A 113,156-nucleotide genomic window follows, 5' to 3' on the forward strand; every position below is an offset into this window, starting at 1 on the left:
GGCAATCGCCACCGGCACCGGGATGACCGGCCACACCGCTCCCGCGCTGATCACGATGCCCAGCGACATGAAGCACGCACCGGTCGTGAGCAGGCGTGGGCGCGACCAGCCGGCGCGGCTATGGCCCTGGTACCAGGAGCCACTGAACCAGCCCAGCGCGCCGACGCTCAGCGCCACGCCGGCCAGCAGCGGCGACAGGCCGCGCTCGCGCGACAGCAGCAACGGCAGGAACGCCTCGAAGCCGAAGAAGGCCGCCGCCGCGATCCCGCGCAGCGCGATCACGCTGGGCAGCCCGCGCGCAAGCCGCAGCGTGCCGGCCGGCAACAGCTGCCAGGCGCAGCACACGGTGAGCGCCAGTGCCGGCAGCATCGCCAGCAACGCGCTCGTGCCGTGCAGCTGCCCGCCCAGATACACGCCCAATACGCCCAAGGCCGCACCCACCGCCCAGCGCAACGCGGAACGCGACGCGCCGGCTGTGTCGCTGGACCAGGTGCGCCCGCGGATCGCCGGCCACAGCATCAGCCCGGCCGGTATCGCCAGCAGCGGCACCGACAGGAACACCCAGCGCCAGCCGACGTGCTGCACGATCAATCCGCTGATGCCTGGCCCGATCAACGAAGGCACCACCCAGCCGGCCGAGAACGCGGCAAACACGCGGGGCCGCAAGGCTTCCGGATACAGGCGCCCGACGATCACATACAGCGCCACCGAATACGCGCCGGCCCCCAGGCCTTGCAGCAGGCGGCCGGCAATCAGCACCGGCATGCTCGGCGCCAGCCCTGCCACCAGCAGGCCGATCACGAAGCACAGCAGGCCGTAGGCCAGCGCGCCGCCCGGGCCATGCCGGTCGCTCCAGCGCCCGGCGGCGGTCATGCCGACCACGCTGGTCGCCAGGGTGCCGCCGAACGCCAGCGCATACAGCGGCAAGCCATTCAATTCGCGCGCGACGGTCGGCATGGCGGCGGCCACCGCCAGCGATTCGAAGGCATTGAGCGATACCAGTGCCACCATGCCCAGCGTTGCGGCGCGATACGGCGCGGCCAGGATGGAAGTGGGTTGGGCCTCATTGAGTGGCGTGGCGGGCAGGGCGGTATCGGCGGGCATCGAGCATCCAGAAACTGAAGTGTGTAGAGCCATGACCACGGGGCTTGCACCGGTCATGGCCGCGCAGCATCCTGCCTCAACCAAGGTTGAGGTCAAGGCAATGCAGCGTGAGTTGTCCGTGGGCGAGGTGGCCAAGCGCAGTGGCGTGGCGGTGTCGGCTTTGCATTTCTACGAGCGCAAGGGCCTGATCCGCAGCCTGCGCACTGCCGGAAATCAACGCCGCTATGCGCGCGACGTGCTGCGGCGCATCGCCGTGATTCGCGTGGCGCAACGGCTCGGCGTGCCGTTGCGGGAGGTGCTGGATGCGTTCTCGGTGCTGCCGGACCAGCGCACGCCCACGCGTGCGGAATGGGCACGCATGTCGGCACGTTGGCGCGGGCAACTGGATGCGCGCATCGCCGAGCTGCAGGCCCTGCGCGACCAGCTCACCGACTGCATCGGTTGCGGCTGTCTGTCGCTGCGCCGCTGCCGGTTGAGCAACCCGGGCGATGCGCTGGCCGAGGGTGGGGATGGCGCGTTGCGCTTGTCGCGGCTTGCTGCCGATTGAGGTGGCAAGCGCGGGCTAGCCGCCGCCAGGGCAGGGCTGGTGCGATCGGCATCTGCAGATCGCGCGCGGGCCGCGGCTGCTGCGCCCCGGGCAGCCTGTCACCGCCGAGAGAAGTTCGATGCCGCAACCGGGACCAATGGCAGTGCCGTGCCTGGCGAAGGCGACCGTAGGATGGGGATCCCCTCCGCCGCAGGACTTCACGCATGTTCCCCACCTTGCGCCGTTCGCTCGCCGTTGCGCTGTCGCTGGCATGCATCACCTCGTCCGCGCACGCCGCGCCCGCCACCAGCGCCGCCGCGCCGGCAAGCGTCTTCGATCCGCTGGCCTTGTTCGCACCGCTGCAACTGCCCGATGCACCCAACGCCTACCGCAGCGGCAGCGGCGTCCCCGGCCCGCTGTTCTGGCAGAACCGTGCCGACTACAGCCTCAACGCCAGCATCGACCCGGCGACCCACACGCTCACCGGCGAGGCGGCGATCCACTACACCAACCGCAGCCCGGACACGCTGGACGTGCTGTGGCTGCAGCTGGACCAGAACATCTACCGCGCCGATGCGCGCGCTGCCGCCAGCCGGCCGTCGCGCCGCACCCAGTTCACCGACGGCATGCAGATCGCCAGTGTCGAGATCGACGATGGAGGGCGTCGCCAGCCTGCGCATTTCGTCGTCGACGACACCCGCATGCGGGTGGACCTGCCGCAGCCGTTGGCCGGGCAGGGCAAGGCGCTGACCGTGCATGTCCGCTACCGCTACACGATTCCGGGCACCTGGGGCGGGCGCACTGCGGTCAGTGCCAGCAAGCAGGGCGAGATCTACGAGATTGCACAGTGGTATCCGCGCATGGCCGTCTACGACGATCTGCGCGGCTGGGACACGCAGCCGTATCTGGGCTCGGAGTTCTATCTGGAGTACGGCGACTTCGACTACGCGGTGACCGTGCCGGAGGGCTTCCTGGTCGCCGGTTCCGGCGCGCTGACCAATCCGGCCGAGGTGCTCAGCCGCAGCGAGCAGCAACGCCTGCAGCAGGCACGCAGCAGCGATCGTACGGTGCTGATCCGCACGCCCGAGGAAGTAAGCGCGCGCGCTGCCAAACCTGCGGGAAACGCCACGCGCACCTGGCGCTTCCATATGGACAACACCCGCGATGTCGCGTTTGCCGCCTCGCCTGCGTTCGTGTGGGATGCCGCGCGCATCAAGCTGCCGGGCGGCAAGCAGTCGCTGGCGATGTCGGTGTATCCGCTGGAGGGCGTGGGCGCGGACAAGTGGAACCGCTCCACCGAATACGTCAAGGGCGCGATCGAACATTTCTCGCAGTGGTACCCGTATCCATGGCCGGCCGCGATCAACCTGGGCGGGTACGGTGCGGGCATGGAGTATCCGGGCATCGTCTTCGACGGTTTCGAAGACAGCGGCAAGGAGTTGTTCTGGATCACCGCGCACGAGATCGGACACACCTGGTTCCCGATGATCGTCGGCTCCAACGAGCGCCGCCACGCGTTCATGGACGAAGGCTTCAACACCTTCATCGACGTCTATGCATCCGATGCCTTCAACAAGGGCGAGTACGCGCCCAAGCGCGATTCGGAATATGCGCCCAAGGGCGGCAACCCGGTCGACGAAATCCTGCCGCTGCTGGCCGATGCCGGTGCGCCGACATTGATGGACAACGCCGATTCCACCAGCGAGACCTACCGGCATTCGCTGACCTATTTCAAGGGCGCGTTGGGGTTGGTGCTGTTACGCGAGCAGATCCTGGGGCCGGAGCGTTTCGATCCGGCCTTTCGCAAATACATCGCGACCTGGGCCTACAAGCACCCGACGCCGTCGGATTTCTTCCGGCTGATGGAAAGCGAGAGTGGCGAGAATCTGGCCTGGTGGTGGCGCGGCTGGTATCTCAACAACTGGCAGCTGGACATGGGGATCAGCGAGGCCCATTACGTCGATCACGATCCTGCCAAGGGCCTGCAACTCACGCTGCGCAGCCGCCAGAAACTGGTGATGCCGGTCACCGTGCGGGTGGACCTGGCCGACGGCAGCCATCTGGACCGCCGCGTGCCGGTGGAAACCTGGCTGCAGAACACCGCGCCCAAGCTGACGCTGCCGACCACGCAGAAAGTGCTGCATGTGACGCTGGATCCGGACCATGTGTTGCCCGATGCCCAGCGTGGCGACAACCAGGTCGATACGATCGGCTAGCGGCTGCCGATCGCTGGCGTCTGCGCTGCAATGGCGCAGATGCTGCGGGCGTTCCGCCCATGCGGTTCACCGTCACCAGCGGCGCAATCGATTGCAGCGATTGCGCCGTTTTTTCGTTGCGCCCTGCAGTCCGATGTCGCGCGCAAGCGCGCAATGACGTGCCCGCATCGGCGTCCACTGCCACGCGTGTGCGCCTCAGCACATCGCCGTTGAAGGCGGCCGCGCTGCGATTCTCGCGCTGCTTTGCGCAACTGCTTCGTATGGTGTTGCTGCGGCCAGGCGACGACATGCAACTGCGCCGTTGCGGCGTAGTTATCGCCATCACTGGCTGGTAACGCTTACAGCCACGCTGCGCCTGCTTTCGCGCTGCGGACTCAAGCGCACGCGGTGTTTTGTGTCTGCATGTGGCTTGGTGTGTTTGCTGCAACGCACGGTGACAAGCCCCGCCACGCGTGACTAGGCTGCGGCCCGTGTTAGCGCTATCAGTCCTGCATTGCCCGCTGGTACGCGGTTGCATGCAGAGGCGCAGGGCGAGACACGTGGTGCAGGGCGTACTGGTTGGGAAGGCAGTCGCAGGTGCGGTACAGCGCCAGGTGCACGGCGCGTCCGTGAGGACGTGGCACGCACATGGCTTGCATCAGGGGGGATGCGCCGGCAGTCGAGGCGGCGGATCAGAGCAAGTGCTGTGCAGGGATGTATGTCGCGTGCCGTCCAGGCGCGTGGCCAGGCAAGCGCCGCGTCGCATTCCGCGACCACGGCCGTGGGTGTTGGACTCCAGACCCGAGGATAGATCGATGCGTCGTACGTTGAGCAAGTTCAAGTCGAAGGCCATGTTTACCTTCGTCGGTGGCATCCTGGTGATCAACCCCGCCTTTGCGCAGGACGTTACCGCGCAGCAGGTGCCGCCACCGCAGTCCGGCGCACAAACCGCCACCACCCTGGATGCGGTCAATGTCACCGGCATCCGCAGCAGCCTGGATCAGTCGATGGGCATCAAGCGCGATGCTGCCGGCGTGGTGGATGCGATCAGCGCCGAAGACATCGGCAAATTTCCCGATACCAATCTGGCCGAGTCGCTGCAACGCATCACCGGTATCTCGATCGAGCGCCGCGATGGCGAAGGCGCGCAGGTCACCGCGCGCGGCTTCGGCCCGCAGTTCAACACCGTCACCCTCAACGGCCGCCTGATTCCCGGTGCCGATGCGTTCGGCGCGCCGGGCCAGACCCCGATCGGTGGTGTGGATGTGGGCACGCGCGCGTTCAACTTCGCCCAGCTCGCCTCCGAAGCCATCACCGGCATCGAGGTGTTCAAGACCAGCCGTGCCACCGCGCCCAGCGGCGGCATCGGCGCCACCATCAACATCCAGACCGACAAGCCGTTCAATCACGAAGGCGTGGTGGCCAATGCCGGCGCCAAGATGGTGTCGGATCGTTCGCAGCCGTTCGGCGATTCGCTCACTCCTGAAGTCTCCGGCATCTTCAGCTATACCAATCCCGACAAGACCTTCGGCATCGGCCTGAGCGGCAGTTACCAGAAGCGCCATGGCGGCTCGGTGCAGGCCACCGAAAACACCTGGAACATCCAGCGCTGGACCGGTACCGACCCGGCCCTGCGCCCGGATGCGGTGGTGACCAACGCGCCGGCGATCGGCCAGCTGTACGGCATGCCCAACGATCTGCGCTATGCCTTTGCCGACTTCCAGCGCGAGCGCACCAATGGCCAGGCGGTGATGCAGTTCGCGCCCAGCGACAGCCTGACCCTGACCCTGGACTACACCTATTCGTCCAACGAAATCCGCGAAGAGCGCGGCGAGCAGGGCATCTGGCTGCAGCGCGCCAACAGCTTCACCGATCTGACCTTCGACACCGGCCAGGCGGTGGCCACCCCGGTGTACCTGCGCGACGTGCCCAACGGCGCCAAGGACTTCGGCATGGAGCAGCAGCGCAACGAGCAGAAGTACACGCTCGGCTCGCTCGGCTTCAATGCCGACTGGCAGGTGAGCGACCGCTTCCAGCTGTCCTTCGATGCGCACAACTCCAAGACCAAGAGCCTGCCCAACGACCCGGTCACCGGCGGCAGCGCCACGTACTTCAGCTTCGCCGGCACCAACAACTGCAGCAACGGCCCGTCCTGCGGCGGTCAATGGGGGCAGGAGCTGCGCTTCAACAATGGCCTGCCGATTGGCGCACGCACCTGGTATCCCACCGCGGCCGATTCCCTGGCCGGCACCAACGGCGTGCTCAACCCGGACTTCACCCCCGCCGAGCTTGGCTCGCAGGTCCTGCGCATCTTCTATCAATCGCAGGTCACCGAGATCAAGGAAGGCCGCATGGACGGCACCTTCGATTTCGAGGACGGGCGCTTCCAGTTCGGCGTGAGTACCGCCAATACCACCATGAACCGGCTCACCAGCGACACCAATTCCACGCTGGGTGACTGGGGCGTGGCCAACGCCGGCAACGAGCCCGGCATGCAGGCGCTGCTGCGGCCGGTGAGCATCACCGGCATGTTCAAGGACTTCAACGCCAATGGCGCCGCGCCCAATGCATGGCGCGGCGATGCCGATCAGCTGGCGCTGTGGGGTGGCAGCCAGTACGGCGCCACCACCCGCTACAACCCGCAATACAGCGCCGACAACCAGGTGGAAGAGAAGACCCGCGCTGCCTACGTGCAGCTGGAACTGAAGGGTGACATCTCCGGCATGACCACCAATACGCGGCTGGGCTTGCGCTACGAGCGCACCGATGTGGAATCCACCTCGCAGGTGGCCACGCCCACGGCGTTGTTGTGGCAAGCCAACAACGACTTCCAGCTGTTGCGCTCCACCGAGCAGCAGCCCTTCAGCGAGAAGACCAGCTACAACTACATCCTGCCCAATCTGGACTTCAGCATCGACATCTCCGATCAGCTGAAGGGGCGCGCCTCGTTCGGCCAGACCATCGCACGCGCGCCCTACAACAACCTGATCGCCGGCCCGACGCCGAATACGCCCAATGGCTCGATCCTGATCAATCCGTCCAACCGTGCCGGCGGCAGCTCGCAGAACCCGCAACTGGACCCGCTGGAATCGGACAACCTCGATCTGGCGCTGGAGTGGTACTTCGCCGATGCCAGCTACGTGTCGGCCACGTTCTGGAACAAGCGCGTCAGCAACTTCATCGGCAACACGGTCTCGCGCGAATCCCTGTACGGGCTGAGCGATCCCACCTCCGGCCCTGACGCCCAGGCCGCGCTGGCGTTCCTGCAGAGCGGCGCCTGTGCGGCGCAGGTGGGCGCCTCCGGCAACGACGTCGCGGCGGCGTGCTCGGCCAACGACACCTCGCTGTTTGCGGCGATGGCGCTGCTGCGCAATGCCGCGGCCACCGGCGGGCTGGCCGCCTACAACGGCAGCTCGGCGCAGAGCCTGGCACTGGAGAATGCCTACGACATCGTCGGCAATGCCTCCGATCCGCTGTATCAGTTCGACGTGTCGCGCCCGGTCAACCAGAACAAGGCCAACATCCACGGCTGGGAACTGGGCGGGCAGTACTTCTTCGACAGCACCGGCTTCGGCATCTACGCCAACTACACCATCGTCGAAGGCGATGTGGGCTTCGACAACACTGTGATCGATCGCGACCAGTTCGCGCTGCTTGGCCTCAGCGACACCGCCAACGTGATGCTGATGTACGAAAAATACGGCTGGAGCGCGCGTCTGGCCTGGAACTGGCGCGACGAGTATCTGATCGCCGCCAACCAGGACAATGCCAACCGCAATCCGTACTACGTCGAGGCGTATCAGCAGTGGGACCTGAGCGTCAGCTACAGCTTCAGCAAGCAACTTTCCGTGGGCTTTGAGGCGATCAACCTCACCGGCGAAGACGTGCGTTGGCATGGGCGCTCGGACAAGCAGATCATCCGCCTGATCGACCAGCAGCCACGCTACACGCTGGGTGTGCGTTACGCGTTCTGACCCACCGGCTGCGCTCACTTCCCTCCCGGTGAGCGCAGCCGGTGCCTGGTGGGGCAGATGCCGACGTGCAGGCTGGTGCGGGCCAGCCGCGCGCTTTTTCGAAGGCGGCCGGCGAGCGTTCGCTGGCTGCGCCACGTGGCCGCATCGAGTCGTCAGCCTGCGCACCGGTCCGGCGGCCGCAACCGCAGGCGCGAGCTGGATGCCGCCGCGCATCCCTTGGTGTCGCCGGCACACGCGGCGCTTGCTTGCACCCACACACGGCCGCCGAGTCACACCGGCGATATAGGTTGCTGCAGGCCTGGCCCCGATGCTGCTGTGCCGCTTGCCGGCCTGCCGCTTTTTGGCAATGCTCGCCACCAGCAAGTGCGGTACCTGGCCGCGCGATCGACGCATTCCACGCAATGCGGTACTCCGTGGCGGAGCACCGTTGGAGTTTCAGATGACGCGATACGCAGTGCTCAATAATGTGGCGCATCACGATCTGCGCGTCGTGCTGCGCTTCGGTGCCGAGTTCGGCGATGCGCTGGGCCTGGTGCCGGCGTTCGTCACCGAATACGCCGAGCTGCAGCGCGAGTACCCGCTGTTCTTTCGCAAGGATCCAGCCACCGGCGGCTACCAGTCGGTGGCGCTGCTGGGCTTTGCACAGGACGAGAATCTGTTCCTGCAGGACGGCCGTTGGACTGCCAGCTATCTGCCCGGCATCGTCGCCAAGGGCCCGTTCCTGATCGGCTTCCAGGAGCAGCGCATCGAGGGCGCCTTGGTGCAGGAGCCGGTGATCCACGTCGATCTGGAGCACCCGCGCATCAGCCGTCACGAAGGCGAGGCGGTCTTTCTGCCGCAGGGCGGCCATAGCCCGTACCTGGAGCACATCATCGGTGTATTGCGCGGCATCCGCGACGGTGTGGATGCCGGCCAGGCGATGGCGGCCGCACTGGATGCGTTGGGGCTGATCCAGCCGGTGCAGCTGGATGTCACGCTGGATGCCACCCACGCCACCAAGCTGGAAGGCCTGTTCGCCATCGACCGCGAGCGGCTTGCCGCACTCGATGCGTCCTCGTTGCAGCAACTGCATCGGGCCGGCTATCTGGAGGCTGCGTTCCTGATGCTGGCCTCGCTGCACAACGTGCGTCGGCTGATGGCCGAGAAGCAGCGCCGCCTGCAGCAGGCGCACACTGCGTCTGCGACTGCTGCGTTCGCCTGAGCGCATGACGACCGGCGCAGCCTTCTCCTCCCTCGCGGCCGTCGCCGAGCGCAGCGATTGCCACCCCGACGCGCTGCCGCTTGCCGCGCTGTGCGATGCCGCCGAGCCGGTGGTGCTGCGTGGCGTCGCACGCGACTGGTCGCTGGTGCAGGCCGGGCGGCGCAGCCCCGAGGAGGCGATGGCGCTGCTGCGCGCGCACGATAGTGGGCGCCCCCTGCAGTATTCCCGCGGCGGCCCGGAGATCGCCGGCCGGCCGTTCTATACCGACGATTGCAGTGCGCTGAATTTCGAGGTGCAGCGCGGCAGCTTGAGCAGCTTGCTAGAGGCGATCGTGACGCATCGCGACGACCCGCAGCCGCCCACGTATTATCTGGCGTCGTTGCCTATTGACGACAATCTCCCGGGCTTGCGCGCAGGCAATGATCTGGATTTCGCCGCCAGCGGCATCGCGGTGCAGCCGAGTATCTGGATCGGCAATCGCGTCATTGCTTCCTGCCACTACGATGCGCCCAACAACCTGGCCTGCTGCACGGTGGGGCAACGTCGCTTCACGCTGTTTCCGCCCGAGCAGGTGGCCAACCTGTATCCCGGCCCGCTGGATCCCACGCCGGGCGGGCAGGTCGTGAGCATGGTGGATATCGCCAATCCGGATCTGCTGCGGTATCCACGCTTCGCCCAGGCGCTGGCGCAGGCGCGCACCGTCGTGCTGGAGCCGGGCGATGCAGTGTTCATTCCCGGCATGTGGTGGCATCACGTGCAATCGCTGCAGCCCTTCAACGTGCTGGTCAACTACTGGTGGAGCAGTGTGCCCGCGCATCTGCCGTCGCCCATGCCCGCGCTGTATCACGCGCTGTGGGCCATCCGCGACCGCCCGGCAGCGGAGAAGGAGGCCTGGCGCGCCCTGTTCGACTACTACGTGTTCGGCCCTGCCGAGCGCGCGGGCGAGCACCTGCCCGAGCAGGCACGGCATGCGCTGGGCCCGATCGACCCCACGCTGGCGCGACAGCTGCGCGCGCTATTGCTCGGCAGGCTCAACCGCTGATGCGCGCGATCGGCTCCAAGGCCACTGGCCGGACAACTGCGCAGCTGCCGGGCGGGCAGGGCCGATGTGCGGCATTGGCAGGTGCCACTCACGCGTTCCGCTCCCTGTGGTCCACCTGCGTTGTCCAGACGATCAATCAAGACCTCACCCCGGATCCATCACCCAGGAGCGCGCAGTGAGCCAGGCCCCGATTCGCAAGGTCGTCATCGCCGGCGGCGGCACCGCCGGCTGGATCGCCGCCTGCGCACTGTCGCATCAATTCCGCGAGCTGCTGGAGATCACGCTGGTCGAGTCCGAGCAGATCGGTACCGTGGGTGTGGGCGAATCCACGGTGCCGCCGATCCGCAGCTTCCATCGCTTCCTGCAGATCGACGAGCAGGAGTTCCTGCGCGCGGTAGCCGGCACCTTCAAGTTGTCGATCTCCTTCGAGCATTGGCGCCACCAGGGCGAGCGCTATATTCATCCGTTCGGCATCACCGGGCAAAGCACGCTGGTGTGCGCCTTCCACCATCTGTGGCTGGAGAGCCAGCGCCGCGGCATGCCAGGCAGCTTTGGCGATTACTGCCTGGAAACCGTGGCTTCGCGCGTCGATCGTTTCGCCTTGCTGCGCGAGCCTGCGGTCAACTATGCCTATCACCTGGATGCCGCACTGTATGCCAGGTTCCTGCGCACGCGCAGCGAAGCCTGTGGCGTCAGGCGTATCGAGGGCAGGATCCAGCAGGTGACCTTGCAGCCAGAGAGTGGCGATGTCGCCAGCCTGCTGCTGGAAGACGGGCAGGTGCTCGAGGGCGACCTGTTCATCGATTGCAGCGGTTTTCGCGGCCTGCTGATCGAGCAGGCGTTGCACACCGGTTACGAAGACTGGAGCCATTGGTTGCCGTGCGATCGCGCCGTTGCGGTGCAGACCGAAGCGCTTGGCCCGCCGGTGCCGTATACCCGCGCCATCGCGCACGAAGCCGGATGGCGCTGGCATATCCCGCTGCAGCACCGGGTCGGAAATGGTCTGGTCTTTTCCAGCAAGCACCTGTCCGACGACGAGGCGCATGCCAAGTTGCTGCGCGATGTGGCCGCGCCTGCGCTGAAAGACCCCTGGCTGGTGCCGTTCCGCACCGGCCGCCGCCTCAAGGCCTGGAACAAGAACGTGGTGTCGCTGGGCCTGGCCAGCGGGTTTATCGAGCCGCTGGAATCCACCAGCATCCATCTCACCATCGCCGCCGTGGTGCGCCTGATCAGCTTGTTCCCGGCCGATGGCATTGCGCCCTCGCAGGTGGAGCTGTTCAACGACATCAGCCGCGCCGAAATGGAACATGTGCGCGACTTCATCATCCTGCATTACCACGCCACCCAGCGCGAGGAACCGCTATGGCGGCAATGCCGCGCGATGGAGTTGCCCGAATCGCTGGCGCTACGCCTGCGCGCCTGGCGCGAACGCGCACATGCCTGGCAAGCGGCCGATGAACTGTTCCGCGTCGACTCCTGGACCCATGTGCTGATGGGGCAGGGCATCGCGCCCGAGCAGCATCATCCGCTGGCGCGCGCACTGTCCGATCGCGACCTGCGTCGCCTGCTGGACGGCATCGCCCAGCCGATCCGGCACGCGGTGGAGCAGATGCCGTCGCAGCAGGCGTTTATCGACGCGTATTGCAAGGCAGGTGCGGGCGTGTGGGGCCTGCGCAGTCCGGTGCTGACGTAGAGCGGCTGGCAACGCTGGGGCGCCGCCGGCAGGCAGGCGCAGCCGCTGCCCACAACCGGCACGGCGCCAGCAGGTCCTGGCCCGGCTCGGCAACGCGTCACGGCACGGGCGGCATGCTCCGCACAGTCGGCAAGGCAGGGCGGTACGGGCCGTCGGCGCGTGCCAGACCAATGTAGGAGCGCGCTTGCGCGCGATTCGATTGAGCGTCACCGGAAACGCTCGTCGCGCCCTTCCACCCCGGTTCCGAGCGCGCCGTCCACGTCCACCTGGCGACTGCTTGCTACGTGTTAGCCGCTCTTGGGCACACGAGACCACAGATCCAGTGTCGCCTGCTGTGCCATGCCCGCTCTGCACGATGTCTGGTGATTGCGTGCCGCTTGATAGCGATTGGCGATATCACCGCCGGATACGGGTCGAATGCGCTGATGACAGTGCGCAGCCGGATCCATCGCTGCAGTGCCCGGCTGCTTCTCTACAAGCGCATCAGATCCTTGCCGACCACAATCGGCCCGGCGTAGTGCTTGCGCGCGCCTTCGCTCCACATCGCATCGGTGATCGTCGGGTCGCCGCCAGGCACAAAGTGATTGAGCACCAACATCCTTGCGTTGGCTGCTGAAGCGATCTTGCCCACTTCTTCGCTGGTGGAATGGCTCTTGAGCAGATGGTCGAGCAAGGTCGGTGCGTTATCGTTGGTCTTGAGCATCTTTTCCAGCGCGGGCAGATACATCACCTCGTGCACCAGGATGTCGGTGTCCCTCGCGAATTCGGCCAGTGCAGGCAGGTAACGCGTATCGCCGGAGAACACCACCGTGCGGTCGCGCGCGGCGAAGCGGTAGGCGAACGCCGGCTTGAGCGTGTAGTGATCCACCAGCGTCGCGGTGACGGTGACCTGGTCGTTCTGCAGCACCGTGCCGGGCTGGTCGAACTCGTGCACATGGATCAGCTGCTTGAACGGCGGGCGGCCTTCTTCGCGGATGCGCGCATCGATGTCGATGGCATTCATCTCGACAAAGGCATCCACCATCCTGGCGATACCGGGCGGGCCGTACAAATGCACCGGCGTCTGCAGTCCGCTGGCCCACGCCAGCCAGACCACGTTGAGCAGGTCGGCGTTGTGGTCGGAGTGGTGATGGGTCAGGAAGATGTCGCGCAGCGCAGGCAGGCGGACGCCGGCCTTGGCCAATTGCTGTGCAACGCCATTGCCGCAGTCGATCAGGTAGGGCTGCCCGTCGATAACCAGCGCATTGGCGGCCGCGGCGCGCAGCGGTGATGGCGTGGGGCCGCCCTTGGTGCCGAGCAGCACCAGCACGCTGCCCTTGGCCGGGAAGGGTGCCGGTGACGCCGGGTCTGACGGCGCAGGGTCTTCCTTCGGTGCGCGCCGCAGTGCGGCACCGAGCTGGCTCGTCACGCTCAGCGTGGCCGCTGCCAGCGCGATGCGCAGCACCTGGCGACGGGAAGGGCGTGGCGAAGCGGCGGACATGACGGCTCCTGTCAAAGCGGGGAAGAGGATGTGCCAGGCGGGGCGTGGAAGTGCCTCAGACTAGCGTGGGGCTGCCGGGTTTGCGAATGGCTCACGCAAACCTCGGCACTGGCATGCCCACGCCCGATGCAGCAGAGCTGCAACTGCGACGCACGCGGTGGGTGTACTGCTCGATCCGATGGCCCGCACCGAATCGGCCACGCCGATCCATCCGTTGCCTTCCAACGGTGGGTTTGCATCGATTGCCTTCAGAGTTCCTGTGCAATGAACGCGTTCAACGCAGGCGAACGATAAAACGCCATGCATTGCGCGAAGATCCTGTTGAACGGACCGCGGCGGGCTTCGTCCTTCATCGGCACTTCGGCGCGATGGAAGTCTGCCGTCTGCTCGGCCACGAAACGGTGCAGGCGGTCGGTGGCACCGGTCTTGGCATTGTCGAGCGCGTAGGTCGTCAGCAGATACGAACGATCGCGCAGCTGGTCGGCGGTGTATTTGCCGCTACGCTCATAGTTGTTGTCCAGGCACAGCTGCAGCGCGTAGGCCTTGACGTCGTCGCGATTGGCGGGTTTGCCGGCTGCATGGGCGGTGACCTGTAGCGACAAGGCCAGGAGTGCAGCTGCGGCGATGACACAAGGAGTGCGTTGAACGGGCATGCCGATCCAGGTGAAGGACGAGCTGCCAAGTCTGCATCATCCGGGCACTGCAGATGAAGTGCATGACGACTGACGCGCGTGACCGATGGGGTCCAAAGGTCAGCGCACAAAACATCAACCCGTACAGATCGATCCACACAGCACATCAAACAATCGACCACACTCTGCACAGGCCAAGCGCAGTCGCACGTGGCAGGCGCTACCCGCCTGCCACGCGCATCACCCGCTTACGGGCCGAAGTAGGTGGAAATGCTGGAATACACGTCCGAGAAGCGCGAGTAGTAATCCGGATCGGTCTGCGCGGTGCAGAACGAGTAGCCGCCATACAGACCGCCGCGCAGCTGATAGGCGCCACCGCTGGCGACGGTGAACAGGCCCGAGCCGGACGAGCCGCCCTCGGTGACGCCATCGTTCCAGACAACACGGTACAGCGGGCTCTTGCCGTCGATGCTGGTGCTCAGCCCGTTGACGGTGCCCAGCGAATACTTCTTGACGTCGCCGGACGGGTGGTGGATGCCGACGATCGAGGTGCCGGTCGCGCCGATCGCCGCGCTGTTCCATGCCGCATAGAATGCGCCGCTTGGCGGTGCGGTCTTCAGCTCCAGCAACGCGGTATCGCGCGTGGTGTTGGCGTGGCGCAGGAATGCACCGCCGGTCAAGGTGGTGGCCTGCGAGCTGGCGGTATTGCCGTTGCAGGTGGCCGCGTCGTAGAACCAGTAGGTCTGCAGTGTGTTGGCGACCGTCTGCGTACTGATGCAATGCGCTGCAGTCCAGAACAGGTTGCGCTTGGGCGAGTTGGTGTTGTTGAGCAGCGTGCCGGTGCACAGGAACGAGCCCTGGCTGGTGGTGAACACCATGCGCGCCACCGCCTTTGCGGCATTGGTGAAGCCGGCGGTGGGATTGGCGCGGCAGACGATATCGTTCTGGCAGGAGTCGCTCTCGCCGATGGCGATGGTCATCATGTCGCGCGCGCTGGCGGTGGGGCTGATGTCCAGGTGCGACAGCTGCGGGATGCTCAAGCTGAAGTTCTCCGGATACTGGCCGGCCGGCAGCGACAGCTCCACCAACAGATTCTCGCCGCTGACGGTCGGCGACCAGCCGATGGCGTCGCCGCTGGCGGAGAAGCTGGCACCGGATTGCTCGAACACCCGGCCATCGTCGCCGGCAAAGCGCAGCGTCACCTTGGACGGATCGCCCGGCGTGGCGCCGGCACCACGCAGGATCAGCGATGCACGCAGCGAGGCCGCCTGCGCGGAGCCGACCTTCAAGGTCGCCACGCGTGAGCCGTCTTTGGCCATCTGCCAATCAAGCGTGGCCAGATTCACCAAAGGCTTGGCAACCGCGCGCGAAAACCCGATCTGCAAGGGCTGCCCATGTTTGACCTGTGCGATGCGACGCTCACGCACGCGACCGATCTCGGTGCTGGTGGGCGCAGTGAGTTGCACCACACGCGTGGGCAGGATGCCGCCACGCAGACTTGCCGACTGCAACGTCGCTGCGCCGAGCTTGGCCGCCTGCGGCGCGGTACTCACCGGTGCCGCATCCATTTCGGTCGGCGGCGTTGCCAGTGCAGCGCCGGAAACGGCGGAAAACAGCGCCAGGTACAAGGCATTCTTGCGATTCATGGGTAGTCCTTCTCGTCAGGGAACGACAGGCTGCGGCGGGGGCCACAGCGAGCGGGCGCCATCGTTGGCGCCGAACGAGACTAGCGAATGTTTAAAGCTGAATATGTGCTGAAAATCTCGTTCAGAGATTGGCGGTCGATAAAAAGATCATCGTGTTTTGCACGCAGCAGTTGACGTGTGCGCGCCTGCCAGTGGCGTTGCGCATGCGCATGGCGCCGCATATCTGCAACACGTACGCCGCTCTACCTGCGGCAACTGCGGTCGCGCAGCGCACCGGCAGCGCCGCCTTGATCAAGCTGTCAGGCGATGCAGGTAGCTACGCTGCATGCGGGATGGCGACTGCGCATAACCTTGGCGGGCTTTAACAAGGCGCGCGCTACGTCCCTGCAAGCAGGCATGTCGACGCACGCCGGCAGCCAGCAGCAAGGCTGCATATCGGCTCGCGACGGATTATTCCAACGCGTCGCTGGCGCGGAAGTCGGTCGAGCGACCGCTGGCTTTCAAAAACCCCAGCACTGCAAGTCCGACCACCATCCAGGCCGTGCCGCCGAGTTGTGCATGCTGGTCGGCATTGATCAGCACATAGGCCAGGATCACGATGCCGATCAACGGCGTGGCGACATGCAACAGCACGCGGCGGCCCTGTCCGCGGAAATGCCACAGCACCGCCACGTGCAACAGGATGAAGGCGGTCAGCGCACCGACATTGCACAACGAGGACAGCAGCGCGATCTGTCCGACGAAGACTTCGCCCAGCACCATGCTCAGGCCTGCCACCAGCAGAATGGCGCGCTGCGGCACGCCGGTGCGTGGATGGATGTAGCGCAGAAAGGCCGGCAGCTGGCGGTCGCGCGCCATGGCGAACAACAGGCGCGAGGTGGCGGCCTGCGCCACCAACGCGTTGGCGATCGCCGCACTGATCGCGACCGTGAGCGCAATGACGATCTGCAACCACGGCCCGGCGATCAGGCGCCCGATCTCGAAGAACGCATCGTTGGAGGCCTGCGCGTCGGGATAGCGTTGCAGGGTGGGCTGCAGCAGCGCGGCCAGCCAGGTCTGCAGCACGAACAAGCCCGCCACCAGCAACAGCGCCAGCAGGGTCGCGCGCCCGACCACGCGATTGCCGCCACGGGCTTCTTCGGACAGCGTGGAGATCGCATCGAAGCCCAGGAACGACACCACCGCCACCGACAAGGCGCTGAAGATCAGCTGCGGCGAAAAGGCCTGCGGGTTGTAGAACGGACGCAGGTTCCAGTGCGCACCATTGACGCCACGCTGGATCGCCAGGCTGGCCAGCACCACGAACACCGCCAGCACCACCAGCTGCGCGTAGAGGAAGAAGCGATTGGCACGCGCGGTGGTTTCAATGCCGCGCAGGTTGACCAGCGTGTTGAGCACCACGAAGAAGGCGATCCACGCCGGTTGCGGCAGTGCCGGCAACACGTTGTGCATGGCGTTGGCGCCGACCACGTAGAGCAGGGTGGGCACCAGCAGATAATCCAGCAGGATCGCCCAGCCGGCCAGAAAGCCCATGCCGCTGCTCAGGCCGCGTCCCACATACGCATACACCGAGCCGGCGACCGGAAACGCCTGCGACATCTGCTGGTAGCTCAAGGCGGTGAACAGCATCGCCACGAAGCCGAGCAGGTAGGTCAGTGGCACCATCCCGGCGCTGATGTCGAACACGCCGCCGAAAATGGAGAACGGCGCGGTCGGCACCATGAATACCAGCCCGTAGATCAGCAGGTCCTTGAGCGTCAGCTGCCGCTTGAGCTCCTGGGTGTAGCCAAAGCGTTCCAGCGCGGCCGCATCGTTGCGGCGGGGGGTGTCGGTCATGCAGGTGTCCGCTGAAAGGGATGCCGGGTCGCGACGCAGGCGCCGTGGGAGCGTCTGCAGGTCGATGCTGCAGTGCAGCCAGCTGACTGGCATTGTGACGATAATGTGGCCGCCAAGCCCATCCATTGGTAAAAATGCTAGGTTTTCCATGCCGGATGTCATCCAGCGGCGTACGTCGACACCGAAGGACCCCACATGTTCGACACTCTGGCCAGCCTGGGCCGCGACCTGCAGGCGCTGCACACGCTCAATGCCTGCCTGGACCGGGTGTTTGCCGACGTCTGCGGGCTGGGCTTCCAGTCCCTGGTCTACGACTACGCGCCGGTCCCGCTGAGTCTGGAAGGGGCATTGATCACCCCGTCGGTGTTCATGCAGCGCAATGCGCCGGGCGACATGCAGCACATCTGGTGCGAGCACGGCTATTACCAGCACGACCCGGTGCAGCAGCGTGCGACGCGCCGCACCACGCCATTTGTGTGGTCCTACCGCAGCGACGGCGAGATGGAGGGCGTAGAATACGTCGGCAGCCAGCATCGGCAGGTCACGCGTTATCTGTGCGATAGCGGTATGGGAACCGGTGTCACCGTGCCCCTGCACCTGCCGGGTGGCGCGTTCGCGACATTCAGCGCTGCGGTCGATGCGGTCGCGGCCGAGGCGCCACGGCTGGCCGAAGCGCAGCTGTCGCCATTCCTGCTGCTGGCGCATACCTTCCAGGCACGCGCGCAGGAACTGCTCGATCCGCAGGAACGCCGCTGCCACCACATCGCGCTGACCCGCCGCGAGCGCGAATGCCTGCAGTATTCGGCAAAAGGGCTGACAGCCAAGAGCATCGCCGCTGCGCTCAACCGTTCCACGGCCACGGTGAACCTGCATCTGAACTCGGCAGCGCGCAAGCTGGGTGCGCGCAATCGCGTCGAGGCCGTCGTGCGCGGCATGCACTATCGATTGCTGGAGCCGTAAGCGCGGCGTGTTCAGCGACTGCGACGGCAAGCCGCGATAGGCGATTTCCCTGTGGTGGAAGTTTGTGATCGGCAGGTGCAATCGCTGCACGGGTTGGTGCCCGTCCTGGCGACCGATGATGCGCCCGGCCGCCCGCGCAGCCGGACCCGAGCTTCGAAAGCGCCACGAACCTGGGAGTTTTGCCAGTTAACGCGCGGCGGTTGCCTCGCTAGGCTCGGCGCTCATTCTTGCCGTTAGCAGGCGCAGGTCATGCAGTCCACCGAGGGTTACGTCGAATTCCGTGGGTACCGGACCTGGTACCGCATCACCGGCGACCTGCGCAGCGACGCCTGCCCGCTGATCGTGCTGCACGGCGGCCCCGGCTGCACCCATGACTATGTGGACAGCTTCAAGGACCTGGCAGCCAATGGCCGCGCGGTGATCCATTACGACCAGCTCGGCAACGGCAAGTCCACCCATCTTCCCGATGCAGACCCCGGTTTCTGGACGGTGGGGCTGTTTCTGGACGAGTTGCAGGCATTGATCATGCAGCTGGGACTGTCGCAATACGCGCTGCTCGGGCAGTCCTGGGGCGGGATGCTGGCGGCCGAGCATGCGGTGCGGCGGCCGGCTGGCTTGCGTGCGCTGGTGATCGCCAACTCCCCGGCATCGATGGGCTTGTGGCGCGCTGCGGCGCTGCGGCTGCGTGCGCGCCTGCCCGAGGACATCCAGGCGGCGCTGGACGCGCACGAAGCGGCCGGCACCCTGGACGACCCGGCCTATCGCGCCGCAAGCCAGGTGTTCTACGCCCAGCACGTCTGCCGCGTGCTGCCGTGGCCTGCCGAAGTGGCGCGCACCTTCGCCGCCATCGATGCCGACCCGACCGTGTATCACGCCATGAACGGCCCGACCGAATTCCACGTGGTCGGCAGCCTGCGCAACTGGAGCATCATCGAGCGCCTGCATCGCATCAACGCGCCCACGCTGGTGCTGTCGGGCAAGTACGATGAGGCCACACCGGAAACGGTGGAGCCGTACGCACGCCTGATTCCGGACGCGCGGTGGCATGTGTTCGCCAATTCCAGCCATATGCCGCATGTGGAAGAACGCCCGGCGTGCATGCGCCTGGTCGGCAACTTCCTCGACGACCAGACGCCGTGGCCCGGCGAGCAGCTGGTGCATGCCTCCCTGCAGGCCAGCCGCGCTGTTTGAGTGGATGGGGTGGGGTGTATGTAAGTGCCGTGAAGCTGAGCGTGCCCGGCTGCGGTGCGCAGCTGCGACGCGTCGCGATTGAGCATGCGCTGCCTTGCTTGCGCATCGTGCGGGCAAGGTTCGAAGAGTGGTCGTGAAGAGCAGTCGTGTTGATACACGCAGCTGTGCCTCAACCGCGTGTCGTTGAGCCGACACATCCAATGCGGATTGCCAGCTATGGTCGCACACCACCTGACGCACACGTGGTCGGACCGAAGCGGCCTGACATCTTTGAGAGGCTGGGCGTAGCGCCAGCGCTCGCGAACCGCCGCGATTGATCCAAAAGCGCAAGCACGCATCGTCTTCTGCAACTCGGCATCAAATGCCGTGTAAACCACACAAACCTCGCAAACCGCATGTGCCTGCGATGGCGCTGCTGCTACGCACCAATGACGCTCACAACACACGTTCGTGTGCAGTGACCACCGCGCAGCATTGCGTGTTGCACTTCGATGCTTAGAAACGCATTTGCCACCAGCAACTGCGGTCGAAAGCGCGCGTGAGCGAACCGGCATCGGCCTGCGTTTGCATGCATGAAAAACACATCTGCATACAGAGCAAAACACCGTGCACGCCACAATGGTGTCCTGTCCCGGGTGTCTCGTGCTGTCTCTTTTGCATGTCCTGCACGGAGAACACCGTGGTGCGTCAAAGTTTCAGTGATGGATAATTGTTTTATGTGTTAAATCGCGCGAAGAATGCGGCCCCCACGCACCGCTTTGCTGTTGTCGTCGCCCCGGCGCAGGCAGCACGCATCGCTTTTCCACACTTTGGGAGAGGCTGCATGATCATCAAGACATTTCAGGGCGCAGTTGCGCTTGCCCTGTCCGCCTGCGCTGCGGGCGCCATCGCCGGCCCGGTCGGGTACGGTGCCGGCACCACCGGCGGCGGCAACAAGACACCGGTCACCGTGACCACCTTCGAGGCGATGCAGGCTGCGATCGACAGTTATTCCGGCAGCGGCGGGTTGGTGCTCAACTACACCGGCAAGTTCGACTTCAGCAGCATCAAGGACGTCTGCGCGCAGTGGAAGTTGCCGGCCAAGACCGTGCAGATCAAGAACAAGAGCAACATCACCATCAAGGGGGCCAACGGCTCGTCGGCCAACTTCGGGCTTTGGGTGGTGGGCAACTCCAGCAACGTCATCATCCAGAACATGACCATCGGCCTGCTGCAGGGCGGTGAAGATGCCGACTCGATCTCGCTGGAAGGCAATTCCAGCGGCTCGCCGTCCAAGATCTGGGTCGACCACAACACCGTGTTCGCCTCCTTGACCAAGTGCTCGGGCGCCGGCGATGCGTCTTTCGATGGCGGCATCGACATGAAGAAGGGCGTCCATCACGTCACCGTGTCCTACAACCACGTCTACAACTACCAGAAGGTCGCGCTCAACGGATACAGCGACAGCGACACCAAGAATTCGGCTGCGCGCACCACCTATCACCACAACCGCTTCGAGAACGTCGAATCGCGCGTGCCGTTGCAACGGCGTGGGCTGAGCCACATCTACAACAACTACTTCAACAACGTCACCACCTCGGGCATCAACGTGCGCATGGGCGGGGTGGCCAAGATCGAGTCCAACTACTTCGAGAACATCAAGAACCCGGTGACCTCGCGCGACAGCAGCGAGATCGGCTACTGGGACCTGATCAACAACTACGTCGGCAGCGGCATCACCTGGGGCACCCCGGATGGCAGCAAGCCGTACGCCAACGCCACCAACTGGATCACCACCAAGGTGTTCCCCGAACCGCTGGGCTACACCTACAGCATCACCCCGGCCGCACAGGTCAAGGCCAAGGTGATCGCCACCGCCGGTGCGGGCACCAACCTGGCCGAGTAAGCGACAACAGGGTGCGGTCACATGGATCCCCGGCCTGGCCGGGGATTCTTGTCTGTGGGGTGCAGCTGGTTCGCGCCTGGCCGGTTCGCGGCAAGGCACGGCGGCCACCGGTGGTTGCACGTGGCAGTGATCCCTGGCGGTGGATGCAGGCAAGCGCCCCCCAAGGTTGATCGACCTCGCTCCGGCGCCGGCGTCAAGAGGCGCGGCAGGCCCCGCGACGCGGTATCGTGTCGCGATCCCATCCATGCAAGCCCGTCCATGCCGCTTCCAACCGATCCCGTTGCTGAGCACGCTCCGTCCGCCGCGCCTACCTTGCGCCACGCGCTGAAACCGCGGCAATTGATGATGATGGGCCTGGGCACGGCGATCGGCGCCGGGCTGTTCCTGGGCTCGGGCGTGGGGATCCACGCGGCGGGGCCGGCAGTGCTGGTGTCGTACCTGATCGCCGGAGCGCTGGTGATCATCGTGATGAACGCGCTGGGCGAAATGGCCGCGTCCAAGCCGGCCAGCGGTGCGTTTTCGGTATACGCAGCCGACGCGATGGGGCCGACCGCCGGTGCGACGGTGGGCTGGTTGTGGTGGCTGCAGATCGTGGTGGTGATCGCCGCCGAAGCGGTCGGCGCGGCGGGCCTGCTCGCCTCGGTATGGCCGGCATTGTCGGTGCCGTTGCTGGCGGTGGTGTTCATGGCCACCTTTACGGCGATCAATCTGCTCGGCGTGCGCAATTTCGGCGAGTTCGAATTCTGGTTCGCCATCCTCAAGGTCGTTGCGATCGTGGTGTTCCTGCTGATCGGTGTGGCCTTGCTGGCAGGCTGGTTGCCCGGCGTGGTGTCGCCGGGGCTGTCCAACTTCACCCAGAACGGCGGATTCGCGCCCAAGGGGCTGGCCGGCATCGGCTCGGCGTTGCTGGTGGTGGTGTTCGCCTTCGGCGGCACGGAAATCGTCGCAGTGGCCGCTGCGGAAACCGCCGACCCGGGCCGCAGCCTGGCACGCACGATTCGCACCGTGGCCTGGCGCATCCTGGTGTTCTACATCGGCTCGATCAGCGTGATCGTGGCGGTGGTGCCGTGGACCAGCGCGGCGCTCAGCTCGCCGTTTGCCGCCGTGCTGGAGGTGGCGCGCATTCCCGGCGCGGCCACCGCCATCACCCTGGTCGCCGTGGTGGCCTTGCTGTCGGCGCTCAATGCCAATCTGTACGGCGCCTCGCGGATGATCTTTTCGCTGGCCCAGCGCGGCGAAGCGCCGCGGCTGCTTGGCAGGACCAGCGGCGAGCAGGTGCCGCTGGTGGCGGTCATCGCCAGCGTGCTGTTCGGATTTGCCGCAGCCGCGCTGGAACTGCTGTACCCCAACAAGGTGTTGCCGATGCTGCTCAACATCGTCGGCGCCACCTGCCTGCTGGTGTGGACGATCTCGCTGCTGTCGCAGCTGATCCTGCGCGCACGCGCCGACCGCGCCGGCATCGCGTTGCCGTTCCGCATGCGGGGTTATCCGTTTCTGACCCTGCTGGCCCTGGCGATCCTGGCGGTGATCTTCGTGCTGCTGGCGTCTTCGGCGGACACCCGCGCGCAGTTCCTGTCGATGGTCGGTCTGACTGTCTTCATCGCCGTGGTCAGCGAAGTGGCGCGACGCGTGCGTGCGCGGACATGAGCGTATAGGTCAACGCGGCTGAGTGCGTGATCGTCCAGCGGCGCAAATGCGGCTGCAATGCGCTGTTGCACACCGTCGAAGCGAGAACACGCAAGCAGTCTTGCGGTTTCCTTCTCCATCAGACAGGCGAGTAGCTGGATCTGCCGATCCAGCTCGGCTACTGTCATCGGGCCGATTCCGTTCGTTGCATCGGTTGGCTGGAAAACATCGGCGCGCCAGCGCGACACGATGAAAATGCATCGCTTCATTCCTTGATTGTTTCAGCAATCATCGCCGGGGTTCGTGCATGCATGCCGTTTCGTCCGAGAATTCTGCTGCCTTGCCTGCCGCCCGCACCCTGGAGGCGGTGCATGCGCTGGCCTATCCGGTCGACACGCATCTGGACTCGCTGTATCTGTCGCGCCTGGGTGGCTTCGATTACTGGAAGGGCGACTGGAAAGCGCAGCGGCGCTCGCTGATCCTCTGGCTGATGTCCAAGACCTCGCCAAGAGGTCGCAACCAACCGCTGATGTACCACGTCAGCGGCCCGGACTTTCTGGCCGGCGGCTACGGCGCTGCCTGCTTCAGCGCCCACGCGTTGTGGGAGAACCTCTTCGGCGCGCCGTTTCTCGACCCCTGGAACAACTGGGTGGAGCATCAGCGCTATGTCGAGGAGATGGTGGCCGCGAGCAAGGGTCGGATGCGGCTGGCACGCAGCGCCGCCGAGCTGCGCGCGGTTCGGGCCGAAGGTCTTTGCTGCGCCATCCTGTCGCTGGAGGGCGCGCATATGCTCGGCCCACGCGGAGTCCGCAGCCAGGCGCTGCGGCTGGAGCGCCTGGACATCGCTGCCAGGGCCGGCGCCGCCTATGTGACGCTCAACCATTTCAGCCATACCGACATCTCCCAGGCCGGCTATGCGCCGCTCAATCCGTGGCGCGGGATCGAAGGGGCGGGGCTGTCGGAATTCGGCCGCAAGGTCGTGGAGCGCTGCATCGATGTCGGACTGCTGGTGGATCTTTCGCATACCTCCAGCCAGGGCGTCCTCGATGCCTGCGCCATTTGCGTCCGTCGCAATGTGCCGGCCTTCGCCTCGCATGCCGCCTCGCGCAGTGTCACCCGTGGCGCCGAAACGCGGCCGTCGCGTCATCTCGACCGCGGGCTCGACGACGCGGCGATCCGCGCCATCGTCCAGACCGGTGGCTGCATCAGCGTCATCCTGGCGCCGTACTTTCTGCAACATGCCTATCTGGCCGACGGCAAGCCGAACATGGATGCCGATCTCGCCTTTGTCGTCGGCTACTACGAAGCCTTCGCCCGACAGATCGCTGCCATGGGGATTGTCGAGGATCCGTGGAAACACCTGAGTTTCGGCAGCGATTTCGATGGCGGCATTTCCAGCCTGCCGACCGGTCTGCGCAGCGGCGCGGATCTGCCCAGGCTCACGCAGGCGATGATGGATGCCGGCTGGCCCACGCAACGCATCGTCGATGTGTACAGCGGCAATTTCCTGCGGGTCTGGGAGCGGGTGCGGCCGTAGCGTTCTCCGGTGCCCTGCGTGCGGATGCGGTGGGGCAGCGCGGTGACCTTCCAGCGCGTGCCGGTGCATCTGCGAGAGCCGGGTGCATCGCGGTGACCGGCCTGTGTGCAACGCGTCTGCGTGCGAGAAATGCGCGCTGCGGTGCACACCGGGTGTAGCATCGCCGAGAGGGCCCACAAGGCTACAACGTCAGGCAGGCGCGGCCGGTACTACGAGTCAGCATGGACCACGCATGCGCTGCGGTTCCGGGCGCGCCGTCCGCACCCAGCTGACGACCACTCGCGGCATGTTGTGGGTCGCTGCTGGCTGCACAAGCGCGGCAATTTGCCGCAGATGCGACGCCGTGTCGCATCGGGAACGAGCACGACCGTCCTTATCATGATCCCGTAGCGCAGAGGTCGCGATCGACCGGCACTGGTTGTTTGGCGACCGACCTGCAACCTGTGCGCTGATGCTGCCCCATCTTTTTCCTGGAGGATTCTCCATGGATGCCTTGCTGTTATCGCGGATCCAGTTCGGATTCGTCATCGCATTCCACGTGCTGTTTCCCGCATTCACCATCGGGCTGTCCAGCCTGCTGGCATTTCTCGAATGGCGCTGGCTGCGCACCCGGCTGCCGGTGTGGCGCGAGCTGTATTTCTTCTGGCAGAAGATCTTCGCGGTGTCGTTCGGCATGGGCGTGGTCAGCGGCATCGTGATGGCCTTCCAGTTCGGGGCCAACTGGCCGGAGCTGAGCCGGATCGCCGGCAGCGTGATCGGCCCGTTGTTGAGCTACGAAGTGCTGACCGCGTTCTTCCTCGAAGCCAGCTTCCTGGGCGTGATGATGTTCGGCTGGGGGCGCATTTCCGAGCGCCTGCATTTCCTGGCGACCTGCATGGTGGCGCTGGGCACGCTGTTTTCCACGTTTTGGATCCTGTCGTCCAATAGCTGGTTGCAGACTCCGGCCGGCTATGAGGTGGTGGACGGCATCGTGCATCCGGTGGCGTGGCTGAAGATCATCTTCAACCCCTCGTTCCCGTATCGGCTTGCGCATATGGCGCTGGGCTCGTTCATCACCACCTGCTTTGTGGTCGGTGCGGTGGGGGCGTGGTATCTGCACCGCGGCGTGCATCGCGAGGCCGGGCTGCGCATGCTCAAGCTGGCGGTGGCCTTCGCGGCGATCACCGTGCCGCTGCAGATCTTCGTCGGCGACATGCATGGCTTGAACACGCTCAAGCACCAGCCGATGAAGATCGCGGCGATGGAAGCGCACTGGCATGACGAGGGCCAGGGCAAGGGGTTTCCGCTGGTGCTGTTCGCGCTGCCCAATGCGCAGGCCGAGCGCAACGATTACGAGGTGGCGATTCCGCGCCTGGGCAGCCTGATCCTGACCCACAGTGCGGAAGGCAGCATTGCGCCGCTGACCTCGGTGCCGGCGGCCGATCGCCCGCCGGTGCTGCCGGTGTTCTTCGCCTTCCGCATCATGGTCGGGCTGGGCTCGTTGATGCTGGTGGTGGCCTGGGTCTCGGCGTTCGCCTGGTGGCGCGGCAAGTTGCTGCAGTGGCGCTGGTTGCTGGCGACCTGGCGCTGGATGTTGCCGAGCGGCTTCATCGCGCTGGTGTCGGGCTGGTTCGTCACCGAGATGGGGCGGCAGCCGTATGTGGTCTATGGCCTGTTGCGTACTGCCGATGCCGTGGGCCCGCAATCGACGCTGATGACCGCAATCTCGCTGGCGGTGTACGTGGTGGGCTATGCGTTCGTGTTCGGCTGGGGCATCTGGTACCTGGTCAAGATCGGCAAGATCGGCCCGACCCCGCATGACGCCCCGCAGCTGGACCACGGCGAACACACCCCGGCACGGCCGCTGTCGGCGGCCGACGAACCGATCGACGGAGCCGCATGATGGACATGAGCAGCGTATTGCCGGTGGCGTGGTTCGCGGTGATCGGCTTCGGGGTGCTGATGTACGTGGTGCTGGACGGCTTCGTGCTCGGCATCGGCATCCTGGCGCCGTTCCGCAAGGACGAAGCGCAGCTGGATCTGATGATGAATACCGCCGCGCCGATCTGGGACGGCAACGAGACCTGGCTGGTGCTGGGCGGGGCAGGGCTGCTGGCGGCGTTTCCCAAGGCGTATGCGGTGATCCTGTCGGCGCTGTATCTGCCGGTGCTGTTGATGGTGATGGCGCTGGTGTTCCGCGGCGTGGCGTTCGAGTTCCGCTTCAAGGCGCATCGCTCGCGGCGGCTGTGGAGCAATGCCTTCGCTGCCGGCTCGATCCTGGCCACGTTTGCGCAGGGCGTGATCCTGGGCGCGCTGGTGCAGGGCCTGCCGATCGAAGACGACCGCTATGTCGGCGGCATCTGGGGTTGGTTCAGTCCGTTCGCGATGCTGACCGGCGCGGCGCTGGTGTTCGGCTACGCGCTGCTCGGCAGCACCTGGCTGATCCTCAAGACCGAAGGTCATGTGCAGCAGCTCGCGCGGCAGTTGAGCCGGCCGCTGACCATCAGCGTGCTGATCTTCATCGGCCTGGTCAGTGCGTGGTTGCCGTCGCTGCAATCGCATGTGATGGACCGCTGGTTCAGCGGTGCGCATTACCTGTGGCTGATGCCGGTGCCGGTGCTGGTCGCCATCGTCGGCTTCGCGCTCTGGCGTTGCACCGAAGCGGGGCGGCCGGATACGCCGCCGTTCCTGCTGGCGATGGGCCTGTTCGTGCTCGGTTTCCTCGGCCTGGTGCTGGGCATGTGGCCGTATCTGGTGCCGCCGGTCTACACCATCTGGCAGGCCGCCGCGCCGCCGTCGTCGCAGCTGTTCGCACTGATCGGTTTGGTGGTGCTGCTGCCGCTGATCCTGGGCTACACGGTGTGGTCGTACCGCGTGTTCCGCGGCAAGATCACCGCCGATACCGGCTATCACCACTGAGCGGGCGCAGACCGTATCGGCGCGGTGCGCCGCCCGCTTAGCGCAGGCGTTGCCTGAACATCCACTCCCACATCGCCGGGTCTGCGTAGGTCGCGTCCCAGGCGTTGTGGTTGCCGTCCGGATATTCGCTGTAGCGCACGTTGGCGCCGATGCCCTTGGCGGCGCGGTACAGCGCACGGTCGTCGTGCGGTGGCACCGAGTCGTCCTTGGCGCCATGGAACATCCAGATCGGCACGTGTTTGAGCTGGGTGACCGCAGCGGTATACGGGTCGGCCTCCTTGGCCACCAGGCTGACGTAGAGCGTGCGACGCTCATCGCGTGGCGCCTTGAGCGCACCGCAGATCGGCACGATCGCGGCAAAGCGCTGCGGTTGCATCAGGCCGATTTCCCAGGCGCCATAGCCGCCCATCGAGATGCCGGTGAGATAGGTGCGCTGCGGATCGGCACCGAATTCGGCGCTGGCCGCATCCAGCGCGGCGATCGCCATGCGTGCATTGATGCCCAGCCACTCCTCGTCGTCGGGCACCTGCGGCAGCACCACCAGCGCCGGGAACTCGGCGGTGTGTTCGCTCAGGTAAGGCCCGACGCCCACTTCGGCCTGATCGCGCCCGTTGTCGCCGCGTTCGCCCGAGCCATGCAGGAACAGCACGATGGGGCGTGGTTGCGGCGCCTTGGAGGTCGGCACGAACACCTGATAGCGGTAGAGCCGTCCTTCCAGCTGCAGCGTGCGGGTGACGAAATGGCCGCGGCGCCCGTCGTGGTGGCGCTCAGCCATGCTGGAACAGCCGGCCAGCAGCAGCGCAAGAATCGCAAGAACAAGACAACGACGGATCACGCACACCCCCAGACCGATGACATGCCCGCAGTATCGCCGCATGCAGCTGTGCTGGCATGTCGCGCTGCGACGATTTCTGTCGAATATTCATCTGATTGTCGCTGCGGTGTGCTCGGTGCAACGTTGATCGTCATGGCCCGACACGGCGACTACGGCAGCAGGATCAGCGTCGCCAGGCCGAGGAAGCTCAGGAACCCCATCACGTCGGTCAGCGTGGTCAGGATCACCCCGCCGGCCAATGCCGGATCGAAGCCCAGGCGTTTCAGCGTCACCGGCACCAGCACCCCGCCGAATGCGGCGGTGAGCATGTTCAAGGTCAGCGCGGTGCCGATCACCAGCGACAGCATCGGCTGCTGGAACCAGGCCAGCACGATCAGGCCCAGGCCCACGCCCAGCACCAGGCCGTTGATCAGCGCGACGGTGAGCTCCTTCTTGAGCAGGGTCATCACGTTGGAAGAGCCGATCTGGCCCAGCGCCAGGCCGCGCACCATCAGGGCCAGCACCTGGGTGCCGGCGTTGCCGCCCATGCCGGCGACGATCGGCATCAACGCCGCCAGCGCCACCAGCTTCTCGATCGTGCCTTCGAAGCGGCTGACCACACTGGATGCAATGAACGCGGTGCACAGGTTGATGCCCAGCCAGATCAGGCGGCGGCGGAAGGCGCGCCGCGCCGGGCTGAACATGTCCTCGTCCTCGTCCAGACCGGCCGCGCTCATGGCCTGGTGTTCGGCCTGTTCGCGGATGATGTCGACCACGTCGTCGATGGTGATGCGGCCGAGCAGGATGTTGTTGTCGTCCACCACCGGCGCGGAGATCCAGTCGTGGTCCGAGAAGCGCCGTGCGACCTCGTCGGAGCCATCGCCGACATCGATCGCCGGTTGTTCGTCGTCGATCAGGCGATTGACCGGCGTGCTGTCCTCATGAGTGACCAGCGCGGCCAGCGACACGCGGCCCAGGTACTGATGGCGCCGGCTCACCACATACAGGTGATCGGTGTGGTCGGGCAGCTCGCCGCGCAGGCGCAGATAGCGCAGCACCACATCGACATTGACGTCGGCGCGCACCGTCACCACGTCCGGATTCATCAGGCGGCCGGCAGTGTCCTCCGGGTACGACAGCACCTGTTCGAGCCGCTCGCGGTTCTCGCGGTCCATCGACTTGAGCACTTCGTCGATGACGGTGTCGGGCAGGTCTTCGACCAGATTGGCCAGATCGTCGATGTCGAGGTCTTCGACCGCGGCGACGATCTCGTCGGTGTCCATGTCGGCCAGCAGGCTTTCGCGTACTTCATCGCCGACATGCAGCAGCACTTCGCCGTCGTCTTCCGGGTCGACCAGCCCCCACACCACTTCGCGCTTGCCGGGCGGCAGCGACTCCAGCAGGTTGCCGATCTCCGCCGGCGCCAGCGTATTGACCAGCCGGCGTACCGGGCCCAGGCGTCCGCTATCGAGCGCATCGGACAGCAGTCGCAGCTGGCGCGCGGTCTTGTCGTGGCGGACGGCTTCGGCCATGCGCGGCTCCCTGGAAGAGTGGACACGTCCCGATGGAAGACGCGCTGCTGAGTCAGCACGGCATTATCGCTTGCGCACGGTGACGAAACATACAGTGCCGCTCGCAACGCGTTAGAACATCGCCTGCGCGATGACGCGATCGCTCAGCGCGCCAGGCCCTGCGCGACGGTAGCCAGCCACTTCTCGATGCCCTTGCGGTCGCGCGCGCGCAGCAGCTTGTCGCCCTGTACGCGCAACTCGCCCAGATGGATGTCGCGCACCGCACGGCGCACTTCCAGCAGCGTGGCCGGATGCAGGCTGAATTCGGTGAGCCCCAGCGCCAGCAACATCGGCACGAAGCGCGGGTCGCCCGCGATCTCGCCGCACACCGCCACCGGCTTGGCGTACGCGCGCCCGGTGGCGATCACCTGCGCGATCAGGCGCAGCACCGCCGGATGCAACGGCGAATACAGCTCGCCCAATGCCTCGTTGTTGCGATCCACCGCGAGCAGGTACTGCACCAGATCGTTGGTACCGATCGACAGGAAATCGATGTCGTCGATAAAGCAGTCCAGCGCCAGGGCCGCAGCCGGCACTTCGATCATCGCGCCCAGCGGAATGTGCTCGGCGATCTCGTGGCCTTGCTCGCGCAATTGCGCGGCCAGCTTCTTGATCTGCCGGCGCAGCAACTGGACCTCCTCGCGGCCGCTGACCATCGGCACCAGGATGCGCACTGGTCCGTAGCCGGAGGCGCGCAGGATCGCGCGCAACTGCGCCTGCGCCACCGCAGGGCGGGCCAGCGACAACCGCACCCCGCGCAAGCCCAGCGCCGGGTTGTCCTCATCGCTCAAGGTCAGGCCGGTGCGGTCGGCCTTGTCCGCGCCCAGATCCAGGGTGCGGATGGTGACCGGTCGCCCGCTCATGCCCAGCACGGTGTCGCGATAGGTGTGGAACTGTTCTTCTTCGTCCGGCAACTCGCTGCGCTGCAGGAACAGGAATTCGGTGCGATACAGGCCAAGGCCGCTGGCGCCGAGCGCGTGCGCCCTGGCCACGTCCTCCAGCGATTCAGCGTTGGCCAGCAGCGTGATATCGACGTTGTCGCGCGTGCGCGTGGGTTTGGAGCGCAGCCGTCCGAGTTCGCGCTGTTCCTTGGCCAGCGCGCGCAGGCGCTCGCGGTAGTCGCGCAGATGCTCGGGCTTGGGATCGACGATCACCTGGCCGGAGCCGGCATCGACGATCAACACGTCGCCATCGTCGATCCGCTGGACCGCATCGCTCACCCCCACCACCAGCGGCAGGTGCAGGCTGCGCGCCAGGATCGCGCTGTGCGACAGCGCGCTGCCGGCGGTGGTGACGATGCCGACCACCCCTTGCGCCTGCAGCTGCGCCAGCTCCGACGGCGCCACGTTGTCGCAGACCAGGATCTCGCCGGCCACGCCCTTGAGGTCGGGCGCGCGCTTGTGCAAGAACGCATGGATGCGGCCGATGACGTGATCCAGGTCGTCCATGCGGCTCTTGAGGTAGGCGTCCTCCATGCCGTCGAACACCGCCGCCAGCCGGTCGCGCTGCACGCGCAAGGCGTAGTCGGCGCTGTAGCGGTGGGTGCGGATCAACTCGTCCAGGCCTTGCAGCAGCTCCGGGTCGTCGAGCAGCAGCGCATGCAGTTCGAGGAACTCGCCGACCTCGCGCGCAAGCGCGCCATGCAGGCGGTCGCGCAGCTGCTGCATCTCGGTGCGTGCCGCCTCGATCGCCACGTGCAGACGCTGCAGCTGGGTTTCCACCTGGCTGGCGGGCACGCGTTGTTCGGCCACTTCCAGCGTGTGGCTCTGGCGCACGCGCGCGCGTCCGAGTGCGTTGCCGCGCGAGGCGGCGTGTCCACGCAAACGCAGGCTCATATGCGGCCCTGGCGCGGACGCGCCCTGTCGGTCAGCCCCGCACCGACGCGGCGCATGCTCAGCTGTCCTCGTCGAAACGACGCTCGAACAGGTCCACCAGTGCCTGCAGCGCTTGCGCTTCGTCCTCGCCATCCAGCCGCACCACCACGCTGGTGCCCTGGCCGGCGGCCAGCAGCATCACGCCCATGATGCTCTTGGCATTCACCTCGCGGCCCTTGGCCGCCAGGGTGGCGTTGCTGCGATAGGACGACAGCGTCTGCACCAGCTTGGCAGTTGCCCGCGCATGCAGTCCGAGTCGGTTGGAAACTATGAGTTCGCGTTCAAGCATCGTCGATGATCGCTCCGTTGCGGGTGCCTGCCGCCGCGGTGGCGGGCAGCTCCTGCAATCCTTGTTCGGGGTAGTTCATCACCCGCAGCAGCATCGGCAGGCTGAGCGCGGACACCCGGCGAACCGGCGTGCCGAGCTTTGCCAACCGGCTGGCGAGATTGCTGGGGCTGGCGCCGTACAGGTCGGTCATGACCAGCACGCCGTCGCCGCTGTCGACCCGTCGCATCGCCGACGAGGCCTGGGGCAACAAGGCGTCCAGGTCTGCATCGAGCGGCACATCGAACGCTTCGGTCTTCAGCGGCAACTGCCGCAACAGCCCCGTCGCCACGTTCAACAACGCCGCGCCGATGCCGGGATGAGTAATGAGGAGAATGCCACAGGCCATGCCGAAACGTTAACAGGTCGGCATGACCGCGCGATAGCGTCTGCCGGCACCGATGTGTTGCGAAATGAATAGCCGTTTAGGACCGCGGCAGCGTGTCGCGTGCAGCGCATGCAGCAAGCGCGCCGCTGCCCGCATGGCAATGATCGCGACGCCCGCAGTCTGCCGATGCGAACCGCATCACAAGCGAACGCTGCAGCGCGCGCTTGCCAGGCAGTCCCCGATCAGAACGCGCAGACGAATGCACCGATCAAAAGTTTTTCCCGCAGACCCAATGCCTGCGCCAGTCCGAACAATCTGCGCCCGCAGCAAAACTAAGGAAGCAGCAGTGACAAAGGCGGCCTGCAGCTCCAAATGAGCCACCAAGATCAAAGCCTCGACAGCAAGCGCGGGGCAGGGACCCGATGCCGAGGCCAACCCGCAAGGCCAAGCTTCAAAGCACAGCTGTCATCGACCGTTCGCACATTCCAAGCCGCATGACACCGCTTTGACGATTCCCCAATCCCGATTCCCCAATCCCAGCCCTTCAATCCTGCTCACGATGAAACGTCGCCACCTCCGGCCAGCCCTGCTCGCGCGCATGCCGCGCCATGCGTTCGGCCAGATACACCGAGCGGTGCTTGCCGCCGGTGCAGCCGAAGGCGATGGTCACGTAGCTGCGGGTGTCGTTGCGCAGCCGTGGCAGCCAGGTATCGAGCAGGTCCACGATCTGCGCGCTGTAGCGCACCACGTCCGGTTCCTTGTCCAGATACTCGCGCACGCCGGCATCGCGGCCGGTCAGCGGGCGCAGTTCCGGGTCCCAGTGCGGATTGGGCAGGACGCGCGCATCGAACACGAAGTCGGCCTCGGCCGGCACGCCGCGTTTGTAGGCGAACGATTCGAACAGCAGCGACAGCCGGTCGCTGCTGCCGAGCGCGAACTCGGTGACCACGCGGCGACGCAGCTGGTGCACATTGAGCGCGCTGGTGTCGATGATGGCATCGGCCTGCGTGCGCAGCGGTTCGGTCAACTGCCGCTCGCGGGTGATCGCTTCCGGCAAGGCCAGGCCGAGATGGCTGAGCGGGTGGCGGCGGCGGGTATCGGCGTAGCGCTTGATCAGCGCCTCGTCGCCGGCCTCGAAAAACAGCAGCCGCGCCTCGATGCCGTATTCCTGCGCGGCCTGGCGCCATTGCGCCAGCTGGGTCAGGTCGCTGCGGCTGCGCACATCGATGCCCACCGCCAGGCGCTGGTCGCCGAGCGGGTTGCCGCGCAGGCGGCTGCGCACGAAATCCGGCAGCAGCTCCACCGGCAGGTTGTCCGAACAGTAGTAGTCCAGATCCTCGAAGGTCTTCAACGCTACCGATTTGCCCGAGCCGGACAGCCCGCTCACGATCATCAACGTGGAGGGCGCAATACTCATGGCGTGCGTCGCTCCAGCAGGTTGCTGTGGCGGGCGATGAACATCGCCGCCGGGTCGATGCCCTTGGTGCGCAGGATATGCAGGCGCGTGGCGGCTTCGGTCAGCACCGCCAGGTTGCGGCCGGGCATCACCGGCAGGGTGATCAGCGGCACGTCCAGATCCAGCACGTGCCGGCTGCCGGAATCGCCGGTCAGGCGTTCATAGCCGGACGGGGTGGGCTCGGTCATCGGGCGGGTCAGGTGCACGATCAGGCGCAGGTACTTGTTCTTCTTCACCGCGGTGTCGCCGAACATGTCGCGCACGTTCAACACGCCCAGGCCGCGCACTTCCAGCAGGTCCTGCAGCAGTTCCGGGCAGGTGCCGTCGAGTACGTCGGGGGCGATCTGGGTGAACTCGGGCGCGTCGTCGGCCACCAGCCGGTGACCGCGGCTGAGTAGTTCCAGCGCCAGCTCGCTCTTGCCCGAACCGGCCTCGCCGGTGATCAGCACGCCGATCGAATAGATCTCCATGAACACGCCATGCAGCGTGACCCGCGGCGCCAGCGTGCGCGCCAGGTGGTAGGAGAGGTGATTGAGCAACTCGTGGCCGCGCTTGGGCGAGATCCACAGCGGCGTGTTGGATTCGTCGGCGGCCGCGCGCAGGTCTTCCGGGCAGGACTGGTTCTTGCTGATCGCCAGCGCCAGCGGCTGCACCTGGATGATCTTCTCGATGGTTTCCCAGCGTTGCCGCGCATCCAGCGAATCCAGCCAGGCCAGCTCTTCGGTGCCCAGGATCTGCACCTTGTTGGGATAGATCACGTTGAGATAGCCGGCCAGCGACGGGCGGCGTGCGTTGTTGCTGCCGGCCTCGATCTCGCGGTGCTCGCCTTTTTGCCCGGCCACCCAGCGCAGCGCCAGCTTGTCGCGTTGCTGGTCGAACAGTTCGCGTGCGGTGATGCTGGTATTCATGCGGCGCTGGCCTGTGCTGGCGGTGCGTCAGTGAGCAGCGCCATCAAGGCGTCGGCATTGGGGGCGGCGCGCAACTGCTGACGGAAGTCCGCATCGGAGAACCGCTCGGCCAGTTCCGACAGCAGCATCAGATGCTGGTGGGTGTAGTGCGCAGGCACCGCCATCGCAAAGATCAGGTCCACCGGCTCGTCGCCGCCGAAGGCCACCGGGGTGTCCAGTCGCAGCAAGGCGCCACGCGGTTCGGTGAGATTGGGGCAGCGCCCGTGCGGGATGGCGATGCCGTGGCCGATGGCGGTACTGCCCAGGGCCTCGCGCTCGCATAGGTTGGCGTAGAGCTCGTCGGCACCGGCCTGGCGGCAGGACAGCAGGTCGGCGGCGGCATGCAGGACGGTGTCGCGATCGGCGGCCGGCGACACCACGGTGCGCACGGCCGCCATCAGATCGGTTAAAGGCATGAGGGCATCAAGCGGGAAGCGTCATGCGGGATTGTCGCGCACCTCGCGTGCATGGTGGTTACATTTCTTTTCCTTGTGCTTGAGCACCAGGCGGTCGAGCTTGTCGACCAGCAGGTCGATGGCCGCATACATGCTGGAGCCGCTGGCATCCGCGTGCAGGGTGCGACCGGGGAGGTTGACGGTGGCGACCACGTGATGGTCTGGCTTGCGAACGGCCAGCTGGGTTCGGACTTCACAGTGCTGGTCGAAATGGCGCTGCAGTCGCTGCAGCTTGCTTGCCACGTACTCCCGCAGCGCGGGGGTCACTTCAAGCTGGTGGCCATACGTCTCGATACGCATCGGATACCTCCATTGGTCGGTGGGCCAATGAACCTTTCCGGTGATCCGACTCACCCGGCGCAGGCCGGCGTTGCGGTGGGTGCAACGTCAGGCGATACGCACGCGTTCGTGGGAGGCGGAAATGTTCATGGCCTCACGATACTTCGCAACGGTGCGCCGCGCCACTGGTACGCCGGAGGTTTTCAGCAGATCGGCCAACTTGGCGTCGGACAGCGGTTTGCGCGGGTTTTCCGCCTCGATCAGGCGCCGGATCATGGCCTGGATGGCGGTGCTGGAGGCCTCGCCGCCGCTATCGGTGTCGATGCCGGAGGCAAAGAACGAGCGCAACGCGATGGTGCCGCGCGGGGTGCGCACGTATTTGCGCGCGATCGCGCGGGAAATGGTGGATTCGTGCAGGCCGAGCTCGCCGGCGATCTCGCGCAGGGTCAGCGGGCGCAAGGCCTGCGCGCCGAATTCCAGGAACCCGGCCTGGTGCTGCAGCAGGCAGCGCACCACCCGCAGCAGGGTCTCGCCGCGCGCCTCCAGGCTCTTGAGCAGCCAGCGCGCCTCCTGCAGCTGGCCGCGCAGGTAGCCGGCGTCGGACTCGCCGCAACTGCGGATCAGGTTCTCGTAGCCGCGGTGGATGGTGACCTTGGGCTGGGCGCGGCCGGCCAGCGAGGCCCGCCACACGCCGCGCTGGCGCCAGATCACGCAGTCCGGCACCACGTAGGTGTCCTGCGACAGGTCGCCGATCTGCTTGCCCGGGCGCGGGTCCAGCGAGCGCACCAGCTGGACCGCCTGCTCGACATCGGCAGTGGAGCGCTTGAGTTCGTGCGCCAGGCCGGCCACGCCGCTGCGCGGCAGGCGCTCCAGCGGGCCGGCGACGATCTGCAGCGCCAGCTCGCGCCCCGGAGTGGCCGGGTCGAGCACCGCCAGCTGCAGTGCCAGGCATTCGCCCAGAGTGCGCGCACCCACGCCGACCGGGTCGAAGCGCTGGATCTGGTGCAGCACGGTGAGCACTTCGGCCTCGTCCACCGCCGCACCGAGCGCCAGCGTTTCCAGAATCGCCGACAGTGGCTCGCGCAGGTAGCCGTCCTCGTCCAGCGCATCGATCAGCAGCGCGCCGATCTGGCGGTCGCGCGGCGACAGCGGGGACAGGTGCAGCTGCCACAGCAGGTGGTCGGCCAGGGTTTCTGATTCGGCCACGCGCTCGGCCGCATCGCCGGACTCGTCGTCGTCGAAGCTGCCGCCGCTGCCCGACCCGGTCCACTGCAGTTCGTCCTGTGACCAGTCGTCATCGCGCTCGGCCGGTGCCGGTTCCTCACGCGGGGTGTCGTCGGTGGAGGCGGCCGACGACGCGTCCACCGGCAGCTCGTTGGCCGCATGCGCGGCCTCGTCGGCCCATTCCAGCAGCGGATTGGTCTCCACCGCTTCGGCGATTTCCAGTTCCAGCTCGGTGGTGGACATCTGCAATAGCTTGATCGCCTGACGCAATTGCGGCGTCATGACCAACTGCTGTCCTAGCGATGTCTGGAGCCGGGCTTTCATGCGGGCACTGACTGGAAGAATCGATGGCGCGGCGACGCGCTCAAAGGCGGAAAGTTTCCCCCAGATACACGCGACGGACGTCGGGATTGGCTAGCAGCGCATCTGGTGCCCCCTGCGCCAGCACGCCCCCCTCGGCGAGAATATACGCGCGGTCGCAGATTCCCAAGGTTTCGCGCACGTTGTGATCGGTGATCAGCACGCCGATGCCGCGTTCCTTGAGGTGGATGATGATGCGCTGGATCTCGCCGACCGAAATCGGATCGACGCCGGCAAAGGGTTCGTCGAGCAGCATCATGCGCGGCTTGGCCGCCAGCGCCCGCGCGATCTCGCAGCGCCGCCGCTCGCCGCCGGACAGGCTGGCGCCGAGCTGGTCGGCCACATGGGTGATCTGCAGCTCTTCCAGCAGCGAGACCAGCTCCTTCTCGCGGCCGGCGCCATCCAGCTCTTCGCGCAGCTCCAGCACCAGGCGGATGTTGTCGGCCACGGTGAGCTTGCGGAAGATCGACGGCTCCTGCGGCAGATAGCCGACACCGAGCTTGGCGCGGGCGTACATCGGTTCGGCGGTGAGGTCGCGGCCGTCCAGCTCGATACGCCCGGCATCGGCCTCGACCAGGCCGACGATCATGTAGAAGCAGGTGGTCTTGCCGGCACCGTTGGGGCCGAGCAGGCCGACCACCTCGCCGGCCTCGAGCGTGAGGCCGAATTCCTTGACCACTTCGCGTTGCTTGTACTTCTTGCGCAGACCGGTGGCGACCAGCATTACTTCTTCCCCTGCGGCTTGGCCGCGGGCTTGGCGGCCGGCGCCGCCGCAGGCGCTGCTGCCGCCGGCGCTGCGGTCTTGGGCTGGATGATCGTGCGCACGCGGCTGCCGTCGCCGCCGCTCTGCATATTGCCGGTCTTGGTGTTGTAGACCATGCGCTGGCCGGCGTTGGTGCCCTTGGGCGAGTCGACCTTGTAATTGCCGGTCAGCACGATGACTTCGTTGGCGACCTGGTACTCGATGTTGTCGGCCTGGCCGTTCATCATCGCGCCGTCGTCCATCTGCTGCTTCAGCGTGGCCTGCTTGCCGGTCAGCACGACACGGTCGGTCTGGCCGTTCTTCTGGAAGATGTCGGCGGTGTCGGCGTGGATTTCCAGCGTGCCCTGGGTGATCACCACATTGCCGCTGAAGCGGCACTTGCCGCTGTCGTCGAGCATGTTGCAATCGTTGGCATTGGAATCGATCGCCATCGGCTGATTGCGGTCGCTGGTCTTGGCCATCGCAAGGGCGGGCAGCAGCAGCGCGGCAAACGCCAGTTTAGCGGGCAGCATTCGGTTCATAGCGGGTCTTGACCTGAGAAAGGAGCTTGTACTGGCGTGATTTGAGATCGGCCTCGAAGCCGACCCCGCTCTGCATGATACCCGGCCGGCTCATACTCACCGGGGCCGCGGTCTTGGCGAGGTTCTGCTTCGGGAACACGTCCAGGCTCTGGGTGCGGAACGTGGTCGGCGGGGTCGCGCCGCCGGTGGGGCTGTCGCCCTCGACATCGCCGCGCAGGCGCAGCTCGTCGCCCGTGGGGCTGATCCAGCCGGTCTTGGAGCGCAGCGTCCACGGTTGATTGGTGTTGTCAGGCAGCAGGAACACCGGGGTGGTGACTTCGGAAGTGCGATCGGCGCGGTTGCGATGCATCTCCGGCGCGCGCAGCGTCATCGATTCCTTGCCGGTTTCCTTGTCCAGCGCAATCAGTTCGAAGTCGCGCAGCACGTAGTCGGCGCGCGCATCGTCTGTCGCCGCGGCGACCGGCCGCGCGCGCTGCTGCCACGCCGACCAGCCGGAAATGACCGCGGCGGCGAACAGCGCCACGCCCAGGGTGGTGCGCCAGTTCCAGCTCATGCGGAGAACCTTTCGATGATGCCCTCGACCTGGCCCTGCGCGGCCAGCACCACATCGCAGACCTCGCGCGCGGCGCCTTCGCCGCCACGTGCCCGGGTATGCCACTGCACGCGCTCGGCGATCCACGGGTGCGCGTTGGCCGGTGCCACCGGCAGGCCGACCGCCAGCAGGGCCGGCAGGTCCGGCAGGTCGTCGCCCATGAACAACACCTGGTCCAGCGACAGGCCATGCTCCTGGCACAGGGCCAGCACTGCCAGGCGCTTGTTCTTGACCCCGATCTGCACGTGCAGGCCCAGATCCTGGCCGCGTTTTTCCGCCGACAGGCTGGCGCGCGCGGTGATCAGCGCGACATGGATGCCGGCATGGTCGAGCTGCTTGAGCCCCTGGCCGTCGAGCACATTGAACGACTTGCTCTCGTTGCCGGCATGGTCGTAGTACAAGCGGCCGTCGGTCAGGGTGCCGTCGACGTCGAAACAGGCCAGGCGGATACGCGCGGCGCGGTCGGTGATGTCGGCGGGCAGGTGCTGCAAAGGGGAATAGGGCATCGGCACGAATCGGTGAGAACGGGGTTCCAACGGTAGAAAACTGAACCTGTTAAACCACTTTGGCGCGCAACAGGTCGTGAATGTTCAATGCGCCCACCGCGCGCTGCTGCGCGTCGACCACGATCAAACCGTTGATCTTGTAATCCTCCATCAGCCGTGCGGCTTCGGCGGCCAGCTGGTCGGCGCCGATGGTGCGCGGGTTGCGCGTCATCACCTGGGCAATGCCGGCGCTGCGCACGTCGATGTCGCTGTCCAGCGCACGGCGCAGGTCGCCGTCGGTGAACAGGCCGATCAGCCTCCCGTCCGCGTCCACCACGGCAGTCATGCCCAGCCGCTTGCGGCTCATTTCCATCAGCGCCTCGCTCAGGCTGGCGTCCTCGCGCACGCGCGGCAGGTCATCGCCGCTGTGCATCACGTCGGTGATGTGCAGCAGCAGGCGCCGGCCCAGGCTGCCGGCCGGGTGCGAGCGCGCAAAATCGTCGGCGGTGAAACCGCGCGCGTCCAGCAGCGCCACGGCCAGCGCGTCGCCCATCGCCAGCGAGGCGGTGGTGCTGGAGGTGGGTGCCAGATGCAGCGGGCAGGCTTCGGCCGACACGCTCACGTCCAGGTGCACGTCGGCGGCCTGCGCCAGCGAGGAGTTCGGGCGCCCGGTCATGGCGATGATCGGGTTGCCCTGGCGCTTGAGTACCGGCAGCAGCATGCGCACCTCGTCCGATTCGCCGGAGTAGGACAGCGCCAGCACGATGTCGGCCTCGGTGATCATGCCCAGGTCGCCGTGCCCGGCTTCGCCCGGATGCACGAAGAACGCCGGCGTGCCGGTGGAGGCCAGGGTGGCGGCGATCTTGCGCGCGATATGCCCGGACTTGCCCATGCCGGTGGCTACCACGCGCCCGCGCGAGGCCAGTACCAGCCGGCAGGCCGCGGCGAAGTCGCTGCCGATCCGCGCGCCCACGCTGGCCAGCGCCTCGCGCTCGATCTCCAGCACGCGCTGGCCGCTGGCGACCAGGCTGGCGTCGCTGACGGTGGCGGAGGGCAGGTGCGAGACGGCCATGCGGGACTCGGGTGAAGAGTAGAATGTGCGCTCATTTTATGAGGAAACGCCCTTTGGACGCCGAAACCATCCGTAAACTCATCGAATCCGGCTTGCCCGAAGCCCGCGTCGACGTGCACGGCGACGACGGCGTGCACTTCGAGGCGACCGTGATCAGCCCCGCATTTGCCGGCAAGGCCCCGTTGGCGCGTCATCGCATGGTCTACGCGACCCTGGGCGAACTGATGGGCGGCGCGATCCACGCGCTGCAGCTCAAGACGCTGACGCCCGACGAAGGCTGAGCGTCAGCCGGGTCCTGGCTGGTCGGGCTGCGCCTGCGCCCCGACTGCCAGCGGCCCGGCCGGCTCCTGGCCACCCTTCTCATTCCCCTGACATCCCTTTTCGGATTCCCCAAGCTCCCATGGCAAAAATCGTAGTGACCGGCGGCCAAGCGCTGCACGGTGAGGTCAATATTTCCGGCGCCAAGAACGCGGTGCTGCCGATCCTGTGCGCGACCCTGCTGGCCGATGCGCCGGTGGAGATCAGCAACGTGCCGCATCTGCACGATGTGATCACCACGGTGAAACTGCTCAGCGAACTGGGCGCCGAGGTCACCATCGACGAAGGCACGCTGGCTAAGGGCCGCTCGATCCTGGTCGACCCGCGCTCGGTCACCCACCAGGTCGCGCCCTATGAACTGGTCAAGACCATGCGCGCTTCGATCCTGGTGCTCGGCCCGCTGCTGGCGCGCTACGGCACCGCCGAGGTGTCGCTGCCCGGCGGCTGCGCGATCGGCTCACGCCCGGTCGATCAGCACATCAAGGGCCTGCAGGCGCTGGGTGCGGAGATCAGCGTGGAGAACGGCTACATCAAGGCCACCAGCAACGGGCGCCTGAAGGGCGGCCGCTACGTGTTCGACATGGTCAGCGTCACCGGTACCGAGAACGTGCTGATGGCCGCCGTGCTGGCCGAAGGCACCACCGTGCTGGAAAACGCGGCGATGGAGCCGGAAGTCACCGACCTGGCCGACTGCCTGATCGCACTCGGTGCGCAGATCGAAGGTGCCGGTACGCCGCGCATCGTGGTGCAGGGCGTGGAGCGCCTGGGCGGCGGACACCATGCGGTGCTGCCGGATCGCATCGAGACCGGCACCTTCCTGGTCGCCGCGGCGATGACCGGCGGCAGCGTCAGCGTGCGCCGCGCCCGTCCGGACACCCTGGACGCGGTGCTGGACAAGCTCACCGAAGCCGGTGCCAGCATCACCACCACTGCCGACAGCATCACGCTGGACATGCACGGCAAGCGCCCGCGTGCGGTCAACCTGACCACTGCGCCGTATCCGGCGTTCCCCACCGACATGCAGGCGCAATTCATGGCGCTCAACTGCGTGGCCGACGGGGTGGGGGTGATCAACGAAACCATCTTCGAAAACCGCTTCATGCACGTCAACGAACTGCTGCGCCTGGGCGCGGACATCCAGGTCGAAGGCCATACCGCGATCGTGCGCGGCACCGAGCGCCTCAGCGGCGCGCCGGTGATGGCGACCGACCTGCGCGCGTCGGCATCGTTGATTCTGGCCGGCCTGGTCGCCGACGGCGACACCACCATCGATCGCATCTACCACCTGGACCGTGGCTACGAAAACATCGAGGAGAAGCTGGGGGCGCTGGGCGCGACCATCCGGCGCATCGCATGATCCTGCGCGGGCGCTTCACTACCCGGCGCAAGATCCTGCTCGGCGTGATCGTGCTGATCCTGGCATGGCTGGCCTATGCCTGGTCGGTGGGCATGGCGATCACCCAGAGCGTCGAGTTCAAGGACATGGACTGGAACAACGACGGCACCGCCAGCCGCGACGAGATCGCGCAGTCGTTCTATGCAGTGGCGGTCAAGAAGACCGTCGAAGGCAAGCGCCATTGCGACCTGTTCTACTGGCGCAGCACCGGCGAGCAGATCCGCGTGGACTGCCGCACGGTGTTCTCCAGCGGCGACGACAAGGCGGCGGCCAAGCCCTGAGTCGAGCGTTTCTGCGTGCTGCGCAGCGTCCGCCGCACGCCGATCGGAAGGAAGAAGCCCGGCTCGCAGCCGGGCTCTTCATCGCTGTGGGAGGCAGGATGCCGGGAGAGCAAGTCCCATGCCCTGGTAGGAGCGTGCCCGCGCGCGACGGGACGTTACCGATAAAGCCCCGTCGCGCGCAGGCACGCTCCTACCAGACGTGCCTGGCGCTTAGCGCAGGCCCTTGATGGTCAGATCCAGCGCGTCCTGGCCTTTTTCCTTCTGCAGCAGGCGTGCCGGCACCGGCAGGTCCTTGACCACCCACGCGATCAGTTCCTTGTCGCCGTCCACGCGCGACACCTTGGTCGCCTGTTCCTGCTTGCCGTTGACGGTGATGGTTTCCTTGCCGACCACCTTGTAGCTCATCGGCTTGATGCGGCCTTCGTCGACCATGCGGTAGTTCAGCGGCTTGCCGGCGGCCAGGTCGCGGGTAATGGCCAGGTTGATCAGCAGCGCATCCATGTCGCCGGGCTGCAACTTCACCGGACCACGACGGTCCGGCTTGATGTCGCCGCCCCAGGTCGCCTGGCTGGTTTTCCAGTCGTAGTTGGCGGTGACGTTGCGGCGCTTGACCATCATCGACGAGGTGTCGTTGCTGCTGACCGGACGCAGTTGGCCGTTGCTCTCTTCGAACACCGTGCTCTGGGTCAGGTTGGCCAGCTGGTTCTGGATGGTGAGCGTATAGCGCCACTGATTGGCGCCGGCGGCGGCCAGGGTCATGGTGCCGTTGGCCTGCATGCCCATGTAGTTGGCCGAATAATCGGCCTGGAACGGCTGCATGGCGAACGCGGGCAGGCTGGCCACGGCCAGTGCAGCAGCGGCGATCAGCGAACAGGTGCGGGAAACGGTATGCATGGGTCAGGCTCCTTGATATTCGACCAGGCGTAGATCGACCTGATCCTCACCTTTGTCACGTTGCAGGATGCGCACCGGCGTAGGAACGCCGTTGGCGATCCAGAGGATGGTTTCGTTGTCGCCGCTGTTGACGCGGTACACGCGCAACGCGTCGTAGCTCAGGTCGCCGACCTGTACCACTTCGGTGGCATCGGCGACCTTGTAGTCGTACTTGCGCACCCGGCCGACATCGACGTAGCGATAGCTCAGGCTGCGTCCGGGTTGCGCGTCGCGCATCAGCGACAGGTTTAGCGACAGCGCGCTCTGGTCGCCGCGCTGCAGGGGAATCGCCTGCTGGCGCTCCTTCTTCAGATCGCCATCCCACTGGGCGCTGGCGGTCTGCCAGTTGTAGACGCCGGTGACCTTCTTGCCGAAGAACATCGCCTTGCGCACCGTGCTCTGGCTCAACGGTACATAGGTGTCGCCATCGACACGGAACACCGTGCTCTGTTCCAGATTGAGTCCCAGGATGCTGGCAAAGCCCTTGCGGCCGCGTACCGACATGTCGATACGCCACTGGCTGCCTTCGCCGTTGCTGACCTGCATGGTGGCATCGCCGGCTTCCTTGCCGCGGTAGAACGCCTGGTAGGTGGCCACGAAGGGTTGCAGTGGTGGCGGCGTCCAGGTGCTGGCAGGCAGGGCCGCTGCAGAGGCCGGTGCCGCTGCAGCTGGAGCAGGAGCCGCTGGCGCAGGCACGGCAGGCGCCTGTTGCGCACGGCCGGCACCGGCCGGGGCGAGCAGGGCGGTGGTCAACAGCGCGGTCGCGATCGGGAGGAGTTTCATGCGCTGGGAGGGAGGCACGGGGCCGCCAGGATGTCCGAGACAGGATGAGGAGGGCGTATCCGCATTCAGGCGAAGGCGGTGTCAGCGGACTCTAGTCGCAGTGGCGTAAACAGGCACTGACCGTCGATATGGACGCCATCGCCACGCACCTCCACGCGCCCACTGGCGAGCAGGTCCAGCGTGGCCAGCAGCAGCGGGTGTTCGCGCGCCAGCACGCGCGCGGCCAGCTGCTCGGCGCTGTCGTCGGGCAGCACCGGCACGTGCGCCTGCGCGATCACCGTGCCGGCATCCAGCTCCGGCACCACCAGGTGCACGCTGGCGCCATGTTCGGTATCGCCGGCTTCCAGTGCGCGGGCATGGGTATGCAGGCCGCGGTATTTGGGCAGCAGCGAGGGGTGGATGTTGAGCATGCGCCCGGCAAAGCGACGCACCAGCGGCTCGCCGAGGATGCGCATGTAGCCGGCGCAGATCACCCAGTCCGGCTGCGCGGCGGCGATTGCATCGCCCAGCGCAGCGTCGAAGGCCGCGCGGTCGGCGAAGTCGCGCGGGCTGGCGCTCCAGCGCAATGCCTCATCAACCTTGTGCAGTGCCGGCGCCTGCGGGCGGTCGGAAAACACGCCGACGACCTCGGCCGGCAGCCGGCCGCTGCCGATGGCATCGAGGATGGCCTGCAGGTTGCTGCCACGGCCGGAGGCCAGGACGGCCAGACGCAGGCTCATGGGGCTGGATTCGCTGAAGTCATGGGGCAGTGCGCGTCACGCGGCGGTGGCGGTCGGCGCGAACAAGGCCTTGACCTGCGGGCGCAGCAGCACCACCAGCGTAAACACGCCGACGACGGTACCGAACGGCATGAAGGAGCAGGAAATGCCGGCCACGATCAGGCACAGCAGATGCCGTCTGCGCTGGGCGATGCAGCGGCCCGCGTAGGCCATGAACGCCGCCAGCGCCAGGCCGCAGCCAATGAACACAGCCGCGAACACCACGAAGAACCAGCCGAACAATCGCGGATCCATCGATGGTGCGTCCGCATTGGCATGTGTCATGGGCAGGTGCCCGGTGATGATTGCAATGCCCATGAACAGATGGATCAACGGGAAAAGCGAAAACAGCGCAGTGATGGCGGCCAGCACATAGTGAAAGACCGACAGCAGTTTCAGGTGCTGGAGATCGTCAGCGCTGGCCGATGCCGGCAGTGCGCGTGGGGAAGCGTCCATGCAGCTCTCCTCGATCAACCGATCCGCACGCGCTCGTCGCCCTGTGCCGGGACCACCTGGCCGATGCGCCAGTGCGCCAGCGACTGCGCATCCAGCGCCTGTTCCAGCGCGGCAGCCTGCTCGGGGGCGGCGATCAGCACGAAGCCGATGCCGCAGTTGAAGGTGCGCCACATTTCGGCATCGGCCACCGCGCCTTCGCGCTGCAGCCAGGCGAACACCGGCGGCAGCGTCCAGGCCTTGGCGTCGATGTCCAGGCCCAGGCCGTCGGGGATTACCCGAATGATGTTTTCGGTCAGCCCGCCGCCGGTGATGTGCGCCATGGCGTGGATGCTGTCGCCCTGCGACTTGAGCAGCGCCAGGATCGGCTTGACGTACAGCGCGGTCGGCGCCATCAGCGCATCGATCAGCTTGACGCCGTCGTCCAGCACCAGCTCGGCCGGTGAGCCGGCACGTTCGTAGATCTTGCGGATCAGCGAGTAGCCATTGGAATGCGGGCCGGACGAGGCGATGCCGATCAACACATCGCCTGCGCGCACCTGCGCGCCGTCCAGCAGCTGCGATTTTTCCACCGCGCCGACGGTGAAGCCGGCCAGGTCGTACTCGCCCGGCGGATACATGTCGGGCATCTCGGCGGTTTCGCCGCCGATCAGGGCGCAGCCGGACAGCTCGCAGCCGCGCGCGATGCCGCCGACCACCGCCGCGGCGGTGTCCACGTCCAGCTTGCCGGTGGCGAAATAATCCAGGAAGAACAACGGCTCGGCGCCCTGCACCAGCACGTCGTTGACGCACATGCCGACCAGGTCGATGCCGATGGTGTCGTGCCGGCCCAGCTGCTGCGCCAGCTTGAGCTTGGTACCGACGCCGTCGGTGCCGGACACCAGCACCGGCTCCCGGTACTTGCCGGACAGGTCGAACAAGGCGCCAAAACCGCCCAGGCCGCCCATCACCTCCGGCCGGAAGCTGCGCTTGACCAGCGGCTTGATGCGTTCGACCAATGCATTGCCGGCATCGATGTCGACACCTGCCTCACGGTAGGTCATGGGCGAGGGATTGGAAGGCGTTGGGCTGGTCACGGGCGGGGAGGGCTCGGCTGTAAAGGCGGCGATTTTAGCAGCCACGTTGGCGCTGGCGTCCCATTCGGGCAACAATTCACCCGGATACGCTTACGTCATGGAACCGTCGATGCGCCGCAGTCTCGCTTTCTTTCTCGCCCTCGTGGTCGCCATGCCCCTCGCGCCAGCCTTTGCGCAGGCCGATTTACGCACCGAAGGCGACGTCGCCAAGGCGCAAAGTGCCTACGAGGCCGAAGTGCCGGTCAACAGCCAGAGCGAGTCGGATCGCCCCGGTGCGCTGGCGCGCGCGCTCGGTGCGGTGCTGGGCAAGGTGTCCGGCGACCGCGGCGTGATGAGCCGCCCCGGCGTCTCGCAGGCATTGCGCGGCGCGCCGGGCTATGTCGAAAACTACGACTACCGTCAGGACCAGGGCACCTCGCGCACCGGCGCGCCGACCTTTCGCACCGTGCTGGTGGCGCGCTTCCGGCAATCGGACGTGGATGGCCTGATCGCCGCACTGGGCCTGCCGGTGTGGCCGCTGCCGCGGCCCAAGCCGGTGCTGTGGCTGGCCATCGACGACGGCAGCGGCCCGCGCCTGGTCGGCGTGGGCCAGGCCAATGCCGCGCGCAGCGTGCTGGACCGGGCGATCGAGCGCGGCTACCGGCTCGGCCTGCCCGGCGGTGCCGCCGCCGAGCAGGTGCTGGCCGGCGCGATCTGGCGCAAGGACACCGCCACGGTGGCACGCGCCTCGGCCAAGTACAGCCCGCCGATGCAGTTGATCGGCAAGCTCTACCGCAATGACGCCGGCTGGACCGCCGACTGGGTCTTCGTCGACAACGGCAACGTGCTGTCCAGCTGGACCAGCAGCGACGCCGACGCGCGTCGCGCGATGGCTGCCGGTGCCGACGGCGCCGCCGACGCGCTGGTCAAGCGTTACGCCAAGCGGGTGGATTCGGGGGTGCCTGGGGTCTACCGCGCGGTGATCACCGGGATCGGCAGCGCCGACGATTACCTGCGCGTCTCTGCCGCACTGCAGGGCGTTTCGGTGGTGCGCAGCATCCGCCCGGTCAGTGCCAATGGCGACCGCATGGAAGTGGACCTGGAATTGCTCACGGGCATTTCCGGCCTCAACCGTATGCTCGGCGACAACAGCCCGTTGGTGCCCGTGTCGGTGCCGACCGAGGGCCCGATCATTCTCGAAAACGAGCACGCCGAGTACCGCCTGAAATGACTTTGACTCCCGAAGCCGAGATCGCCCTGTTTCTGCGTCGCCTGAAATGGGTGGCGGTGACTGTCGGCGTGCTGTGGGTGGTATCACTGCTGTCGCCGATCCTGACGCCGTTCGTGCTGGCGCTGCTGCTGGCCTGGCTGGGCGACCCGCTGGTGGACCGTATCGAGCGCGCCGGCCGCTCCCGCAACATCGCGGTGGTGCTGGTATTCGTGCTGGCGCTGCTGCTGTTCGTGCTGGCGCTGATGATCCTGGTGCCGATGATCGAGCGCCAGATCATGACCCTGATCGACGCGCTGCCGCAGATGCGTGCCTGGGCGATCAGTACCGCGATCCCGTGGCTGGAAGCCAAGACCGGCGTGGAGCTGATGGGCTGGCTGGACCCGGAACGTCTGATCGACTGGATCCGCAGCCACTGGGAGCAGGCCGGTGGCGCCGCCAAGACCTTCTTCGGCTACGTGCAGCGGTCGGGCTTTGCGATGGTGACCTGGGTGATCAACCTGGCGTTGCTGCCGATCCTGGCGTTCTACTTCCTGCGCGACTGGGACCGCCTGGTCGAGCGTGTGGCCGCGGTCATTCCGCGCGCCTACATCGGCACCGTGAGCCGGCTGGCGCAGGAATCCAACGACGTGCTGGGTGGCTTCATCCGTGGCCAGTTCCTGGTGATGCTGGCGCTGGGGGCGATCTACGCCGCCGGCCTGTCCATCATCGGGCTCAATCTGGGCCTGTTGATCGGCATCATTGCCGGCCTGATCAGCTTCATTCCGTATCTGGGTGCCACCACCGGCATCGTGCTGGCCCTGCTGGCGGCGGTGGTGCAGGCACAGGGCTTCGACCTGAAGCTGCTGATCGGCGTCGGGGTGGTGTTCACCGTCGGCCAGCTGCTGGAAAGCTATGTGCTGACGCCGCGCATCGTCGGCGACAAGATCGGCCTGCATCCGGTGGCGGTGATCTTCGCGGTGATGGCGGGCGGCCAGTTGTTCGGCTTCCTCGGCATGCTGCTGGCGCTGCCGGTGGCGGCGGTGGCCAATGTGCTGCTGCGCTATGCGCATGAGCAGTACACGCGCAGCGATCTGTATGCGGGTGAACGTGCCGGCATCGTGCTGCAGTCCACCAACGAGCGCAGCGTGATCATCGACCCAGGCAAGGACACCGATCGGCTGTGAGCGTTCCGCAGTTGCCACTGGCGCTACGCGCGCCGCCCGATCAGCGATTCGATAGTTACATCGCCGCGCCCGACGGCCTGCTGTTGCAACTGCAGGCGTTGGCAGTCGGGCAGGTGAGCGACTGGCTGTATCTGGCCGGCCCCGCCGGCACCGGCAAGACGCATCTGGCGTTGTCGGTGTGCGCGGCCGCCGAGCAGGCCGGACGCGCCCCGGCGTACCTGCCTCTGCACGCCGCCACTGGCCGGTTGCGCGATGCGCTGGAAGCGCTGGAAGGGCGCAGCCTGGTCGCACTGGATGGCGTGGAAAGCATTGCCGGGCAGCGCGACGACGAAGTGGCGCTGTTCGATTTCCACAACCGCGCGCGCGCTGCCGGCACCACCTTGCTGTACACCGCGCGGCACATGCCCGACGGCCTGGCCTTGGTGTTGCCGGATCTGCGCTCGCGGCTGTCGCAATGCATCCGCATCAGCCTGCCGGTGCTCGACGACGCAGGGCGCGCGGCGGTGTTGCGCGATCGTGCGCAACGGCGCGGACTGGCACTGGACGAGGCGGCAATCGACTGGCTGCTGACCCATAGCGAACGCGAACTGGCAGGGCTGGTGGCATTGCTGGACCGGCTGGATCGCGAATCGCTGGCTGCCAAGCGCCGCATCACCGTGCCGTTCCTGCGGCGGGTGCTGGAGGATCGCGGCTCTTCGAGCAGCTGACGGAATTACTACGCTCAGCGCTAGGTAGGCGCAGGTTGCTTAGCGCTTGCCATCTGCACATCTATCGCAGTGTCGGTGCATTCGAGGCACATCGCCTGAAGCTTGTAGAGCAGCTGATCTGCGGCCTGGCTGCAAGGCCCTTGCCCGCCCACCGTCGCGGGACACGCCGCAAGTACGTCCTTGTAGGCTCCTACGCGGCATCCATGCCGCGTAAGGTCCCGCGACGGTAGTCGGGCAAGGACCTGTCGGAATGGTCGGTGCGCATGGACAAGAGCAGGAGCGGCGCCGGCGCATTGGCTGCAAGCCCATCAAGATGGGCGATTGAGCAATGCGCGACGCGCGGCCGGGCATTTGCAGGGGCGTGGCTGCGATCAGCCGCCGTCGTGCAGTAACCTGGCATCCAGCTCCGCCAATCGCTGCGGCGTGCCGACATCGGTCCAGCGCCCGGCGTGGTGGATGCCATCGATCAGGCCTGCCGCCATCTGCGCGCGCAGGATCGGCGCCAGCGCGAAGCGCGGCGCGGTGCCGGTGTGCTCCGGGAGCTGGCCGATGACCGATTGCCAATCGCGCAGCAACGCCGGTCGATACATGCCGATGCCGGCGTAGGTCAGCGTCGCGTGCAGATCTGCGCGCACCTTGCCATCGGCATCCAGCGCAAAGTCTGCGCGCGCGGCATAGGCGGGTTGATCGACCAGCACCAACTGCGCCAGGCCCGCCGGTGCGGCCGACAGCCGCGCGAAATCGAAATCGGTCCAGATATCGCCGTTGACCAGCAGAAACGGGGCCTCGCCCAGCAACGGCAACGCATGCAACATGCCGCCGCCGGTTTCCAGCGGGGTGGCGCCCTCGAAGGAGTACGTCAGCCGCAGCCCGAACGCGCTGCCATCGCCCAGTCCCTGTGGAAACTGCTCGGCCAGCCACGAGGTATTGATCACCACCTCGTCCACGCCCAGCGCGGCCAGCTTGCGCAGATGCCAGACGATCAGCGGTGTGCCGCCGACCGACAGCAGCGGCTTGGGCGTGCGCTCGGTCAACGGACGCATGCGCTCGCCGAAACCGGCGGCGAAGATCAGTGCCTTCATGCGCCGACCTGCGCGGAGCGTGCCGCCAGGGCAGGTTTGACCAGGTCTTCCAGCAGGCCGATCAGTGGCGCAAGCTCGGGATGACGCGGCAACACCTCGTCCAGATAGACAATGAAACGCGGCACGTTATCCAGATACCAGTGCTTGCCGTCGCGATGGCTCAGGCGCGAGAAGATGCCGAGATTCTTCAGGTGCCGCTGCACGCCCATCCAGTCCGCATCGCGCAGGAATTGCGCCAGCGGCGGCACCGGTAATCCAGCCGCTGCGGCACGCGCGTGGTAGCGCTCCAGCCAGCCATCCACGCGCGGCAGCGGCCAACTCACCGAGGTGTCCTTGAACAGACTGATCGGGTCGTAGGCGATCGGCCCGATCACGCAATCCTGGAAGTCCAGCACCGCCGGCCCGTCGCCGACCGGCATCAGATTGCGCGGCATGAAATCGCGGTGGGTAAAGACGCGCGGCTGCGCCAGTGCGTTGTCCATCAAGCGGCGCTGCACCAACTGCAGTTGTTCGGCCTGGCCGCAATCCAGCTGCAGGCCCAGGTGGCGACCAAGAAACCATTCTTCGAACAGGCCTGCATCGCGTTGCAGCAGCGCCTCGCCGAACACGCCGCTGTCGGCAGGCGGCGCAATGCGCTGCAGCAGCAGCAACTGGCTGATCGCAGCATCCAGCAGCGCGTCGGCATTGGCGTCGGTCAGCACCTGCGCCAGGGTCGGCACGCCCAGGTCTTCCAGCAGCAGGAAGCCGGTTTCAAGATCCTGCGCAAGCACCTGCGGCACGCGCACGCCGTGGGTGCCGAGCAGAGCGTGCATGCGCAACCAGGGCGCCACGTTTTCCAATGCAGGTGGCGCATCCATCAGGATGCGGTCCACGCCGCGTCCTTGGGTACGCCAGTAACTGCGGAATCCCGCATCGACCGAGGCACGCTGCAGCGTGACCTCAGGGTCGTTCAACGCCTGCCGCGCCCATTGCAGACGAAGCGCAGCGCGCGCGGTATCGGGAGTCAACGATGACGTCATGGGTGAATGCTGTGTCGTGAAGTGAGGCGCCAGGTCGGCAGCGACGCGGGGTCGATCAACGCTTGCTGCCACTGAACAGCCGCAGCAGCGCCAGGATCGCGATCGCACCCAGCAACGCGCCGAGGAAACCCGCCGGTTCGCCGGCGTGGTACCAGCCCATGTAGCGGCCGAACCAGCTGGCCACCACTGCACCGGCGATGCCCAGCACGATGGTCAGCAGGCAACCCAGTCGCTGCGTGCCGGGCGTGATGAAACGGGCCAGCAGCCCGACCACGAAGCCGACCAGAATGATGTAAAGCCAGCTGTCGCTACCGAAGAGATTGTTCATCGCAGGCACTGAGGGAAGTGGGATCGGCAGACTAGCATTCGCCGCCCTGGCAACCACATGTGCAGCGCCGACTGTCGCGACGGTGTTGGGGCTGCGTCCATGCGCGCGCCGCAACGCATGGCAATGCCACTGGGCCGCCCCGGCATGCGCGGGGCGGTCCAGGGGTCAATCAGCAGCAGCCATGCCCACCATGACGGGTGCCGCTATCGGCCGCCACCGGCGAGCCGCTGGTCTCGCCGCGCAGGCAGGCGGCGTGGTGCTCGGCGATCACCTTGGACACGCAGGCCGTGACCCGCTTGCCCATCGGGATATGCAGGAACTCGTTGGGGCCATGCGCATTGGAATGCGGGCCGAGCACGCCGGTGATCATGAACTGCGCGCCCGGGAACTTCTCGCCCAGCATGCCCATGAACGGGATCGAGCCGCCTTCGCCCATGTACATCGCCGGCTTGTCGAAGAACGCCAGGCTGGCGTCGTCGATGGCTTTTGCCAGCCATGGCGCCATCTCGGGCGCATTCCAGCCCGATGATGCCTTTTCCAGTTCCAGCGTCACCTGTGCGCCGTTCGGTGGGTCGCGCAGCAAGGCCTCTTTCAGCAGTTCGCCACAGGCCTTGCCGTCGGCGGTTGGCGGCAGACGCAGCGACAGCTTCACCGCGGTCTGAGGACGCAGCACGTTGCCGGCCGACGCCAGCGGCGGCATGCCATCCACACCGGTGATCGACAGCGCCGGGCGCCAGGTGCGGTTCAACACTAGCTCGGTGAGGTCGTCGTGCATCGGCACCAGGCCATCGACCATCGGGAACTTGTCGAAGATGGCGGTATCCAGCGTCGCCGCCGCGGCCTTGGCCTGCGCCAGCCGTTCGGCCGGCACCTGCACATGCAGTCCGTCCAGCAGGATGCGACCGCTGGCTTCGTCCTCGATCCGCGACAGCAACTGGCGCAGCAGGCGGAAGCTGGACGGCACCACGCCGGAGGCATCGCCCGAATGCACGCCTTCCTCCAGCACCTTCACGCTCAGGTTGCCGCCGGTCAGCCCGCGCAGCGAGGTGGTGCACCACAGCTGCTCATAGTTGCCGCAGCCCGAATCCAGGCACACCACCAGCGATGGCTTGCCGATGCGTGCGGCCAGATGGTCGACGTAGGCCGGCAGGTCGTAGCTGCCGGATTCCTCGCAGGCCTCGATCAGCACCACGCAGCGCGCATGCGGCAGGCCCTGGGTGCGCAGCGCCAGTACCGCCGCCAGCGAACCGAAGATCGCGTAACCATCGTCGGCGCCACCGCGCCCGTACAGCTTGTCGTCGCGCAGCACCGGCTCCCATGGGCCGAGGTCGGCGTCCCAGCCGGTCATCTCCGGCTGCTTGTCCAGGTGGCCGTACAGCAGCACGGTGTCGTCGCCCGATTCGGCACCGGTTGCCGGAATCTCGATGAAGATCAACGGCGTGCGGCCTTCCAGGCGCACCACCTCGACCTGCATGCCCTCGATGGCCTGCGCGCGCGCCCAGGTTTCCATCAGGGTGACCGCCTGCTCCATGTAGCCGTGCGCGACCCAATCGGCGTCGAACATCGGCGATTTATTGGGGATGCGAATGTAATCGACCAATTGCGGGACGATCTCGCGGTCCCAGGTGTCGCTGATGAATTGGTCGATCTTGGCGCTGTCCATGGAGGCTCCGAATACGTGACGTAATGGCACATTCTACGCCCGTGCCTGGGGGTAGGTATTTCCCTACAAGGCGGCGCGCAGTTCACCGGCTGTGTGAAAAGTTCGTTGGCGATAGGATTGCTGCATGTGGCGCGGGACACTGGCTCGGCCGGCAGGAATGCTGGCTAGGACCATCACCCAAGCCACAAGGAGCGTTGCAATGAAGTCATTTACCGTAGCCCTGAAGTCCCTGCTACTGGTGTTGCTGTTGTCCTCGAATGCGTATGCACTCGACAAGGTCGATATCAACACCGCGTCTGCTGAGGAATTGGACAAGGTGCTGACGAACGTCGGGCGATCAAAAGCCGAGGCAATCGTCGAGCACCGACAGGCAAACGGTCCCTTCAAGAGTGCCGAGGAACTGGCACTGGTCAAGGGCATCGGACTCAAGACGGTCGAACGGAATCGAGACCTGATCGAAGTGGGAGCCACGATGGCTCCCGCCAAGAAGGCTGCCAAGGGGGCGGCGGTGAAACCGGTGGGACGGCGTTAACGGGAAAGGATCCGAGATACGGTTCGACGCGAGGATGCGTGGCCGCAACCTAACTGGACAGGATGTCTGGGGGATGGCTGGAAGCCGACAAGGACGTGGAATCGCCCGGTGTTGCACTTGGATGTGCAGCCGGGCGTTTTTCGTTTTGGGTCCGCGTGGGTTGCGAGCGCACGCAAGCGTCTGCGACTGCAGGAAAGAGGCAGTCACAGCATGAAGCGCCGGTTACATCGTGAGGCGTCAATCGTTTTGTAGCTGTCGGCCACATCCTCGAGTTTGAGGCTAGATAGCAAGCCTGAGGGTCGGCAGCAGGCTTAAGTCACAGCATGACGGCCCGGGCGCCGCGCTTGCGGCACAATGCGCCCATGCAGCTGACAGACCTGAGCAGCCGGGTGATTCCGGCCACCGAGTACCGCCGTGAGCGGTGGCGCAATCAACTGGGCTGGACGCGCGAGATCCTGCGCCTCGGCAATGCCGATGCGTGGTCGCTACGCCTGTCGATTGCCGAGATCGAGCAGGATGCGGCGTTTTCCGCGTTCCCGGGCATCGATCGCGAGCTGGTGCTGTTGCACGGCAATGGCATGCGGCTGCAGTTTGGCGATGCTGTCAGCGGTAGGGTCAGCGACACCGACACAAGCACAGGCAACGACACCAGCACAGGCACCGATGCAGGCATTGGCATCGGCACGGCTACTAGCGGCGGCGTCAGCAAAAGCGATAGCGGCAGTGGCAATTGCAATTGCAATGGCAATGGCAATAAGGGTAGTGGCGCTGACCAGTGCGACCATGCCGCCGGCGCCGCTGCCGACGTTCCTGGCAGCAGTCATCGCAGCTGCGAGTTGCTGCCGCCGCACCAGCGCGTCCGATTTGCAGGCGAGGAAACCGTACATGCCACGCTGCTCGACGGGCCAACCCAGGATTTCAACCTGATGTGGCGGCGCGATCGGCTGCAGACCGAACTGCTGCACCGGCCGCTGGTCGGCACCATGCTGTTTTTCGCCGACCCGGGCAGCGCCTGGGCGATCCACCTGCTGGCAGGCCAGGCCAGCTTCGGTCGCGAAAGTGGCCTGCCACCGCTGGCTGCCGGCGATACCGCGTGGCTGAGCGCCTCCACACGCACGCGCCATGTGCTCGACGGCGGCGGCGAGCTGCTGGCGATCCGGGTGAGCCCGGTCTAGGGCCTTTCACGTATCTGCGAGCAGGGCGCGCCTCCTGGCACGCGCCCGGATGCATTCGTGTCAACGCAGACAAGCGACGGCATCGCTGTGCCACCTGGCTAGGGAACAGTGCAGGCGCCGGGAGTGGTTCCGGCAATTCCAGGGGGAAACCAATGAGTACCATCAGCTCGGTCGGAGCCGGCTATGCCGCCTACCCGTCCTATGCAGGCCGCAGTGCGACCACCGGCAACGCCGCATCCGCCGCACAGGCGGAAAAAACCAATCCGCTGACGCAGTTGTTCAAGTCCATCGATAGCGACAGCGATGGCCGCCTGACCGCGTCCGAGCTATCGACCGCGCTGTCGTCCAATAGCGATGACGACAGCAAGATCGACATCGACGGGTTGCTGAGCATGCTCGATCAGGATGGTGGCGGCACCGTCAGCGAGAGCGAACTGGCGCAGGCCTTGCCGCCGCCTCCGCCACCGCCGGGTGAGCAAGGACAGGATGTGCAGTCCTTGTTTGCCGGCCTGGACAGCGATGGCGACGACAGTGTCAGCAGCGGTGAATTGAGCACACTGGTCAATGGCGACAGTGCGTCGAGCACGCAGCTGCTGGACCTGCTCGACAGCGACAAGAGCGGGGCGCTGAGTCTGCAGGAACTGCAGGAAGCGATGCAGCCACGCGATCCGCCGCCGCGACCGCCGTCATCGGCCGATGCATCCAGCAGCGACGGCACACAGCAGGCCTATGCAGCGTTGATGCAGATGGCCGTGGGGCAGTACCGCAGCATTGGCGGCAGCGCGACAACGAGCAATCTGGTCGATCTGGCAGCGTAATGCGGTGATCGAGAGAGAATGGGGAAGCCGGAGCGCGGTCCTGGATCAGCCGGTGCGTCTAGCGCGCAGCCACCGCAAGCAGGGATGTTGCGGATTTCAGCAGCAGACGCGCTGTGGGTATCTGCGTAATCGCTTTGTTGAGCGCTTTTGGCGGGGCCGCGTGCGATGGTTCAGTACACGTCGCGGCGATAGCGCCCGCTGCCCAGCAGTTCCTGTCTGACATCGGCTCCGAGGATGCAATCCAGCGTGCGGTCGAGTTCGGGTGCCATGCCGCGCAGACTGCCGCAGACGTAGATGCAGGCACCTTGATCAATCCAATGACGCAGGCGATCGGCGGCTGCGGCCAGCGCGTGTTGGACGTAATGCGGTGGCTGTGGTTGATCGCGCGAGTAGACAAGCTCCAGGCGCTCGATCCAGCCGTCCTGATGCCACTGCTGCAACTCGTCGGCATACAGCGCGTCGTGCGCGGCATTGCGTTCGCCGAACAGCAGCCAGTTGCGCCGCGCGCCGGCTGCGATGCGTGCACGCAGATGCGCGCGCAGACCGGCGATGCCGGTGCCATTGCCGATCAGCAGCATCGGCCGGTCGGGTGCGGGCGGGTGGAAGCCGGGGTTGCTGCGCAGGCGCAGCGCGATGGCTGCGCCGATCGGTGCATGGACGCAGAGCCAGCCGCTACCCAGCCCCAGGCTGCCGTCGGCGTGCCGATGCTCGCGCACCAGCAGTTCGGCATGGCCTTCCTCGGGGATGGAGGCAAGCGAATAGTCGCGATGGGGCAGGGCGGCCAAACTGCGCACCAACGCATCTGCGTCCAGTGGTGAAGTTATGCCTGTGGCTGTTCCCGTAGCTGTATCAGTGCCTTTACCTGTGTCCGTAGTTGGGTCGATTCTGACTTCGGCATCGGCATCGGCATCGGCATCGGCACCAGCACCAGCACCAGCACCAGCACCATCGCTGAGACTGGCACCGGCATCCACATCGATACCGAGAGCGGCATCGGCATCGATGGGAAGTTGTGCGCCGCCGAGCCAGTCGCGCAGGCGGCGGCCGTCGATCTGCTGCGCGCCATCGTAGTGGTTACGCCGCAGCCAGGACTCCACCGCATCCGGGGCGTGACGCGGTGCGATCTCCGCGATATCGCCTGCGCTCCACTGCGGCAACGCGCCATCGCATGGCGTCAGGCGCAGCCGGTAAATCGGCGCACCCGCACTGCCGGGATTGACGTGGACACGTTCGCATAGCTGCCAGGTGGTGTAGGTGGGCAGGCTCCAGTCGGGTTGCGTCGCGAGTGCGGGCGCCAGTTCCGCCAGACGGCGTTGCCAGTGCTGCAGGGCGTTGGGGTCAGCGTTATCGACCTCGATGCGTTCAAACAGGCGAGTGGCGCCGCGCGCCTGCAGGCGATCGTCGAGGCGCCGGCCGAACGCGCAGTAGTGCGCGTAACCACGGTCGCCAAGCGCCAGCACTGCGTACTGCACCGCCGTCAGATCCTGCGCGTGGTCGGCACGCCAGGCGCGCTCGGCGGCCTGCACATGGTCGGGCGCATCGCCTTCGCCGGTGGTGCTGACGATGCACAGCAGCCGCGGCACGCGTGCGAGTTGATCGCTATCGACGGCTTCGATCGGCAGCGCATGCGCGCCGACGCCGGCCGATTGCAGCGCGGCAACGCTGCGTTGCGCCAGCTCACGCGCAAATCCGGTCTGGCTTGCCCAGACGATCAACACGCCGCTGGCGTCTGCGCGTTGTGCGCCGACGCGCTTGCGGGCACGCAGCAGCACGACCGCACACAGGCCCAGATACAGCGCCAGGCCGAGTGTGGCCAGTTGCCAGCGATGCGGCGTGGGTGCGCTCCACCATGCGCCCTCATGCAGGCCGGCTAGCCAGCCGACGATGACCGCAAGCGCCAGCAGAACCAGCCCGTTGCCCAGCCACACGCGTGAGGCGGCGCTGCTCATGACGCGGACAGGTGGCGTTCGAATGCCGGGCTCATGGATTCGAGCAGGATGCCGTCCTTGCGTGCAAGGAATCGCACGGCCAGGTCCGCCTTGCGCGCATGGGCAAGACCGGCATCGGCGCCAAGCACGGTCATCGCGGTGGCCCAGGCATCGGCCTGCATCGCATCGGGCGCGATTACGGTGACCGCCGCAGGGGCATGCGGAACGGGCGCGCCGGTGCGTGGGTCGAAGGTGTGCGTGTAGCGTGTGCCGTCGGCATCGAAGCGGTGCCAGCGATCGCCGGAGGTGGCGACCGCCAGACCGTCCAGCACCAGCACGCGTGCCGGCAGCGCGCTGCCGGCATCTTCGTCGGGGGCGGATTCGACCAGCACGCGCCACGCGCTGGCATCGGGCTTGCGTCCGTAGCCGAACAATTCGCCGCCGACCTCGATCAATGCACTGTCGATACCCGACTGCAGCAATGCGCGATGCACGCAGTCCACACCGAAGCCCTTGGCGATGCCGGACAGATCCAGCGCCGCTGCGCCCGGCTGCAGCACCCGCCTGCCATCCAGCTGCAGGCGTTGCCAGCCGCAACGCAGGCTCGCCAATGCGATCGCCTGCGCTTCCGGCACACGCCGGCGCGTGCCGGCGGCGCCGAAGCCCCATAGCTCGACCATCGGGCCAACCGTGGGATCGAAGGCACCCTCGCTGGTCTGTGCGATCTCCAATGCTGTGCTCAGCACTGCGTGGAATTCGTCGGGCAGGTGGTGCCAGCTGCCCGACGGTGCGCGGTTGTAACGGCTGATATCCGAATCGACCTCCCAGGTACTCATCTGCGCGACCACGCGATCCAGCGCGGCCTGGATGCACGCATGCAAGGGGTGCAGATCGCGTCCGCGCGGCGCCACCAGCTTCACGCTCCAGGTGGTGCCCATGCTGCGGCCGCCGAGCGTGGCAATGGCGTGGTCGGCGGAAGACGATGCGGGCATGGACGGGTCTTATGAGGATGGGGCGGCAGGATGCACGCTGTGTGCGCTCCTGCCGCGTGCCGGCAGATTACTGCGGCAATACTTCCAGGGTGGCGACATAGCCCAGGCGGCGCTGCTTGGCCTGCGGCAGCGAGGTCTTGGTGTCTTCGGTAGTGGTTTCCAGCCAGTACATGCCCGGCTCCGGCCAGGTCACGCTGAAGCCGCCCTTGGCATCGGTTTTGAGCTTGATCTCGTTCTGCGCATCGCGATAGCGGGTGCCGCCGCGCACGATCTCGATCTCCAGCCCGGCGGCCGGTTTGCCATCCAGCTGCAGCGTGAATTGCGCCGCTTCGCCGGCAACCAGATCGTTGGGATGGGTCACCGGAATCAACTCGATGCCCTTGCCGGCGGGCTTGAAGACCGTGGTGGTCGGCGCACCGCGGGTGACGAAGGTCTCCACCCGATTGAAGGACTGCGAGACCTGCAGATCCTGCGCGTTCTTCGGCACCTCGGTGGCGAAGCGGGTTTCGTCGCCACGCCAGCGCTTGGGCTTGCCGTCTTGCTTCCAGCTGGCGAACAGGCCGGCGTTGACGATGCTCAGCTTGTAGGTGCCGGGCTGGGTGAGCTGCAGGTCGAACACGCTGCGATACTTGCCGGTGGCCGGATTTTCCGGCTTGAGCGCGCTGCCATCGGGCGCGGTGATGCTCAGGTTGTCCAGGCGCAGCGGCACGTGGTTGAAGTAGAACAGGTCGTTGGACACCGCTGCATCCACGGTGATCCACGGCGCCTCACCGGCGATGACGGTCTGCGACGGCAGCAACCAGGCCTTGTGGGCGAGTGCGCTGAGCGGCAGTGCGGCGAGCATGGCGATCAGGACGAGCGAACGTTTCATGACAACTCCTTGAAGGACGATGAGGACGGTGGGTCACGTGTCTGATCAGCGCGCAGGTATAGCGCTGCGTGGATGCGTGGGAAGCGAATGTGTCTGGCAACGCGATGCACTGCGCACTTGCGCCGTGGCCGGCCGCGGACGCTGCGCGCGGCCGCCACCAGCAGGCAATGCTCAGGGTTTTGCGACCAGGCTGATGGCGCCGAGCTCGCTGCTGCCGCTGGCCTTGGCGGTCTGCGCAGACTTTGCCGGCCAGGTAAAGGGCACCTTGACCAGCTCGCGGCCGCCGACCTCGCGCGCGGCTTCCACCACCAGCGTGTACTGGCCGGGCGGCAGCGACTTCAACGCGCCCTTGGTGTCGGAGAACGACAACGCATGCGCGCCGGCCGGACGGGTGGGGCCGGTGACGCCGTCGACCGGCACCTCGAGGGTGCGCCCGCTCTTGCGCCACCACTGGCGCAGGTCCGGCAGCCACTTGGTGCCGTGGCCTTCGGCGGTGTCCTTGGATTGATACCAGACCGCCAGATTGGCGGCGACCTTCTGGTCCGCACCTTCCAGCCAGATCGCCACGTACGGGCGGTGATATTCGGCGACGTTGAGCTTAGGGATCTCGACATTGATGTCGAGCGTGGCGGCGTAGGCCGGCATGGCGAGCAGGCCGCTCAGGGCGATGGTCAGGGTGGCGCGCATGATCGTCTCCGGTAGGAAAAAGTCAGTGGATCAACAGCAGGGCGAGCAGTAACGGAATCAGCAGACCCAGGCCGACCAATGGCCAGGTCATGCGGCGCTGGCGCGCATGCAGATGCAGCAGGAACAACCCGGTGATGCAGAACACCAGGCAGGCGACGGCGAACACGTCGATGAACCAGCCCCAGGCCGGCCCGGCATTGCGTCCCTTGTGCAGATCGTTGAGATAGGCGATGGCGCCGCGCCCTGTACGCTCGTATTCGATCGCGCCGGTGCTGCGGTCCAGGCTCAGCCAGGCATCGCCGCCAGGACGCGGCAGCGCCAGATACACCTCGTCGGCCGACCATTCGCCGGCACGCGTGCCGATGCTGATGTCCAGCTCACGCCCCAGCCATTGCGCCACGCGTGGCGGCAGCGGGGCATCGCCTTCTTCGCGGTTGCCCAGGGACTTGAGCAGGGCCGGCGGCAGCGTGAGCGTGCGGTGTGCGGTCGAAGGGCTGGCTTCGATGCGCGCGGCATGGTTCAAGGTCAGCCCGGTGATGGCGAACAGCAGCATGCCGATCAGGCACAGCGCCGAACTGATCCAGTGCCATTGATGCAGCATGCGCAGCCAGAAACCGCGGCGTTGCTGGGAGGTGGCAAGAGTGTCGTTGGAGGTCGCCATGGCGCGCTCAGGCCACATCCACTGCGAGCGACGGCTGCAGGTGCGATTGCCGCGCGGCCACTTCGCTCAGCAAGGCGCGCAGACGTGGCTGCGTTGCACCCGCCAGCAGCGGTGTGAGCTGTTGCAGAAAGCCGGCATGCCCGCCGGCGATCGCACGGCGCATCCATCGCTCGGCCTGATCGATGTCGCCGGCGTCTGCGAGCAAGGTCGCGTAACCGGCCTGGCCGCGGAAATCGCCGGCTTCGGCAGAGCGGCGGTACCAGTGGCGCGCGGCGACCGGATCGGCAGCGCAGGCCAGGCCCTGGTCGAGATAGCGCGCCACAAAGTTCATCGATTTGGCATGTCCGCGTTCGGCGGCGGTGCGATACAGCGCCAACGCCTGCGCGTGGTCCTGCGCCACGCCGCGGCCGGAGCCGTACAGATGGGCGAGGTTGTACATGCCCCAATCCAGCCCATGCTCGGCGGCGCGGCGGTACCACAGCGCCGCCAGCACCTCATTGCACGCGGTGCCGAAGCCCAGTTCGTGGCAGCGCCCCAACTGGTTCATCGCTTCCGCATGCCTGGCATTGGCGGCCACCTCGTACCACAGCATCGCCATGGCCGGATCGGCGGGGATGCCGCGGCCTTCGGCGTAGAGCTGGGCGAGCAGCAGTTGCGCGGCCAGATCCTGGCGCTCGGCGGCCTTGCGCAGCAGCGCGACCGCGCGATCGGGCTGTGTGTGCAGCAGCTCGATCAGCTGCGCCGGGTCCAGTGCGGGCTCAGACATCGGCCCATTGCCGCAGCAGGTTGTGATACACGCCGGTGAGCTGGATCAGCGACGGATGGCCGGGGGTGTCCTGGGTGAGCCGCCGGATCGATACATCCAGTTCGAACAGCAGGCGACGCTGCGCATCGTCGCGCAGCATGCTTTGGGTCCAGAAGAAACAGGCGACACGCGCGCCGCGGGTCACCGGCATCACCCGATGCAGGCTGGTGCCGGGATAGATCACCAGGTGCCCGGCCGGCAGCTTCACCGACTGCGTGCCGTAGGTGTCTTCGATCACCAGCTCGCCGCCGTCGTAGCTGTCCGGGTCGCTGAGAAACAAGGTAGCGGAGACATCGGTGCGCACGGGATCTGCGCCGCCGCGACTGCGGTCGTAGCGGATCGCATTGTCGACGTGGTAGCCGAACGATTGCCCGCCGCTGTAGCGATTGAACAGCGGCGGATAGATGCGCCGCGGCAAGACCGCCGAAAAGAATGTACTGCTGCGTGAGAGCGCGTCCAGTACCAGCGCGCTGGCCTCGCGTGCAATGGCGCTGTCTTCGGGCAGTTGTGCATTGTCCTTGGCCTGCGCCGACTGATGGCCGGCGGTGATGCGGCCGTCCGCCCAGTCGGCCGCGTCCAGCCGCGCGCGCAGCTCGGCGAGCTGGGCGGTGCTGAGAACATCGGGAATGGGCAGCAACATGCGGTGGTCTCCACGCCGCCCGCGTCGTGCGGACGGCGTGCCAGTGGGTCAGAAACTGAAGGTGGCGCTCAACACCGCCGAGCGGCCTTCGCCCGGAAGTGCCCAGCCACTGCCGGCGGTGGCGGTGCCGGCCGCATTGACGGTGAGGTTGTTGCGCACGCTGGTGTAGTACTCCTCGTCGAACAGGTTGTTGACGTTCAACTGCAGGCTGAGCCAGTCGTTGACGCGCAGGCCGACCATCGCGCGGTGCACCCAGTAGTCGTCGGTCTTGCGATAGGCCGCGGCCGAGGCGTTGTTGGGATAGAAACCGCCCTGATAGGTGACGCCGTAGCCGAAGGTCCACTGGTTGAGCGTATAGGTGGTCCAGATGTTGCCGGCATTGCGCGGGGTCTGCACCAGGTCGCGTCCGGCCACCGGGTCGCCGGTGAGGCTCTCGGTGCGGTTGGACACGCTCTGCAGCACTTCGCTGTCCAGGAAGGTGTAGTTGGCGAAGATCGACCAGCGGTCGGTCAGGTAACCGGCGGCGCCGAGCGCGATGCCGTCCACCCGTGCCTTGCCATCCAGCACCTGCTCGGGGATCAGCGGATCGCCGCTGTTGACCTTGTAGTTTTCGCGCTCGTTGCGGAACAGCGCAGCGGTCAGTGCCAGACGCTGGTCCAGCACGTCCCACTTGCCGCCCAGTTCGATGTTGACCGCCGTTTCCGGCTCGACATTGCAGTTGGCACCGGCGGTGGCCGTGGCGATCGGCGTGCACGAGCCGTTGACCGAGGCCTTGGACGGCGTCTTGCTGTTGGCGTAGGACAGATACAGGCTGGCATTCTCGGCCGGCTTGAACACCAGACCGGCGCGATACGAGAACAGGTCCTCTTCGCTGCCGGCCGGGAAGCCCGCGCTCACACCGGTGACGTTGCCGGCGGCGTTGACGGTGTAGGTGGTGCTGTCGCCTTCGTTGTGCTCGTAGCGGCCGCCGAGGTTGAGCATCCACTGTTCGTTGAACTGCAGCGTGTCGAACAGGTACACCGCCTGATTGGTCAGGCTGCCCTTGCTGCGCCCGGTGCGGAAGTAATTCTGCGGGCCGGTCCAGATGTTGTACGGATTGTCGAAGGACTGCACCGGGTAGGTGATGCCGGTGGTGGAGCCATCGGCATTGCGGAAGGTGGTGCCGCTATTGAGTTCGAAATCTTCCTTGCTGAAGGCCACGCCTGCGACCACACGGTGCTCGATGGCGCCGGTATGCAAGGTGGCGGTCAGGTCGGTCTGGCTGTGCGCGATGAAGTTTTCCGTCTCGCGGACCAGGCCGCGCGGGCCGCTGTTGGGGTTCCAGCTGGCCGCCGGTTGGCCGACGCAGGCGCGGCCGGTGTACGGGTCGGTGCCGTTGGGCAGGCACCAGGTGCCCTGCGGTGCGGTGGCATTGGTGGTCTGGTCGACGCGCTGCACGCGCGCCAGGCTGCGCAGTTTGACGTTGTCGTCGAAATCCATTTCCAGCACGCCGGTCAGCATGTCCACGTCGATTTCCTGACGCGAGGTATTGCGGTAACCGAAGAAGGTCTCCGGGTCCACGCCCGGCAGCGGGCCGTCGTTGAACGGGCTGAGTGCGAACGGCACGCCGTACTGCGGCAGGTTGTTGTCGTGCTGGTGCAGGTAGCTCAGGGTGAAGCGGGTATCCGAGCCCAGGCCGAACGCCACCGACGGCGCAAAGCCCCAGCGATGACGGAACTCCTCGTCGCGCCCCGGCACGTCCTGGGTGTGACCCATCGCGTTCAGGCGCACGGCGGTGCCGTTTTCGAAGTCGTAATTGCTGTCGGCAGTCAGCCGGCCATAGCGGTCGCTGCCGCCACCGACCACGACGTGGGTGAAGTCGCCCTGGCCGGCGGTCTTGGTGACCAGATTGATGTTGCCGCCGACCGAGCCGGCGCCTGACATGGCCGAGTTGGCGCCGTTGATCAGCTCCACCGCTTCCAGGTTGAAGGTGTCGCTGCGGCTGTACTGCGCGCTGTCGCGCACGCCATCGGTGGTGATGTCGCTGCTGGCGGTGAAGCCGCGCAGGTTGATGCTGTCGCCATAGCCACCGCCGCCTTCGCCGGCGCCGAAGGTGATGCCGGGCAGGGTGCTCAGCACATCGCGCAGCGACAGCAGGTTCTGCTGGTCCATGGTCTGCTTGGTGACCACGGTGATCGTCTGCGGCGTGTCGCGCAGCACCTCGGTGTACTTGGGCGAGGACGGCTTCTGCGCGCGTTCCTGCTGCACCCGGATGGCGTCCAGATCGACCGCGCCCGGAGGCGCCGGCGCATCGCCAGGCTGGGCGAGGGCAGGAGCGGACAGCGTCAGCAACACGGCCGAAGTGAGCGGGGAAATCCTGGGAGTCATGAGGCGTCTCGAAGAAGAAAGAGAGGCTCCGGCCTGGCGATGGCTCGGCGGATGCGGGATGGGAAGCGGATCGGGGAACGCGTGCCCGCTAGCCGGAGGCGGCCAGTCGGCCGGACCAGTCCCCGGACACGCACAGGCGCTGCGCAGCAAGGCGCATGCGGGGCAGGATCGGGAAAAAAGTGTCGAGCAGAGCTGGGCGCATGGGGATCGCAGGGCAGGCCAGTTGTTAAGAAGGCCTGAAGGGCTGCGATCTTAAATGCAAATCATTCTTCTTTGCAATCTTTGTCGGCTGGCGCCATGCGCCGGGCAATCGCGCCGCCTGAGGTGTCAGGCCAGTGCGGCGATCGATGCGGGCTTGCATGGGGAACCGCGCGGGTTTGCGCCTGCTGGCGGGCCGAGGTGTCGCTTGCACGACTGGTCGAGCTCGCTGGCGTGGCAGCGCGTCCTTTTCCTGCGGGGCGCGGATCTGCGAACGCCCGGGCACGCGCCGGACGGGGCCGAGACTGCGGATCAGCGTCCTGAGCGGTCTGCGCTCATGGCGACCGGGTCACCCACGGGTCCGACCGGTGTCAGCGGTCGTCGCGGGTCCAGATGCCGCCGTGTTCGCGCTTGACCGGGAACTTGGGCACCGCGGTGTAGGCCGGTGCGCACAGCGGGCGGCCGTCGCGGATGTCGAAGCGGGCGCTGTGCAGCAGGCACTCGATGCTGCCTTCTGCCGGGTCGAACGTGCCCGGCGACAATTCGTAGTCTTCGTGGCTGCAGCGGTCTTCCAGCGCATACAGCTCGCCGTCGAGGTTGAAGATGACGATCGGGGTGTCGGTCACCTCATCCCAGACGGTCTGCAGCTCGCCGGGCAGCAGCGCCTCGCTGGCGCAGACGAAGGTCCAGGTGTCGCTCACGGCGCTGCGCCGCCAAGCGGTTTTTCCAGCACCTCGAAGCGCAGGTCCTGGCGCAGCGGCACGCCGAAACGCGCGTCGCCATACGGGAACGGTTTGAAGACGCCGGTGCGGCGGTACCCGCGTCGCTCGTAGAACGCGATCAGCTCATCGCGGATGTCGATCACCGTCATGCGCATCACCGGCAGCTGCCACTCGGTGTAGGCGATACGCTCGGCCTCGGCCAGCAGCGTCTTGCCCAGCCCGCTGCCCTGCAGCGAGGGATCCACCGCAAACATGCCGAAGTAGCCGGCACCGTGGTCGTCGGCGATATGCGCGCAGGCCAGCAGGCGCCCGTCCTGTTCGACCAGCAGCACCAGGCTGCGGTCGCGCAACAGGTCCTCGCGCAGCACCCCAGGATCGATCCGCGCGCCGTCGAGAAAATCGGCCTCGGTGGTCCAGCCAACGCGGCTGACATCGCCGCGATAGGCCGAGGTCACCAGCGACACAAGGGCGTCGATATCGTCGACGGTGGCGGTACGGAAAGTGGTGGTCTGCATGGGAGCAGTTTAGCGGGAGTCGGGATTGGGGATTCGTAAAAGCGCGAGAACGCCGTTTCTTGCACCGTGTCGGATGTCCGGATTGGGGCGTTGCGCTGTGTCTTGCCATGGGCACGTGCGCCAACGCACGGAGGTCTGGCGCACGCGCTGCAAGGCGGCGAAGGGGTCTTCCGAATCCCCAATGCCGAATCCCCAATCACCGCCGTCAACCCAGCAGGCGACGCACCTTCACCAACGCAGCAACAAAGCGCTCGATCTCGTCATGCGTGTTGTAGAACGCCAGCGAGGCACGGCAGGTGGCGGCGACGCCGTAGTACTGCAGCAGCGGGTGCGCGCAGTGCTGGCCCGAGCGGACCGCGACGCCTTCCAGGTCGAGCAGGGTGGCCAGGTCGTGGGCATGCGCGCCTTCGATCAGGAACGACACCACCGCGGCCTTGTCCGGCGTGGTGCCGAAGATGCGCAGGCCGTCGATGCGCTGCAGTTCTTCGGTGAAATGTGCCAGCAGCTCGGCTTCGCGCGCTTCCACGTGCGCCAGCCCGACCGACTCCAGGTAATCGACTGCCGCGCCCAGGCCGATGAAACCGGCGATGTTGGGGGTGCCGGCTTCGAACTTGTGCGGGGCATCATTGAACACCGTGCCCTCGAAACTGACTTCCTTGATCATCTCGCCGCCGCCCAGGAACGGCGGCATTGCCTGCAGGTGTTCGCGCCGTGCCCACAGCGCGCCGGTGCCAGTGGGCCCGCACATCTTGTGGCCGGTGATGGCGTAGAAATCGCAGCCGATGCCGGCCACGTCGATACGCCGATGCGGCGCGGCCTGCGAGCCGTCCACCACGGTGACGATGCCGCGCTTGCGCGCCTCGCGGCAGATCTCGCGCACCGGATTGACCGTGCCCAGCACATTGGACACATGCGTGATCGCCAGCAGCTTGACCTCCGGCGTCATCGCCTTGCGCAAGGCGTCCAGATCCAGCGCGCCGTCCGGGGTGATCTCGGCCACGCGGATGGTCGCGCCGGTGCGTTGCGCTACCAACTGCCACGGCACGATGTTGGCGTGGTGCTCCATGCGCGAAATCAGGATCACATCGCCAGCGCCCAGGCGCGGCAGCGCCCAGGAATAGGCGACCAGATTGATCGCAAAGGTCGTGCCGCTGCACAGCACCAGTTCGTCGGCACGCACGTTGAGAAAGCGGGCGAGCTTGCTGCGCGCGCCTTCGAAGGCGTCGGTGGCCTCGGTGCCCAGCGCATGCACCGCGCGGCTCACATTGGCGTTCTGACGGCGATAGAACTCGTCGGTTGCGGCGATGACCTGCAGCGGCTTCTGCCCGGTGTTGGCGTTGTCGAAATAGATCAGCGGCTTGCCATGCACCTGCCGCATCAGCAGCGGGAAATCCGAGCGCACGCGCTCCCAGTCCGGCGCGGCCAGTTGCGTGGCGGCGGGCGCGTTCATGCCACGCCTGCCGAGGCCAGTGCGCGGTCCAGCTGCAGCGCCAGCACCGCAGTCAGCGCGGCGGGGAGCACGCGCAGCGGCTCGTGGCAGAACGCGGCGCTCAACAGGCGCTGCGCCTCGGCCTGCGGCAGGCCGCGCGAGCGCAGATAGAACAAGGCATTGTCGTCGAGCTGGCCGACGGTGGCGCCATGCGCGGCCTGCACTTCCTCCGCATCGATCACCAGCACCGGCTGGGTGTCGATCTCGGCGTTGGCCGACAGCAGCAGATTCTTGTTCGACAGCCGCGCGTCGGTGCCATCGGCGCCGGGACGGATGTTGATGCCGCCGTGGAAGACCACCCGGCTGCGATCGGCGCCCACGCCGCGCCAGACCAGTTCGCAGGTGGTGTCGCGTGCGATGTGCGCGATGCCCAGACGTGTATCGACATGGCGGCGGCCGTTGCCGAGCAGCACGCCATTGGCGGTGAGCTGGGCGTTGTTGCCTTCCAGGCGCACGTTGAGCTCGTGGCGCGACAGGTTGGCACCCAGTTCCAGGTCCACGCGCTGGTAGCGCGCATTGCGCGCCAGCACCGCATCGGTGCGTAGCAGCGACGTTGCGTGCGCGCTGTCGGCCTGCACGCGCGCATGCGACAGCACCGCATCCTGGGCCAGATGCACATGCATCAGACTGTTGTGCAGATGCGCGGCATCGCCGACATGCAGGTGGTGCTCGACCACGTTCAGTGCCGCGCCGGCACGCAGTTCGATCAGGTGACGGTGGTGCCAGGACAGGTCGTGCTCGCCGGCCACGCCGATGAAGACCAGATGCAGCGGCGCCTCGATCTGCGCGCCGTCCTGCACGCGCACCAGTACGCCTTCGTCGGCAAGCGCAGCGTTGAGGCGCGCAAAGATTTCATCGCTGCCTTCGAAACGGCGGCCGAGCAACTGCTGCGCCTCGTCGCCGGCGGCCAGCGACGCTGACAAAGTGTCCAGCTGCACGCCGTCCGGCAGTGTCGACAGGTCGCTCAATGCGTCGGACGGGCGGCCGTTGACGAACACCAGCCGCGGCGACGGGATCTCGTCCAGCAGCGCGGCATCGATCAGCGTCGGCACCAGCGGCGCGGGCTGGAAGCTGCGCCGCTCCAGCTGCCGCAGCGAGGTGTACTTCCAGGCTTCGGCGCGCGGGCCGGGCAGGCCGGCCTGCAGCGCGGCATCGAGTTCGACCCGGCGCGCATCGTTACCGCTGAAGCCGCGGGCGAGGGATTCCAGCAGGGCGCTCATCAGGCAGCCGCCTCGGGCACCACGCGGTCCTTGAGGAAGTGGTAGCCGTGCTTTTCCAGCTCCAGCGCCAGTTCCGGGCCGCCGCTCTGCACGATGCGGCCTTCGGCCAGCACATGCACCACGTCCGGGGTGATGTAGTCGAGCAGGCGCTGATAGTGGGTGATCACCAGGAACGAACGCTCCGGCGAGCGCAGCGCGTTGACGCCGTCGGCCACGCTCTTGAGCGCATCGATGTCCAGGCCCGAATCGGTCTCGTCCAGGATGGCGAGCTTGGGCTCGAGCACGGCCAGCTGGAAGATCTCGTTGCGCTTCTTTTCGCCACCGGAGAAGCCTTCGTTGACGCCGCGATGCAGCAGCTCGTCCTTCAGATGCAGCACGGCCAGCTTCTGCCGCACCAGCTTGAGGAACTGCATCGAGTCCAGCTCGTCTTCGCCACGCGCCTTGCGCTGCGCATTGAGTGCGGCACGCAGGAAGTAGGTGTTGTTGACGCCGGGAATTTCCACCGGGTACTGGAAGGCCAGGAACAGGCCGGCGGCGGCGCGTTCTTCCGGCGGCAGCTCGAGCAGGTCCTTGCCTTCGAACTGCACGCTGCCGGCGCTGACCTCATAGCCGTCGCGCCCGGCCAGCACGTTGCCCAGCGTGGATTTGCCCGCGCCGTTGGGGCCCATGATGGCGTGCACCTGGCCCGGCTGGATGTCCAGCGACAGGCCCTTGAGGATGTCTTTGCCGGCAATGCTGGCGTGGAGGTTGTTGATCGTAAGCATGGGATTGGTTATTCGAAATTTGGGATTGGTAACAGCAGAAGAGCCAGGATGGCAGGGAGCGGGACGTTGCGAATCTCCAATCTCCAATGCCGAATCCCTGCAGGCAGCGTCAGCCGACGCTGCCTTCCAGCGAGACTTCCAGCAGCTTCTTGGCTTCCACCGCGAACTCCATCGGCAGCTCGCGGAATACCTGCTTGCAGAAGCCGTCGACGATCAGCGACACCGCGTCTTCCTGGCTGATGCCGCGCGCGCGGCAATAGAACAGCTGGTCGTCGCTGATCTTGGAGGTGGTGGCCTCGTGCTCGACGGTGGCGCCGGGATTCTTCACCTCGATATAGGGGAAGGTGTGCGCGCCGCACTGCTTGCCGATCAACAACGAGTCGCACTGGGTGTAGTTGCGCGCGCCGTCGGCATTGCGGTCCACCTTGACCAGACCGCGATAGGTGTTCTGTCCGCGGCCTGCACTGATGCCCTTGCTGACGATCTTGCTCTTGGTGCGCTTGCCGATGTGGATCATCTTGGTGCCGGTGTCGGCCTGCTGACGGTGATGGGTCAGCGCCACCGAGTGGAACTCGCCGACCGAGTCGTCGCCGATCAGCACGCAGGACGGATACTTCCAGGTGATCGCCGAGCCGGTTTCGACCTGGGTCCAGGTGACCTTGCTGCGCGCGCCACGGCATTCGGCACGCTTGGTGACGAAGTTGTAGATGCCGCCGCGGCCTTCCTCGTCGCCCGGGTACCAGTTCTGCACGGTCGAATACTTGATCTCGGCATCTTCCAGCGCCACCAGCTCGACCACCGCCGCGTGCAGCTGGTTTTCATCGCGCATTGGCGCGGTGCAGCCTTCCAGATACGACACGTAGGCCTTGTCCTCGCACACGATCAGGGTGCGCTCGAACTGCCCGGTGTGGCCGGCATTGATGCGGAAATAGGTGCTCAGTTCCATCGGGCAACGCACGCCCGCAGGAATGAACACGAAGCTGCCGTCGGAGAACACCGCCGAGTTGAGCGCGGCGAAATAGTTGTCGCCGACCGGCACCACGCTGCCCAGATACTGTTTGACGATCTCCGGATGTTCCTTGATCGCCTCGGACATCGAGCAGAAGATCACGCCCTTTTCGGCCAGTTCCTTGCGGAAGGTGGTGCCGACCGAGACCGAGTCGAACACCGCATCCACCGCCACGCCGGCCAGCCGGGCGCGCTCGTGCAACGGCACGCCGAGCTTGTCGTAGGTGTCGAGCAGTTCCTTGGGCACGTCGTCCAGCGAGGCGTACTTCGGGCCCTTGGGCGCGGAGTAATAGCTCAGCGCCTGGAAGTCGATCGGCGAGACCTTCAGCTTCGCCCATTCCGGCATCGGCATCTTCAGCCAGTGGCGATACGCCTCAAGACGCCAATCGGTCATCCATTGCGGCTCGTCCTTCTTGGCCGACAAGGCACGGATGACATCCTCGTCCAGGCCGGGCGGGAGCGAGTCCGATTCGATCTCGGTGATGAAGCCGGCGTCATAGCGTCGGCCCAGCCGTTCGATAATTTCGGCATTCTGCGGGGGTGCAAGTTCGGTGGCCATCGGGCTGCCTACAGGGTCAGGTGGTCGCGACGCGTGCGGCGATGGAACGCCGACGGCTGTCGCCAGGGAGAGAGAGGGGCTGCAACATCTGTGCGAGCGTGACGCGACGCAATGCATCGCCGACCACGTCGTTGATCAGGCGCCAGTTGGAACGCACCCCGCATGTCTGCGCGATGCCGCACTGGCTGTGGTCCTGGCTGCATTCGGTGATCGCCAGCGGGCCTTCCATCGCCTCGACGATTTCCACCAGCGTGATCTCGCTGGCCGCGCGCGCCAGCCGGTAGCCGCCGTGCACGCCGCGCAGCCCTTCGACCAGGCCCGCCTGCGATAGCGGCTTGAGGATCTTGCTCACGGTCGGCGCTTCCAGGCCGGCCTGCTCGGCAAGTTCGCTGGCGCTGAGCACCTGGCCGCAGCGCGCTGCCAGCACGGTCAGCACGACGGTGGCGTAATCGGTGAGTTTGGTGACGCGCAACATGAGGAAGGCGATAAATCCTAAAGCGGACCGAAATTGTACGCTTTTAGCCAGGGCAGGGCCACCTGCCTGGTTCAGCCGCCGGCAAGCAGCAGCCGTTGCGGGTACTGCTGCGCTTGTGCTTGGCGCATCGTCGCACTGCAGTCACAATGAGCGGCCCCATCACTGGACCCCTTCATGTCGCGCAAAGTTGCCGCCCGCAAGTCACGTATCCACGGCAATGGCATGTTCGCCCTCGCCGCGCTCCGCAAGGGCGAGCGCATCATCCAGTACAAGGGGCGCCTGCGCACGCACGCGGAAGTGGATGCCGATGACACCGGCGATGTGGAGAGCGGCCACACCTTCCTGTTCACGCTCAGCGACGACTACGTGCTGGATGCCAATTACGAAGGCAATGTCGCGCGCTGGATCAACCACAGCTGCAACCCCAATTGCGAGGCGGTGATCGAAGAAGCCGAGGGCGACGACCGCAGCAAGGACAAGATCTTCATTGAGGCCAAGCGCGCGATCAAGGCCGGCGAAGAGCTCACCTACAACTACGGCATCACCCTGGCCGAGCGGCATACGCCGCGTCTGAAGAAGATCTGGGCATGCCGCTGCGGGTCGAAGAACTGCACCGGCACGATGCTGCAGCCCAAGCGCTGAGCAGCAGTGTCCTGGCGCCGCACTGACGCGGCGCACACATCGATTCACTCGTGCGCAACAGGCGCACGCCTAGCGTGCGGGCTTCTTTTCAGTAAGGAGCTCCCGCATGTCGTATTCGCTCTCCGGCAAGACCATCGCAGTGCTGGCCACCGATGGCTTCGAACAATCCGAACTCATTGAGCCCAAGCGCCTGCTGGAATCCTGGGGCGCCAAGGTCGATGTGATTGCGCCCGGCGACGCTGCGCAGATTCGCGCCTGGAACAAGACCGATTGGGGCGATTCGGTGCCGGTGGACCAGCGGCTGGATCAGGCCAAGGTCGACAGCTACGATGCGCTGGTGCTGCCTGGCGGGGTGCTCAACCCCGACACCTTGCGCGGTGACGCCAAGGCGATCGTATTCATCCAGGCCTTTGCCAGTGCCGACAAGCCCGTTGCGGCGATCTGCCACGGCCCGTGGCTGCTGGTGGAAAGCGATCTGGTTCGCGACCGCGACGTCACCTCGTGGTCGTCGGTCAAGACCGACCTGCGCAATGCCGGCGCACGCTGGCAGGATGCGGAGGTGGTTGTCGACGGGTCGCTGATCACCAGCCGCAAGCCCGACGATATCCCGGCCTTTACCGCTGCAGTGGCCAAGGCCCTGGTGGCCTGATCGGTCCCTTGCAACGTTGAGATGAAAACAAAGGCCCGGCGTGGTGATGCCGGGCCTTTGTCTTGATCCGAGGGCCGCTTGCGCAGATCGGCGCGACGGCATGACGGCGTGTTTCAAGCCATGCGTCGCAACTGGCGCGTCAGCCTATTTCCCGGACAGTGCAGCGGCCGGCACCAGCTGCTCGATGTTCTGGTTGAAATTCACCGCGACGCGGCCGTTCTGGATGCCGACCGACTCCACCTGCACATTGCCCATCACCGCCGCGATGGCCGGATCGATGCGATAGATCGGCTCCTTGCGCGCGTAATCGGCCAGCCAGGCATTGAGCAGCTGGCGGGTGCTGTGGTCGAGTTTTGCACCAGCGTTGGCCGGCCGGAAATCATCGATGGTGGGCTGATCGAGATAAAAGCCCTGCTTGGCCGTGTCGTAGCGCAGTGCGCTGGTCAAGGTCACATTGCCGACCGGTGCAGGCGCGCCGCCGGCAGTGGCGAGCGCCAGGTCGAAGGCCATCTTGAGCCGGTCGCCCGGCGGCAGCGATAGTGCCGGATTGCTGACCGTCATCTCGACCAGGCCGCCCAGTGCATCGTGCGTCTGCGGGAAGCGGCCACCCAGGAATTGCTGCAGGTCGCTGCCCTGTACGCTGATCTGGTGTCCCTGGATCTGCGGGGTCGCCCACGCGCTGGTCGTGGGTAGCGCCAGAGCGAGGGCAAGCATGGATCCGGCAAGCGAACGCAGTTTCATCGGGTGACTCCGGCAACAGGTGCGATCACCTTAGTCGGTGCCGGTGAACCGTGGGTTAGCGCAATACCGGGTGCAGGGTGGCCGAGTAGATCTCCCAGTCGTCGCTGCCGCTGCGCGGCTGCAGCCGGTAGGCGCCGACCAGGCGTTGAGTGCCGGTGTCGGTGCGCACGATCAATTGCACAGGCACTTCGATCCGGCGCGGGGGCTGTTCCTGATCCAGTGCGATGGGCGCGTCGTTATTGATACGCATCGACTGGATATTGCCGATACCGCGCAGCGCCGCATCGTCCGGCACCGGGGCAGGACGACCGCCGCTCCACAGTGCATCGGCATCGCCACGTGCCGCACCTGGCAACGCGCCCAGGTATCGCTGCACGGTCGCGCTTGCTTTGGCGAAGTTGGCGCGCGCAACCGCATCGTCAGGGGTGGCATCGCTTGCGGGTCGTGCGGGCGTGTTGTCTGTGGTGGCGGTAGTCGGCGTTTGCGTCGCCGCGTCAACGTGCGAGGACGCTGCCGCGTTGCCCGTTTCTTTGTCAGCGCTGCGATGGCAACTGCAACCGGCGATTGCCGTTGCCAGCATGACGATCCCCAACCCACGCATGGCGCATCTCCCGTCCCCGATGCGCGCAGTGTAGCGGTCGCCGCGACGCCGGTCTCAGGTGCCGGCGGCCGGTTGCACGCGTTGCAGGCGTTCCAGCAGCAACTGCAGTTTTGGCCGCAAGGCCTCCAGTGCATCGCTTGGCTGCGCGCGCGGGCGGGCGGCCAGGTCTTCCAGCAGCTGCGAGCCGACCGTCAGCGCCGCGCATTCGTCGCTGCTCAGATCGCGTCGCAGGTGCAGCTCCTCGAGCAGCCGCATCCAGTCGGCCCGCGAGCGCTGTTCGAATTCGATGGTGCAGCGATCGCTGCAGGGGCGGCCATCGCTCTCGATGGGCGTGACCGTAATGCGATAGCGTTTTCGGGACATGGAGAGGGCGTCGTTCCTTGGGCTGACTCCACCATAGGCGTAGCCAGCAACGGCCTCGATAGCTCAGGCCATGACGCAGTGTTCCAGCATGCTCACTGTGCCGGCTGTGGCACGGGTTTGCGCAGCAGCGGCAGTGGATCGTACGCACCGTTGCGCCCATAGACACCATAGTGCAGATGTGGCGGCGTGCCGCGCGCGTTGCCGGTGGTGCCGACCATGCCGAGCGCTGTGCCGGGCTCGACGACATCGCCAACGGCCAACCCGGCGGCCCAATCGTCCAGGTGCGCGTAGTAATGGCGCTCCATCGCCGGCCCGAGCACCCAGACCTGCTTGCCGCCCAGGCCTTGATCGCGGATGGCGCTGACCACCCCGCGTGTTGCGGACAGCACCGGCGTGCCGCGCGGCGCGAAGATATCCACGCCGGCATGGCGTCGGTCGCGACCGCGCGGTGCGCCGAAGGTATCGGCGATTCGGCGCGCCTGCACGCCTTCGACCGGAACCGACAACTGCACGGGTGGCGGCATGCGCGACAGCTCCCAACTGGTACGCAGTTGTTCGGCGACCGGCAACTGCCATGCCCAACGCGCGGCCACACCCAGGGCGCACAGCAGCGCAATCGACACCAGCAGCCGGCGCAGGCGGCGCGCGGGGCTGCGGGTTGCCGATGACGGCGGTGTGGGTGGGCGAGGAGACGACGGATCGGTCACATGCACCTGCTGCGTTGCAAATCAGCGTACAGGGTAGGCAAGCGGCGATGAGCGGCATGTGGGGAGTGATGCGGGCGGTCACGCGCGCGCACAAAAAAGACGGCCCGCAGGCCGCCTTCGTGACAACGCAGGCGTGCTCGATTAGAGCGCGGCGTCCTTCAACTTCTTCAGCAGGCGAGCCTTGACCTTGAAGCTGGCCGGCTTCGCTGCAAAGGTCTGCTCTTCCTTGGTGAACGGGTTGATGCCCTTGCGCTTCGGCTTGGCCGGCACATGGACGCTGGTCAGCTTCAGCATGCCCGGCAGGGTGAACGAGCCGGCGCCCTTCTTGCTCAGCGACGAATGAGCGGCCGATTCCAGCGTCGCCAGAACAGCGCGGACGTCCTTCGGAGCCAGCTGGGTGGATTCGGCAATGTGCGCGACCAGGCCGGTCTTGCTCAGCGCTTCCTTGATCGGCTTCGGCGCAGCGGACTTGGCAGCAGCGGCCTTGGCCGGCTTTGCGGTCTTGGTCGCGGCGACCTTTTTCACTGCCTTCTTGGGGGCAGCCTTCTTAGCGGCGGTTTTTGCCATGAGTTATGTGTTCCGTGATCGTTGGTGGTGTTGGGTCTGCCGACCCAGTCGGCAACGCGAAATGTAGGGCAACTGCTGCGCGCCGCCAATAGGGAAACGATGAAACAACCGAAAAAAAGCGTCTTTTGACGGGGATTCGTTCACCGGCGGCAGAAAACCTCCGCGAAAGCGCTGTCCACACGGCTACGAGGCGCAGGGCGATGCGGTGTCTGACGCATAGCAGCAGATCGTTTGCGCGAAGCCGTGTGTGCGTTTTGCATCGAGCTCGCCGCTGAGGAGTGGCTACGGCGTGCAGCTGGCGGTGGCGTTCGCTGCCGCGATCAGCGTTGCTGCGTGGCTACGCCTTGCAGGAGACGTCTGGCGTCGCCGGCTGTTGGTGCGTGTTCCTGAGGCCTTGTTTTGATCCGTCGACCCGCTGCGTTCGCGCTGTTGCTGCCATCTGCGCCAGTCACGTGCGCCGGGTTTTTTCCTGCACCTGGCAGGCGCCGATGCGCGACGTGTCGTGACGGTTCCACTGCACGGTCGCCGTGGCACTCCCGCGCGCGGCACGGCCGGCCGCTGCAAGACATTCCTGCTTTGGACGATGTCCCGTCACCGGTCGACTAATCATTGGCCGCCGACAGGCTACGGCCGCGCTCGGTCGCTGCGGCAATCGCCTTGGCGGTGAGCGCTTCGAACTGGCCGGCCTGAAATGTCTCGATTGCCGCCTGCGTGGTGCCGTTGGGCGAGGTCACCCGGCGGCGGAGCAGCTCCGGTGCTTCGCCCGATTCGGTCAGCATGCGCGAGGCACCGAGCAGGGTCTGCAGCACCAGCGTGCGTGCGGTGTCGGCTGGCAGGCCTTGCGCCTGCGCGGCGGCTTCCATCGCTTCGGCCAGCAGAAACACATAGGCTGGCCCGCTGCCGGAGACCGCGGTCACCGCATCCATCTGCGCCTCGTCGTCGATCCAGACGGTGACGCCGGCGCTCTCCAGCAGGCCGGTTGCCTGCGCGCGTTGCGCGTCGGAGACGCGTGGATTGGCATACAAGCCGGTGACGCCGGCACCGAGCAGGGCGGGTGTGTTGGGCATTGCGCGCACCACCGCAAGCTCGCCGCCGGACCAGCGCTCCAGCTGCGGAGCGGTGATGCCGGCGGCGATGGACAGCAGCAGCGGCTGCTGCGCCTGCGCAAGATCGGCCAGCTGCGCGCATACCGCTGGCAGCACCTGCGGCTTGACCGCCAGCACCCAGATGGCTGCGCCGTCCACGGCGCTGCGCGCCTGCTCCACCGCATGCACGCCGAAGTCGCGCGACAGCGCATCGCGCAGTTCGGCCACCGGCTCGGCGACGCGGATGCTGGCCGCGGGCACGCCTTGGCGGATCAGCCCGGCAATCAGGCTGCGCGCCATGTTGCCGCCGCCGACGAATGCGGTGATTGCAGCGGAAGGCGCGGGCGAGGAAGGCAGAGTCATTGCGACACCTTAAGTAAGAGGAAACGGCGATGCGCTACGCGAGGCCGATCGGGACGGACGGTCAGGATGCTGCAGCAGCCGACGAGCCGCGTTCGCCGAACAACGCAGTCCCGACCCGCACCATGGTCGCGCCGGCCGCGATCGCTTCGGCAAAATCCGAGCTCATGCCCATCGACAAGGTATCCACCTGCGGGTAGCGGTGCTTGAGTTCTTCGAACAGTGCCTGCATGCGGGTAAACGCTGCCATGCGGCGCGCCTGCTCGGGGAATGGCGCGGGAATCGCCATCAGGCCGCGCAGTTGCAGCCGCGGCTGCAGCGCGATGGCCGCGGCCAGGCCGTCGACCGCCTCCGGCGCGCAACCGTGCTTGCTGTCCTCGTCGTCGATGTTGACCTGGATCAGCACATTCAAGGGTGCGCGACCGGCCGGGCGGTGGTTGGCCAGCGGCGCGATCAGCTTGGCGCGGTCCACGGTCTGCACCCAGTCGAACCACTGGCTGGCCAGTTCGGCCTTGTTGGATTGCAGGTGGCCGATCAGGTGCCACTCCAGGCCGAGCGTCTGCAGTTGAGCAATCTTGCTTTGCGCTTCCTGCACGTAGTTTTCGCCGAATGCGCGCTGGCCCTGCGCCGCCAACGCGGCAACCGCATCTGCCGGCCGGGTCTTGGACACCGCCAGCAGGCGCACATCGGCGCGCGCGTGCCGAGCCGCGGCGGCGTGGATGGCATCGAGAATCTGCTGCAGCGACGAAGCCGGCACGTTGCAATCCAGTCGGGAAAGGAACGCTATAGTGCCGCCCCCGGCTGCGTCCTTCCAGCCGGCGCGTCGGATCGGGCCGGCGATGACGCTGCAGTGGCGCCAGCCCGCGCCGAGCCTGCCCACAGGCGGGGCGAGCTGGCGATCGGCGCGGCGCTGGCCCAGGCAAGGACCGTGCCCGCACCGCGTGCCCAAACCAACGCCTTCAGGCGCGCCCGACGGCGCCGGCCTGAACCGGCCGCGCGCCGCTTCCCGCCAGCAGCCAGAACGCTATACTGCCGCTCGGGGAGTACCTTCCAATCGCAGCCTAGGGGAAAAGCAGCGCATGGATATCGCTGAACTATTGGCGTTTTCCGTCAAAAACAAGGCATCGGACCTGCATCTGTCGGCCGGCTTGCCGCCGATGATCCGTGTCGATGGCGATGTCCGTCGCATCAATATTCCGGCCCTGGACCACAAGCAGGTGCACGCGCTGGTCTACGACATCATGTCGGACAAGCAGCGTCGCGATTACGAGGAATTCCTCGAGGTCGACTTCTCGTTCGAGATTCCGTCGCTGGCGCGCTTCCGCGTCAATGCGTTCAACCAGAACCGCGGCGCCGGTGCGGTGTTCCGCACCATTCCGTCCGAAGTGCTGACGCTGGAGGACCTGGGCTGCCCGCCGATCTTCCGCCAGTTGATCGACCAGCCGCAGGGTTTGATCCTGGTCACCGGCCCGACCGGTTCGGGCAAGTCGACCACGCTCGCCGGCATGATCGACTACATCAACAAGAACGAATACGGCCACATCCTCACGGTCGAGGATCCGATCGAATTCGTGCATACCTCGCAGAAGTGCCTGATCAACCAGCGCGAAGTGCACCGCGATACGCACGGCTTCAACGAAGCGCTGCGTTCGGCGCTGCGCGAAGATCCAGACATCATCCTGGTCGGCGAATTACGCGATCTGGAAACCATCCGCCTGGCGCTGACCGCCGCCGAAACCGGCCACCTGGTGTTCGGCACCCTGCACACCAGCTCGGCGGCCAAGACCATCGACCGCATCATCGACGTGTTTCCGGCCGGCGAAAAGCCGATGGTGCGCTCGATGCTGTCCGAGTCGCTGCGCGCGGTGATTTCGCAGGCGCTGCTGAAGAAGGTCGGCGGCGGACGCACCGCGGCCTGGGAAATCATGGTCGGCACCCCGGCCATCCGCAACCTGATCCGCGAGGACAAGGTGGCGCAGATGTATTCCTCGATCCAGACCGGCCAGCAATACGGCATGCAGACGCTGGACCAGCATCTGCAGGACCTGGTCAAGCGCAGCCTGATCACGCGCAACCAGGCACGCGAGTACGCCAAGGACAAGCGGATATTCGAGTAGCCGGGATTCGGGATTCGGGATTGGGGGTTCGCAACGGCGGCTCCCTGACCGGACCCCGCTCTTGCGAATCCCGAATCTCCCATCCCGAATCCCTGCTCCCGAGGAGCACGCCATGAGCACCATCGACTTCACCTCCTTCCTCAAGCTGATGGCGCACCAGAAGGCGTCGGATCTGTTCATCACCTCGGGGATGCCGCCGGCGATCAAGGTGCACGGCAAGATCAGTCCGATCACCCAGACCCCGCTGACCGCGCAACAGAGCCGCGATCTGGTGTTGAACGTGATGACGCCGTCGCAGCGCGAAGAATTCGAAAAGACCCACGAGTGCAATTTCGCCATCGGCGTGTCCGGGGTCGGGCGCTTTCGCGTGAGCTGCTTCTACCAGCGCAACCAGGTCGGCATGGTGCTGCGCCGGATCGAAACGCGCATCCCCACGGTGGAAGAGTTGAGCCTGCCACCGGTGATCAAGACGCTGGCGATGACCAAGCGCGGCATCATCATCTTCGTCGGCGCCACCGGCACCGGCAAGTCCACCTCGCTGGCGGCGATGATCGGTTACCGCAACCAGAATTCCACCGGGCACATCATCACCATCGAAGACCCGATCGAATTCGTGCACAAGCACGAGGGCTGCATCATCACCCAGCGCGAAGTCGGCATCGATACTGACAGCTGGGAAAACGCGCTGAAAAACACCCTGCGCCAGGCGCCGGACGTGATCATGATTGGCGAGGTGCGCACCCGCGAAGGCATGGATCATGCCGTGGCCTTCGCCGAAACCGGCCATCTGGTGCTGTGCACCCTGCACGCCAACAACGCCAACCAGGCGATGGACCGTATCATCAACTTCTTCCCGGAAGACCGCCGCAACCAGTTGCTGATGGACCTGTCGCTCAATCTCAAGGGCGTGGTCGCGCAGCAGTTGATTCCGACCCCGGATGGCCGCGGCCGCCGCGTGGCGATGGAGATCATGCTAGGCACACCGCTGGTGCAGGACTACATCCGCGACGGCGAGATCCACAAGCTCAAGGAGATCATGAAGGAGTCCACCAACCTGGGCATGCGCACCTTCGACCAGAGTCTGTTCGAGCTGTACCAGGCCGGTGAGATCAGCTACGAAGACGCGCTGCGCTACGCCGACTCGCAGAACGAGGTGCGCCTGCGCATCAAGCTGTCGCAGGGCGGCGACGCCAAGACCCTGGCGCAGGGCCTGGATGGCGTGGAGATCGCCGAGGTTCGCTGAGCGCCTGCAGGAGCGCGGCACGCCGTGGCGGATGGCCGGGCGTGCATGGAGGCGGGATGGCCTGCGTCGGCTTCGCTGCAGCGTCCTGCGTACAGCTGTTTCGCACGCGATGCCGGCGGCGGGCGCCGCCATGGCCGATGACCGTGCAACGTCGCAACGCACGCGTGGGGTGATGTTTCAGATGTAACCAGGCGGGCCGATAGTGTCTAATATCCGCACCCCACCGCAGTGCCCAGCCCGTGAGCCTTCCCGATTCCGATCTCCGTCCGGAGCAACAGCCGTTGCCCGACGACGGCACAGTGATGACTTCCGGTCCGTTGACGCCGCCACCGGATTCGGCCGGCACCCCGGCCGACGATCACGCGTTTCACCACTCGGTGGCCGAGGACGTGCAGGGCATGGTGCTGGCGACGCTGGTGGCTTCGCTGGGCCTGGCGATCTTCGCCAAGGGCGGCCTGATGATCGGCGGCATGGCCGGCGTGGCGTTCCTGCTGCATTACGCGCTGCACTGGAACTTCGGCCTGGTGTTCGTGCTGGTCAACCTGCCGTTCTATTGGCTGAGCGTGCGCCGCATGGGCTGGGAATTCACCCTGAAGACCTTTGCCGCGGTAGGCGCCTGCGGTGCGCTCACCGACCTGCTGCCGCGCTGGGCCGATTACGCGCACATCAGCACGCTGTTTTCGGCGATCGTCGGCGGCGCGCTGGCGGGCCTGGGCATCCTGTTCTTCATCCGCCACCGCGGTAGCCTGGGAGGCATCGGCATCCTGGCGGTGTACCTGCAGCGCGAACGCGGCTGGAGCGCCGGCAAGGTGCAGATGAGTTTCGATGCGATGCTGATGCTGGTCGCCTTCAGCGTCCTCACCCCGGACAAGGTGCTGTACTCGGCGCTGGGTGCGTTGATGCTGAGCCTGGTGCTGATGTTCAATCACCGCCCGCATCGTTATATGGGCGTTTGATCCAACGCGTTACCTGAAGCCCTTGGTGCCGCTGCGATCGGCAGCGGCACCCATCACGCCGGAGCGGCAAATGCGCATTGCCACCGCAACTGTGCGCAGTACAGCTCCCCGCCGGCGTCTGCTCGCTGACGTAGCCGCTAGGCCTTGCCGTGCTGCAGCCACGGCGGCGACAGCGCCTGGATGCGCTTAAACACCGGGCAATCGGCATGGTGCGCGCCGGGCAGGTAGCCCAGGCTCATAAGGAACTCGCCGGTGATCTCGCCGCCGGTGAAGCGGAAGGTCTTCTTGAACAGCTTGACCCAGGCGGTTTTGTCGAGCGGATGCTGTGCATCCAGCCATTGCGCGAAACTGCCGTGCGAGGCGCGTAACTGCTGGATGACCTGCGCATTGTGGATGGCGGCCAGCACCTTCAACCGGTTGCGGATGATGCCGGCATCGCCGAGCAGTCGCGCAATGTCGCTCTCGCCATAGGCGGCCACCGTGTCCACGTCGAAGCCGTCGTAGGCGCGCTGGAAGTTGCTGCGCTTGCGCAGGATGGTTTCCCAACTCAGCCCGGCCTGATTGATCTCCAGCACCAGGCGCTCGAACAGCTCGCGCTCGTCGCGCTGCGGGAAGCCGTATTCGTGGTCGTGGTAGTGCCCGTGGACCGGATGGCCCGGGGCGATGCTGCAGTAGCCGCTCATGAGATGCCTGTTGATAGGTGGAGCAGGTGTAGGTGGACCAGCGGCCGGCGCGACGGCCGGGAGTCCGGCCCGCCACGATAGCGACCGAACAGCGACGCGTGGGTGCACGCATCGACTGCGGTGCCGTAGCAGATCGATCGCAGTGCGGCGCAGTCTCGGGGTCCGCGCCGCGCAGCCGCCAGCAATCTGAACGGGCCGGCCTTGCCTGCCGGGTGCCATCGGTGGTGTCTGCGAGGCCGCTGTCATCGGCAGCATCGGCAGTCCGGTGCCGCCCGCGTGCAGCAAGTATGGCAGCGGCTCTGCGCGCGACGAAGCGAACGGCTAGAATGCGGCCATGTCTGTTTTGCCCACGCCTCTGGCCAACCAACTGCTGATCGCGCTTCCGGCGCTGTCCGATCCCACCTTTTCGCGCAGCGTTGCGCTGATCTGCCAGCATGACGAGAACGGCGCCATGGGCGTGCTGGTCAACCGGCCCTCCGAATACACGCTGGGCGAGGTCCTGTCGCAAATGGGCATCGACACCGTCGACGAACAACTGCGCGAGCAGATCGTGCTCAGCGGCGGGCCGGTGCACCCGGAGCGCGGTTTCGTCATCCACGACGATGCGCGCGACTGGGATTCCAGCCTGGAAGTGGGGCAGGGTGTCTACCTGACCACCTCGCGCGACATTCTCGAAGCGATGGCGGCCGGCGAAGGCCCGCGCAATGCGCTGGTGGCGCTGGGCTGTGCCGGCTGGGGCGCGGGGCAACTGGAATTCGAACTGGGCGAGAACAGCTGGCTGACCGCGCCGTCGGATGCCAATGTGCTGTTCGCCACCGCGCTGGAAGATCGCTGGCAGACCGCTGCCGGGCGCATCGGCGTGGATCTGTTCCGGCTGACGGATTATTCCGGGCATGCCTGAGGCGGGCGCGATCCGCCCGGATGGCACGGTGCTGGGCTTCGACGTGGGATCGCGCCGCATCGGCGTGGCCATCGGCACTGCGCTCGGTGCCGGTGCGCGTGCGGTGGCCGTCATCAATGTGCATGCCAATGGCCCGGACTGGGTCGCGCTGGATCGCGTGCACAAGCAATGGCGCCCCGACGGCCTGGTGGTCGGCGACCCGCTGACCCTGGACGACAAGGACCAACCCGCACGCAAGCGCGCGCATGCCTTCGCCCGCCAACTGCGCGAGCGCTATGCGCTGCCGGTGGTGCTGATCGACGAGCGCTCCAGTTCGGTCGAAGCCGCGCAGCGTTTCGCGCGCGCGCGCGCCGACGGGCGCAAGCGCCGCCGTGATGCCGAGGCGCTGGACGCGATGGCGGCCGCGGTGATCGTCGAACGCTGGTTGGCCGCGCCCGACCAAGCCACTCTTCTTCCCTGACACTCCCGACCTGCGATGACCACCATGCAACTCGATTCGGACGGACGCCTGCGCCACCTGCTCACCCTGGAAGGACTGCCGCGCACCACGCTGCTGCAGCTGCTTGATCGTGCCGGCCAGATCCGCGATGCGGCGGTGGGGCGCGTGGGCAAGCGCAGCGTGCTCGCTGGCACCGCGGTGTGCACGCTGTTCTTTGAACCGTCCACGCGCACGCGCAGCTCGTTTCATCTGGCTGCGCAGCGGCTGGGCGCGGACGTGCTCAACTTCGATGCCTCCACCTCGTCCACCCGCAAGGGCGAGACCGCGCGCGACACGCTGAAGAATCTTGAGGCGATGGGCGTACGCGGCTTCGTGGTGCGCCATCCCGACGACGGTGCGGTGGAAGCGCTGGCGGCGGCCGCAGGCGAGGGCACCGCCTTGATCAACGCCGGTGACGGACGCAGTTCGCATCCCACCCAGGGCCTGCTCGACATGCTCACCCTGCGCCAGGCCAAGGGCACCGATTTCTCCAAGCTCAAGGTGGTGATTGTCGGCGACGTGAAGCACTCACGCGTTGCGCGCTCGGACCTGCATGCACTGCGCACGCTGGGCGCCGGCGAGATCCGCGTCTGCGGTCCGGCCAGCCTGCTGCCCGACGACGACATGCTGGATGGTTGCGTGGTCGGCCAGGACTTCGACGCGATGCTGGAAGGTGCCGACGCCTTGATGATGCTGCGCCTGCAGCGCGAGCGCATGGAAGAAGGCCTGGTGCCGTCGCTGGAGCAATACCACGCCGTCTATGGGCTGACCCGCGAGCGCCTGGCACGCGCCGGCCGCGACGCCGCCGTGCTGCATCCGGGCCCGATCAACCGCGGCGTGGAAATCACCGACGAAGTCGCCGACGGCGCGCAATCGTGCGTGCTGCGCCAGGTCGCCAACGGCGTGGCGGTGCGCATGGCCGTACTGGAAACCCTGCTGGGTTGAGCCAGCCCAGCGACGCGACCGCGCACCCACACTGCGGTCGCGGTCGCCGCCGGCCGCGCGTTTCCGCGCAGACGCTCGCAAAGCCCTTGCCATCAGAACCCGCACGCGGCCTGCTCTTACGATTCCCGATTCCCGATTCCCGATTCCAGCCACCACGCCATAACATCCACTCGCCTATCGTGGCCGCTCCTTTCATCGCAGGAGATCGCAATGGGTATTTCGCGTCACGCCACCGCTCACTGGGAAGGCGACCTCAAGACCGGCAAGGGCCAGCTCAGCACGCCGCAAAGCGGGCTGATGGACAAGACCCGCTACGCCTTCAGCAGCCGCTTCGGCGACGAGAAGGGCACCAACCCGGAAGAGCTGATCGCCGCCGCGCACGCCGGCTGCTTCACCATGGCGCTGTCGGCACAGCTGAGTGAAGCGGGTTTTCCGCCGACCTCGCTGGATACGCGCGCAGACGTGGATCTGTCGATGGAAGGCGGCCCGCAGCTGTCGCAGATCCGCCTCAAGCTCAAGGCCGTGGTGCCGGGGATTGACGAAGCCAAGTTCCGCGAACTGGCCGACACCGCGAAGAAGAACTGCCCGGTGTCCAAGGCGCTGAGCGCCGTGCCGATCAGTCTGGAAAGCGAGTTTTCCAACCAGGCGTGATTCCCTGCGTGCGCCGGCGATGGCTGCCGGCGCACGCAGCTGGCGGCGACCTGAATAGGGCGTTGCAAGGGCGGTTTGGTTCAGGGCGGTTTCACTGGCGCAGGCCGAGCATCGGCAGCGTGTCCTCCCTGTGAAGCTGCCGCAATGAAAACTCTTGTGCTTGGTGCTCTGGTGATGGGTCTGGCAGTTGCAGGCAATGCAACGGCGCAGCGCTATGACAGCGGCTACTACGGACGTGGCAGCGATGAGGATGGTCGCTACGAATATGCGCGGGTAGTGCGCGTGGACCCGATCATCGTGACCGATTCGTATAACGAGCGCAGCAGCGAGCGCTGCTACAACCGCCCGGCCGATGGCTACTACACCCGCAACGACGGCTACTACCGCGATGGCGGCAGCTATGGCCAGGCTGGTGTGTCCAACCGTGGCGTGGCCAGCGTGATCGGTGGTATCGCCGGTGCGGTGCTTGGTAGCCAGGTCGGTGGCGGCAATGGCCGCCTGGTCGGCACCGCGGTCGGCACCATGGCCGGCGTCGCGGCGGGCCGCTCGATCTACGAAGCCAATAATCGCAACTATCAGGGCAACGTCAGCGTCTGCGAGCCGGTGTCCTACCGGCGCGAACGCGATCGTGTCGATGGCTACGACGTGACCTACGAATACGCCGGCCGCACCTATCACACGCGTAGCGACTACAACCCGGGCGACCGCATCCGCGTGCGCGTGGACGTGCGCCCGGACTGACCGCCGCGCTGCCGCACGCTTCGGTCAGGCGATCGACATCGGCCGATGGAATGACGAAAACGCTGCGGGCCACCGCAGCGTTTCTTGTTTCGATGTAAGCACTCTTCAGCCTGCGGGATCAGGCGCGATCACGCCCAATCCAGCGTGCCGCGGATCACCGTCTGCACCTGGCCGCCAGACCACACATCGCCATTGGCGTCGATGCGCAATTCCAGCAAGGCGTCGAAGCCGATCTCGCGGCCCTGGCTGACCACGTAGCGACGTTCCTTGCCCGGCAATGCCTGGCGGCTGTCCAGCCAGGCGGCGAGCACTGCATTGGCCGCGCCGGAGGCGGCATCTTCGAAGCGCCGACCATTGCCGACGAAGGCGCGCACCGCCAGATCGTAGGCGCCGGGCGCTGCGGCGCGGGCATAGGCGAACACACCCATGCTGCCGGTGGATTCGGCCAGCGCGGCGATCGCGTCCCAGTCCGGCTGCAGGCCGCGCAGCGCCGCTTCGCTGGCCAGCTCCACCACCCACCAGGTGCGGCCGCCGTCCATCAAGGCGGGCGGCAGGCTGCCGAGTGGCCAGCCGCCCACCGCATCGCGCAGGCGCGGGTCGTCGGCCTCCACCTGCTCGGCCACGCGCGCACGCGGGGTGCGGATGGCGATGCTGCGGTGGCCTGCGATCTGCTCCACGCGCAGCGGCAGCTGGCCGGCGATGCCGTCCTGGATCAGCACGCCGTCGTCCGGCGCGGCCAGGCCGGCTTCCAGCACCGCGTGGGCGGTGCCGACGCTGGGGTGGCCGGCAAACGGCACTTCCTTTTGCGGGGAAAACATCCGCAGCCGATAGCTGCTGTGCGCATCCGGCGCCGCAAACACAAAGGTGGTTTCCGGCAGCTTGGTCCAGCGTGCGATGGCCTGCATCGCGCCGTCGTCCAGGCCTTGGGCATCCAGCACCACCGCCAGCGGGTTGCCGCTGCCGGGGCGGGCGGAGAACACATCCAGTTGCAGGAAACGGCGGGTGGTCATGGTGGCGGGTCAGCGAACAGGGCGCGGCAGCTTACCAATCGATGCGGCCTTCGATCACTTGCCTGGTCGTTCCGCCGATCCAGACTTCGCCTTCGTGATCCACCTCCACGTGCACACGGCCGTCGCGGCCGACTTCGCGCCCCTGGCTGGCGACATAGCGCGACGCCTGGCCGGGCACGCGGCCTTCGCCGTGCAGGCGCGCGGCAATGCAGGCGTTGGCGCTGCCGGTGACCGGATCTTCCGGGATGCCGTCGCCGGGGCAGAAGGCGCGCACCACCAGGTCCGCATCGCTCCCGGCCTGCGGCGCGTAGATGGCCAGGCCGGTGGCTGCGCTGTCCTGGGTCAGGCGGCTGATCGCCGCCAGATCGGGCAGCGCCTGACGTACCGCCTGCGCGTCGGCCAGTTCCAGCAGCCACCAGCCGGGGCCGTTGTTCCACAATGTGGCCGGGCGTTCGGCCATGCGCAGGCCGGCGCAGGCCTCGTGCAATGCCGCAACATGCGCATCGCCGGTTTCGACTGCTTGCGCACGCGGTGCCCGCAGCCGCACCAGCACGGCGCCGTGCCGGTCGATCACCTCTACGGGCAGCACGCCGGCCGCGCATTGCTGGCGCATCCGGCCGTCCGGCTTGAACGCCACCAGCCCGTGCGTTGCCGCCGCCCACGCCGCACCCACGCTGGGATGGCCGGCGAACGGCAGCTCGGCGCGTGGCGTGAAGATACGGATGTGGTAATCCGCATCGGGCGCGCTGACCGGCAGGAAGAAGATCGTCTCCGACAGGTTCAGCCAGGCGGCCATCTGCTGCATCTGCTCCGACGACAACGTCTGCGCGTTGAGGACCACGCCCAACGGATTGCCGTGGCCGTCCTGGCCGCCGAACACATCCAGTTGCAGGTAGCGGTGCTTGCTCATGGGGAATGGATCTCGGTCGATGGAAGGCGCGTCGATGGTTGCAGCGCAAACCGTTGCGGTGATGGCCGTGGCCGCCGGCAGGCTGTGACCGTACACGGGGTCATGCGGGCGACATTGGCAGTAGAATCGGAGGTTCCGCCCGGCGTACCGGGCGTCTTCCCCCTCATCCTAAACGCCTATCTCCATGTCAGCTCCCCACTCTACCGATCGTTGGATCGTCCTCAAGTTCGGCGGCACCTCGGTGTCGCGTCGTCATCGCTGGGACACGATTGGAAAACTGGCGAGCAAACGGGCCAACGAGACCGGCGGCCGCGTGCTGGTGGTGGTGTCCGCACTGTCGGGCGTGACCAACGAACTCACCGCGATTGCCGATGGCGCCGCCGACAGCGCGCAGCGCGTGGCGGCGCTGGAGCAGCGTCATCGCGAGTTCCTGGCCGAGCTGGAACTGGATGCCGATGCAGTGCTGGGCGAGCGCCTTGCCGCCCTGCATGCATTGATCGGCGACGCGCGCGCGGCAACCCGCACGCTGGACTGGCAGGCCGAGGTGCTGGGGCAGGGCGAGTTGCTGTCTTCCACCATCGGTGCGGCGTATCTGCATGCCAGCGGCCTGGACATGGGCTGGCTGGATGCGCGCCAGTGGCTGTCGGCGCTGCCGCCGCAGCCCAATCAGAGCGAATGGTCCAAGCGTCTGTCGGTGTCCTGCCAGTGGCAGTCCGACGCCGACTGGCGCGCGCGTTTCGCTGCGCAGCCCACGCGCCTGTTGATCACCCAGGGCTTCATTTCGCGGCACGCCGATGGCGGCACCGCGATCCTGGGGCGTGGCGGTTCGGATACCTCGGCGGCGTATTTCGGTGCGCTGCTCGGCGCCAGCCGGGTGGAAATCTGGACCGATGTGCCCGGCATGTTCAGCGCCAATCCCAAGGACGTGCCGGACGCGCGGCTGCTGACCCGCCTGGACTATTACGAGGCGCAGGAAATCGCCACCACCGGTGCCAAGGTGCTGCATCCGCGGTCGATCAAGCCATGCCGCGATTCCGGCGTGCCGATGGCGATCCTGGATACCGAGCGCCCCGATCTGCCCGGCACCAGCATCGACGGCAATGCCGAGCCGGTGCCGGGCGTCAAGGCGATCAGCCGGCGCAACGGCATCGTGCTGGTGTCGATGGAAGGCATCGGCATGTGGCAGCAGGTGGGCTTCCTGGCCGATGTGTTTACGCTGTTCAAGAAACATGGCCTGTCGGTGGACCTGATCGGTTCGGCCGAGACCAATGTCACCGTGTCGCTGGACCCGTCCGAGAACTTGGTCAACACCGATGTGCTGGCGGCGTTGTCGGCCGATCTGTCGCAGATCTGCAAGGTCAAGATCATCGTGCCGTGTGCGGCGATCACCCTGGTCGGGCGCGGCATGCGCTCGCTGCTGCACAAGCTCTCCGACGTGTGGGCCACGTTCGGGCAGGAGCGCGTGCACATGATTTCGCAGTCGTCCAACGACTTGAATCTGACCTTCGTCATCGACGAAGCCGATGCCGATGGCCTGCTGCCGATCCTGCATGCGGAATTGATCGACAGCGGTGCGATGCCGGTGAGCGAAGGCGAGGTGTTCGGGCCGCGCTGGCGCGAGATCATCGGCTCGGTGCGCCCGCGGCCCACGCCGTGGTGGCATGCCGAGCGCGCGCATCTGCTGACACTGTCCAAGGCCGGCACGCCGCGTTACGTCTATCACCTGCCCACGGTGCGCGCGCGGGCGCAGGCGCTGGCGCAGATTGCGGCAGTGGATCAGCGTTATTACGCAATCAAGGCCAATGCGCATCCGGCGATTTTGATGGCGCTGGAACAGGCCGGGTTCGGGCTGGAATGCGTTTCGCACGGCGAGCTGCGCCGCGTGTTCGATACCTTGCCCGAGCTGTCGCCGCGACGCGTGCTGTTCACCCCGAGTTTCGCGCCCAAGGCCGAATACGAAGCCGGATTTGCGCTGGGCGTGACCGTCACCGTCGACAACGTCGAAGCATTGCGGCGCTGGCCGGAGGTGTTCCGTGGCCGCAACGTGTGGCTGCGCATCGACCTGGGGCATGGCGACGGCCATCACGAGAAGGTCAACACCGGCGGCAAGGCGTCCAAGTTCGGCTTGTCGTCCACGCGCGTGGATGAGTTCGTGGAGGTGGCGCGCACGCTGGAGGTCACCATCACCGGTGTGCATGCGCACCTGGGCAGTGGCGTGGAGACCGGCGAACACTGGCGGATGATGTACGACGAACTGGCCGGCTTCGCGCGCCGCATCGGCACGGTGGAGACCATCGATATCGGTGGCGGCCTGCCGATTCCGTACAGCGCCGAGGACGAGCCGTTCGATCTGGAGCTGTGGGCCAAGGGCCTGGCCGAGGTCAAGGCGGTGCATCCGGGCTATCGGCTGGCGATCGAGCCGGGCCGTTACCTGGTGGCCGAAGCCGGCGTGCTGCTGGCGCAGGTGACCCAGGTGATCGAGAAGGACGGCGTGCAGCGCGTGGGCCTGGATGCAGGCATGAACACGCTGATCCGCCCCGCGCTGTACGACGCCTGGCACGACATCGAAAACCTCAGCCAGCTCGATGCGCCGGCCGATGGCAGCTTCGATATCGTCGGGCCGATCTGCGAATCCTCCGATGTGTTCGGCAAGCGTCGTCGTCTGCCTGCCGCCACCGTGCCGGGCGATGTGATGCTGCTGGCCGATGCCGGTGCCTACGGCTACTCGATGGCCAGCACTTACAACCAGCGCGAATTGCCGCGCGAAGAGGTGATCGATGCGCCCGCAGGCTGAGTTCATTGCACTCAGTACGCTGGCCGGTGGTGCTGCGATCGTGTTCGCCACCGCGCTGCAGCAACTGAGCCTGGGCATGCCATGGAGCGACACCTTCAAATGGGCGCTGCCCGCGCTGGTCGCCGCCGGTATCGGCGCATGGTTGGCCGGGCGTTGGCAACGTCGGCGCGACGCGCGGGATCCCACGCGTCGCAGTGGCGGGATGGCGGTGCGCACGGTGCTGTTGAGCGCGCTGAGTTATGTGCCGGTGGTGGCGCTGTATCTCGCCATCGCCTTCGCGGTGTCCGGCGATGCCACGGCTGCACGTCCAGATGTGCTGTTGCTGGCGGTGCTGTTCGGTTGCCTGCCGCTGCTGTGGGCTGCGGTGCCGTTTTCCATGATTGAATATGTCCTGTGCCGGCGTTATCTGCGTCGCGTACGTGTTCCTGCAGGTAGTCCATGAGCGCTTTCGACAAACACCAGATTTCCACCTTCCGTTTCGTGCGTTGCGCACTCGACGCGCAGACCGGCGTGGCGACGCTGGTGTATGCCTTCGATCAGGGGCCGGAACTTGTGGAAACCGTTGCCGTGCCCGGCGCGCCATTCGTGCTGGACGGCGCGCGTGCCGCCGCCGTGCAACAGGCCTTGCAGTTGCTGCACCTCATTGCGGGCGTGAGTTACTACAAGGCCGCAGTGCCGCCGACCATTGCCATCGACAGCTACAGCATCGATGCAGATACCGCTGCGCTGGTGGAAAGCGTCTACCTCCACGGCCTGGGCGAGTTCGCCTATCGCAATGGCTTGAACCTGCACGGCAAGATCCACTTGCCGGTGGCTGCGCCGGCTGCTGCCGATGCGCCGGCGCTGGGCCTGCGCGAGCATGCCCTGGTTGCGATCGGTGGCGGCAAGGATTCGCTGGTCAGCATCGAAGCGCTGCGGCATGCCGATGTCGAGCAGACCGTCAGCTGGATCGGCGGCTCGCAGCTGATCCGTGCCTGCGCCGAGCGCACCGGTCTGCCGGTGCTCAATATCGGCCGCGTGCTGGCGCCGGAATTGTTCGAGCTCAATCGCCAGGGCGCCTGGAACGGGCATATCCCGGTCACTGCGGTGAACTCGGCCATCCTGGTGTTGTCGGCCTTGCTCAATGGCGTGGACCAGGTGGTGTTTTCCAACGAGCGTTCGGCCAGTTACGGCAGCCAGATTCCCGGCACCGGCGAGGTCAATCACCAGTGGTCCAAGGGCTGGGCGTTCGAGCAGGCGTTCGGCGATTACGTGCAGCGGCACGTGGCGGCCGACCTGCGGTACTACTCGTTGCTGCGGCCGTTGTCGGAACTGGCGGTGGCGCGTCAGTTCGCCAAGACCGATCACTACGACGCGCATTTTTCCAGCTGCAACCGCAACTTCCATATCATGGGCGAGCGCCCGGTGCATCGCTGGTGCGGGGTCTGCCCGAAGTGCCATTTCGTGTTCCTGGCGTTGGCACCGTTCATGCCCAAGACGCGGTTGGTCAAGATCTTCGGGCGCAATCTGCTCGACGATGCAACCCAGGCCGGCGGCTACGATGCGCTGCTGGAATTCCAGGACCACAAGCCGTTCGAATGCGTCGGCGAAGGGCGCGAATCGCGCGCGGCAATGGCGATGCTGGCCAGCCGTGCCGAATGGAAGGAGGACGCGCTGGTGCTGCGTTTCATCCGCGAGATCCAGCCGCAGCTGGACCAGCAGGCGCTGCAGCTGGAGCCGTTGCTGGCCATCGACGGCGAACACCGGATTCCGTCGGCGCTGTGGGAGCGCGTGCGTGCGAATTTCGCAGCTTGAGGGCAAGGCGGTTGCGTTATGGGGCTGGGGGCGCGAAGGGCGCGCCGCGTATCGCGCACTTCGCGCCGCGTTGCCCACGCAAACGCTGACGGTGTTCTGCAACGCCGACGAAGCGCGCGAGCTCGAGACGCTGGCCGATGCTGCGTTGCATGTGGAAACCGACGCCAGCGCGCAGGCGCTGGGCCGGTTCGATGTGGTGGTGAAATCGCCCGGCATCAGCCCGTATCGTCCCGAGGCGCACACCGCCGCAACCGAGTACGGCACGCAATTCATCGGCGGCACCGCGTTGTGGTTTGCCGAGCATGCGCAGCCTGACGGCTATGTGCCTGGCGCCATCTGCGTCACCGGCACCAAGGGCAAGAGCACCACCACCGCGCTGCTGGCGCATCTGCTGCGCGCGGCCGGCCATCGCACCGCCCTGGTCGGCAATATCGGCCAACCCTTGCTGGAAGTGCTGGCGCCGCAACCGCCGCCGGGCTATTGGGCGATCGAGCTGTCCAGCTACCAGACCGGTGAAGTGGGGCGCAGCGGCGCGCGTCCGGAATTGGCGCTGGTGCTGAACCTGTTTCCCGAGCATCTGGACTGGCATGGCGACGAGGCGCGCTACGTGCGCGACAAGCTGGCGCTGGTCACCGAAGGCCGTCCGCGCATTGCCTTGCTCAATGCCGCCGATCCGCATCTGACCCAGTTGCAGTTGCCCGACAGCGAGGTGCGCTGGTTCAACCATCCCGATGGCTGGCATCTGCGCGGCGATGTGGTGTATCGCGGCGAGCAGCCGGTGTTCGACACCGCCAACGTGCCGCTGCCCGGCGAACACAATCGGCGCAACCTGTGCGCGGTGCTGGCAGCGCTGGAAGCCCTGGGGTTGGACGCTGCGGCGCTGGCACCGGCCGCAGCGAGCTTCCGCCCGTTGCCGAACCGCCTGCAGCTGCTCGGCAGCGTGGACGGCATCAGCTACGTCAACGACTCCATCAGCACCACCCCGCATGCCTCGTTGGCGGCGCTGGCCTGCTTTGCGCAACGCCGCGTGGCCTTGCTGGTCGGTGGCCACGATCGCGGGCTGGACTGGCAGGATTTTGCCGCGCAGATGGCGCAGCAGGCGCCGCTGGAAATCGTCACCATGGGCGCGAACGGGCCGCGGATCCATGCGTTGCTGACGCCGTTGGCCGTAAGCGGCCGCTTCGGCCTGCATGCTGCCGACGACCTGGAACACGCGGTGCGGCTGGCGCGCCAGGCGCTGGGCGAGCAGGGCGGCGTGGTGCTGCTGTCGCCGGGTGCGCCCAGCTTCGGCGCGTATAGCGACTATGTCGCGCGCGGCCGCCATTTTGCCCAGCTGGCCGGGTTCGATCCGGCGGCGATCAGTGCGATTCCCGGCTTGGGCGTGCAGTAGCGCTGCGTTGCGCGCGCGCGGAGCGACGGCGCCATCCGCCCCGGTTTTTTTCGACGGCCGTGGCAGAACGCCGACGCGATCGGTCCGTCGGCATCCACGCTGACCCGGCCTGCACGGCGGCAGCGCCTACACTCGCCGGACCTTCCCGGGAGCAGACACATGCACAAGCAATGGAGATGGCGTGGCGTTGGGTTGTTCGGTGTCTTGGCGTCGCTGGCGTTGCCCGCCGCCGCAGCGATGCAGGCCAAACCGCTGGAATGGACGATCGGCAAGGACACCTTCAGCGGCGTGCTGGTCTACGACGACGCCGGTGCCGCCAAGCGCCCAGGGCTGGTGATGGTGCCAAACTGGCGCGGGGTCAACGATTCGGCGGTCACCAAGGCCAAGCAACTGGCCGGCGACGACTACGTGGTGCTGGTTGCCGACGTCTACGGCAAAGGCAAGCGTCCGGCCAACGACAGCGAGGCCGGGCAGTTTGCCGGTGCGCTGAAGAAGGACCCGCCGACGCTGCGCGCCCGCGCGCTGAAGGCGGTGGATGTGCTCAAGGCGCAGGCCGGCAAGGCGCCGCTGGATGCATCGCGCATCGGTGCGGTGGGGTTCTGCTTCGGCGGCACCACGGTGCTGGAGCTGGTGCGCGCCGGTGCGCAACTGGCCGGTGTGGTCAGCCTGCACGGTGGCATCGCCACCCCCAGCCCGGCGGCGGCCGGTTCGGCCAGGACGCCGCTGCTGGTGCTCAATGGCGCCGACGACAAGAGCGTGAGCAAGGCGGACATCGCCGCTTTCGAAGCCGAGATGAATGCGGCCGGTGCGGACTGGCAGTTCGTCAATTTCAGCGGCGCGGTGCATTGCTTTGCCGAAGCCGATGCCAACAGCCCGCCAGGCTGCCTCTACAACCCGCGTGCGGCGAAACGTGCCTACCGCATGCTCGGCGATTTCTTCGACGAACGCTTTGGCGATTGACGAGATGGTCAGAGGCGGCTGACCGCCGCACTGGCGGTCGTCGGGTGTGGCGGATGGCGCGCAGACATGCGGTGCGGGAGTGGGGTGCCGATCCCGGACATGGATCGGATGGCGCACGCAGCATCGGTGTGTGACGCGTTCAGAGGCCGTGTGACAAGGCGCCGCAGTCCCGGCATGGGTTGCGGCAGCGTTTCCGCCGGAAAGGCGGGGTGCACCGCTGCCAGACAGCCCCTTCAGTGAGCGCGGCAGGCGAACCTGCCGCCACCCGGCTCAATGCGTGCGTTGCACCGCATACCGCGCCAGGCCGCGCAATGCGGCAACTGCGGGGCTGGGCGGCAACGTGTCCAGCGCCTGTTCGGCAGCGGAGGCATATTCGGCGGCACGCTGGCGGCTGTAATCCAGGCCGCCGGTGGCATGAATCGCCGCCAGCACTTCGGGCATTGCGCTCGCATCGCCTTGTTCGACGATCTGGCGCAGGCGCTCCCGGGTGCCCGCATCCGAGTGCGCCATGGCGTGGATCAGCGGCAGGGTCGCCTTGCCTTCGGCCAGGTCGTCGCCCAGGTTCTTACCCAGGTCCGCGGCGTCGGCAGCGTAGTCGAGCACGTCATCGGCAATCTGGAAGGCAAAGCCCAACTGCATGCCGTAGTCGTACAGGCGCTGCTGCACCTGCGCATCCGCGCCCGAGGCCAGCGCGCCCAGGCGGGTGCCGGCGGCAAACAGCACCGCGGTCTTGCGCTCGATCACGCGCAGGTAGGCGGCTTCGTCGGTGTCGGGGTTGTGCACGTGCAGCAGCTGCAGCACCTCGCCTTCGGCGATGCGGTTGGTGGTGTCGGCCAGGATCTGCATGACTTCCATGCGATCCAGCTCCACCATCAACTGGAAGCTGCGCGAATACAGGAAATCGCCGACCAGCACGCTGGGCGCGTTGCCCCACAGCGCATTGGCGGTGCTGCGCCCACGGCGCAGGTCCGATTCGTCCACCACGTCGTCGTGCAGCAATGTGGAGGTGTGGATGAACTCGATGATCGCCGCCAGTTGATGGTGCTCCGGACCGGAGCCGCCAGCGGCGTGGCCGGCCAGCATCACCAGCATCGGACGCAGGCGTTTGCCGCCGGCGGAGATGATGTGATCGGCGATCTGGTTGATCAGCACGACATCCGAGGCCAGACGGCGGCGGATCAGCGCATCGACCGCGGCCATGTCGGGCGCGGCGAGGGACTGGATCTGGGGCAGGCCCAGGACGGTGGGGAGGTCTTCGGCGATGGTCATGCGCAGGCGTTCGTGATGTGCGCCGATTATAGGTGTCTGGGCCAGATCCGTCCCGCTGGCCGTGTCCAAAGGCCTCCGGCGTGGCCGCAAACCCTTGCGGCGCCAGCGTCGGGCCTGTCCGGGAGCGTCCGGATTCCGACCTGCCGGCGCGGCATTTCCCGGCCCGGCGCTGCGGCGATCCGCCGGGACCGTGGCCGGCAGGTGCGGTAACATTGGCACCAAGACATTCACCGCCGCGCCCACTGGCGCCGGCGCATCATCTCGGAAGCATCTATGGCCCGCGGCATCAACAAAGTCATCCTCGTCGGCAACCTCGGCAACGATCCCGACACCAAGTACACCCAGGCCGGCATGGCGATCACGCGCGTGAGTCTGGCTACCACCAGCATGCGCAAGGACCGCGATGGCAACAACCAGGAGCGCACCGAGTGGCACCGCGTGGTGTTCTTCGGCAAGTTGGGCGAGATCGCCGGCGAGTACCTGCGCAAGGGCTCGCAGGTGTACGTCGAAGGCGAGCTGCGTTACGACAAGTACACCGGCCAGGACGGCGTGGAGAAGTACAGCACCGACATCGTCGCCAACGAGATGCAGATGCTCGGCGGCCGTGGCGAAGGCGGCGGCGGTGGCGGCATGGGCGGCGATCGCCCGCAGCGCAGCCAGGCGCCGCGCCAGCAGCAAGGCGGTGGCGGTGGTGGTCAGGGTGGCGGTCAGGATTACGCCCCGCGTCGTCAGCAGCCGGCCCAGCAGCAGTCGGCACCGCCGATGGACGACTTTGCCGACGACGATATCCCGTTCTGATCGATAGCCAAGCCTGGTTGTCATTCAAAAGGCCCGCATTGCGCGGGCCTTTTGCTTGCTCTGCACTGGTGATATCGACGCGGGCCGTGCTGTTCCGATCCGAAGCGCCCTCGACGCGCAGGTTGCCCGACCAGTACGACGGCGCCACTGACCTGTCCACCAAGCGTGGCTAACAGCACCTCGCGCGCAATCGCCAGGTGGCTGAGAACGCCGCACACCCAACACCCATGGAATGTCTGCCTGACACATGCCGATTCCGGACATGGGCCGCGCCTGCCTGACGTTACGGGCAGTTCTTACTGCCAGTTGCGCTACGCCGACGTCCGGTCGCGGCCGTTCTGCTTGGCGCGATACAAAGCCGAGTCGGCGTCTTGCACGAAGGCATCCGGGGTGCGTGGCGTTTCGCCCGGTTCGAACGTCGCGACGCCGACGCTGACGGTGACGTGTGCGCTGGTCGGGCTGGACAGGTGCATCAGCCCGAGCCCGGCGACGGCGCTGCGAATTGCGTCGGCCAGCCGCAGTGCGCCGGCGGCATCTGTCTGCGGCAGGATCATGCCGAACTCTTCGCCGCCGTAGCGCGCGGCAATGTCTTCGCTGCGCCGTGAGCAACCGGCAATCGCGCGCGCGACCAGGCGCAGGCAGGCGTCACCGTTGACGTGGCCATAGGTGTCGTTATAGAGCTTGAAATGATCGACATCGATCATCAGCACCGACAGCGGCGCCTGTCGATGCACAGCCTGCTGCAAGGCACGCGAGAGCCGGTGGTCGAACGCACGGCGGTTGGCAATGCCGGTGAGTGCATCGATCCAGGCTTCGGAGCTGAGTTTGTCCTCGTTGCGATGCATGCGGCGCAGTTGCAGATCCAGCCAGATACCGACGCCCAACAACAATACGCATCCCAGGGCGGCGATCAGGATTCGCTGGCGTGCGGATTGCCGCCAGTTGGCCAACGCGTCATCGACGGCGACCCCGGTCAATACGGTCAATGGATAGGCCTGCGCTGGCGCAAAGCTGGAAATGCGCTCCACGCCGTCGATCGGCGAACGATAGGTGGCCGTGCCATGCCTGCGCGCACGCATGGTGACGTAGATCGAAGTGCCTGCGATCGAGGTGCCGATCACGCCCGGTTTGTCGGGCCGGCGCACCAGCACGATGCCGTCGTCATTGGTCATGCCGATGGTGCCGTTCGGACCGACCTCGAAGGTGCTGTAGTAGTTCTGGAAATACTTCAGTTGCAGCGTGACCAGGACCACGCCGGCAAATTCGCCGCAGGGGGTATTGAGGCGCCGGCTCAAGGTCAGCACCCAACTGCCATCGGAGCGACTCTGCACCGGCGGCCCGACCAGCGACAAGGCGTCGCGATGGTCGCGGTGATATTTGAAATAGGCGCGATCGGCGTTGTTGTGCTTCCTGGGCGTGCTGTCCAGTGACGAACTTACCCAGCTGCCGTCGGCCGCATAGATGAAGATGCCATGCAGCCGGTCCGAGCGACGCGCTTCATGCACCAGAAAGTCATGCATGACCGGTCCCGCACTGGCCGAGCCCTGGTCGTGCTCCACCCGCGACACCAGTCCCGACAGCACGGCATCGGCGATCGTCAGGGTATCGCTGGCATGCTGCGCCAGCGAATTGGCGAGGTTCAACGATTGCGCTTCGGCGGTACGCAGCGCACTCGTACGCTCGTCGTGGATGGACCAGTATTCCGAACCAAGCAGCAGCAGGCACGAAATGCCCAGCACGAAGTGCAGCGCGATGCGTTGTGCTCGTTGCCGTCGCCGCTTGCCGGGTGATGTCACGGGAGTTACCTGTCTGGACATCAGGGTGTTGCAACCGCCGTGCCAGCTTAGCCGTGGGCGCTGGGTGGAATCGTTTGCATCGTGAGGCGCAATGCCGATCTGTGATTGATGCCTCATGCGTTGCACGGCAGCTCGCCCGGTATGCGACTGCGTTGCTGTCCAGCCTGCTGTCGTTACGCGCTCGATGCTGCGACGAAATCGCCAGCCCAAAACAGAGCCGAAAGCCAGCTCGACTGCATGCGGATAACGCCCGGCGTGTTATCCCGAAGATCGATCACAGCAAGGAGCGCCCCATGCGCGCGATTCGTTTAGCTCAGCCTGCAGGCCTGAATGCATTACATGGTGTTGCCTTGCCCGACCCCGGGCAGCCGGCACGCGGTCAGATCAGGGTGCGGCTGCATGCAAGCTCGTTGAATTTCCATGACCTTGGCGTGGTGTCAGGGCAGATGCCGACCGCTGACGGCCGTATCCCCATGTCCGACGGTGCCGGCGTGGTCGAGGCCGTCGGGCCTGAGGTGGATGAGTTCGCCGTTGGCGATCATGTGGTGTCCACCTTCTTCCCCGAGTGGCTGGATGGCGAGCCGCTGCATGCCGGCTTTGCCACCACGCCCGGCGATGGCGTCGATGGCTATGCACGCTCTGCGGTGGTGGCCGCCGCCCATGCGTTCACACACGCCCCGGCCGGCTACAGCCATGCCGAAGCGGCGACCCTGACCACGGCCGGCGTCACCGCATGGCGCGCCCTGGTGGTCAACGGCGGACTCAAGGCCGGCGACAGCGTGCTGGTGCTCGGCACCGGCGGCGTATCGATCTTTGCATTGCAGTTCGCCAAGGCGATGGGTGCCACCGTCATCGCGACATCGTCGTCCGACGAGAAACTGGCCAAGGCGCGCGCGCTGGGCGCAGACCATGTCATCAATTATCGGCAGCATGCCGAGTGGTCGGCGCAGGTGCTGGAGATCACCAACGGCCGTGGCGTGGATCACGTGGTCGAGGTCGGTGGGCCGGGCACGTTGGCGCAATCGATCCGCGCTGCGCGCGTTGGCGGACATATCGCCTTGATCGGTGTATTGACCGGTGCCGCGGGCCCGGTGCCGACCGCGGAAATGATGGGCCGGCAGCAGCGCCTGCAGGGGCTGGTGGTCGGCAGTCGCACGCATCAACAGCAGCTGGTGCGTGCACTGGATGCCTTGCCGCTGCGGCCGGTGATCGATCGCGCCTTCGCGCTCGACGATATCGCCGACGCCTTCGCGCTGCAGCGGGCAGGCGGCCATCTGGGCAAGATCGTGCTGGAATTCTAGAAGCGGTTGAAAACGTGCCGCGCTTGCCGTCAGGCGGGCGCGGCCGCTGCGTGGGATCGGAATGGATCACTCGCACACATCGCAATTCCACGCTATCCACACTCGCCTGACGGCCGATCGCCACGCGCTGGCGGCCGCTCAAGAGCGGTCGTTCGCATCCGGATGTTTTCGATGCAGCGCATCCGGATTCGGAAGACAAGCACCGCGTGGTGGAGACCGAAGCCAGCGCGCTGACGCAGATGACATCGTCGTTGTCAGCACCTGTAAAGGTCTCGAACTACTCCAGAACCTGAGGCGCGCTGCCAAACGCGAGCTGCCTGCAGCACGCACGATCGTTGTGCAGCGAGTACGCAACCCATTCCAACAATGATGAGCGCGTTTCATAGGCGCATGCAGTCCATGCCGTCAATGCCCGCCTGCAGCGCCTCTAGAATCGGGCCATACCGCCGATTCGCGCCCGCACACACTCGCCGCATGCTCACGCGATTGTGACCGGCCGCGCTGCACATTATTTAAGAACTGTATAAGCCAGCATTGTTGGAGATGCCAGCCATGAGAGATATCAAGATGACCCGTCGCGAGGTACTGATCGCTGGCACGGCGTCGGCAGCCAGCGTTGCCGCAACCCAGTCGATGGCCGCCACTGCAGCCAATGCGATGTCGCAGCGGCAGGCAGTCGAGCCTGCCAACGCATCGAGCCAGGTCGCATTCGAAGTCAACGGCAAGCCGGTGACGCTGACCCTGGACAATCGCACCACCTTGCTGGATGCCCTGCGCGAACACCTGCATCTGACCGGCACCAAGAAAGGCTGCGACCATGGTCAATGCGGCGCCTGTACCGTGATCGTCGATGGGCAGCGGATGAATTCCTGCCTGTCGCTGGCGGTGATGCATCAGGGCGGCAAGATCACCACCATCGAAGGCCTGGGTACGCCAGACAAGCTACATCCGATGCAGGCGGCCTTCGTCAAGCACGATGGATACCAGTGCGGCTACTGCACGCCCGGCCAGATCTGTTCGGCGGTGGCGGTGCTGGACGAAGTCAAGCGCGGCATCCCCAGCCATGTCACCGACGATCTGAATGCCAAGACCAGGCTCACCACGCCGGAATTGCAGGAGCGCATGAGCGGCAACATCTGCCGCTGCGGTGCGTATTCCAACATCGTCGATGCGATCAATGATGTTGCGGGAGAGCGCGCATGAAGGCGTTTAGCTACGAGCGTGCGACTTCGCCTGCCGACGCTGCGGCCAAGGCGGCGCGCCAGCCGGGTGCCAAGTTCATCGCTGGCGGTACAAACCTGCTCGATCTGATGAAACTGCAGATCGAGACGCCCTCGCACCTGATCGATGTCAACGGGTTGAGCCTGGATACCATCGAGGAAACACCCGATGGCGGCCTTCGCATCGGCGCGCTGGTGCGCAATACCGATCTGGCAGCCGATGCCCGTGTGCGTCGCGATTACGCCGTACTGTCGCGCGCATTGCTGGCAGGTGCGTCGGGGCAGTTGCGCAACCGCGCCACCACCGCAGGCAATCTGCTGCAACGTACGCGTTGTCCGTATTTCTACGACACCAACCAGCCATGCAACAAGCGCCTGCCGGGCAGCGGTTGCGCGGCGATCGGTGGCTTCAACCGGCAGCTGGCGGTGATCGGCGTGAGCGAGGAGTGCATCGCCACCCATCCCAGCGACATGGCCATTGCCATGCGCGTGCTGGATGCGGTGGTCGAAACGGTGCGTCCGGATGGACAGACGCGTGCGGTGCCGTTATCCGAGTTCTACCGTGCGCCTGGCAAGACGCCGCACCTGGAAACAGTGCTGGAACGCGGCGAATTGATTACTGCGGTGAGCCTGCCCAAACCGCTCGGCGGCACGCATGTCTACCGCAAGGTGCGCGATCGTGCCTCCTACGCATTCGCCCTGGTGTCGGTTGCGGCGGTCGTGCAACGCGATGGCAGCGTGCGTGTCGGCGTCGGCGGTGTCGCCCACAAGCCGTGGCGCAGCGAGGCGGCCGAAGCACAGTCGCGCCAGGGCGCACGTGCGATTGCCTCCGTGCTGCTCGACGGCGCACAACCCACCGAACACAACGCCTTCAAGCTGCCGCTGGTTGAGCGCACCTTGACCGCGATCCTGGCCGACACGAGGGCCTGATATGAAATTCGACACTCCCGCCAGTACCAATCCCATCGACCAGCTCAAGGTGGTCGGCAAGCCGGTCGATCGTATCGACGGTCCACTCAAGACCACCGGGCAGGCGCCGTATGCGTACGAGCATCACGATCTGCCTGGCCGTGCCGCCTATGGCCATATCGTTGGCGCCGGCATCTCCAAAGGCAGCATTCGCAGCATCGATCTGAGCGCCGCGCGCAATGCGCCGGGCGTGCTCGGCATCGTGACTGCGCAGAATGCAGGCAAGTTGCAGAAAGGCAAGTACAACACGGCCAAACTGCTCGGCGGCCCGGAGATCCAGCACTACCACCAGGCCATTGCGGTGGTGGTTGCCGAGACCTTCGAGCAGGCACGTGCTGCAGGCCAGCTGATCAAGGTCGACTACGGTCGCCACGTCGGCGCCTACGATCTGGAAAAGGCCCGCGATGGCGCCAAGGTCACCAAGGAGGGCGGGGCGCCGAACAGTGCGGTCGGCAATTTCGATAGCGCCTTCGTGGCAGCGCCGGTGCAGCTGGATGCCGAGTACACCACGCCCGATCATTCGCACGCGATGATGGAGCCGCACGCATCGATCGCGATGTGGGAAGGCGACAAGCTGAGCGTGTGGACCTCCAACCAGATGATCGACTGGAGCGCGGGCGATCTGGCCAAGACGCTGGGGATCCCGCGCGAAAACGTGCGTCTGATGTCGCCGTACATCGGTGGCGGCTTCGGCGGCAAATTGTTCCTGCGTGCCGATGCGGTGCTTGCCTCACTGGCCGCGCGCCAGGTCGGACGCCCGGTCAAGGTGATGCTGCCGCGGCCGCTGATCTTCAACAACACCACGCATCGCCCGGCCACCGTGCAGCGCATCCGTATCGGTGCACAGCGCGATGGCAAGATCACCGCGATCGCGCACGAGAGCTGGTCCGGCGACCTGCCCGAGGGCGGCCCGGAAATCGCGGCCGCGCAGACCCAGTTGCTGTATGCCGGCGCCAATCGGTTGATTTCCACGCGCCTGGCGGTGCTCGATCTGCCCGAAGGCAACGCGATGCGTGCGCCGGGCGAAGCGCCGGGTCTGATGGCGCTGGAAGTGGCCATGGATGAGATGGCCGAGAAACTGGACATGGATCCGGTCAAGTTCCGCATCGTCAACGACACCCAGGTGGATCCGGAAAACCCACAGCGTCCGTTCTCGCAGCGTCAGTTGGTCAAGTGCCTGGAAGACGGCGCAAAGCGTTTCGACTGGTCCAAGCGCAAGGCCAAGCCGGCCAGCAACCGCGATGGGCGCTGGTTGGTCGGCATGGGCGTGGCGGCCGCGTTCCGCAATGCGCCGGTGATGACCTCCGGCGCACGCATGCGGCTGGAGCAGGGCGGCCGGGTAGTGGTGGAAACCGACATGACCGATATCGGTACCGGCTCCTACACCATCATTGCGCAGACCGCTGCGGAGATGATGGGCGTGCCGCTGGACTGGGTGGATGTGCGCCTCGGCGATTCCAGCTTTCCTGCTTCGGCCGGTTCCGGCGGCCAGTGGGGTGCGAACAGTTCAACAGCCGGTGTGTATGCCGCGGCAGTGAAACTGCGCGAAGCCGTCGCCAAGCAGCTGGGGCTGGACCCGGCCAAGGCCGAATTCGCCGACAGCCATGTGCGTGCCGGCGGCAAGCGCATCGCGCTCGGTGATGCCGCGGCCAATGGCGCCCTGGTGGTGGAGGACAAGATCGAGTTCGGCGAGCTTTCCAAGACGCATCAGCTGTCGACCTTCGGCGCGCACTTTGTCGAAGTCGGCGTGGATGTCGCCACCGCCGAGGTGCGCATCCGCCGCATGCTGGCGGTGTGCGCGGCCGGACGCATCCTCAACCCCAAGTCTGCGCGCAGCCAGGTCATCGGCGGCATGACCATGGGCGCGGGTGCAGCGCTGATGGAAGAGTTGGCGGTGGACAAGCGGCTGGGCTTCTTCGTCAATCACGACCTGGCCGGTTACGAAGTGCCGGTGCATGCGGACATCCCGCATCAGGAGGTGGTTTTCCTGGAAGAAAGCGACCCGATGTCGTCGCCGATGAAGGCCAAGGGTGTGGGCGAGCTGGGCATCTGCGGCGTGGCAGCGGCGATCGCCAATGCGGTCTACAACGCCACCGGCGTGCGCGTCCGCGATTACCCGGTGACGCTGGACAAGCTGCTGCCGCATCTGCCCGAGTTGCTGCGCGCGTGAGTGCGGTGGTGGCCCCGGTCACGCATGCAGCGCCGGCCGAGCCGGCGTGGCCGGCATGGCCGAGCTATGCACTGCACGATGACCTGCTGCCCACGCTGACCGCCTGGCATCGGGCGGGGCAGCGCGTGGCCATTGCCACGCTGATCGACGTGCAAGGCTCGTCGCCGCGCCCATTGGGAAGCGAGATGGCCATCAGCGCCGATGGCCGGGTGGCTGGCTACGTCTCCGGCGGCTGCGTGGAAGCGGCAGTGGCGCACGAGGCCAGCGCCGCCTTGCGCGACGGCATGCCGCGCTGGCTGGACTACGGCGAGGGCAGCCAGGTGCTGGACATCCAGCTCAGCTGCGGCGGCCGTATCGGCGTGCTGGTCTGGCCGGTCCAGGACCTGGGCGAGCATCTGGCGCGCTGGCGCAATGCGCGCCAGCACCGTCGCCCGTTCCATGTCGCGCTGGATCGGAGCACCGGCGCCGTCCGTTACCCGGTCAGCGCGCAGGACCTGCGTCCCGATGAATTCCTGCGTACGCACCGGCCGCCGCTGCGGCTGGTGCTGGTCGGTGCCGATCCTGCGCTGCTGGTGCTGGTGTCGCTGGCCAGCCAGATGGGCATCGAGGTACGCGTGCTGCGGCCGCATGGTCCCAGCGAACCACCGCCCGGCCTGGCCGCCGACCATTACGATCGCCGTGCATTGGGCGACGCGCTGCAGGACCTGCATCTGGATGCGGACACGGCGCTCTACAGCCTCGCACATGACGGCGACAGCGACCTGCAGGTCGCCTGCCGCGGGCTTGCCTCCAGGGCTGCCTGCATCGGCATCCTGGGCAGCCGCCAGAAGCGGGAAGCACGCCTGCAGGCACTGCGTGCGCTCGGCTATGACGATGCCGCGCTGGCCAGATTGCGCTTGCCGGCGGGCTGGCGCATGGGGCGCTCCTCCCCGCATACGATTGCACTGGGCATCATTGCCGAAGCCACCCAGGCGGTCGCCGATGGGCAGGCTGCTGCTGCGTTGGCTGGCTAGGAACGGCCACCAAGACGGCGGCGCTCACCGCCATGCAGAGCGCGGACAGTAGTCGTAGGTACCACTCATACTGCGATTGCTTGGCGCCATCCGCATCGGCTTGACGACCGCTCGCTACGTTCCGTTAGCCACTCCGAGCCGTGTCGCCGTGAGGTCGGAAGGGCACTTCAATCGCGCGTTTGCATTAACTTCGATACGAATTTCAATGTGCAGTCGCCAGATGGTGGATGCGTGGTTGTCGATGAAGTTTCTGGTGCTGAAAAGTATCCGTCTGGAGGGTAAGTAATTTTTGATATGCCTTTTAAGGCATGCTCTTGTGATCCGCGCTTCTGCCGGTAACTGCGCCATCCAATGCTGGCAATCAGTCGCTGCCGTCCTGATCGCAGCGCTACCGCAGCTCCGCACATTTCTTCGTCATGCTGGTCTTCGTCATGCTGGCGCAGCAGTGCAATGCGCAACGGTCGGGTGGTAGACGTCGGAAAGCGTCATTCCCTGGATCGGAGAATGCGTTGCATTTAGTCACTCCGCGCGCACAGTTACCTCTTTAGGCTGGCGCATCCCCAATATGCACACCACGTCGCCATGACCGAATTACTTGATCACTACGACGACGTCTCTGGCGACGCAGCTCGATTGCCGTCGCATTTTGTTGCCGGTCATCTCGGCCAGGTCCGGAGCAGTGCGCTCGTCGATGTGTGCCCGACCTTGCGTACGTCGCGCCATCGTTCGCCGCGCGCCCTGGCATCGGACGCATGAGCAGCGATCACGTTGCGCTGCTGCTCGCCGCGGGTGCAGGACGTCGGCTAGGGCGTTCCAAACAATTGCTGTTGCGCGACGGCGAACCGTTGTTGCGGCGTTTCGCACGCATCGCGCTACAGACGGCGCCGCGCCGCTGCGTGGTGGTGCTGGGCGCCGATGCCGACGCATTGAGCGAGGTCCTGCAAGGCCTGGAGGTGGAAGTGCTACGTCACGCCGACTGGGCCGCCGGCATGGGCTCCAGCCTGGCGGCGCTGCGCCAGCATGTGCAGGACGACACGTCGCTGAGGCGCAGCCTGATCCTGGGCTGCGACCAGCCCGCGCTGGATACGCCGCATCTGCGCGCCTTGCTGGAAGAAGCGGACCGGGCCGCATCCGGATGCGCCACCAGCGGGTACGCCGGTGTGCGTGGTATCCCGGCGGTGGTCACCCATGCGGCCTGGGCCGACGTGCCGCTCCACGGCGACAGCGGCCTGCGCGGCTTGTTCGCCGGCCTGGACGTGCAGAGCTTGGGTTGCGTCAGCGCTCCGGCGCTCGCGCTGGACGTGGACACGCCCGCCGACCTGGTCGCTGCGCAACAGCGTGGCTGGGTGGATGCGGATTGAGACACCGTGACGGGTGCTTGACGCGCTATCCGGCAGCCTGGGGGCTAGGTTGTCTCACGACCACAGCACGAGCGCTTCCCTGATCACCAGGACATAGCCCACCACCATCGCGGTCTTGACCGGAAACTGGAACTTCCTGAGCAGATGCATGTGACCCCTCCCCCGAGGCATCTTCAAGAGCGACGAATTCCCCCGCGCCGTCTGCGCCCGTTGACGGCCAGCCGCGACGTCTGGTCGCCGCTCGAGCGCAAATTTAGCGCCAGCTTCGATCGGTGTCACGTAAGAATTTTCCTACCTTCATGCCAGTGTCCGCCCGACGGCGTTGGCATTAGCAAAAAGACATGCTGGCTATGCCGGACGCGGGGCCCTAGGCCACTCTCCCGCGGCCCCTTGAGTAAGGGCACGCCGGCATCCCCAACGGGACCCCGGCACTGCCATCGCTGGTGGGCTGCGCCATTGCGCGCTGCCCACTTCCGTCGTTGTACCGCTGCATCTGCCGGCCGGAGGCCCTGATGGACGAGTCCCGTTATGTTGTGCGTATTCATCCCGAACAGGGCGGTTGGTGGGTGACCCGGCCGCAGTGGTCGCCGCTGCGTTATCTGCGCGAGCAGGGCGCGCTGGAAAATGCCGAATTGATGGCCAAGCTGCATTGCATGACCACCGGTCAGCCCAGCGGCGTGGTGTTGAAGACCGCCGACGGCGAGCGCGTGGTGCGTCGCTACGGCTGACCGAGCCGGCCGCTTGCAGGAAGCGCAAGGAAGACGCTGACGATCCTGCCAGGGCAGGGTGGCCGACCACACGCACCCGGCAACCCTAGCGCAGTGCGCCAGCCGGCGGCCTTGCAGTCACGCCGGGAGTCGCCTGCGGATCCAGTCGACTGGACACGACCGATCGGCCATTCTTGCTGCGATCCGCACCTTGGCGGCCCCTAGTCGAGAATGTCGCCCCTAGTGAATGCCGCCGGTTCTGCCTTGATCCAAAACGATATCGTGGTCTTCGGCCTGATCGCCGCCACGCTGGGAGCGGTGTTCTGGACCTCCTCGCGCGAGCAGGGGGTGTGGCGACGCTTCTACGCCGTGGTGCCGGCGCTGCTGCTGTGTTACCTGCTGCCGGGCATCTACAACACCGTCGGCTTGATCGACGGTGCCAATACCCGCCTGTACAACCCGATCGCGCGCGACGTGCTGTTGCCGGCCGCGCTGATCCTGCTCACGCTGAGCATCGACCTGCGCGCCATCCTGGGGCTGGGGCCCAAGCTGGTCGCCATGTACCTGGGTGCGTCACTGAGCATCATGCTGGGCGCGGTGGTGGCGTTCTGGGTGATGGGCTGGGTGCATCCGGCCACGGTGGCCGGCGATACCTGGGCCGGCATGGCCGCGCTGGCGGGAAGCTGGATCGGCGGTGGGGCCAACATGCTGGCGATGCGCGAGGTGTTCGATGTGGATGCCACCACCTTCGGGCAGTTTGCAGTGGTGGATGTGGGCGTCGGTTATGTGTGGATGGCGGCGCTGATCTTCCTGGCCGGGCGCGCGCGCAGCATCGATGCGCGCAGCGGCGCCGATACCCGCGCGCTGGATGCGCTGCAGGAGCGCATGGCGCGGTTCCAGGCCGAACACGCGCGCATTCCCAGCTTGGCCGACCTGATGGTGATCGTGGCGGTGGCGTTCGGCGGGGTCGGGCTGGCGCACGCGCTGGCCAGTCCGCTGGCTGCGTGGTGCAAGGCCAAGCTGCGCTGGTCCAGCCAGTTCAGCCTGGACACGCCGTTCGTGTGGGTGGTGGTGCTGGCAACCAGCATCGGCTTGCTGCTGAGCTTCACCCGTGCGCGCACGCTGGAAGGAGCCGGAGCTTCCAGGATCGGTTCACTGCTGCTGTACTTCCTGATCGCCTGTATCGGCATGCAGATGGATTTGCTGGCGCTGCTGGACCGGCCCTGGCTGTTCCTGCTCGGGCTGATCTGGATCGCGGTGCATATCGGGTTGCTGTGGGGCCTGGGCCGCCTGTTGCGGGTGCCATTCTTCTATTTCGCGATCGGCTCGCAATCCAATATCGGTGGGCCGGCCTCGGCACCGGTGGTGGCCGCCGCGTTCCACCCGGCCCTGGCCCCGGTCGGCGTGCTACTGGGCACGATGGGCTACGCCACCGGCACCTATCTGGCCTATCTGGTCGGCATCACCTTGCGCGCGATGGCGGGAGCGGGCTGACCGACCGTCGCACGGTCGGTGTAGTCGTCGGGGGGGGGGGGCAGGAAGTGCCGGGGTTACCTGGAGGTATCACGCATTGGCGCAGTGCCGGATGTACTGGCTACATCCCTTCGGCGAGCGCTTGCGAGGTGCTGTCAGCCTCGAGGCGGGCACTGGCCAGCGCCAGTGCCCGGTCATGATTACTGCTGAAGGCCGCGCCGCTGCGCTTCCTGCTGCGTGCTTTGCTGCGACTGCTGCTGGTTGTGCTGCTGCAGCTGATCGACATTGCCGTGCGCCGGCTCGTTGGCCGCCGCGGCAGTCTGCACATGGCTACGCAGATGCGCCGGGTCGTCCATCCGGCCTTGCACCGCAATCAGGCTGTCGCCGTCGCGGTTGGGCACCAGGTGGTCGATCCGCTGCAGGCCGTCGCTGCTCGCACGCGCGGCCACGCTGGCGGCGGTGTTGAGAAACGCGGTGTCGTCACGCAGGCCCAGGCGTTCGCGCTGGCCGTCCAGGCGCACCACCGCGTCGTTGAACAACTGGCTGCCTGCACCTTGCGCCTGCCCGGGCGATTGCATCTCCTGTGCCTTCATCACCGAGTCCATGCCGTGCAGGTCCAGGCGATGCTTCAACATCATGCCCGGCACCAGGCGTCGCCCGAACGACAATGGGTCCGGTTCCGGCAGCTCGATCTGATGGCCGGCCGCATTGGGCATCGCCCACTTCAGCGGAATGCTGTCTTCCTGCAGATGGGTGAGGATCTCGTTCTTGACGTGGTAGCCGCGGATCAACTCGCTGCTGGCGTAGTCCTTGGCTGCCGAGGCATCCAGACCCTGGCGTTCCAGCGTGCGGTCGTTGACGCCGGCGGCGTTGTAGGTCACGGCGGGGATGTCGTTGACCATCGCCGACGCGGCCGCCAGGCCGCCGCCGAGCGAATGCCCCGAGATCACCACTTGGTCGCCGAACGCCTGCTTGGCCTGGCTGCCGAGCTGGATGGCAGACGCGTATTGCGCGTCGTCGAAGCCCAGGCCCTGGCCAAGATTGTGCTTCCAGTCCTTGCCTTCGTCGGTGCCGCAGAAGCCGAGTACCACCTGGCCCTGTTCGTTGCGGTAGAACGCGGCATCGAAGCCGCTCTTGGCATCGTGCAGCAGGCCGGGGTCGATGCCCGCCCGTTGCAGCGTGCTGTCGTCCATGCGCGTCCAGCCGTTGGGCAGCGGCGCAAAGGTTTCGGCGCCGCCTTCGCGTCGCTGCGAGGCAGTGGCATAGAGGTCTTGCAGCAGCGCGGGGAACTGGCGGTCTTCCGGCTGCGGTTGCTGTCCACGCATCGACTCAGCGAATGGGGTGGACGAGGAATTTGACGGGCTCATGCGCGGCTCCTTGCGTTCGTCGTGCGAAAAGCCCGCTTAGCGGCTGCTTTCCACGGGAATGTTGTGGGCGCTCAACCATGCGCGCACGTCCGACCTGGCTTGCTGGCCGGCGGCATTGAGCAGGCGGTCCGGGGTGGTGAAGAAATACGCCTGGAAGGTCTTCTGTTGCGCGTTGCGCAGCGTGGGATCCACCCCGGCCTCGAGCAATTGCAGCACTGCCGGGCTTGCCGCGCCGCTTTGTGCGGCCAGGTGCAGCACGCTGTTGCCGGTATTGTCGACGCGCTGTACATCGGCGCCTGCTTGGATCAACAACGCGGTCTGCGCATCGCGCTTGCTCTGCACGGCGCGGAACAACGGCGTCCACCCGGCGCGTGCGCTGACCACATCGACCGGCGCCTTGTGCTGCAACAGGATGTTCAGATATTCCGCATCCTTCGCCATGGCCGCCATATGCACGACCGTTTCCTGGTCCATGCCCGGCAACGACGGATCTGCGCCGGCATCGAGCAATGCCGCAAGGGCACGAGGTTGTTCGTTCCAGATCGCCCACTCGAGCAAGGTGACGTTCTGGTCGCCGTGTGCGGCGAGATCGACTGTCGGTGCGAGTGTGCGGATTCGGGCGACATCACCGTGCGCGATGGCGTTGGCGATATCGGTCAGGCCGGGGTCGCGGAAGGCGACGGTGTGGTCCTGCAGCGTAGCTGACATGGTGGTTTGCTCCTTGGCACCGGGCGAGGCGGTGCATGAGACCGCGAAAAACGAGGTCGCAAGAACGAGCAGGGTGGGGAATCGCGTCTGCATCGAAATCTCCTTCTCCTGATCGCATTCCTGGTGGCACTGCGGTGTGTCCTTCCGCAGCCGGGCCGATCCTACCAGCTGCCTGGACGACGCGCGGTAAGATTTTGTGACATGCCGGCGCCGCGGGTTTCGCTGGTCGAGGCCGTTTGCCGTCGTTGTATCGGCATGTCGCCGATGCATCACGACGAGTCTCACGCGCGCATGCACTCCGCCACAGCCAACGGTCACAACGCGGCCGGCATAATGGTGCTTTGCGAGCAGATGGGTGCAATGGTCTACGAATTACTGATCAGCGATTGCGATGGCGTGCTTGTCGACAGCGAGATACTGGCCGACCGGGTGATGCGCGAGGCGCTGGCGGCCTTCGTGCCGGCCGAAGCGTTGGAGCAGTTGCTCGGCACAACGTTCGGGCAGACCACGCGCGAGGTATTGCTACGCGTGCAGGAACACTTCGCAGTAAAGCTGCCGGAGACCTTGCTGGCACAGATCCAGGCGCGCAGCGAAGCCTTGATCAAGGCCGAGGTGCAGCCGATTGCCGGCGTGCGCGACGCGTTGGAGCAGATTCCGTTGCCGCTGGCGGTGGCTTCCAACAGCCGCCGCCACAATGTGATTGCCTCGGTCGAGCGGGTAGGGCTCACCGCACGCGCGGCGGGGCACATCTTCAGTGCCGACATGGTGGAGCGGCCCAAGCCGGCGCCGGATGTCTATCTGTTGGCCGCACGCACCCTGGGCGTTGCGCCGGAGCGCTGCCTGGTGATCGAAGACAGCCCCACCGGTGCGACTGCCGCACTGGCGGCCGGCATGCAGGTGCTGGGGTTTACCGGCGCCAGCCATATTCCGCAGGGCCACGCCGACACCCTGTGTCGCATCGGTGTGCTGGCGGTGTTCGACGATATGCGCGAGCTGCCTGCGTTGTTCGAGCGGTTGGCGCAGAAACGCGCTGGCTGAGGGCTGCCGGCAGGACGTCTTGGACGCAGTGTCGATGGTGGCGCAATCGCAGCCCTCCCGTTCTGCAACCGACTGGGCCGGACCGTGCAATCGACCTGCAATGACAGAGGGGTGGTGAGACGCTGGTCGACGCACACCGATCCGACCAATGCACCTCATGCACTGCTTGCAACCACGCACACCGACCCTCTCGACTGGTCCTTGCCCGCCCACCGTCGCGGGACCTTACGCGGCATGGATGCCGCGTAAGAGCCTACACGGACGTACTTGCGGCGTGTCCCGCGAGGGTGGGCGGGCAAGGGCCCTGCAGCCAAGTCGCAGACACACCGCTCTACAACTGATCTATCCGCAAAGCCGCAGATCAGCCGCTCTGTCTTGCGGCGTGTCCCGCGACGGTGGGCGGGCAAGGGCCCTGCAGCAATCCCAAGCCATCAACGCAACAGGGCGCGATTCGCATCGCGCCCTGTTGCGTTCCGGCTCGCCACCTATCCGATCATCCGGTCAGCAGCAGCGGAACCCGCTCTTGCCGCCGTAACGCGCGTCCTGGCGCTCGCGGAAGAAGGTCGGGTAGTCCATCACCGGTTTGTCGG

107 protein-coding genes and 1 other RNA gene (2 of these 108 cut by a window edge) are annotated in these 113,156 nt (G+C 66.3%); 49 read left to right on the forward strand and 59 right to left on the reverse strand.

The window, feature by feature from the left end; genetic code table 11:
• Positions 1–1,104: the 5' portion of an MFS transporter gene (locus tag AC1KVE_RS01350; protein WP_481091999.1), read on the reverse strand. Its footprint begins 267 nt before the window's first position; 1,104 of the gene's 1,371 nt are visible here — the first part of the coding sequence; it begins with the start codon at positions 1,102–1,104; its stop codon lies off the left edge, out of view.
• A 100-nt stretch (positions 1,105–1,204) separates the two neighbouring features.
• On the opposite strand from AC1KVE_RS01350, the gene soxR reads away from it, so the two are divergent.
• The 6 genes from soxR to AC1KVE_RS01380 all read left to right on the forward strand — a co-directional run bounded on the left by soxR (position 1,205) and on the right by AC1KVE_RS01380 (position 11,735).
• Positions 1,205–1,651 (forward strand): redox-sensitive transcriptional activator SoxR, encoded by a 447-nt coding sequence (soxR, locus tag AC1KVE_RS01355; protein ID WP_481092057.1) that lies wholly within the window; start codon positions 1,205–1,207, stop codon positions 1,649–1,651.
• Between the two features lie 203 nt (positions 1,652–1,854).
• Positions 1,855–3,846, forward strand: a complete 1,992-nt coding sequence (locus tag AC1KVE_RS01360) for a M1 family aminopeptidase (RefSeq protein ID WP_481091998.1) — start codon at positions 1,855–1,857, stop codon at positions 3,844–3,846.
• Between the two features lie 794 nt (positions 3,847–4,640).
• Positions 4,641–7,799 (forward strand): TonB-dependent receptor, encoded by a 3,159-nt coding sequence (locus AC1KVE_RS01365; protein ID WP_054591471.1) that lies wholly within the window; start codon positions 4,641–4,643, stop codon positions 7,797–7,799.
• Positions 7,800–8,238: 439 nt separating this feature from the next.
• Positions 8,239–9,000 (forward strand): SapC family protein, encoded by a 762-nt coding sequence (locus AC1KVE_RS01370; protein ID WP_046346016.1) that lies wholly within the window; start codon positions 8,239–8,241, stop codon positions 8,998–9,000.
• Between the two features lie 4 nt (positions 9,001–9,004).
• Positions 9,005–10,042 carry a cupin-like domain-containing protein gene (locus AC1KVE_RS01375; protein WP_481091997.1) on the forward strand — a complete coding sequence of 346 codons (1,038 nt, stop codon included), beginning with the start codon at positions 9,005–9,007 and terminating at the stop codon, positions 10,040–10,042.
• A 175-nt stretch (positions 10,043–10,217) separates the two neighbouring features.
• Complete coding sequence (locus AC1KVE_RS01380; protein ID WP_478202704.1) at positions 10,218–11,735, forward strand: tryptophan halogenase family protein; 1,518 nt, start codon at positions 10,218–10,220, stop codon at positions 11,733–11,735.
• 472 nt (positions 11,736–12,207) lie between these two features.
• Here the strand turns inward: AC1KVE_RS01380 and AC1KVE_RS01385 are convergent, their stop codons facing one another.
• From AC1KVE_RS01385 to AC1KVE_RS01400, 4 genes are all read right to left on the reverse strand, one after another.
• On the reverse strand, positions 12,208–13,215 hold the full coding sequence (locus AC1KVE_RS01385) for an MBL fold metallo-hydrolase (RefSeq protein WP_184613355.1): 1,008 nt from the start codon (positions 13,213–13,215) through the stop codon (positions 12,208–12,210).
• 248 nt (positions 13,216–13,463) lie between these two features.
• A complete protein-coding gene (locus AC1KVE_RS01390; protein ID WP_024938724.1) occupies positions 13,464–13,868 on the reverse strand; it encodes a hypothetical protein in 405 nt (134 codons plus the stop codon).
• Positions 13,869–14,095: 227 nt separating this feature from the next.
• Positions 14,096–15,493 carry a trypsin-like serine peptidase gene (locus tag AC1KVE_RS01395; RefSeq protein WP_065032591.1) on the reverse strand — a complete coding sequence of 466 codons (1,398 nt, stop codon included), beginning with the start codon at positions 15,491–15,493 and terminating at the stop codon, positions 14,096–14,098.
• Between the two features lie 450 nt (positions 15,494–15,943).
• Entirely contained in the window at positions 15,944–17,329 is a 1,386-nt protein-coding gene (locus tag AC1KVE_RS01400; protein WP_228911510.1) for an APC family permease, read from the reverse strand.
• Positions 17,330–17,524: 195 nt separating this feature from the next.
• On the opposite strand from AC1KVE_RS01400, the gene AC1KVE_RS01405 reads away from it, so the two are divergent.
• The 8 genes from AC1KVE_RS01405 to cydB all read left to right on the forward strand — a co-directional run bounded on the left by AC1KVE_RS01405 (position 17,525) and on the right by cydB (position 27,426).
• A complete protein-coding gene (locus AC1KVE_RS01405; protein WP_024938727.1) occupies positions 17,525–18,289 on the forward strand; it encodes a LuxR family transcriptional regulator in 765 nt (254 codons plus the stop codon).
• Positions 18,290–18,538: 249 nt separating this feature from the next.
• On the forward strand, positions 18,539–19,480 hold the full coding sequence (locus tag AC1KVE_RS01410) for a proline iminopeptidase-family hydrolase (protein ID WP_481091996.1): 942 nt from the start codon (positions 18,539–18,541) through the stop codon (positions 19,478–19,480).
• A gap of 823 nt (positions 19,481–20,303) precedes the next feature.
• Positions 20,304–21,365, forward strand: coding sequence for a pectate lyase family protein (locus AC1KVE_RS01415; protein WP_046343682.1), 1,062 nt, complete (start codon positions 20,304–20,306; stop codon positions 21,363–21,365).
• 258 nt (positions 21,366–21,623) lie between these two features.
• The gene (locus tag AC1KVE_RS01420; RefSeq protein ID WP_026064748.1) at positions 21,624–23,012 is read left to right on the forward strand and encodes an amino acid permease; all 1,389 of its coding nucleotides are present in this window, start codon (positions 21,624–21,626) and stop codon (positions 23,010–23,012) included.
• 286 nt (positions 23,013–23,298) lie between these two features.
• Entirely contained in the window at positions 23,299–24,528 is a 1,230-nt protein-coding gene (locus tag AC1KVE_RS01425) for a dipeptidase (protein ID WP_481091995.1), read from the forward strand.
• 221 nt (positions 24,529–24,749) lie between these two features.
• A non-coding RNA gene (locus AC1KVE_RS01430) (sX9 sRNA) lies at positions 24,750–24,826 on the forward strand.
• A gap of 186 nt (positions 24,827–25,012) precedes the next feature.
• On the forward strand, positions 25,013–26,410 hold the full coding sequence (locus tag AC1KVE_RS01435; protein WP_481091994.1) for a cytochrome ubiquinol oxidase subunit I: 1,398 nt from the start codon (positions 25,013–25,015) through the stop codon (positions 26,408–26,410).
• Positions 26,410–27,426, forward strand: a complete 1,017-nt coding sequence (gene cydB / locus AC1KVE_RS01440; protein ID WP_039519768.1) for a cytochrome d ubiquinol oxidase subunit II — start codon at positions 26,410–26,412, stop codon at positions 27,424–27,426. Before AC1KVE_RS01435 ends, cydB begins: the two co-directional genes overlap by 1 nt.
• A 37-nt stretch (positions 27,427–27,463) precedes the next feature.
• Here cydB and AC1KVE_RS01445 read toward each other — a convergent pair whose 3' ends face one another.
• The 15 genes from AC1KVE_RS01445 to AC1KVE_RS01515 form a co-directional block, all read right to left on the reverse strand.
• Positions 27,464–28,303, reverse strand: a complete 840-nt coding sequence (locus tag AC1KVE_RS01445) for a carboxylesterase family protein (RefSeq protein ID WP_181142494.1) — start codon at positions 28,301–28,303, stop codon at positions 27,464–27,466.
• 107 nt (positions 28,304–28,410) lie between these two features.
• Positions 28,411–29,772, reverse strand: a complete 1,362-nt coding sequence (gene mgtE / locus AC1KVE_RS01450) for a magnesium transporter (protein WP_024938734.1) — start codon at positions 29,770–29,772, stop codon at positions 28,411–28,413.
• Between the two features lie 143 nt (positions 29,773–29,915).
• Positions 29,916–31,646, reverse strand: a complete 1,731-nt coding sequence (gene ptsP, locus AC1KVE_RS01455) for a phosphoenolpyruvate--protein phosphotransferase (RefSeq protein WP_054591463.1) — start codon at positions 31,644–31,646, stop codon at positions 29,916–29,918.
• Between the two features lie 58 nt (positions 31,647–31,704).
• On the reverse strand, positions 31,705–31,974 hold the full coding sequence (locus tag AC1KVE_RS01460) for an HPr family phosphocarrier protein (RefSeq protein WP_016904613.1): 270 nt from the start codon (positions 31,972–31,974) through the stop codon (positions 31,705–31,707).
• Positions 31,967–32,359: a PTS sugar transporter subunit IIA gene (locus AC1KVE_RS01465; protein WP_016904612.1), complete on the reverse strand. Its 393-nt coding sequence runs from the start codon at positions 32,357–32,359 to the stop codon at positions 31,967–31,969. The genes AC1KVE_RS01460 and AC1KVE_RS01465 overlap by 8 nt, the downstream gene beginning before the upstream one ends.
• 523 nt (positions 32,360–32,882) lie before the next feature.
• Positions 32,883–33,755 carry an RNase adapter RapZ gene (gene rapZ / locus AC1KVE_RS01470; RefSeq protein ID WP_166767267.1) on the reverse strand — a complete coding sequence of 291 codons (873 nt, stop codon included), beginning with the start codon at positions 33,753–33,755 and terminating at the stop codon, positions 32,883–32,885.
• Positions 33,752–34,702: an HPr(Ser) kinase/phosphatase gene (gene hprK / locus AC1KVE_RS01475; protein ID WP_016904610.1), complete on the reverse strand. Its 951-nt coding sequence runs from the start codon at positions 34,700–34,702 to the stop codon at positions 33,752–33,754. Before hprK ends, rapZ begins: the two co-directional genes overlap by 4 nt.
• Positions 34,699–35,157, reverse strand: a complete 459-nt coding sequence (locus tag AC1KVE_RS01480; RefSeq protein ID WP_026064839.1) for a PTS sugar transporter subunit IIA — start codon at positions 35,155–35,157, stop codon at positions 34,699–34,701. Before AC1KVE_RS01480 ends, hprK begins: the two co-directional genes overlap by 4 nt.
• A gap of 21 nt (positions 35,158–35,178) precedes the next feature.
• Positions 35,179–35,496: a ribosome hibernation-promoting factor, HPF/YfiA family gene (hpf, locus tag AC1KVE_RS01485; RefSeq protein ID WP_016904608.1), complete on the reverse strand. Its 318-nt coding sequence runs from the start codon at positions 35,494–35,496 to the stop codon at positions 35,179–35,181.
• Between the two features lie 87 nt (positions 35,497–35,583).
• Entirely contained in the window at positions 35,584–37,023 is a 1,440-nt protein-coding gene (locus AC1KVE_RS01490; RefSeq protein WP_039519777.1) for an RNA polymerase factor sigma-54, read from the reverse strand.
• 40 nt (positions 37,024–37,063) lie between these two features.
• Complete coding sequence (gene lptB / locus AC1KVE_RS01495) at positions 37,064–37,783, reverse strand: LPS export ABC transporter ATP-binding protein (RefSeq protein WP_016904606.1); 720 nt, start codon at positions 37,781–37,783, stop codon at positions 37,064–37,066.
• Positions 37,783–38,343 (reverse strand): lipopolysaccharide transport periplasmic protein LptA, encoded by a 561-nt coding sequence (gene lptA, locus AC1KVE_RS01500; protein ID WP_184456885.1) that lies wholly within the window; start codon positions 38,341–38,343, stop codon positions 37,783–37,785. The genes lptB and lptA overlap by 1 nt, the downstream gene beginning before the upstream one ends.
• Positions 38,321–38,896, reverse strand: coding sequence for an LPS export ABC transporter periplasmic protein LptC (gene lptC, locus AC1KVE_RS01505; protein ID WP_039526175.1), 576 nt, complete (start codon positions 38,894–38,896; stop codon positions 38,321–38,323). Before lptC ends, lptA begins: the two co-directional genes overlap by 23 nt.
• The gene (locus AC1KVE_RS01510; RefSeq protein ID WP_024938741.1) at positions 38,893–39,441 is read right to left on the reverse strand and encodes a KdsC family phosphatase; all 549 of its coding nucleotides are present in this window, start codon (positions 39,439–39,441) and stop codon (positions 38,893–38,895) included. Before AC1KVE_RS01510 ends, lptC begins: the two co-directional genes overlap by 4 nt.
• 49 nt (positions 39,442–39,490) lie before the next feature.
• Positions 39,491–40,492 carry a KpsF/GutQ family sugar-phosphate isomerase gene (locus AC1KVE_RS01515; protein WP_024938742.1) on the reverse strand — a complete coding sequence of 334 codons (1,002 nt, stop codon included), beginning with the start codon at positions 40,490–40,492 and terminating at the stop codon, positions 39,491–39,493.
• A gap of 53 nt (positions 40,493–40,545) precedes the next feature.
• Here AC1KVE_RS01515 and AC1KVE_RS01520 point away from each other — a divergent pair, with 53 nt between their 5' ends.
• The 3 genes from AC1KVE_RS01520 (at position 40,546) to AC1KVE_RS01530 (ending at position 42,487) form a co-directional block, all read left to right on the forward strand.
• Positions 40,546–40,773 (forward strand): BolA family protein, encoded by a 228-nt coding sequence (locus AC1KVE_RS01520; protein ID WP_016905061.1) that lies wholly within the window; start codon positions 40,546–40,548, stop codon positions 40,771–40,773.
• 119 nt (positions 40,774–40,892) lie between these two features.
• Complete coding sequence (murA, locus tag AC1KVE_RS01525) at positions 40,893–42,167, forward strand: UDP-N-acetylglucosamine 1-carboxyvinyltransferase (protein WP_039515184.1); 1,275 nt, start codon at positions 40,893–40,895, stop codon at positions 42,165–42,167.
• A complete protein-coding gene (locus tag AC1KVE_RS01530; RefSeq protein ID WP_184456887.1) occupies positions 42,164–42,487 on the forward strand; it encodes an EF-hand domain-containing protein in 324 nt (107 codons plus the stop codon). Before murA ends, AC1KVE_RS01530 begins: the two co-directional genes overlap by 4 nt.
• A gap of 210 nt (positions 42,488–42,697) precedes the next feature.
• Here AC1KVE_RS01530 and AC1KVE_RS01535 read toward each other — a convergent pair whose 3' ends face one another.
• The 5 genes from AC1KVE_RS01535 to purM form a co-directional block, all read right to left on the reverse strand.
• A complete protein-coding gene (locus AC1KVE_RS01535) occupies positions 42,698–43,381 on the reverse strand; it encodes a DUF3108 domain-containing protein (RefSeq protein WP_016904621.1) in 684 nt (227 codons plus the stop codon).
• Positions 43,382–43,384: 3 nt separating this feature from the next.
• A complete protein-coding gene (locus tag AC1KVE_RS01540; RefSeq protein ID WP_184456889.1) occupies positions 43,385–44,203 on the reverse strand; it encodes a DUF3108 domain-containing protein in 819 nt (272 codons plus the stop codon).
• 65 nt (positions 44,204–44,268) lie between these two features.
• Positions 44,269–44,922, reverse strand: coding sequence for a phosphoribosylglycinamide formyltransferase (gene purN, locus AC1KVE_RS01545; RefSeq protein ID WP_104553048.1), 654 nt, complete (start codon positions 44,920–44,922; stop codon positions 44,269–44,271).
• 36 nt (positions 44,923–44,958) lie between these two features.
• A complete protein-coding gene (locus AC1KVE_RS01550) occupies positions 44,959–45,417 on the reverse strand; it encodes a hypothetical protein (RefSeq protein WP_184456891.1) in 459 nt (152 codons plus the stop codon).
• A 14-nt stretch (positions 45,418–45,431) separates the two neighbouring features.
• Positions 45,432–46,565, reverse strand: coding sequence for a phosphoribosylformylglycinamidine cyclo-ligase (purM, locus tag AC1KVE_RS01555; protein ID WP_179465435.1), 1,134 nt, complete (start codon positions 46,563–46,565; stop codon positions 45,432–45,434).
• A gap of 22 nt (positions 46,566–46,587) precedes the next feature.
• Between purM and AC1KVE_RS01560 the strand changes: the two genes are divergently transcribed.
• From AC1KVE_RS01560 to hda, 3 genes are read left to right on the forward strand one after another with little or no spacing between them, the layout of a single operon-like run.
• Complete coding sequence (locus AC1KVE_RS01560; protein ID WP_046343651.1) at positions 46,588–47,700, forward strand: DUF2066 domain-containing protein; 1,113 nt, start codon at positions 46,588–46,590, stop codon at positions 47,698–47,700.
• Positions 47,697–48,863 (forward strand): AI-2E family transporter, encoded by a 1,167-nt coding sequence (locus AC1KVE_RS01565; protein WP_016904627.1) that lies wholly within the window; start codon positions 47,697–47,699, stop codon positions 48,861–48,863. Before AC1KVE_RS01560 ends, AC1KVE_RS01565 begins: the two co-directional genes overlap by 4 nt.
• A complete protein-coding gene (gene hda / locus AC1KVE_RS01570; protein WP_184456893.1) occupies positions 48,860–49,570 on the forward strand; it encodes a DnaA regulatory inactivator Hda in 711 nt (236 codons plus the stop codon). Before AC1KVE_RS01565 ends, hda begins: the two co-directional genes overlap by 4 nt.
• A gap of 371 nt (positions 49,571–49,941) precedes the next feature.
• Here hda and murU read toward each other — a convergent pair whose 3' ends face one another.
• From murU to AC1KVE_RS01590, 4 genes are all read right to left on the reverse strand, one after another.
• Positions 49,942–50,652, reverse strand: a complete 711-nt coding sequence (gene murU, locus AC1KVE_RS01575; RefSeq protein WP_184456895.1) for an N-acetylmuramate alpha-1-phosphate uridylyltransferase MurU — start codon at positions 50,650–50,652, stop codon at positions 49,942–49,944.
• The gene (locus AC1KVE_RS01580) at positions 50,649–51,671 is read right to left on the reverse strand and encodes an aminoglycoside phosphotransferase family protein (protein ID WP_184456897.1); all 1,023 of its coding nucleotides are present in this window, start codon (positions 51,669–51,671) and stop codon (positions 50,649–50,651) included. Before AC1KVE_RS01580 ends, murU begins: the two co-directional genes overlap by 4 nt.
• Positions 51,672–51,726: 55 nt before the next feature.
• Positions 51,727–51,999: a GlsB/YeaQ/YmgE family stress response membrane protein gene (locus AC1KVE_RS01585; RefSeq protein ID WP_006452367.1), complete on the reverse strand. Its 273-nt coding sequence runs from the start codon at positions 51,997–51,999 to the stop codon at positions 51,727–51,729.
• Positions 52,000–52,168: 169 nt separating this feature from the next.
• On the reverse strand, positions 52,169–53,662 hold the full coding sequence (locus tag AC1KVE_RS01590; RefSeq protein WP_016904770.1) for a M20 family metallopeptidase: 1,494 nt from the start codon (positions 53,660–53,662) through the stop codon (positions 52,169–52,171).
• 157 nt (positions 53,663–53,819) lie between these two features.
• On the opposite strand from AC1KVE_RS01590, the gene AC1KVE_RS01595 reads away from it, so the two are divergent.
• The 3 genes from AC1KVE_RS01595 (at position 53,820) to xopAW (ending at position 56,187) form a co-directional block, all read left to right on the forward strand.
• Positions 53,820–54,194 carry a ComEA family DNA-binding protein gene (locus AC1KVE_RS01595; protein WP_308409822.1) on the forward strand — a complete coding sequence of 125 codons (375 nt, stop codon included), beginning with the start codon at positions 53,820–53,822 and terminating at the stop codon, positions 54,192–54,194.
• Positions 54,195–54,556: 362 nt separating this feature from the next.
• Positions 54,557–55,369: a HutD/Ves family protein gene (locus tag AC1KVE_RS01600; RefSeq protein ID WP_184456901.1), complete on the forward strand. Its 813-nt coding sequence runs from the start codon at positions 54,557–54,559 to the stop codon at positions 55,367–55,369.
• 152 nt (positions 55,370–55,521) lie between these two features.
• On the forward strand, positions 55,522–56,187 hold the full coding sequence (xopAW, locus tag AC1KVE_RS01605) for a XopAW family type III secretion system calcium-binding effector (protein WP_481091993.1): 666 nt from the start codon (positions 55,522–55,524) through the stop codon (positions 56,185–56,187).
• 170 nt (positions 56,188–56,357) lie between these two features.
• Here xopAW and AC1KVE_RS01610 read toward each other — a convergent pair whose 3' ends face one another.
• From AC1KVE_RS01610 to AC1KVE_RS01680, 15 genes are all read right to left on the reverse strand, one after another.
• Positions 56,358–58,136 carry a flavodoxin domain-containing protein gene (locus AC1KVE_RS01610; RefSeq protein ID WP_184456905.1) on the reverse strand — a complete coding sequence of 593 codons (1,779 nt, stop codon included), beginning with the start codon at positions 58,134–58,136 and terminating at the stop codon, positions 56,358–56,360.
• Entirely contained in the window at positions 58,133–59,107 is a 975-nt protein-coding gene (locus tag AC1KVE_RS01615) for an FAD:protein FMN transferase (RefSeq protein ID WP_184456907.1), read from the reverse strand. Before AC1KVE_RS01615 ends, AC1KVE_RS01610 begins: the two co-directional genes overlap by 4 nt.
• Before the next feature lie 67 nt (positions 59,108–59,174).
• Positions 59,175–59,978, reverse strand: a complete 804-nt coding sequence (locus AC1KVE_RS01620) for a DUF4198 domain-containing protein (protein ID WP_102581294.1) — start codon at positions 59,976–59,978, stop codon at positions 59,175–59,177.
• Between the two features lie 171 nt (positions 59,979–60,149).
• Positions 60,150–60,665: a DUF2271 domain-containing protein gene (locus AC1KVE_RS01625; RefSeq protein ID WP_039519819.1), complete on the reverse strand. Its 516-nt coding sequence runs from the start codon at positions 60,663–60,665 to the stop codon at positions 60,150–60,152.
• A 22-nt stretch (positions 60,666–60,687) separates the two neighbouring features.
• Positions 60,688–61,326: a PepSY-associated TM helix domain-containing protein gene (locus AC1KVE_RS01630; protein WP_184456909.1), complete on the reverse strand. Its 639-nt coding sequence runs from the start codon at positions 61,324–61,326 to the stop codon at positions 60,688–60,690.
• Positions 61,327–61,333: 7 nt separating this feature from the next.
• A complete protein-coding gene (locus AC1KVE_RS01635) occupies positions 61,334–62,092 on the reverse strand; it encodes a tetratricopeptide repeat protein (protein ID WP_184456911.1) in 759 nt (252 codons plus the stop codon).
• On the reverse strand, positions 62,085–62,771 hold the full coding sequence (locus AC1KVE_RS01640) for a Fe2+-dependent dioxygenase (protein ID WP_054591444.1): 687 nt from the start codon (positions 62,769–62,771) through the stop codon (positions 62,085–62,087). Before AC1KVE_RS01640 ends, AC1KVE_RS01635 begins: the two co-directional genes overlap by 8 nt.
• A 48-nt stretch (positions 62,772–62,819) precedes the next feature.
• The gene (locus tag AC1KVE_RS01645) at positions 62,820–65,138 is read right to left on the reverse strand and encodes a TonB-dependent receptor (protein WP_481091992.1); all 2,319 of its coding nucleotides are present in this window, start codon (positions 65,136–65,138) and stop codon (positions 62,820–62,822) included.
• 569 nt (positions 65,139–65,707) lie between these two features.
• Positions 65,708–66,037 (reverse strand): non-heme iron oxygenase ferredoxin subunit, encoded by a 330-nt coding sequence (locus tag AC1KVE_RS01650; protein WP_024938766.1) that lies wholly within the window; start codon positions 66,035–66,037, stop codon positions 65,708–65,710.
• Entirely contained in the window at positions 66,034–66,573 is a 540-nt protein-coding gene (locus tag AC1KVE_RS01655) for a GNAT family N-acetyltransferase (protein ID WP_211920526.1), read from the reverse strand. Before AC1KVE_RS01655 ends, AC1KVE_RS01650 begins: the two co-directional genes overlap by 4 nt.
• Before the next feature lie 205 nt (positions 66,574–66,778).
• Positions 66,779–68,023: a cysteine desulfurase gene (locus AC1KVE_RS01660; protein WP_024938768.1), complete on the reverse strand. Its 1,245-nt coding sequence runs from the start codon at positions 68,021–68,023 to the stop codon at positions 66,779–66,781.
• On the reverse strand, positions 68,020–69,282 hold the full coding sequence (gene sufD / locus AC1KVE_RS01665; protein ID WP_184456916.1) for a Fe-S cluster assembly protein SufD: 1,263 nt from the start codon (positions 69,280–69,282) through the stop codon (positions 68,020–68,022). The genes AC1KVE_RS01660 and sufD overlap by 4 nt, the downstream gene beginning before the upstream one ends.
• Complete coding sequence (gene sufC, locus AC1KVE_RS01670) at positions 69,282–70,046, reverse strand: Fe-S cluster assembly ATPase SufC (RefSeq protein WP_054591439.1); 765 nt, start codon at positions 70,044–70,046, stop codon at positions 69,282–69,284. Before sufC ends, sufD begins: the two co-directional genes overlap by 1 nt.
• A 109-nt stretch (positions 70,047–70,155) precedes the next feature.
• Positions 70,156–71,613 carry a Fe-S cluster assembly protein SufB gene (gene sufB / locus AC1KVE_RS01675; protein WP_024938771.1) on the reverse strand — a complete coding sequence of 486 codons (1,458 nt, stop codon included), beginning with the start codon at positions 71,611–71,613 and terminating at the stop codon, positions 70,156–70,158.
• A gap of 16 nt (positions 71,614–71,629) precedes the next feature.
• Complete coding sequence (locus tag AC1KVE_RS01680; protein ID WP_016902345.1) at positions 71,630–72,088, reverse strand: SUF system Fe-S cluster assembly regulator; 459 nt, start codon at positions 72,086–72,088, stop codon at positions 71,630–71,632.
• Between the two features lie 174 nt (positions 72,089–72,262).
• Here AC1KVE_RS01680 and AC1KVE_RS01685 point away from each other — a divergent pair, with 174 nt between their 5' ends.
• Both AC1KVE_RS01685 and AC1KVE_RS01690 read left to right on the forward strand, forming a co-directional pair.
• Entirely contained in the window at positions 72,263–72,730 is a 468-nt protein-coding gene (locus AC1KVE_RS01685; protein WP_016902346.1) for an SET domain-containing protein, read from the forward strand.
• Between the two features lie 106 nt (positions 72,731–72,836).
• A complete protein-coding gene (locus AC1KVE_RS01690; protein ID WP_184456918.1) occupies positions 72,837–73,379 on the forward strand; it encodes a type 1 glutamine amidotransferase domain-containing protein in 543 nt (180 codons plus the stop codon).
• 144 nt (positions 73,380–73,523) lie between these two features.
• On the opposite strand, the gene AC1KVE_RS01695 is transcribed toward AC1KVE_RS01690, so the two are convergent.
• The 7 genes from AC1KVE_RS01695 to AC1KVE_RS01725 all read right to left on the reverse strand — a co-directional run bounded on the left by AC1KVE_RS01695 (position 73,524) and on the right by AC1KVE_RS01725 (position 78,560).
• Entirely contained in the window at positions 73,524–74,120 is a 597-nt protein-coding gene (locus AC1KVE_RS01695) for a YceB family lipoprotein (RefSeq protein ID WP_016902348.1), read from the reverse strand.
• Between the two features lie 55 nt (positions 74,121–74,175).
• Positions 74,176–74,496, reverse strand: coding sequence for a hypothetical protein (locus AC1KVE_RS01700; protein ID WP_080639692.1), 321 nt, complete (start codon positions 74,494–74,496; stop codon positions 74,176–74,178).
• 279 nt (positions 74,497–74,775) lie between these two features.
• Positions 74,776–75,084 (reverse strand): DUF3861 family protein, encoded by a 309-nt coding sequence (locus AC1KVE_RS01705; RefSeq protein ID WP_024940752.1) that lies wholly within the window; start codon positions 75,082–75,084, stop codon positions 74,776–74,778.
• Positions 75,085–75,176: 92 nt separating this feature from the next.
• Complete coding sequence (locus AC1KVE_RS01710; protein WP_167709251.1) at positions 75,177–75,797, reverse strand: M23 family metallopeptidase; 621 nt, start codon at positions 75,795–75,797, stop codon at positions 75,177–75,179.
• A gap of 135 nt (positions 75,798–75,932) precedes the next feature.
• Positions 75,933–76,358: an HU family DNA-binding protein gene (locus AC1KVE_RS01715; RefSeq protein ID WP_026064288.1), complete on the reverse strand. Its 426-nt coding sequence runs from the start codon at positions 76,356–76,358 to the stop codon at positions 75,933–75,935.
• Between the two features lie 602 nt (positions 76,359–76,960).
• A complete protein-coding gene (gene proC / locus AC1KVE_RS01720) occupies positions 76,961–77,806 on the reverse strand; it encodes a pyrroline-5-carboxylate reductase (RefSeq protein WP_039519851.1) in 846 nt (281 codons plus the stop codon).
• Between the two features lie 61 nt (positions 77,807–77,867).
• On the reverse strand, positions 77,868–78,560 hold the full coding sequence (locus AC1KVE_RS01725; protein ID WP_184433983.1) for a YggS family pyridoxal phosphate-dependent enzyme: 693 nt from the start codon (positions 78,558–78,560) through the stop codon (positions 77,868–77,870).
• Between the two features lie 322 nt (positions 78,561–78,882).
• Here AC1KVE_RS01725 and AC1KVE_RS01730 point away from each other — a divergent pair, with 322 nt between their 5' ends.
• The 3 genes from AC1KVE_RS01730 to AC1KVE_RS01740 all read left to right on the forward strand — a co-directional run bounded on the left by AC1KVE_RS01730 (position 78,883) and on the right by AC1KVE_RS01740 (position 82,119).
• Positions 78,883–79,920 carry a type IV pilus twitching motility protein PilT gene (locus AC1KVE_RS01730; protein WP_003489919.1) on the forward strand — a complete coding sequence of 346 codons (1,038 nt, stop codon included), beginning with the start codon at positions 78,883–78,885 and terminating at the stop codon, positions 79,918–79,920.
• A gap of 112 nt (positions 79,921–80,032) precedes the next feature.
• A complete protein-coding gene (locus AC1KVE_RS01735; RefSeq protein WP_016902355.1) occupies positions 80,033–81,163 on the forward strand; it encodes a PilT/PilU family type 4a pilus ATPase in 1,131 nt (376 codons plus the stop codon).
• A 281-nt stretch (positions 81,164–81,444) separates the two neighbouring features.
• Complete coding sequence (locus tag AC1KVE_RS01740; protein ID WP_024940756.1) at positions 81,445–82,119, forward strand: YitT family protein; 675 nt, start codon at positions 81,445–81,447, stop codon at positions 82,117–82,119.
• A gap of 137 nt (positions 82,120–82,256) precedes the next feature.
• On the opposite strand, the gene AC1KVE_RS01745 is transcribed toward AC1KVE_RS01740, so the two are convergent.
• The gene (locus AC1KVE_RS01745; protein WP_184456920.1) at positions 82,257–82,802 is read right to left on the reverse strand and encodes a DNA-3-methyladenine glycosylase I; all 546 of its coding nucleotides are present in this window, start codon (positions 82,800–82,802) and stop codon (positions 82,257–82,259) included.
• A 334-nt stretch (positions 82,803–83,136) separates the two neighbouring features.
• Here AC1KVE_RS01745 and AC1KVE_RS01750 point away from each other — a divergent pair, with 334 nt between their 5' ends.
• The 5 genes from AC1KVE_RS01750 to AC1KVE_RS01770 all read left to right on the forward strand — a co-directional run bounded on the left by AC1KVE_RS01750 (position 83,137) and on the right by AC1KVE_RS01770 (position 86,518).
• Positions 83,137–83,703 carry a YqgE/AlgH family protein gene (locus AC1KVE_RS01750; RefSeq protein ID WP_104568189.1) on the forward strand — a complete coding sequence of 189 codons (567 nt, stop codon included), beginning with the start codon at positions 83,137–83,139 and terminating at the stop codon, positions 83,701–83,703.
• Complete coding sequence (ruvX, locus tag AC1KVE_RS01755) at positions 83,696–84,163, forward strand: Holliday junction resolvase RuvX (RefSeq protein WP_481091991.1); 468 nt, start codon at positions 83,696–83,698, stop codon at positions 84,161–84,163. Before AC1KVE_RS01750 ends, ruvX begins: the two co-directional genes overlap by 8 nt.
• 15 nt (positions 84,164–84,178) lie before the next feature.
• Positions 84,179–85,126 (forward strand): aspartate carbamoyltransferase catalytic subunit, encoded by a 948-nt coding sequence (locus AC1KVE_RS01760; protein ID WP_016902360.1) that lies wholly within the window; start codon positions 84,179–84,181, stop codon positions 85,124–85,126.
• 210 nt (positions 85,127–85,336) lie between these two features.
• Positions 85,337–85,777 (forward strand): OsmC family protein, encoded by a 441-nt coding sequence (locus AC1KVE_RS01765; protein WP_016902361.1) that lies wholly within the window; start codon positions 85,337–85,339, stop codon positions 85,775–85,777.
• A gap of 144 nt (positions 85,778–85,921) precedes the next feature.
• Entirely contained in the window at positions 85,922–86,518 is a 597-nt protein-coding gene (locus AC1KVE_RS01770; protein WP_024939386.1) for a glycine zipper 2TM domain-containing protein, read from the forward strand.
• A 128-nt stretch (positions 86,519–86,646) separates the two neighbouring features.
• Here AC1KVE_RS01770 and AC1KVE_RS01775 read toward each other — a convergent pair whose 3' ends face one another.
• Positions 86,647–87,528, reverse strand: a complete 882-nt coding sequence (locus AC1KVE_RS01775; RefSeq protein ID WP_154832375.1) for a PhzF family phenazine biosynthesis protein — start codon at positions 87,526–87,528, stop codon at positions 86,647–86,649.
• 31 nt (positions 87,529–87,559) lie between these two features.
• A complete protein-coding gene (locus tag AC1KVE_RS01780; RefSeq protein WP_481091990.1) occupies positions 87,560–88,438 on the reverse strand; it encodes a PhzF family phenazine biosynthesis protein in 879 nt (292 codons plus the stop codon).
• Positions 88,439–88,622: 184 nt separating this feature from the next.
• Between AC1KVE_RS01780 and AC1KVE_RS01785 the strand changes: the two genes are divergently transcribed.
• From AC1KVE_RS01785 to AC1KVE_RS01805, 5 genes are all read left to right on the forward strand, one after another.
• Positions 88,623–91,232, forward strand: a complete 2,610-nt coding sequence (locus tag AC1KVE_RS01785) for a bifunctional aspartate kinase/diaminopimelate decarboxylase (RefSeq protein ID WP_167763937.1) — start codon at positions 88,623–88,625, stop codon at positions 91,230–91,232.
• Positions 91,216–91,674 (forward strand): hypothetical protein, encoded by a 459-nt coding sequence (locus AC1KVE_RS01790; protein WP_184613405.1) that lies wholly within the window; start codon positions 91,216–91,218, stop codon positions 91,672–91,674. Before AC1KVE_RS01785 ends, AC1KVE_RS01790 begins: the two co-directional genes overlap by 17 nt.
• Positions 91,671–93,026 (forward strand): UDP-N-acetyl-alpha-D-muramoyl-L-alanyl-L-glutamate epimerase, encoded by a 1,356-nt coding sequence (gene murL / locus AC1KVE_RS01795; protein ID WP_104553032.1) that lies wholly within the window; start codon positions 91,671–91,673, stop codon positions 93,024–93,026. The genes AC1KVE_RS01790 and murL overlap by 4 nt, the downstream gene beginning before the upstream one ends.
• On the forward strand, positions 93,007–94,416 hold the full coding sequence (murD, locus tag AC1KVE_RS01800; RefSeq protein ID WP_481091989.1) for a UDP-N-acetylmuramoyl-L-alanine--D-glutamate ligase: 1,410 nt from the start codon (positions 93,007–93,009) through the stop codon (positions 94,414–94,416). The genes murL and murD overlap by 20 nt, the downstream gene beginning before the upstream one ends.
• A 159-nt stretch (positions 94,417–94,575) precedes the next feature.
• The gene (locus AC1KVE_RS01805; protein WP_046343586.1) at positions 94,576–95,376 is read left to right on the forward strand and encodes a dienelactone hydrolase family protein; all 801 of its coding nucleotides are present in this window, start codon (positions 94,576–94,578) and stop codon (positions 95,374–95,376) included.
• A gap of 270 nt (positions 95,377–95,646) precedes the next feature.
• Here AC1KVE_RS01805 and AC1KVE_RS01810 read toward each other — a convergent pair whose 3' ends face one another.
• The gene (locus tag AC1KVE_RS01810) at positions 95,647–96,645 is read right to left on the reverse strand and encodes a polyprenyl synthetase family protein (protein ID WP_184378832.1); all 999 of its coding nucleotides are present in this window, start codon (positions 96,643–96,645) and stop codon (positions 95,647–95,649) included.
• A 273-nt stretch (positions 96,646–96,918) separates the two neighbouring features.
• On the opposite strand from AC1KVE_RS01810, the gene AC1KVE_RS01815 reads away from it, so the two are divergent.
• Entirely contained in the window at positions 96,919–97,443 is a 525-nt protein-coding gene (locus AC1KVE_RS01815) for a single-stranded DNA-binding protein (protein ID WP_016902371.1), read from the forward strand.
• Positions 97,444–97,754: 311 nt separating this feature from the next.
• On the opposite strand, the gene AC1KVE_RS01820 is transcribed toward AC1KVE_RS01815, so the two are convergent.
• Positions 97,755–99,260 (reverse strand): sensor domain-containing diguanylate cyclase, encoded by a 1,506-nt coding sequence (locus AC1KVE_RS01820; RefSeq protein ID WP_481091988.1) that lies wholly within the window; start codon positions 99,258–99,260, stop codon positions 97,755–97,757.
• A 272-nt stretch (positions 99,261–99,532) separates the two neighbouring features.
• On the opposite strand from AC1KVE_RS01820, the gene AC1KVE_RS01825 reads away from it, so the two are divergent.
• From AC1KVE_RS01825 to AC1KVE_RS01865, 9 genes are all read left to right on the forward strand, one after another.
• Entirely contained in the window at positions 99,533–100,540 is a 1,008-nt protein-coding gene (locus AC1KVE_RS01825) for a zinc-dependent alcohol dehydrogenase family protein (RefSeq protein ID WP_481091987.1), read from the forward strand.
• A 552-nt stretch (positions 100,541–101,092) separates the two neighbouring features.
• Entirely contained in the window at positions 101,093–101,743 is a 651-nt protein-coding gene (gene paoA, locus AC1KVE_RS01830; protein ID WP_481091986.1) for an aldehyde dehydrogenase iron-sulfur subunit PaoA, read from the forward strand.
• The gene (locus AC1KVE_RS01835) at positions 101,740–102,690 is read left to right on the forward strand and encodes an FAD binding domain-containing protein (protein WP_039526229.1); all 951 of its coding nucleotides are present in this window, start codon (positions 101,740–101,742) and stop codon (positions 102,688–102,690) included. The genes paoA and AC1KVE_RS01835 overlap by 4 nt, the downstream gene beginning before the upstream one ends.
• A gap of 1 nt (position 102,691) precedes the next feature.
• Entirely contained in the window at positions 102,692–104,899 is a 2,208-nt protein-coding gene (gene paoC / locus AC1KVE_RS01840) for an aldehyde oxidoreductase molybdenum-binding subunit PaoC (protein WP_046343579.1), read from the forward strand.
• On the forward strand, positions 104,896–105,912 hold the full coding sequence (locus AC1KVE_RS01845) for an XdhC family protein (protein WP_065032552.1): 1,017 nt from the start codon (positions 104,896–104,898) through the stop codon (positions 105,910–105,912). Before paoC ends, AC1KVE_RS01845 begins: the two co-directional genes overlap by 4 nt.
• 582 nt (positions 105,913–106,494) lie before the next feature.
• Positions 106,495–106,668, forward strand: coding sequence for a hypothetical protein (locus tag AC1KVE_RS01850; protein ID WP_481093053.1), 174 nt, complete (start codon positions 106,495–106,497; stop codon positions 106,666–106,668).
• The gene (locus AC1KVE_RS01855; protein ID WP_046343576.1) at positions 106,665–107,273 is read left to right on the forward strand and encodes a nucleotidyltransferase family protein; all 609 of its coding nucleotides are present in this window, start codon (positions 106,665–106,667) and stop codon (positions 107,271–107,273) included. The genes AC1KVE_RS01850 and AC1KVE_RS01855 overlap by 4 nt, the downstream gene beginning before the upstream one ends.
• Before the next feature lie 512 nt (positions 107,274–107,785).
• Positions 107,786–108,001 carry a hypothetical protein gene (locus AC1KVE_RS01860; RefSeq protein WP_039813188.1) on the forward strand — a complete coding sequence of 72 codons (216 nt, stop codon included), beginning with the start codon at positions 107,786–107,788 and terminating at the stop codon, positions 107,999–108,001.
• A 222-nt stretch (positions 108,002–108,223) separates the two neighbouring features.
• Positions 108,224–109,474 carry a DUF819 family protein gene (locus AC1KVE_RS01865; RefSeq protein WP_046343574.1) on the forward strand — a complete coding sequence of 417 codons (1,251 nt, stop codon included), beginning with the start codon at positions 108,224–108,226 and terminating at the stop codon, positions 109,472–109,474.
• A gap of 179 nt (positions 109,475–109,653) precedes the next feature.
• Here the strand turns inward: AC1KVE_RS01865 and AC1KVE_RS01870 are convergent, their stop codons facing one another.
• Both AC1KVE_RS01870 and AC1KVE_RS01875 read right to left on the reverse strand, forming a co-directional pair.
• Positions 109,654–110,820 carry a Tle-like phospholipase domain-containing protein gene (locus AC1KVE_RS01870; RefSeq protein WP_127159700.1) on the reverse strand — a complete coding sequence of 389 codons (1,167 nt, stop codon included), beginning with the start codon at positions 110,818–110,820 and terminating at the stop codon, positions 109,654–109,656.
• A gap of 36 nt (positions 110,821–110,856) precedes the next feature.
• Positions 110,857–111,621, reverse strand: coding sequence for an ankyrin repeat domain-containing protein (locus AC1KVE_RS01875; protein ID WP_181097664.1), 765 nt, complete (start codon positions 111,619–111,621; stop codon positions 110,857–110,859).
• 240 nt (positions 111,622–111,861) lie between these two features.
• Between AC1KVE_RS01875 and AC1KVE_RS01880 the strand changes: the two genes are divergently transcribed.
• Positions 111,862–112,566 (forward strand): HAD family hydrolase, encoded by a 705-nt coding sequence (locus AC1KVE_RS01880; RefSeq protein WP_481092056.1) that lies wholly within the window; start codon positions 111,862–111,864, stop codon positions 112,564–112,566.
• A 501-nt stretch (positions 112,567–113,067) separates the two neighbouring features.
• Here AC1KVE_RS01880 and AC1KVE_RS01885 read toward each other — a convergent pair.
• A protein-coding gene (locus AC1KVE_RS01885) for a YbdD/YjiX family protein (protein ID WP_016904074.1) crosses the window boundary here: on the reverse strand, positions 113,068–113,156 show its end. 136 nt of this gene lie beyond the right edge of the window; 89 of the gene's 225 nt are visible here — the last part of the coding sequence; its start codon lies beyond the right edge, outside the window; it ends in the stop codon at positions 113,068–113,070.

The organism is Xanthomonas sp. NCPPB 2864 (genome assembly GCF_056675615.1).

Coding starts and splice junctions, on each gene's coding strand:
- AC1KVE_RS01425 (WP_481091995.1), top strand. CDS start 23,299: ATGCATGCCGTTTCGTCCGAGAATTCTGCTGCCTTGCCTGCCGCCCGC.
- AC1KVE_RS01385 (WP_184613355.1), bottom strand. CDS start 13,215: ATGTCCGCCGCTTCGCCACGCCCTTCCCGTCGCCAGGTGCTGCGCATC.
- AC1KVE_RS01595 (WP_308409822.1), top strand. CDS start 53,820: ATGCTGGCTAGGACCATCACCCAAGCCACAAGGAGCGTTGCAATGAAG.
- proC (WP_039519851.1), bottom strand. CDS start 77,806: ATGACTCTGCCTTCCTCGCCCGCGCCTTCCGCTGCAATCACCGCATTC.
- AC1KVE_RS01515 (WP_024938742.1), bottom strand. CDS start 40,492: ATGGCCGTCTCGCACCTGCCCTCCGCCACCGTCAGCGACGCCAGCCTG.
- AC1KVE_RS01535 (WP_016904621.1), bottom strand. CDS start 43,381: ATGCATACCGTTTCCCGCACCTGTTCGCTGATCGCCGCTGCTGCACTG.
- paoC (WP_046343579.1), top strand. CDS start 102,692: ATGAAATTCGACACTCCCGCCAGTACCAATCCCATCGACCAGCTCAAG.
- AC1KVE_RS01805 (WP_046343586.1), top strand. CDS start 94,576: ATGCACAAGCAATGGAGATGGCGTGGCGTTGGGTTGTTCGGTGTCTTG.
- AC1KVE_RS01785 (WP_167763937.1), top strand. CDS start 88,623: ATGTCAGCTCCCCACTCTACCGATCGTTGGATCGTCCTCAAGTTCGGC.
- AC1KVE_RS01685 (WP_016902346.1), top strand. CDS start 72,263: ATGTCGCGCAAAGTTGCCGCCCGCAAGTCACGTATCCACGGCAATGGC.
- AC1KVE_RS01490 (WP_039519777.1), bottom strand. CDS start 37,023: ATGAAAGCCCGGCTCCAGACATCGCTAGGACAGCAGTTGGTCATGACG.
- AC1KVE_RS01590 (WP_016904770.1), bottom strand. CDS start 53,662: ATGGACAGCGCCAAGATCGACCAATTCATCAGCGACACCTGGGACCGC.
- AC1KVE_RS01855 (WP_046343576.1), top strand. CDS start 106,665: ATGAGCAGCGATCACGTTGCGCTGCTGCTCGCCGCGGGTGCAGGACGT.
- AC1KVE_RS01400 (WP_228911510.1), bottom strand. CDS start 17,329: ATGACCGACACCCCCCGCCGCAACGATGCGGCCGCGCTGGAACGCTTT.
- AC1KVE_RS01690 (WP_184456918.1), top strand. CDS start 72,837: ATGTCGTATTCGCTCTCCGGCAAGACCATCGCAGTGCTGGCCACCGAT.
- AC1KVE_RS01660 (WP_024938768.1), bottom strand. CDS start 68,023: ATGAACGCGCCCGCCGCCACGCAACTGGCCGCGCCGGACTGGGAGCGC.
- soxR (WP_481092057.1), top strand. CDS start 1,205: ATGCAGCGTGAGTTGTCCGTGGGCGAGGTGGCCAAGCGCAGTGGCGTG.
- AC1KVE_RS01760 (WP_016902360.1), top strand. CDS start 84,179: ATGACCACCATGCAACTCGATTCGGACGGACGCCTGCGCCACCTGCTC.
- AC1KVE_RS01530 (WP_184456887.1), top strand. CDS start 42,164: ATGATCCTGCGCGGGCGCTTCACTACCCGGCGCAAGATCCTGCTCGGC.
- AC1KVE_RS01820 (WP_481091988.1), bottom strand. CDS start 99,260: ATGTCCAGACAGGTAACTCCCGTGACATCACCCGGCAAGCGGCGACGG.
- AC1KVE_RS01735 (WP_016902355.1), top strand. CDS start 80,033: ATGAGCACCATCGACTTCACCTCCTTCCTCAAGCTGATGGCGCACCAG.
- AC1KVE_RS01540 (WP_184456889.1), bottom strand. CDS start 44,203: ATGAAACTCCTCCCGATCGCGACCGCGCTGTTGACCACCGCCCTGCTC.
- AC1KVE_RS01465 (WP_016904612.1), bottom strand. CDS start 32,359: ATGGCCTGTGGCATTCTCCTCATTACTCATCCCGGCATCGGCGCGGCG.
- sufC (WP_054591439.1), bottom strand. CDS start 70,046: ATGCTTACGATCAACAACCTCCACGCCAGCATTGCCGGCAAAGACATC.
- AC1KVE_RS01550 (WP_184456891.1), bottom strand. CDS start 45,417: ATGGACGCTTCCCCACGCGCACTGCCGGCATCGGCCAGCGCTGACGAT.
- AC1KVE_RS01360 (WP_481091998.1), top strand. CDS start 1,855: ATGTTCCCCACCTTGCGCCGTTCGCTCGCCGTTGCGCTGTCGCTGGCA.
- AC1KVE_RS01780 (WP_481091990.1), bottom strand. CDS start 88,438: ATGAGCAAGCACCGCTACCTGCAACTGGATGTGTTCGGCGGCCAGGAC.
- lptC (WP_039526175.1), bottom strand. CDS start 38,896: ATGAGCTGGAACTGGCGCACCACCCTGGGCGTGGCGCTGTTCGCCGCC.
- AC1KVE_RS01620 (WP_102581294.1), bottom strand. CDS start 59,978: ATGAAACGTTCGCTCGTCCTGATCGCCATGCTCGCCGCACTGCCGCTC.
- AC1KVE_RS01610 (WP_184456905.1), bottom strand. CDS start 58,136: ATGAGCAGCGCCGCCTCACGCGTGTGGCTGGGCAACGGGCTGGTTCTG.
- AC1KVE_RS01510 (WP_024938741.1), bottom strand. CDS start 39,441: ATGCCCTATTCCCCTTTGCAGCACCTGCCCGCCGACATCACCGACCGC.
- AC1KVE_RS01875 (WP_181097664.1), bottom strand. CDS start 111,621: ATGCAGACGCGATTCCCCACCCTGCTCGTTCTTGCGACCTCGTTTTTC.
- AC1KVE_RS01880 (WP_481092056.1), top strand. CDS start 111,862: ATGGTGCTTTGCGAGCAGATGGGTGCAATGGTCTACGAATTACTGATC.
- AC1KVE_RS01390 (WP_024938724.1), bottom strand. CDS start 13,868: ATGCCCGTTCAACGCACTCCTTGTGTCATCGCCGCAGCTGCACTCCTG.
- AC1KVE_RS01705 (WP_024940752.1), bottom strand. CDS start 75,084: ATGTCCCGAAAACGCTATCGCATTACGGTCACGCCCATCGAGAGCGAT.
- ptsP (WP_054591463.1), bottom strand. CDS start 31,646: ATGAGCCTGCGTTTGCGTGGACACGCCGCCTCGCGCGGCAACGCACTC.
- AC1KVE_RS01860 (WP_039813188.1), top strand. CDS start 107,786: ATGGACGAGTCCCGTTATGTTGTGCGTATTCATCCCGAACAGGGCGGT.
- ruvX (WP_481091991.1), top strand. CDS start 83,696: ATGCCTGAGGCGGGCGCGATCCGCCCGGATGGCACGGTGCTGGGCTTC.
- AC1KVE_RS01445 (WP_181142494.1), bottom strand. CDS start 28,303: ATGCGGCGATACTGCGGGCATGTCATCGGTCTGGGGGTGTGCGTGATC.
- AC1KVE_RS01480 (WP_026064839.1), bottom strand. CDS start 35,157: ATGCCTTTAACCGATCTGATGGCGGCCGTGCGCACCGTGGTGTCGCCG.
- lptA (WP_184456885.1), bottom strand. CDS start 38,343: ATGAACCGAATGCTGCCCGCTAAACTGGCGTTTGCCGCGCTGCTGCTG.
- AC1KVE_RS01395 (WP_065032591.1), bottom strand. CDS start 15,493: ATGAATCGCAAGAATGCCTTGTACCTGGCGCTGTTTTCCGCCGTTTCC.
- AC1KVE_RS01585 (WP_006452367.1), bottom strand. CDS start 51,999: ATGAACAATCTCTTCGGTAGCGACAGCTGGCTTTACATCATTCTGGTC.
- rapZ (WP_166767267.1), bottom strand. CDS start 33,755: ATGAGTATTGCGCCCTCCACGTTGATGATCGTGAGCGGGCTGTCCGGC.
- hprK (WP_016904610.1), bottom strand. CDS start 34,702: ATGAATACCAGCATCACCGCACGCGAACTGTTCGACCAGCAACGCGAC.
- AC1KVE_RS01635 (WP_184456911.1), bottom strand. CDS start 62,092: ATGTCTGAGCCCGCACTGGACCCGGCGCAGCTGATCGAGCTGCTGCAC.
- AC1KVE_RS01560 (WP_046343651.1), top strand. CDS start 46,588: ATGGAACCGTCGATGCGCCGCAGTCTCGCTTTCTTTCTCGCCCTCGTG.
- AC1KVE_RS01365 (WP_054591471.1), top strand. CDS start 4,641: ATGCGTCGTACGTTGAGCAAGTTCAAGTCGAAGGCCATGTTTACCTTC.
- lptB (WP_016904606.1), bottom strand. CDS start 37,783: ATGCTGGTCGCCACCGGTCTGCGCAAGAAGTACAAGCAACGCGAAGTG.
- AC1KVE_RS01580 (WP_184456897.1), bottom strand. CDS start 51,671: ATGACGTCATCGTTGACTCCCGATACCGCGCGCGCTGCGCTTCGTCTG.
- AC1KVE_RS01410 (WP_481091996.1), top strand. CDS start 18,539: ATGCAGTCCACCGAGGGTTACGTCGAATTCCGTGGGTACCGGACCTGG.
- AC1KVE_RS01815 (WP_016902371.1), top strand. CDS start 96,919: ATGGCCCGCGGCATCAACAAAGTCATCCTCGTCGGCAACCTCGGCAAC.
- AC1KVE_RS01695 (WP_016902348.1), bottom strand. CDS start 74,120: ATGAAACTGCGTTCGCTTGCCGGATCCATGCTTGCCCTCGCTCTGGCG.
- AC1KVE_RS01765 (WP_016902361.1), top strand. CDS start 85,337: ATGGGTATTTCGCGTCACGCCACCGCTCACTGGGAAGGCGACCTCAAG.
- AC1KVE_RS01680 (WP_016902345.1), bottom strand. CDS start 72,088: ATGTTGCGCGTCACCAAACTCACCGATTACGCCACCGTCGTGCTGACC.
- hpf (WP_016904608.1), bottom strand. CDS start 35,496: ATGCGTATCGAGACGTATGGCCACCAGCTTGAAGTGACCCCCGCGCTG.
- AC1KVE_RS01870 (WP_127159700.1), bottom strand. CDS start 110,820: ATGAGCCCGTCAAATTCCTCGTCCACCCCATTCGCTGAGTCGATGCGT.
- AC1KVE_RS01715 (WP_026064288.1), bottom strand. CDS start 76,358: ATGGCAAAAACCGCCGCTAAGAAGGCTGCCCCCAAGAAGGCAGTGAAA.
- AC1KVE_RS01565 (WP_016904627.1), top strand. CDS start 47,697: ATGACTTTGACTCCCGAAGCCGAGATCGCCCTGTTTCTGCGTCGCCTG.
- AC1KVE_RS01625 (WP_039519819.1), bottom strand. CDS start 60,665: ATGCGCGCCACCCTGACCATCGCCCTGAGCGGCCTGCTCGCCATGCCG.
- AC1KVE_RS01770 (WP_024939386.1), top strand. CDS start 85,922: ATGAAAACTCTTGTGCTTGGTGCTCTGGTGATGGGTCTGGCAGTTGCA.
- AC1KVE_RS01370 (WP_046346016.1), top strand. CDS start 8,239: ATGACGCGATACGCAGTGCTCAATAATGTGGCGCATCACGATCTGCGC.
- AC1KVE_RS01825 (WP_481091987.1), top strand. CDS start 99,533: ATGCGCGCGATTCGTTTAGCTCAGCCTGCAGGCCTGAATGCATTACAT.
- paoA (WP_481091986.1), top strand. CDS start 101,093: ATGAGAGATATCAAGATGACCCGTCGCGAGGTACTGATCGCTGGCACG.
- AC1KVE_RS01850 (WP_481093053.1), top strand. CDS start 106,495: ATGACCGAATTACTTGATCACTACGACGACGTCTCTGGCGACGCAGCT.
- AC1KVE_RS01750 (WP_104568189.1), top strand. CDS start 83,137: ATGTCTGTTTTGCCCACGCCTCTGGCCAACCAACTGCTGATCGCGCTT.
- mgtE (WP_024938734.1), bottom strand. CDS start 29,772: ATGGCCGAAGCCGTCCGCCACGACAAGACCGCGCGCCAGCTGCGACTG.
- xopAW (WP_481091993.1), top strand. CDS start 55,522: ATGAGTACCATCAGCTCGGTCGGAGCCGGCTATGCCGCCTACCCGTCC.
- AC1KVE_RS01645 (WP_481091992.1), bottom strand. CDS start 65,138: ATGACTCCCAGGATTTCCCCGCTCACTTCGGCCGTGTTGCTGACGCTG.
- AC1KVE_RS01600 (WP_184456901.1), top strand. CDS start 54,557: ATGCAGCTGACAGACCTGAGCAGCCGGGTGATTCCGGCCACCGAGTAC.
- AC1KVE_RS01730 (WP_003489919.1), top strand. CDS start 78,883: ATGGATATCGCTGAACTATTGGCGTTTTCCGTCAAAAACAAGGCATCG.
- sufB (WP_024938771.1), bottom strand. CDS start 71,613: ATGGCCACCGAACTTGCACCCCCGCAGAATGCCGAAATTATCGAACGG.
- purN (WP_104553048.1), bottom strand. CDS start 44,922: ATGAGCCTGCGTCTGGCCGTCCTGGCCTCCGGCCGTGGCAGCAACCTG.
- AC1KVE_RS01745 (WP_184456920.1), bottom strand. CDS start 82,802: ATGAGCGGCTACTGCAGCATCGCCCCGGGCCATCCGGTCCACGGGCAC.
- AC1KVE_RS01655 (WP_211920526.1), bottom strand. CDS start 66,573: ATGCAGACCACCACTTTCCGTACCGCCACCGTCGACGATATCGACGCC.
- AC1KVE_RS01790 (WP_184613405.1), top strand. CDS start 91,216: ATGCGCCCGCAGGCTGAGTTCATTGCACTCAGTACGCTGGCCGGTGGT.
- AC1KVE_RS01415 (WP_046343682.1), top strand. CDS start 20,304: ATGATCATCAAGACATTTCAGGGCGCAGTTGCGCTTGCCCTGTCCGCC.
- sufD (WP_184456916.1), bottom strand. CDS start 69,282: ATGAGCGCCCTGCTGGAATCCCTCGCCCGCGGCTTCAGCGGTAACGAT.
- AC1KVE_RS01630 (WP_184456909.1), bottom strand. CDS start 61,326: ATGGCGACCTCCAACGACACTCTTGCCACCTCCCAGCAACGCCGCGGT.
- AC1KVE_RS01460 (WP_016904613.1), bottom strand. CDS start 31,974: ATGCTTGAACGCGAACTCATAGTTTCCAACCGACTCGGACTGCATGCG.
- AC1KVE_RS01405 (WP_024938727.1), top strand. CDS start 17,525: ATGTTCGACACTCTGGCCAGCCTGGGCCGCGACCTGCAGGCGCTGCAC.
- cydB (WP_039519768.1), top strand. CDS start 26,410: ATGGACATGAGCAGCGTATTGCCGGTGGCGTGGTTCGCGGTGATCGGC.
- AC1KVE_RS01435 (WP_481091994.1), top strand. CDS start 25,013: ATGGATGCCTTGCTGTTATCGCGGATCCAGTTCGGATTCGTCATCGCA.
- AC1KVE_RS01775 (WP_154832375.1), bottom strand. CDS start 87,528: ATGACCACCCGCCGTTTCCTGCAACTGGATGTGTTCTCCGCCCGCCCC.
- AC1KVE_RS01835 (WP_039526229.1), top strand. CDS start 101,740: ATGAAGGCGTTTAGCTACGAGCGTGCGACTTCGCCTGCCGACGCTGCG.
- AC1KVE_RS01640 (WP_054591444.1), bottom strand. CDS start 62,771: ATGTTGCTGCCCATTCCCGATGTTCTCAGCACCGCCCAGCTCGCCGAG.
- murA (WP_039515184.1), top strand. CDS start 40,893: ATGGCAAAAATCGTAGTGACCGGCGGCCAAGCGCTGCACGGTGAGGTC.
- AC1KVE_RS01420 (WP_026064748.1), top strand. CDS start 21,624: ATGCCGCTTCCAACCGATCCCGTTGCTGAGCACGCTCCGTCCGCCGCG.
- AC1KVE_RS01375 (WP_481091997.1), top strand. CDS start 9,005: ATGACGACCGGCGCAGCCTTCTCCTCCCTCGCGGCCGTCGCCGAGCGC.
- murL (WP_104553032.1), top strand. CDS start 91,671: ATGAGCGCTTTCGACAAACACCAGATTTCCACCTTCCGTTTCGTGCGT.
- murU (WP_184456895.1), bottom strand. CDS start 50,652: ATGAAGGCACTGATCTTCGCCGCCGGTTTCGGCGAGCGCATGCGTCCG.
- AC1KVE_RS01810 (WP_184378832.1), bottom strand. CDS start 96,645: ATGACCATCGCCGAAGACCTCCCCACCGTCCTGGGCCTGCCCCAGATC.
- AC1KVE_RS01615 (WP_184456907.1), bottom strand. CDS start 59,107: ATGCCCGCATCGTCTTCCGCCGACCACGCCATTGCCACGCTCGGCGGC.